Below are 82,534 nucleotides of genomic sequence, written 5' to 3' on the forward strand. Positions count from 1 at the left end.
ACCAGCGTGTCCGCCAGGTCGTCCGCGGAGCCGCGCGCGGGGCGGTACCACTCGGTGATCGAGTTGACCGCCCCGAACAGCAGCCGCGTCACCAGCGCCGGGTCCAGGTCGGGCCGGATCGCGCCCTCGGCCGCCGCCTCCTTCACCAGGTGGCTGACGAAGGCGTCGAAGGCGCGCCGCCGCTCCAGCGCCCGCCGCTCGGTCGCGCTGTTGCCCCGCACGCGCAGCAGCAGCGTCACGTACGGCAGGCGGTCCACCAGGATGCGGACACTCTCCCGCACCACCCACTCCAGGCGCTCGATCGCCGGCCCGGAGCCGGCCCGCTCGTCGGCGACCAGCTCCGACAGGCCGTCCAGCGCCCGGTCGAGCGCCAGCGCGAGCAGCTGCTCCTTGCCCGCCACGTGGTGGTAGATGGCCGACTTCGTGACCCCCAGCGCCCTGGCCAGGTCCTCCATGCTGGTGCCGTCGTAGCCGCGCTCGTTGAAGACGTCCACGGCGATCGCCAGGACGGACTCGGGATCGTGCCCCCGCCTGCCCTGGCGAGGTTGTACGGCCATGGCGCCATTATCCCCAGTCGCGTATCTCGGTTGCGGACCACCCGCTTCTGCCCCCGCCCGGATGTCTCGCTTGTCAACTGACCGAATGTTCGGTAAACACGTCAGCGTCTGCCCGAACTGCGGCAAGAGAGGTCGGAAAAGCATGTTCGACCAGCATCGCGAGACTCTCGACCGGGCCCTCGCGGCCATCGCCGGCCGGGGCTACTGGAGCGCCTACCCCGAGTCCCCGTCACCGCGGGTCTACGGCGAGGGGGCGGCCGAGCGGGGCAAGGCCGCGTTCGAGGCCCACCTGGGCAAGCCGTTCGAGCTGGACCAGCCGGGCACCGGCGGGTGGGTCGGCGCGGAGCGCTCGCCGTACGGGCTCGACCTCGGCGTCACCTACCCCGAGCCGGACGCCGGGCTGCTCGTCGAGGCGGCCAAGGCCGCTATGCCGGCCTGGCGCGACGCCGGGCCCGACGCCCGCGCGCTCGCCTGCGTGGAGATCGTCCACCGGATCAACCAGCGCTCGTTCGAGCTCGCGCACGCGGTGCAGCACACCACCGGGCAGGCGTTCGTGATGGCCTTCCAGGCCGGCGGGCCGCACGCGCAGGACCGCGCGCTGGAGGCCATCGCGTACGGCCACGCCGCCATGACCGTCTCGGCCGCCTCGGCCCGCTGGGAGAAGCCGGCCAAGGGCGACCCGCTGGTCATGACCAAGACCTTCACGGCCGTGCCGCGCGGCGTCGCGGTGGTGATCGGCTGCAACACCTTCCCGACCTGGAACGCCTACCCGGGGCTGTTCGCGTCGCTGGTCACCGGCAACCCGGTGATCGTCAAGCCGCACCCGCGGGCGATCCTGCCCCTGGCGATCACCGTGGGCATCGCCCGCGAGGTCCTCGCCGAGGCCGGCTTCGACCCGGCGCTGGTGTCGCTGGCCGTGGAGGAGGGCCGGGGCCTGGCCGTGACCCTCGCCACCCATCCCGGCGTGCGGATCGTGGACTTCACCGGGTCCACCGAGTTCGGCCAGTGGCTGGAGGCCAACGCCCGCCAGGCGCTCGTCCACACCGAGAAGGCCGGGGTCAACACGGTCGTCGTCGACTCGGCCGGCTCCTTCCGCGGCATGCTCGGCAACCTGGCGTTCTCGCTGTCGCTCTACAGCGGGCAGATGTGCACCACCCCGCAGAACATCCTCATCCCCGCCGGCGGCATCGAGACCGACGAGGGGCACAAGAGCTTCGAGGAGGTGGCGGCGGGACTCGCCGGGGCCGTCGGGCGGCTGCTGGGCGACGAGGCGCGCGCGGTGGAGCTCACCGGCGCGATCGTCAACCCGGACGTGCTGGCCCGTCTGGAGGCCGCGCCGTCGCTGGGCGAGGTGGTGCTGGAGTCCCGGGCGCTCAAGCACCCCGCCTTCCCCGACGCGGTCGTGCGCACGCCCGTGATCGTCCGCGTGGACGCCGGCCGTGAGGACGTGTACGGGCGTGAGCACTTCGGGCCGATCGCGTTCGTCGTGCCCACGGCCTCGACGGAGGAGAGCCTGGGCCTGCTGCGCCGGGTGACCGCCGCGCGGGGCGCGCTCACGGCGGCGGTGTACTCGACGTCGCCCGAGGTGCTGGCGCAGGCCGAGCGGGCGGCCCTGGAGGCGGGGGTCAACCTGTCGTGCAACCTGGAGGGCGGAGTGTTCGTCAACCAGTCGGCGGCCTTCAGCGACTACCACGGTACGGGGGCCAACCCGGCGGCCACGGCCTCGCTCACGGACCCGTCCTTCGTCGCCGGCCGCTTCCACATGGTCCAGTCCCGCCGCCCGGCCGAGGGGTGAACGCCGCCCGTTGCCCGTATATATGGGAAACGTCCGTTGTGTGTGATATGCGGCATTCACGTTTGTTTTCGCAGGTCCTGGGCAGGGTCTAAGGGCGCCGTTCCGTACGCGAGCTCGCGGCGACGCACGCTCCCGGCGCGAGGGCGGTGATGCGGCGGCGAGGCTCGGCGGCGGGCGCCGGAAGCCGTGTGTCGCGGCTCCCGCACAGGTGAGCCTAGGAGGACTTGGGTGAGTGGCCGTAGCTCGTTCCTGATCGTCGCCAACCGGTTGCCGGTGGATCGCACGGTCGAGCCCGACGGAACGGCCTCGTGGCGCAGGAGCCCCGGCGGGCTCGTGACCGCCATCGCGCCGGTGATGCAGCGCCGTCACGGCGCCTGGCTCGGGTGGCACGGCGCCCCCGACGAGAAACTGGAGCCCCTGGAACAGGGCGGCATGAGCCTCATCCCGGTGCCGCTGTCGGCCCGCGAGGTCGAGCTGTACTACGAGGGCTTCTCCAACGCCACGCTGTGGCCGCTCTACCACGACGTGGTCGCGCCGCCGGTCTTCGACCGGGAGACGTGGGAGGCCTACCGCGCCGTCAACGAGCGCTTCGCCGTCGCCGCGGCCGAGGCCGCCGACGAGGGCGCCGTCGTCTGGGTGCAGGACTACCAGCTCCAGCTCGTGCCCGCCATGCTCCGCAAGCTCCGGCCCGACCTGCGGATCGGCTTCTTCCTGCACATCCCGTTCCCGCCGGTCGAGCTGTTCTGGCGGCTGCCCTGGCGCAAGGAGCTCGTCGAGGGTCTGCTCGGGGCCGACCTCGTCGGCTTCCAGCTGCCCGGCGGCGCCGCCAACTTCCGCCGGCTCTGCCGCCGCCTGCTCGGCCTGCCGTACAAGGGGAACGAGATCTTCGTGGAGGACCGGACCGTCACCACGCAGGCGTTCCCGATCTCCGTCGACTTCGGCGAGCTCGACTCGCTGGTGCGCGAGCCGCACATCATCCAGCGCGCCAAGGAGATCCGGGCCGAGCTCGGCGACCCCGAGCACATGCTGCTCGGCGTGGACCGCCTCGACTACACCAAGGGCATCGGCCAGCGCCTGGAGGCGTTCGGCGAGCTGCTCAAGGAGGGGACGCTCGCCCCCAACGAGGCGGTGTTCGTGCAGATCGCCACGCCCAGCCGGGAGCGGGTCGAGGAGTACAAGCGGCTGCGCGACGACATCGAGCTCCAGGTGGGCCGGATCAACGGCGAGCACGCGATGCTCGGCCTGCAGCCCATCCAGTACTTCCACCAGTCGTACGGCCGCGAGGAGCTGGCCGCGCTCTACCTGGCCGCCGACGTCATGGTCGTCACGCCCCTGCGCGACGGCATGAACCTCGTCGCCAAGGAGTACGTCTCCTGCCACCAGGACCTGCACGGCGCGCTCGTGCTCAGCGAGTTCACCGGGGCCGCGGACGAGCTGCGCCAGGCGTACCTGGTCAACCCGTACGACATAGAGGACGTCAAGCGGCAGATGATCGCCGCCATGCGGGCCACGCCGCACGAGCTGTCCCGGCGGATGCGCACGATGCGCCGCCGGGTCGCCACCTACGACGTGGACCGCTGGGCGAGCGAGTTCCTCACGGCACTCGAGTCACCTGCTTCACCGACCGCCACGCCTCATAGCGCTTCTTGGCAGTCCGATTGACCACGATCTGCGCCACCGACATGCCGACGCCCATGAGCACCGCGTAGCCGATGGCCTCGCCCATGCCGACCTCGGGGGAGTCGGGATCGACAGGCGGCTCCTTGCCCGTCGCCTTCACCCAGACGAACCCGAGGGCCTTGCGCGCCACCCACGCGGTCGCCAGTCCCATCAGCCCGCCGATGACCCGCCAGGCCAGGTCCGGCCTCTCATCTGCCATACGGACGTCTCCTTCCCCTCTGTAACGAACCCTAGTCTGCAACGCTGGCGTGACCCGCGAAGCCGTACCATATGGAGGCATGACTCAACAGCGACTACGCCATGCCGCCATGCCGGAAAAACCGTCTCTCGACGGCTTGGAGCAGGTATGGGTAGCCCGCTGGGAGCAGGAGGGCACCTACCGCTTCGACCGGTCGAAGACGCGTGAGCAGATCTACTCGATCGACACGCCCCCTCCGACCGTCTCCGGCTCGCTGCACGTGGGTCACGTCTTCTCCTACACCCACACCGACACCATCGCCCGCTTCCAGCGGATGCGCGGGCGTGAGGTGTTCTACCCCATGGGCTGGGACGACAACGGCCTGCCCACCGAGCGCCGCGTGCAGAACCACTTCGGCGTCCGCTGTGACCCCTCGGTGCCCTACGACCGCGACTTCACACCTCCCGCCAAGCCCGACCCCAAGCGGCAGGTGCCGATCTCGCGGGGCAACTTCATCGAGCTGTGCGAGCGGCTGACCACCGAGGACGAGAAGGCGTTCGAGGACCTGTGGCGCCGCCTCGGGCTGTCGGTCGACTGGTCGATGACGTACGCCACCATCGACGGCGCCGCGCGGGCCGCCTCCCAGCGGGCGTTCCTGCGCAACCTCGCCCGCGGCGAGGCGTACATGGCCGAGGCGCCGACGCTGTGGGACGTCACCTTCCGCACCGCCGTCGCCCAGGCCGAGCTGGAGGACCGCGAGTGGCCGGGCGCGTTCCACCGGATCTCCTTCTACGGCGAGAAGGGGCCCATCTGGATCGAGACCACCCGGCCCGAGCTGATCCCCGCCTGCGTGGCGCTGGTCGCCCACCCCGACGACGAGCGCTACCAGCCGCTGTTCGGCACGTCGGCGCTGTCGCCGCTGTTCGGCGTCGAGGTGCCGGTCCTCGCCCACCACCTCGCCGAGCCCGACAAGGGCTCCGGCATCGCGATGATCTGCACGTTCGGCGACCTGACCGACGTCACCTGGTGGCGCGAGCTCGGGCTGCCCACCCGGCCCGTCATCGGCCGCGACGGGCGGCTGCTGCCCGAGCCCCCGGAGGGCGCCGAGCGCGAGCCGTACGAGCAGCTGGCCGGAAAGACGGTCCACAGCGCCCGCGAGCGCATCGTGGAGCTGCTGCGCGAGTCCGGCGACCTCGACGGCGAGCCGCGGCCGGTCCAGCGCACGGTCAAGTTCTACGAGAAGGGGGACCGGCCCCTGGAGATCGTCACCACCCGCCAGTGGTACATCCGCAACGGCGGGCGCGACGCCGAGCTGCGCGAGCGGCTGCTCGGCCGGGGCTCGGAGCTGAGCTGGCACCCGCCGCACATGCGGGTCCGCTACGACAACTGGGTGCAGGGCCTGGCCGGCGACTGGCTGATCTCCCGGCAGCGCTTCTTCGGCGTGCCGTTCCCCGTCTGGTACCCGCTGGACGACGCCGGCGAGCCCGACCACACCCGGCCGCTGCTGCCGCCCGAGGACCTGCTGCCGGTGGACCCGTCGTCGCAGGTCCCCGAGGGTTACACCGAGGACCAGCGGGGCAAGCCCGGCGGGTTCGTCGGCGACCCGGACGTCATGGACACCTGGGCCACCTCCTCCCTCACGCCGGAGATCGCGGGCGGGTGGGAGCGCGACCCTGACCTGTTCGCGCGGGTCTTCCCCATGGACCTGCGCCCGCAGGCCCACGAGATCATCCGCACCTGGCTGTTCTCCACCGTGGTCCGGGCCCACCAGGAGTTCGGCACGCTGCCGTGGAGCGACGTGTCCATCTCCGGGTGGATCCTCGACCCCGACCGCAAGAAGATGTCCAAGTCCAAGGGCAACGTCACGACGCCGCTCGGGCTGCTGGAGGAGTACGGCTCCGACGCGGTCCGCTACTGGGCGGCCAGCGGGCGGCCCGGCACCGACACCGCGTTCGACACCGGGCAGATCAAGGTCGGGCGGCGGCTCGCCATCAAGATCCTCAACGCCTCGAAGTTCGTGCTCGGCTTCCCCGAGGCCGACGTCGAGGTGACCGAGCCGCTCGACCTGTCCATGCTGGCCGGGCTGGCCGACGTGGTGGACGAGGCCACCCGGGCGTTCGAGGACTACGACTACACCAGAGCCCTGGAGGCGGCCGAGCGGTTCTTCTGGTCGTTCTGCGACGACTACCTGGAGCTGGTCAAGGCCCGCGCCTACGAGTCCGGCGCGGCCGCCGCCTCCGCCCACGCGGCCCTGCGGCTCGCGCTCGACGCGCTGCTGCGGCTGTTCGCGCCCTTCCTGCCGTTCGTCACCGAGGAGGTGTGGTCGTGGTGGCGGCCCGGCTCCGTCCACCGCTCCGCCTGGCCGGCCGTCGAGCGCGGGACCGGCGACCCGGCCGTGCTGACCGTGGCCTCCGAGGTGCTCCGGCGCGTGCGCAAGGCCAAGTCGGAGGCCAAGCTGTCCATGCGCGCCGAGGTGTCCCGCCTCACGGTGTCCGGACCCGAGGCCGGGCTCGTCCGGCTCGCGCAGGACGACCTGTGCGGGGCGGGCAACGTCGAGGAGTTCGTCCTGCGGGACGGGCCCGAGTTCGCGGTGGAGGTCGCCCTCACCGAGACCCCCTGACGTCCCTGGTGCCCCGGCGCCGGGGACGCCCGATCGTTCAAGGGCGCGCATCCCGGCGCCGGACGTGCCAGTCTGGGGATGTGCTGAGAGACCGCCCCACCAAGCTCGTGCCTCCCGTGCTGGCCAAGATGGCCGCATGGTCGGGGTGCCTGATCCTCGTCGGCGTGGTGGTCTACTTCTTCGCGCAGGGCGTCGGGCGGCTCAGCTTCGTCGCCCTGCCCGTGGCGGTCGCCCTCCTGCTGACGGCGCTGCTGTTCCCCCTGGCCAGGAGCCTGCGCGAGGCCGGGATGCGGCCCATCTACGCCACCTGGATCACCATGCTGGTCGCGCTGGCCGTGCTCGCCGGCACCGGCTGGCTGGTCGGCGCCCGCGCCACCGAGGAGTTCCCCAATCTCGTCCAGCAGGTCCAGGCGACCTCGCGCGAGGTGCAGAAGTGGCTCATCACCGGCCCGCTGCACCTCAAGCAGGCGCAGATCACCGACTACGTCGACGAGATCGCGAACATGGTCAACACCCAGCGCAGCGCCATCACCGGCACGGTGCTGACCGCGGGCGCCGTCGCCTTCGAGGTGCTCGCCTCGATCGTGCTGCTGCTGTTCGTCACGTTCTTCCTGCTGAAGGACGGCGACCGGATCTGGTCGTGGTTCCTGCGCGCCTTCGGCGAGATGGCGCCGCGCGTCGACCGGGCGGGCCGCGCGGCGTGGACCACGCTCTCGCACTACGTGCAGGGCACCGTGGCCGTCGCCGCCGTCCACGGCCTCATCATGGGCATCGTGCTGGCCGGCATGGGCGTGCCGCTGTGGGCGCCGCTGGCCGTGCTCATCTTCTTCGCCAGCTTCATCCCCATCGTCGGCATCTTCTTCGCCGGCACGGTCGCCACGCTCGTCACGCTGGGCGCCAAGGGCCCCGTCTACGCCCTGATCTTCGTCGGCGTCCTCGTGGTCGAGCAGCAGCTGGAGAACCATGTGCTCCAGCCGCTCATCGTCGGCCGGGCCCTCAACTTCCACCCGCTGGCCATCATCCTCGTCCTGGCCGTGGGCGGCATCCTCGGCGGCATCGCCGGGGCGGCGGTCGCCGTCCCGGTCGCGGCGGTGATCTACCGGGCGCTGCCCGAGCTGCGGCACGACCCACCGGCCCTGCCACCGGGAGAGCACGCGGGCGAGGACGACGCCGGGGGAGAGCCGCCGGGCGAGGACGGTGGCGCGGGAGAGCCGACCGGCGACGGCGAGCGTCCCGAGCCGGCGCGGGCGCTTCCCGGCGGCGCCCCCGCCGCGGCGGGAGTGCCAGGCGGCGAAAGGCCGGCCGACAGCGAGTAATCTCGTCACTCGTGACCCGTACCGCTCCACCGGCCTCATGGCCCCGCACGACACTCCACCCGGGCACCGGGTGTGACCGGATCACTCTCCGGAGGGCGTACCTTGAGGCTGAGGGGCGCATCGGCGCCCCGGAGCACCACGACGAGGTGAACCCGTGACCGCGACCGACCGCGACGCGGCGGGGCTCCGGCCCGGAACGCCCACGGACGCCCCGGCCGAGGCCCCGCTGGAGATCCTCATCCAGCGGCTCGACCCCGGCCTGCCGGCGCCCTCGTACGCCCATCCGGGTGACGCGGGCGCCGACCTGCGCGCCGCATGCGACGCCGAGCTCGCGCCCGGCGAGCGCGCGGTGGTGCCGACCGGCGTCGCCATCGCGCTGCCCGACGGCTACGCCGCGTTCGTCCACCCGCGCTCCGGCCTGGCCTCCCGGCACGGCGTCACCCTGGTCAACGCGCCCGGCACGGTCGACGCCGGCTACCGGGGCGAGATCAAGGTGACGATGATCAACACCGATGCCAGGGAGCCGTTCCGGGTGCGGCGCGGCGACCGCATCGCCCAGCTCGTCGTCCAGCGGGTCGAGCGGGCGGCCTTCCGCGAGGTGGCGGAGCTGCCGGGGTCGGCGCGGGGCGCGGGCGGGTTCGGCTCGACGGGGCGCTGACCGGGGTCCGGCCGCCGACAGGGTTCACAGAGCACTGACCAGGGAGAGTGAGAGACGTGTTCCGACGCCGTCGTCGCGAGCATCCGCAGGGGCCGGCCGACTCGGCCAAGGCCCCGGCCGAGCCCATGCGCGAGTCCGGTCCGTGGGACTCCGACGAGCCCCACCCCGAGCACGACCGGGTCGACCTCGGTGGCCTGCTGCTGCCGCACAACCCCGACTTCGATGTACGGCTGGCCTCCGTCGGCGACCAGCACATCGGTGTCGTCGTCATCCACGACGACAGCACGCTCCAGCTCCAGGCGCTGGCCGCGCCCCGGTCCATGGGGCTGTGGGACGAGGTCAGGACCAAGATCACTCAGCAGGTGCCGTCCCTCCAGGGGCGCGAGGGACCGTTCGGCGCCGAGCTGAGCGGCGAGATCACCGCCGACGGCCAGACCCGCCAGGCGCGCTACCTCGGGGTCGACGGGCCGCGCTGGTTCCTGCTCGCCGTCGTCCACGGCCCGGCCGCCGCCGACGAGGCCCTCGCCGCGCCGTTCCTCGACTTCCTGCGCGACGTCGTCGTCGTCCGCGGCACCGAGCCGATGGCGCGCGAGGAGCCGATCGCGCTGCGCCGCCCCAACGAGCACGGCGTCCCGGACGAGGACCGGACGGGCCTCAACCCCTTCCGGCGCGGACCTGAGATCAGCGAGATTCGCTGACGGCCTCCCATCGCATAGGCTGTTTCATCATGACTACGGCAGGGACTCCCAAACGGGGGTTGCGCGGGTTCTTCAGTCGGCTGGCCTCACCCCAGTCCGAGATCGAGGCGCAGATGCTGCGCCAGGACGCCGAGCAGACGGGCGCGACGCCGATCGCCTCGTGTGGCGGCAGACGCCGGTTCTGTGTAGCCGGTACGCTACGTACGGTGACGCTGCGGCCGAGGGGAGGAGCCCCCGCGCTCGAGGCGGAGCTGTACGACGGGTCCGACGTGATCGACCTGGTCTGGCTCGGCCGCCGCAAGATCGCGGGCATCGAGCCCGGCCGGATCGTCAAGGCCGAGGGCCTGGTGAGCATGCAGGACGGCCGCAAGGTGATGTTCAATCCGCGCTACGAGCTGCGCCCAGGGAGTTGATCAGGTGAAGGCCGAGGCCGGAGACGCCGCCCACGACACCGTGGAGGCAGCCGTTCGAGCCCAGCTCTCCAAGGCGTTCGGCGGCGTGCGGGGCATCATCGAGGCGGCGGTGCCGACGGCGGCGTTCACGCTGGCCTGGATCTCCACCGAGGAGCTGAAGCTGTCGCTCATCGTCAGCGTCTCGCTGTCGGTGCTGCTGCTGCTCGCGCGGGTCCTGCAGCGCTCGACGCCGCAGTTCGTCATCAACAGCCTGATCGGCATCGCGATCGGCGCCTTCTTCGCCAGCCGCACCGGCGACGCCAAGGACTACTTCCTGCCGGGCATCCTGTGGAACGGCGCCTACGCGGTGGCCATGCTGCTGTCCGTCGTCGCCCGCTGGCCCGTGGTCGGGTTCCTCATCGGCTCGGTGACCGGCGACCCGACGGGGTGGCGCAAGGACCCGGGCGTCGTCCGGCTCTGCTCCCGGCTGACGTGGCTGCTCATGATCCCGTGCGTGGTGCGGGTGGCGGTGCAGCTTCCGGTCTACCTGTTCGGCGGGGACGAGGCGGTGGCGGCGCTGGGCGTCACCAAGATCGCCATGGGGTGGCCGCTGCAGATCGCGGCCCTGACCGCCATGATCTGGGTCCTCGGCCGCGGCCGCACCCCGATCAACCCCGTCGCCCCTGTCTGACCCGCCCCCACCCCACGACAAGCCGTGAGGCCCGGTCCCGCCCGTGTCGGCGGGACCGGGTCAGTGCTGCGACAGCAGGTGGGCGAGCTCCTGCTCGACCTCCTGGGTGGCGACGAACAGCAGCTCGTCGCCCGCCTCCAGCGGGTCGTCGTCGGAGGGCACCAGCACGCTGCCCTCGCGCAGGATCGCCACGAGCGCCGAGTCGGCCGGCCACGGCACCGAGCCGGCCCGCTGGCCCACCACCGGCGCGTCCTCGGCGAGCGTGAGCTCCACCAGGTTGGCCTGCCCCTGGCGGAACGTCAGCAGCCGCACCAGGTCGCCGACGCTGACCGCCTCCTCGACGAGCGCGCTCAGCAGGCGCGGCGTCGAGACGGCCACGTCCACGCCCCACGACTCGTTGAACAGCCACTCGTTGTTGGGATGGTTGATCCGGGCGACCACCCTCGGCACGCCGTACTCGGTCTTGGCCAGCAGCGACACCACCAGGTTGACCTTGTCGTCGCCGGTGGAGGCGACGACCACGTGGCAGTTGTTCAGGCCCGCCTCGTCCAGCGAGGCGATCTCGCAGGCGTCGGCCAGCAGCCACTCCGCCCGCGGCACGCTGTCGATCTTGATGGCCTTGGGATCCACGTCGATGAGGAGAATCTCGTGCCCGTTCTCCAGCAGCTCGGCGGCGATGGACCGGCCCACGGCCCCGGCCCCCGCGATCGCGACGCGCATCAGTCGTCCTTCTCCGGTGCGGCGGCGAGCACCTTGTTGATCCGGTCCATGTCGTTCTCGGCGGCGATGACGTGCAGGATGTCGCCCTCCTGGAGCACTGTGTCGTCCGCGACGACCAGCGACTCGCCCATCCGGTTGATGAACGCGGCCCGGCACCTCGCCCTGGGCTCCAGGTCGACGGCGCGCGTGCCGACCCAGGACGGGTGGACGGGCACCTCGGCCAGGACGACCCGGCCGGTCGGGTCGCGCCACAGCGGCTCGGCCCCCTCCGGCAGGATGCGCCGCAGGATCTGGTCGGCCGTCCAGCGCACGGTGGCCACCGTGGGGATGCCCAGCCGCTGGTAGACCTCGGCCCGGCGAGGGTCGTAGATCCGGGCCACGACGTTGTCCACGCCGAACGTCTCCCGGGCCACCCGGGCCGAGATGATGTTGGAGTTGTCCCCGCTGGAGACGGCCACGTACGCGGTGGCGGACTCGATGCCGGCGTCGGTGAGCACGTCGCGGTCGAAGCCGATGCCCGTCACCCGCCGGCCGCGGAACCCCGCCCGCAGCCGGCGGAACGCCTGCGGATCGCGGTCGATGATCGCGACCGAATGGCCGCCGTCTTCGAGAATGTGAGCCAGGGTCGATCCGACCCGCCCGCATCCCATGATCACTATATGCATACTCCCCCGCATCTCGCGGTCGGCCGGTTGCTCGACACCAGTATGGCCTGATAGGGGAGCGCTCGGCTGCGTGGCCGAATCGGGGACTAGGCTCTGGTTACGTGGCGAAGGTGACAGATCTTCTGAAACGCGTCCTGGTAGGCCGGGCGCTGCGGAGCGGGCAACTGCACGAGCAGCTGCTGCCCAAGCGCATCGCGCTGCCGGTGTTCGCCAGCGACGCCCTGTCCTCCGTGGCGTACGCGCCGCAGGAGATCCTCGTCATCCTCTCGCTGGCCGGCGTCTCGTTCTACAGCTACAGCCCGTGGATCGCGCTCGCCGTGGTGCTGGTCATGCTGACGGTCGTCGCGTCGTACCGGCAGAACGTCCACGCCTATCCCAGCGGCGGCGGCGACTACGAGGTGGCCACCACCAACCTCGGGAAGAACGCCGGGCTCACCGTGGCCAGCGCCCTCATGGTCGACTACGTGCTGACCGTGGCCGTGTCCGTGGCCAACGGCGTCGACTACGTGGGCGCCACCATCCCGTTCGTCGCCGAGAACAAGCCCGCGGTCGCCATCACCATCGTCATCCTGCTCACCGTGGTCAACCTGCGCGGCCTGCGCGAGTCGGGCGCCGCCTTCGCCGTCCCGACGTACGCGTTCATGGCCGCGGTGATCGGCCTCGTCCTGTGGGGCGGGTTCCGGCTGCTGGTGCTCGGCGACCAGCTGCACGCGCCCAGCGCCGACTTCGACATCGTCCCGGAGCAGAGCGACCTGGCGGGGTTCGCCGCCGCGTTCCTCGTGCTGCGGGCGTTCTCCTCCGGCTGCGCGGCGCTGACCGGCGTCGAGGCCATCAGCAACGGCGTGCCGGCCTTCCGCAAGCCCAAGAGCAAGAACGCCGCGACCACCCTGCTCATGATGGGCCTGGTCGCGATCACCATGTTCGGCGGCATCATCGCGCTCGGCCTGGCCTCCGGGGTGAAGGTGGCCGAGCCGTCCGTGGTGGCGACCGACCTGCTCAGGCCCGACGGGACGCCCGTCGGCCCCGGTTACTACCAGCAGCCGATCATCTCCCAGGTGGCCGACGCGGTCTTCGGCGGCGGCTCGGCGCCGTTCGTGGTGATCTCGGCGGTGACGGCCCTCATCCTGTTCCTGGCCGCCAACACCGCCTTCAACGGCTTTCCGGTGCTCGGCTCGATCCTGGCCCAGGACCGCTACCTGCCGCGCCAGCTGCACACCCGCGGCGACCGCCTCGCGTTCTCCAACGGCATCGTCCTCCTCGCCCTCGGCGCCTGCCTGCTGCTGTGGGGGTTCCAGGCCGACGTCAGCCGCCTGCTGAACCTCTACATCGTCGGCGTCTTCGTCTCCTTCACCCTCAGCCAGACCGGCATGGTCATCCACTGGACGCGCCACCTGAGGACCGAGACCGACCCGCAGGTCCGCCACCGGATGCACCGCTCGCGCACCATCAACTTCTTCGGCGGCGTCATGACCGGCATCGTGCTCGTCGTCGTGCTGCTCACCAAGTTCCTGGTCGGCGCGTGGATCGTGTGCCTGGCGATGCCGATCCTGTTCCTCATGATGAAGGGCATCCGCCGGCACTACGACAACGTGGCGGCCGAGCTGGAGATCACTGGCGACTACGACGCGTCGATGCTGCCCGCGCGCAACCACGCCATCGTGCTCGTCTCCAAGATCCACAAGCCCACCATGCGGGCCCTCGCCTACGCCCGCGCCACCCGGCCGTCCACGCTGGAGGCCGTCAGCGTGGGCGTGGAGGGCCCCGAGGCGCGCCAGCTCCAGGACGAGTGGGAGCGCCGCGGCATCCCGGTGCCGCTCAAGATGCTCGACTCGCCGTACCGGGAGATCACCCAGCCGATCCTCGACTACGTCAAGACGCTGCGCCGCCGTTCGCCGCGCGACGTGGTGACGGTCTTCATCCCCGAGTACGTGGTCGGGCACTGGTGGGAGCACCTGCTGCACAACCAGAGCGCGCTGCGGCTGAAGGCCCGGCTGCTGTTCAAGCCCGGCGTGATGGTGACGAGCGTGCCGTGGCAGCTCCACTCCTCCGACCGGCTCAAGGGCCGCCCGGAGCCGTACGCGCCTGGCTCGGTGCGGCGGTCCTGGGACGACGCCGCCAAGGACAAGGAGATCCAGACCGGCTGACGGCCGACGAGGCCTTCGACGTGCGGGACCCGCGCGGGCGGGGCATAGGGTGTCGATGTGGAAGTGGAACAGGCATCTTTGGAGCTCACGGTCGGCCCGGTCGCGCACGGAGGCTGGTGCGTCGCCCGGCACGAAGGGCGCGTGGTGTTCGTCCGGCACGCGCTGCCGGGCGAGCGCGTCGTCGCCGCCGTGACCGAGGAGACCTCCCGCTTCCTCCGCGCCGACGCCGTGGAGATCCTGGAGCCCTCACCCGACCGCGTCGTGCCGCCCTGCCCCTACGCCGGCCCCGGCCGGTGCGGCGGCTGCGACTGGCAGCACGCCACCCTGGAGGCCCAGCGCGCGCTCAAGGCCGAGGTGGTGGCCGAGCAGTTGCGCAGGCTCGCCGGCATCGATCGGAAGGTCGTGGTGGAGGAGGTGCCGGGCGCGCCGGACGGCCTCGGCTGGCGCACCCGTGTCCAGCTCGCCGTACGACCGGACGGGGCGCCGGGCTTCCGCAAGCACCGCTCCCACGACATCCAGCCCGTCGACGCGTGCCTGATCGCCCACCCGGAGGTGGAGGCGGTCGGCGCGGAGCTGCGTGAGTGGCCCGGGGCGGCGGGCGTCGAGGTGATCGCCTCCGCGGGCGGCGACCGCGCCGTGGTGGTCAAGCCGCGCCCGCGCCGCACGGTGCCCGTGCCCGACCTCGACGCGCCGGCCTCGATCCTGCTCGACCAGGGCAAGGGCCGCACGGTGCCGCGCCACGGCTCGGGCGTGCTGCGCGAACGGGTCGGCGACCGGGAGTTCCGGGTGTCGGGCAGCGGCTTCTGGCAGGTCCACCCCGGCGCCGCGGAGACCCTGCTGGACGCGGTCCTGACCTTCGCCGCCCCCGAGCCGGGGGAGTGGGCGCTCGACCTCTACTGCGGCGTGGGCCTGTTCGCCGCCGGCCTGGCCGAGGCGGTGGGACCGGAGGGAGCCGTCTTCGGCCTGGAGTCGGACGCGGCGGCGGTCCGCGACGCCCGCGCCAACCTCCGCGACCTCCCACAGGCGCGCGTGGAGCGGGGCCGGGTCGAGGAGGCCCTGGACCGCTTCCAGATCGAACGCGCCGACGTGGTCGTGGTGGACCCGCCCCGCGCCGGCCTCGGCCGCGAGGTGGTGGACCGCGTCGCGGGCCTGGAGGCGCCACGCATCGTCTACGTCTCCTGCGACCCGGCCACCCTGGCCCGCGACCTGGCCTGGCTGGACGAGCGCGGCTACGGCCTCACGGACCTGCGCGCCTTCGACGCCTTCCCGATGACCCACCACGTGGAGTGCGTGGCGCTACTGGTCAAGAAGGCGGTCTAGCCTCTGGTCGAACGTCACAGCACGCTGGGGCGGCCGCGGTCAACCATGTGAAGGGGAACGTCCTGCTCGATCCGGGCCAGGACAGCCAGCGCGTTGCCACCCTGGGCGGCGGCGTACTCCGCCTCTGTCAACGCCGCGACCTGAAGGAACGTGAGCGCGCCGTTCGGCGTCTCGATGGTGCCCAGTTCCGGGTCGACAGCGAAGGCCAGGGCCGCGAGCTCCGTCGGGGTGTTCTCAGGCAGGCCTGGATGGTCGTTGAAGAAGCCGGGGGCGACGTGGATGGTGTGCCCAGGGGAGAAGGGGCGTTGGACGATCACGTATCTGGCCAGTTGCTGGAGGATGACGGCCGCCCACATCGGAGGTCCGGCGTCCTCGGGGTCCTTGGCCACGCGCAGGCTGAACTCGATGCCCCAGCCCGACAGCTCGGCTATGTCGCTGGTCTTGTCGTACAACTCTGACAAGCCGCAGCCGACCATGTGCCAGTGAGGGCGTGGGTCGTCGTGGTCGTAGTTGCGAATGGCGTCCAGGGGGTCATGGCCGCCCAGGGAGTAGGGGCGTTCCGGCGCCCAGTCGGGCCATTGAGTGTCGCGGCCGTAGTGCTCACGAAGCACGGCGTTGATGGCATCCCAACCATTGATCGGTTGCGCAGTATTGATCATCGACCGAACATTACTGGCGAGTCTCCAACTTCGTGGCCATCAGCGCCAAGTCGGGCATCCGGCGTCGCCTCTCCGGGGATCACAGAGATGTTCAGGGAGTCCCAAGATCGCAACGAACCCGTCAACCGGATGACGGGTCTCCGCTCTCGCCGACGGGTCCGTTGAAGACCAGCTTCGTCGTCTCCGCCGGGACGATGAGGTCGGCGGTCTCCACCACCTGCTCGCCGGCGAAGTAGCTGCGCTCGACCACCATCACGATCGACCCGGTGCCGATACCCAGCCGCTTCGCCTCGTCAGGGGAGGCCGGCCGGGCCCAGACCTCTTCGTCCCACGCGTCCACGCTGATGCCGATGGCCGCCATCCGGTGCGTCACGCCCGCGCCCGCGTGCGGGCCCGCCTCGGGGAAGGCGATCGGCGTGCCCTTCGTGATGGCGAGAGGTTCCCACGAGGTGGAGAGCATCCACGGGCCCTCGTCGTCGGAGGAGAACGTGTAGACGGTGCGCATGACGTCGTGGCGGTCTCCGTCCGGCTCACCCAGGCCCAGCCGCTCCCGGATCTCGGCCGGTGCCTGCATCGTGTCGGAGGCGTACTCCCACGCGCCATGGCGGCCCTGCTCGGCCATCTGCTGACGGAACGGTGAGCCGCCCCGGCGCTCCCGAAACCATGAGCGCACCAGAGACCTGAGTTGCGGGCGCTGCCGTACGAAGGTGCCCGCACCCGGCCGGGACACAAGCAGTCCCTCTCGTAGCAGTAGCTGCGTCGCCTCGCGGACGACGCCCTCGGCGGCCTGGTACTCGGCCGCGAGCTCTTGGCGCGCGGGCAGTCGAGCGCCGGGAGTGAGCTCGCCCGTGGCGATGCGGCGCCTCAGGTCGGCTGCGATCCGAACGTATGCGGGTTGATCCACCGACCCAGCTTGACGGCCGGATATCCAGCCTGCAAGCTGGACATCCTAAAGTTCATCCGGATATCCGGATCTCAGTGCCCTGGTGGTGACCGTGCCGATCTGGACCCAGGATTACCCCGCGCTCGCCCAAGCAGCAGACGCTGCCTCTCGTGTCGCGTACACCCTCGCCCATCAGCACCTGCCCAGCCGAGCCTCCGACGCCCATGCCCTGGTCGAGAACCTGTTCTTTGCCGGGCTGGAGCGCACCTCGCCGGGCGGCAGCCTGAACCTGATCACGATGACCAGCCCCAGGAAGGTGCGGTTCGAGCTGCACTATCCCGACGACAAGCCGGTAGGGAACTACAGCGACCTCCACCAGGCGGTGTCCGAGCTCGCCGACGCGTACGGGGAGCGACCCACCTCGCGCGGTGGATGCATGATCTACGCCGAGCTCTGGGCGGTCCGGTGACGGACGACCACGAGACCCGGGCCGGCGGCTAGGCATCTCGTGATCGTGTGGGAGCCGCACATCCCGCGAGGCCGGACCCGGATCACGGAGACGTGCTGCTGCGCCGCGTACGAGTGGGCGGCCGAGGGCGGGAGCTTCCTCGTCCTGCGCAGAGCCGCCCGGCTCAAGGACGAACGCAGGCCCGTTCAGCCCCGCTACGAGGAGGCCGGTCGCGGCCGGTACGCGGCGGCGCGCGCGGTGTGGGCACAGCTCGTGGAGCAACACCGCCGGAACCATGAGGCCCGCTGACCCGACTTACCCGAGCGGCTGTACACCGTTCCACGGCATCGCACGTCTTACCTCGCCCACATCGTCTCCACCCAGGAGCCACAGATGCATCTTCGCTTACGTGCTCTCGCCGGCCTGGCCGCGCTCGCCGGGGCCTTCCTCGTCTCGGCCCCGGCCGCCGCCGCCCACGCCACTGTCACATTCGCGACCACGTATCGCGGCGAGGGCGACGACGTGATCAGCATCCCTGCGACGTCCGCGCCGAGCATCGTGAAGGCTACCCACCAGGGTGAGTCCAACTTCATCGTGTGGGCGCTCGCCTCCGACGGCAAGGAGGAGGGCCTGGTCGCCAACGCGATCGGGGACTACAAAGGCACGGCCGCCTTCAACATCGACAGCGCCACCAAGATCCGTGCGTTGAGCGTCAAGGCTGACGGCTCCTGGACCCTCCAGGTCCTTCCGATCACCAAGGCCCGCTACTGGGCGATCAAGGCCAGAGGTACGGGGGCGGAGGTGCTTCGGCTCACGGCTCCGAGCAAGGGCCTGCGCCGGCTGACGATCCGGCACAGCGGTGAAGCGAACTTCATCATCTGGGCGTTGGACAGCCGCGGCCACACCCGGAGTCTTCTCGTCAACAAGATCGGCGACTACCAGGGACGCGTCGCCCTGCCTGCGGGCACTCGCTACGCCGCGATCACGGCGGACGGGGCATGGTCCATCAGCCGGTGACAGGCGCTCCGCGTGACCGGGGGAATGGTGTCGCAATGGAAGCAGGCGCCGCGGTCTCAGCACCGATTCCCGCCATTCTCCCGATCTTGCTCTGGGTCAAGAAATGAGACAACATCCAGTCATGATCAAGCGATGGCTGGAGATGACCCGGGCCGACAACCGGCCGGTAGCCGTGTCCACGCGTGTCGTGGTCCTCGTGGTGATCGCCATCGCGTTGGTACTGCTCATCCTCGGCAACGTGCCGCCCGACCCGGCCTGGCAATAGCCACCGGCAGCAGCGCCCGTGCACCCAGGCGCGTGGCCGGTTTTGTCGGTGCTGTTCGGCATCATCGCTGCAAACGATCAAGGAGTGGCGATGGCGACCGACCCCCTCGCCCCGTTCCGCTGGCTGGCGGTTCCGGCGGGGCACGAGGACAACCTGTTCGACGAGATCTTCTGCGTTTCCTTTCTGCGTGGACTTGAACCAGCCGAGGTGCTGCGCCGCTTCGCGAAGCCGGAGGCGCGCCAGGGGACGCCTCAAGGGCTGCCGCAGGGACGGGAGATGAGTCTGGACGAGTACGGTCATGCGGCGTTCGAGTTCGGCGACAGGTACTGCGGCGCGCTGGGCGGTGGACACGTGGGAGTCGTCCAGGCGGGGGACTGGTGCGTGGCCCTCGAACTCTTCGGTTGGGAGGCCGCTATGGGAGACACCCTGGCCAGACTGTCCTCCGGCTGTGAAGTGTTGGCCGTTCTACGCCACGACTACGCCAACCACCATGTCGCCTACGCAATCGACGGGGAGACCGTCACCGGTTTCAACCCGCACTGGCCGGACAAGCGGTCGGGCTGTGATCCGGATCGGCTCAACCCGTTCATGCGCGAGGTCGGCCTTCCCCTGGAGCCGGCGACCGGGGGCGACGACCGGCATGACCTCTACGCCACCGCGATCGCGCGGTCGTTCCATCTGGCGGCGAGGATCACCGGCGTCGTGCTCACACCGGACATGCTGACGGGTCCGCTCCTGGTCGGCCCGGTACGGGGCACCTGAAATCGGATGGCGGTGCCGGGGTGGGTGTCGTTAGGGTCGCGGCGTGATCTACGAGGACCCTCTGGCGTACCTGCTCGGCATCGAAGGCGTCGCCCTGTTGCGCTCGTTCACCGGCCAGTCCGACCGCGGCTTCGTCGAGTCGCGCGTCGCCGAGATCCGCCGGCTGCTCGACGACGAGGCGCTGTCGGACGCGGGCGTGGAAGTCGCGCGGGTGGACGCGGTGGAGGGCTATCGCATCTGGTCGCGCACCTATGACGGGCCCAACGGGCTGTTCGCCATCGACGAGCCCGTCGTCGGGCAGATCCTCGACGCGCTTCCGGCGGGCGTCGCCCTGGACGCCGCGTGCGGCACCGGCCGGGTGGCGGCGTCCCTGGCCGGGCGCGGCCATCAGGTCATCGGCGTGGACGGCTCGCCCGACATGCTCGCGCGGGCACGGGACCGGGTCCCGCAGGGGGAGTTCCTGGTCGGGGACCTGCTGGGCCTGCCGGTGCCGGACGACGCCGTGGACCTCGTGGTCTGCTCCCTGGCGCTGACGCATGTCCCGTCGCTGCGGCCGGTGATGGCCGAGTTCGCCAGGGTGCTGCGCCCGGGAGGACACCTGGTGGTCTCCGACATGCATCCCGAGGGAGTCGCCCGGGGCTTCGTTCCGCCCGTACGGCGGGAGGACGGGCAGCCGGGGCGGATAGCCACCTACCGGCACCCCGTCGGCGACTACCTGCGCGCCGCCCTGGCGGCGGGGCTGCAGGTGCGCCGCTGCGAGGAGCCCCGCCTGCCGGAAGCGGAGCACCCGCGGCCGGTAGAGACGCCGTCCACGGCGCAGGCGCTGGAGACCTGGGACGTGTGGCCGTGGTCCCTGACGGACCTGGTGCCCGAGGCCGCGAGGGCCGCGCATGGCGACGTGCCGGCGATGGTCGTCTGGCACTTCCAGCTGTCCGCGGCGGGAGACTGAGCCGCGAGTTTCTCCCGAGGCGCATAGATGGCCCACCAGGACGGGCATGTCTCTACCCGGCCCCGCATGTGCGGGCCGCCCGCCATCGGCCCGGATGGCAAGCTGACTCCCGGTGGCCGGGCCCTCACGGAACGGGGCGGCGCGGGCGGCTGCGAACGTCTCCCGCGTAGACCCCGGGCACGGCCACAGGCAGGCAGTCTCCCCTCGGAAGGAGCACGAATGAGCAACCGTGTCGTCGCGCGAAGGCTCAACGACCACGTCGAGATCCACCACGTCGACAGGCCGGACGTGGTGCTGGAGGTCCCGCGCAAGGACTTCGCCGACCTGATCGCCGCGGTCACGCCGCTGGAGGCCGAGGTCACGGAGTCCGCGGCCTGACGCCAAGGACCACCTGCCGGAGCCCCCGCCGCCCACGCGGCGGGGGCTTCCGCCTGCCTGCGCCCGTGACTCCCTGCCGGGTTAGGGGTGGCCTTTCCGCCCTGTTTCGGTCATCCATTCGGCGGAAAAGCGGATGGCGGTGGTCATGTGGGGCGTACGGTGCGCCACATGCGCCGTCAGCCGACCCCCACCGAGACGCCGGAACCGCAGGTTTCCGCACCCGCCGGGACGGGTGGAGGACAACGCAGGACGCGGGTCCTCGCGGTGGCGGGCACGGCGCTCGTGGCCGGCGTGAGCGTCGTCCTGGTCGTGACGAGTCTCGTCCCCGAGACGGCCGGGCCTGACCAGGCGTACCTGCACCGCCTTGAGCGGATCGCCCCATGGCTGGCGCCCGAGGAGGGCGCCGCGCTGAGCCGGGCCCGCGCCACCTGCCGCGACATCCTGGACGGCAAGCCGGGGGAGGAGCTGGTGAGCGACGCCCAGGAGCGCTTCACCGACGTGACCCGGGAGCAGGCCGCCGAGATCGTGGATGCGGTCAAGGAGTGGTGCCTCCCACCGGCGACCTCCTTCGCGAACTGAGCTCTCGTCCGACACACTGAGCCCATGGAATACGTCGGCCGGGTGCCCGCCCCGCCGCTCGACCGGTTCATCGACGACATCTACTGCCTGACCGGGGTGCCGCGCCACCCCCGGATGAACGTCCCGCCGATGCCGTCCGCACACCTGTTCGTCAACCTGGGCGAACCCGCCCGTCTGTGGGATCGCGACCCCTCGGCGCCGCCGGCAGTGCTCACCGATGGGTGGTTCATGGGTGTACGGACCAGGCGTTTCCTCCTCGAGTACCCCGCACGGGTGCGGCTCGTCGGGGTGCACTTCAAGCCTTGGGGTCTTTCGCCGTTCGTCGACATGCCGGCGACCGAGCTGCGGGACCGATGGGTGCCGGTCGACGCCGTCTGGCGACGGTCCTCGGACCGGATCCGCAACCGGCTGGGCGACAGCGCATCGGCCACCGAGACCCTGCGGGTGGTGGAGGAGGAGCTGCGGTCGCGACTGGCCGAGGCGCCGTCGCGCGGTCTCGACCTGGTCCGGCACGCGGGCGGGCGGTTGGCGACCTCGCACGGCGCGCTCCCGGTCGGTGCGCTGACCGACGCCGCCGGGGTGAGTGGCAATCACCTGGCCACGCAGTTCAAGTCCCATGTCGGGCTCACCCCCAAGCGGGTGGCGCGGATCTACCGCTTCGCGCGGCTGATCCTTTCCGTGGACCCCCTGCGTCCGGCCGACTGGTCGGAGCTCGCCCAGACGGCGGGCTACTTCGACCAGGCCCACTTCAGCAAGGAGTTCAAGGACTTCACCGGCCACACCCCCACGGAATACCTGGACCTGCGGCGCCGATTCCCCGCCGAGCGAGGGTTCCCGCCGGACAGCGGCCCGATGCCCGCTGATTGATTTTTTACAAGCCCGGCCGCCCCCCGGCACGACAGGATCGGAGGCGAACGCGCAGGACGACTCCAGGAGGACCCGTGGGCACAGTGATCATGCACAACGTGGTGTCGGTGGACGGCTTCATCGCCGACGAGAAGGACGACGTCGGACCCCTCCACGACTGGTACTTCAGCGGGGACACCGCGATCACCGAAGGCGGCGACCAGGAGTACGACCATTCCGGAACGGGAAGCCGCCTCAAGGTCTCACGCGCGTCGGCGGCGTACGTCCGGCCGATGTGGGAGTCGATCGGCGTGATCGTGATGGGCCGCACCCTGTTCGACCTGGTGAACGGCTGGGAGGGCAAGCCGCCTGCGGGCGACCACGTGGTCGTGGTGTCCCACCGGCCCAAGCCCGAGGGCTGGCACCCCGAGGCGTCGTACCATTTCGTCGATGACGTGACGGCAGCGATCGACAAGGCCCAGGAGCTCGCCGGGGAGCGGACCATCGGTGTGAACGCCGGCGAAGTAGGCGGCCAGATCCTCGCGGCGGGTCTCGTGGACGAGGTGGCGATGGACGTGGTGCCGGTGGTGTTCGGGTCGGGCAAACGCTTCTTCGGCAGCATCGAGGGGCAGCATCTGCTGGAGGATCCGCACGTGGTCATCCAGGGCGACCGGGTGCTGCACCTGAAGTTCGAGGTACGCCGATAGGCCGGTGGGCGCCCACGGCCGACCCGACTTCACCGGGCGGCTCGACCCGGGCGCCGCCCGGCCTACAGGCGGGGGTCCACCGGCTCCGACTCCAGGGCCAGGACGGCGAAGACCGGCTCGTGGACGCGCCAGGCCGCCTCGCCCTCGCACAGCCGGGCCAGCGACTCCAGCCCCAGCGCGTACTCCCGCAGCGCCATCGCCCGCTTCTTGCCCAGGAAGCGCCTGCGCAGCACGTCCAGCGACTCCGTGTAGTCCGGCCCGTAGATGATGCGCAGGTACTCGCGGCCCCGCACCTTCACCCCCGGCTGGACCCGGCCCGGCGTGTACGCGGCCGGCTTGACCACCATGCCCTCGCCCCCGGCCGCCGTCAGCGACTCCCACCAGGCCACCGCCTCGGCGCGCGACTGCGCCGAGTCCAGCGACACGAACAGGTGGCGCGTGTGCGTGATCAGCGGCGAGTCCAGCAGCGCCAGCGTGGACAGGTGCCAGGCGTGCGGCTCCAGCGCCGTGGCCCGCCCCTCGCAGGCGAGGATCTGGAACGGCGCCACCCGTACCCCGTCCAGCCCGTCGACCGGCCAGCAGTAGCGGGCGTAGGCGTCGCGGAACAGGGCAGCGTTGGTGGAGCGGCGCCGGGTGCGGGACAACAGTCCGCCCACATCCGCCCCGCGCCCGGCCGCCGCTTCGAGCGCCGACACGGCCTCGGGCAGCGCCACCCGCGCCGCCGCGCCCACCGAGGCGTACTGCGTCCTGATCAGCTCGCCTGCCTTGGCCGACCAGGGCAGCAGCTCGCAGTCGAGGACCACCCAGTCGGAGCCGAGCTCCGCCCACAGCGGCGCGCACGCCTCCCGCAGCCTCTCGACGAGCGGCCCGTTGTCGTGGAAGAACGGGCGGCCGGTACGCGTGTAGACGGCCCCCGTGCTGCCGTCGGTGACGCCGAACCTGTCCCGCGCCACCTCCGGCGTCCTCGCCAGGACGGCCACGGCCCGCGAGCCCATGTGCTTCTCCTCGCACACGACCTCGCCCACCCCGGCGGCGGCGAACTCCGCGAACGCCTCGGCCGGGTGCTCCAGGTAGCCGTCCAGCGTGGACGTCTCCGGCGGCGCCATCGTCGGCGGCAGGTACACGAGCCAGCGCGGGTCCACCGCGAACCGGCTCATCACCTCCAGCGCGGCCGTGGCGTTCTCCTCCATCACCTTGACCCGCGCGCCGAAGCGCGTCTCGACGTACCGGGTGCCCCGCACGTCGTCGACGCTCAGCGTGTTCGGCTCGCGTACGGGGCCGCCGAGTGGCTTGACCGGCTCGTACCAGACCTTCCGGGCCGGCACCTGCACCAGCTCCCGCTCCGGGTAGCGCAGCGCCGTCAGCTCGCCGCCGAACACGCAGCCCGTGTCGAGGCAGATCGTGTTGTTGACCCACTCGGGTCGCACGGTCGGGGTGTGGCCGTAGACGACCATGGCCCGGCCCCGGTAGTCGTCGGCCCACGGGTAGCGCACCGGCAGGCCGTACTCGTCGGTCTCGCCGGTCGTCTCGCCGTACAGGGCGAAGGAACGGACCCGGCCGGACGCGCGCCCGTGGTACGCCTCCTTCAGGCCCGCGTGCGCGACGACGAGCCGGCCGCCGTCGAGCCGGTAGTGGCTGATCAGCCCGTCCATGAACGCCCGCGCCCGCTCCGCGAACTCCGGCGGCTCGGCGGCGAGCTGGTCCAGCGACTCCTGGAGGCCGTGCGTCGCCCTGACGTTGCGGCCGTTGAGCGCGCGCACCAGCTTCTGCTCGTGGTTGCCGGCCACGCACAGCGCCGTGCCCGCCTCGACCATGTCCATGACCAGCCGCAGCACGCCCGGCGTGTCGGGCCCGCGGTCCACCAGGTCGCCGACGAACACCGCCGTCCGCCCCTCCGGGTGCCGCACCCCCTGCCAGCCGAGCCGCGCGAGCAGCTCCTCCAGCTCGGCGCGGCAGCCGTGCACGTCGCCGATGATGTCGAACGGCCCGGTCAGCTCACGCTTGTCCGACCACGCCTTCTCGTACGTCACGGTGGCGCTCTCGACGGCGTCGAGGCCGCGCAGCACGTGGACCTTGCGGAAGCCGTCCCTGGAGATCTTGGACAGCGACCGGCGCAGCTCCTTGCGCTGCCGGATCACCACGCCGGCCCCGAAGTCACGGTCGGGACGGGTGGCGTTGCGCTCGATGGCCGTCTCCTCGGGCACGTCCAGCACGACGGCGTCGGCCAGCACGTCGTGCCGCTTGGCCAGGTCGATGAGGGCCTTGCGGGCGCCGTACTGCACGTTCGTCGCGTCGACCACGGTGAGCAGGCCGCGCGACAGGCGCACGCCGACGATGTGGTGGAGCAGCGCGAACGCCTCCGACGTGGCGGACTGGTCGTTCTCGTCGTCGGAGACCAGGCCGCGGCAGTAGTCGGACGAGATGACCTGCGTCGGCTTGAAGTGCCGGGCGGCGAACGTCGACTTCCCGCTGCCGGACACGCCGACCAGCACCACCAGGGACAGCTCAGGAACGCTGATCACGGGTGAACACTCCCATCTGCGTCGGCGGGCCGACCTCGGGGTCGTCCTCGCCCACGGGCCGCAGGGCGACGGTGTAGCCGTACCGGCCGGCCACCTCGGCGGCCCACGCGGCGAACTCGGCCCGGGTCCACTCGAACCGGTGGTCGGGGTGGCGCAGTCCGGTCAGGAACTCGTAGCGCACGTTGTACTCGATGTTCGGGGTGGTGACGAGCACGTGACGGGGCCGGGCGTGACCGAACACGACCCGCTCCAGCGCCGCCAGGCGCGGCGGGTCGACGTGCTCGACCACCTCCATGAGCACGGCCGCGTCGTAGCCGGCCAGCCGCTTGTCGGTGTACGTCAGGGCGCCCTGGAACAGGGTCAGCCGCTCGCGCCTGGCGGCGGGCATCCGCTCCAGCTTCAGCTTGCGCGCCGCGATGGTCAGGGCCATGGGGGAGACGTCCATGCCGCCGACTCGGGCGAACCGGGGCCTGGCCAGCAGCTCGCCGACCAGCTCGCCCTGGCCGCAGCCGAGGTCGATGACGCTGGTCGCGCCCAGCTCCTCCAGGGTCAGCAGCACGGCCTCCCGCCGCTTCCCGCTGAGCGACCGCGGCCCGGCGGCCTCCGCCGGAGCCTGCTCCTGCCGCTCTTCCTGGACGGTGGCGTCCGGCTGCTCGCCGTCCGGGGCCGGCGTCGCGGTCGGCCCCTCCTCCGGTACGGCCGGCTCCAGCGCCTCCTCCGTCTCGTCGCCCAGCTCCGCCAGCCGCGCCAGCGCCGTACGGGCCAGCGCCCGGCGGCGGCCCAGGTAACGCCGCGTGATCAGCCCCCGCTCCGGGTGCGTCCCCAGCCAGCCCTCACCGGCCCGGATGAGCTTGTCCACCTCGTCCGGCGCGATCCAGTAGTGCTTGGCGTCGTCGAGCACCGGCAGCAGCACGTACAGGTGGTTGAGCGCGTCGGCCAGCCGGACGCTCCCGGTGAGGGCGAGCGTCACGTACCGCGAGTCGCCCCACTCCGGGAATCCCTCGTCCAGCGGCACAGACTGCGCCGACACCTCCCAGCCGAGCGGCTCGAACAGCCGTCGCGCCAGGTCGGGGCCGCCCCGGCAGGGCAGCGCCGGCAGCCGGATCTCCAGCGGCAGCGGCCCGGCCGCCAGCTCCGGCCGGGCCGCGCACCGCCCCGCCCGCGCCGTGCGGAACACGTCGGCGAGCGCGACGGCCAGCAGGGACGAGGCGGCGTAGGGCCGGTCGTTGACGTACTGCGACAGGCTGAAGTCCGGCGAGCCCTTCCCGCGCGAGCGGGCCAGCGTCACCGGGTCGACCTCCAGGAGGAGGGCGGCGGTGCAGCGCTCCTCGCCCGCCTCCGGGTAGAACACCGTCGCCTTGCCGGACGACTGCCCGAACTCCTGCACTCGGTCGGGATGCTTGTGCAGCAGGAAGCCCAGGTCTGTCGCCGGTCTCGCGGTCGTCGAGATCGTCAGCAGCACGCGCCAAGTGTGCCGTAGCGGGGCGAAACCGCGCCACGGCGTTTACACGTGCGGCAGCACCTCGGCGGCGATCAGCTCCAGGTGGTCCGAGTCGGCCAGGTCCATCACCTGGAGGTACACCCGCTCCGCCCCCAGCTCCGCCAGCGCGCCCAGCTTGTCCAGAACCTCGGCGGGGGTGCCGGCGAGCCCCTTCTCGCGCAGCTCGTCCATACCCGTGCCGATCGCCGCCGCGCGCCGCTCCAGCTCGGCCCGGTCACGGCCGACGCACACGGTCTGCGCCGCCGACAGGATGAGCGTGCGCCCGGCCTCGTCGGCCGCCCGCCGTACCCGGTCGAAAGCCGCCCCCGTCTCGGCCGGGGTGTGGAACGGCACGTTGTACTCGTCGGCGTCCGTCGCCGCCAGCGGGGGCGTCCGCTTGGCGCCGCCCCCGCCGATGATGATCGGCGGGCGCGGGCGCTGCGCCGGCTTCGGCAGCGCGGGCGAGTCGGCCAGCCGGTAGTAGGCGCCCTCGAACGAGTACGGCCCCTCGGCGGTCCAGAGCCCCCGGATGATCTCCAGCTGCTCCTCGAACCGGCCGAACCGCTCACCCACCGGCGGGAACGGGATGCCGTACGCCGCGTGCTCGCCGTCGTACCAGCCGGTGCCGAGGCCCAGCTCGACCCGGCCGCCGCTCATCCGGTCGACCTGCGCGACGCTGATCGCCAGCGGCCCCGGCAGCCGGAACGTGGCCGGCGTCACCAGCGTGCCCAGCCTGATCGTGGAGGTCTCCCTCGCCAGACCGGCCAGCGTGATCCACGCGTCCGTGGAGCCGGGCCCCGGATCGCCGGCGCCGATGCGTTGGTAGTGGTCCGACCTGAAGAAGGCGTCGAAGCCCAGCCGCTCGGTGGCCTGGGCGACGGCGAGCAGGTCGGTATAGGTCGCGCCCTCCTGGGGCTCCGTGAAGATCCGCAACTTCATACCGCCATTATCGGTATGGACCGGACGGCATCCGGAGAACACCCCCGGTGCTGCCCCCGGGCTTGCTAGCGTCGCGTCAACGCTCTGTGTGATCGGCCGACGACTCGGGGTGGCGCATGTCTGGTTCGCGGCTGTCCGGCTCGCGGTGGTCCGGAGGGCGGTCCCGGCGCGGGCGGGAGGCCGGCACGCTTCCGCGCCCGCTGGCGCTCCTCGCCGCCCTGGGCCTGGCGGCCGCGACAGGGGTGTCGCTCACGCTGTTGCCGGCCCGCGCCATGCCCGACCTCGTCCCGGCCGCCACCTCGCCGGCGCTCGCCCGGCCCCGGCCTCCCGACGTTCCAGAAGCCGCCACGGCTGGGCCCGCGTCCTTCGTCCGCTTCGCCGAGCCCGGCCGCGACCCCGGCTTCGACCTCGCCGCCGACGCGCGGCTGACGGGAGCGCGCTGGTACGCCCTCGGCCACCTGGTCGCCGGCCCCGACACCTGCACCTCCGCCTGGACCACCTCCTCATCGGCCACCCCGCTGACGGACACGGACGGGGCGCTCGTCGCGGGGATCCGGGCGTTACGGGAGGAAGGGGGTGGCGCGGGCGTCGTACTCGGCGGGTCCCGGGGCCGTGAGCTCGCGGCCACCTGCGCCACACCCGAGAGCCTGGCCGCCGCCTACGGAGACGTCGTCGCCCGCCTCGGCGCCGCGTACCTCGACATCGAGCCGACCGCTGTCGAGGCACGCGACAGCGATCCGGGTGACGGCGAGCCGGGTGACGGCGCCGACCGGGCCGTGGTGATCCGCCGGGCGCGCGCCCTGGCTCTGCTGCAGCGCGAGCGGCGGCTGCCCGTGACCTTCACGCTGCCGCTCCGGTCGGACGGCCTGGCCGAGCGTGACGTCGCGATGCTGCGCCTCACCCGCGCGCACGGCGCCGAAGTCGCCACCGTCAACCTGCTGTCGCCGATCGAGCCGTCCGGAGCGCCCCCGGGCAGGCTGCGCCGCGTCGCCTCGGCCGTGCGCGCCGCCGTGCGGCAGGTCGCCGAGATCCAGGGCCTGGACGGCCCGGCCGACGCGTGGCACCGGGTCGCGCTCACGCCCGTCCTGGGAGCCGCCGCCGACCTGAACGAGACCGACGCGCGTGCGCTGGCCGCGTTCGTGGCCCGCAACGACCTGGCCTGGCTGTCCCTGCGCGGCGCCGAGCCCGAACCGGCCGTGGCCCGCGTCCTCTGGCACACCCTCGCCTGAACGACACCGCCGGGACCGATCCCCTTGAGCGACCCCACTGGCATACTCCCGCCCGAACTATAGGATTTCGGCGAAGCGACGACGACGTAGCCGGCGAGGGGGAGAGGCGGTGGCGGGCCAGGCGCGCACGGCGCGGAAGATCCTCGTCTACTGGATGGACGGCACGGTCGCCCTGCTGGCGCTCTCGTTCGTGGCCATGGTCGCGGCGATGACCGTTGAGCGAAAGATGACCGTCCCGCACGCCGTCGTCGTCGGCGTCTGCCTGCTCGGATCGTGCGCGCTCTACCCGTTCCTGCTGCGCGAGGCCTTCGACACCCGGCCGCGGCCGACGGCCAAGCTCGTCGTGGCCGGCCTGCTGGCGGCGGGCGCGGTGGCCCTGCTGCCCCCCGCATCGGGCACCGGTACGAGCGACGGGGTCTGGGCCATGGTGATGTACCTGTGGCTGTCGGGCGCAGTGCTGTACCTGCCGATGTGGGCGGGCATCTGCACCGGCGCCGTCGTGCTCGGGCTGACCGTGACCGCCGTCGTGGTGATCACGCACCAGCCGTGGCAGCCGGTGCTGCTCGTGCAGGGGACCATGGCCATGGTGATGTCCGTCGCCCTGTGGCTGTGGCGGTGGCTGTGGTGGACGATCAGGGACGCGCACGACAGCCAGGAGGCCAAGGCGAGCCTGGCCGTGGCGGAGGAGCGGCTGCGGTTCGCGCGGGACCTGCACGACCTGCTCGGGCACAGCCTCTCGGTGATCTCCCTGAAGAGCGAGCTGGCCGCCAAGCTCGCCACCCGCTCGGACGCCGGGGCCGGCAAGGCGGAGCGGGAGATGGCCGACGTACGCAGGCTGGCCGCGGAGGCGCTGGCCGAGGTGCAGGTCGCCGTGGACGGCTACCGGACGCTCGACCTGGACGAGGAGCTCCACGGGGTACGGGCGGCGCTGGAGGCGGCCGGCGCCCGCTGCGTGATCGACGCCGCCACCGCCGACCTGTCGCCCGCGGCCCGCGCGCTGCTCGCCTGGGCGGTCCGCGAGGGCGCCACGAACATCCTCAAGCACAGCACGGCCACCCGGTGCTCGATCACGATCCGCGACGGCGCCCTGGAGATGCGCAACGACGGCGTACGCGTCCCGGTGCCCACGGCCGCGTACCCGCTGGAGACCGTCGGGGAGGCGAGGAGCCGGGCGGGCGGGGAGCGCGGCGGTAGCGGCCTGCGCGGGCTGTCCGAGCGGATGGCCGCCGCGGGCGGGACGTTCGCGGCGGGCCCGGATCACGGCGGCGAGTTCGTGCTGAGGGCGGCGGTGCGGGCATGAGCGGGCGAGCGGTCCGGTTCCGGGCCAGGCGGGGGACGAAACGGGACACGGTCCTCCGGATCTGGCGGGCGACGAAGCTCGACAAGGTCCTCAGGTTCAGGCGGGCGACGAAGCTCGACAAGGTCCGGTGGCTCATCGTCTACTCGATCGACTTCCTCCACCTCACGTCCCTGAGCGGCTTCTTCTCGCTGTACGCGATCTGGGAGCAGGGATTCCCGGCGCCGCTGGCGGTGGGGGCCGGTGTGCTGCTGGCCGTCCTGCTGGTTCTCGCCTGCCGGACGTTCCGGCTCGCGGTCAGGGGCGGCAGCCGGCCGACGGCCGTCCTGTGGGTCTCCGGCGTGATCGCGCTCGTGCTGTCGCCGGTCGCGCTGCTCTGGGGGCCCGCTCTGTGGCTGGGCATGTTGGCGCCGTTCACCCGCAAGCGCACCGTCGTCGCGGCGTCCGCCGCGTCCATCGTCGTCGTGAGCGTCTACCTCGCGCTGATCACGGGGGGGGTGCTCTGGCCCGTGGTCCTCCTCCAGACGGTGCTCACCGTGCTCATCGTGGGCTGCGTCGGCGTGAACCTGTGGCTGTGGCGGCTGGCCAAGGCGGCCCACGAGGGCCAGGAGGCCAGGGCCAGGCTGGCCGTCTCCGAGGAGCGGCTGAGGTTCGCCCGCGACCTGAACGACCTGCTCGGGCAGAGTCTGTCCGGCATCTCGGCCGGAGCCGAGCGGGCCGAGGAGCTGCTCCGGTCGGACCCGGAGGCCGCGGCGGCCCGCATGTACGAGGTGCGGGACACCGCCCGACAGGCGCTGCGCGAGGTGCGCCTGGCCGTACAGAGCTATCGGACGCTGGACCTCGACGAGGTGCTCGCCGGCGTGCGCGCGGTCCTGGAGGCGGCGGGCGTGCGCTGCGCCGTCGAGGCGGACACCGCCGCACTCGGGCCCGAGACCCGTACGCTCCTGGCGACCGTCGTCCGGGAGGGCGCCACGAACGTGCTCAAGCACAGCAAGGCCGAGCGCTGCTCGATAACGATCAAGGATGGGGTGCTGGAGATGTCCAACGACGGGGTGACCGGCCCGGTGGGCGACCACGCGCCGGACGGGCTCGGCGGCCTGTCACGGCGGGTCAGCGCCGCGGGCGGCACGCTCCAGGCGGCGCCCACCCGCGAGGGCGCGTACGTCCTGCGCGCGGCGGTGCCCGCGTGACCGCGTCCGTGCCGGGGAACGGCGGGGGATCGCTCGTGTCCGGGGACGGTCGATCGTTCGTGTCCGGGGACGGTCGCCGGAGAGGGGACGCGGCATGACGACGCGTGTGCTGCTGGCCGACGACGAGCACCTGATCCGCGGCGCCCTGGCCGCGCTGCTCGACCTGGAGGACGGCATCGAGGTGATCGCCCAGGTCGGCCGGGGTGACGAGGTGCTGGCCGCCGTCACTGAGCATCGCCCCGACGTGGCCGTGCTCGACATCGAGATGCCCGGCATGGACGGCCTGAGCGCCGCCGAGCAGATCAGCTCCCAGTGCAAGATCGTCATCCTGACCAGCCTGGGACGGCCCGGGTACCTGCGGCGGGCGATGGCGGCCGGCGTCAGCGGCTTCCTCGGCAAGGACGCCTCCGCCGAGGAGCTGGCCATGGCCATCCGCAAAGTCCAGTCGGGCGGGCGCTACCTCGACGCGGAGCTGGCCGCCGCCGCGATGGCAGCCGGCGACAGCCCGCTTACCGACCGGGAGCGCGACGCGCTGCGGCTGGCCGGCGACGGCGCGACGATCGCGCGGATCGCGGCGGAGCTGCACCTGACCGAGGGCACGGTGCGCAACTACCTGTCGAGCGCGATGACCAAGCTCAACGCGCAGAATCGGCTGGAAGCCATCCGCACGGCACAGCGCATGGGCTGGCTGTGAGCCCGCACGTCAAGATTGCGTAAGCCCGACGATATAGGTGCTTTCTGAGGGGTAGATGCCGGTCTCATAAGGAGGGACCGCATGGCTGCTCAGCCCGCTCACCAGGAGAACCTGGGACATGTCGTCTTCATCACGGCCGCAGCGGCCATAGGTGGGTTCCTGTTCGGCTACGACAGCGCGGTGATCAACGGCGCGGTCGTCGGCATCCAGAAGTTCTTCGCCGTCGGCGCCGTGGAGATCGGCATCGTGGTGGCCATCGCGCTGCTCGGCTCGGCCGTCGGCGCCTGGGTGGGCGGCAACCTGGCCGACCGTTGGGGCCGTACGCGGACGATGCAGGTGGCGGCCATCCTGTTCGCGGTCAGCTCCATCGGGCAGATGCTGCCGTTCAGCGTCTGGGACCTCGGCGCGTGGCGGTTCCTGGCGGGTGTCGCCATCGGCATGGCCTCCGTGCTCGGGCCGGCGTACATCGCGGAGGTGGCGCCGCCCGCCTACCGGGGGCGGCTGGGGTCCTTCCAGCAGCTCGCGATCGTGCTCGGCATCGCGGTGTCGCAGCTCGTCAACTACATGTTCGCCCGGCTGGCCGGCGGCAACGTGAACAACCATCTGTGGGGGCTGCAGGCCTGGCAGTGGATGCTCGGCGCCTGTGTCGTGCCGGCCCTGCTCTACCTGCTGTTCGCCTCGACGATCCCCGAGTCGCCCCGCTACCTGATCATGGCGGGCCGCACCGAACAGGCCCGGCGGGTGCTGCGGGAGGTCGAGGGCGACGAGATCAACCTGGACGACCGGGTCCACGAGATCCAGCACGTGCTGCGCACCGAGGCCCGGCCCACCATGAAGGATCTGCGCGGTCCCGCGCTGGGACTGCTGCCGATCGTGTGGGTCGGCATCGTCCTGTCGGTCTTCCAGCAGTTCGTCGGCATCAACGTGATCTTCTACTACTCGTCGGTGCTGTGGCAGTCGGTCGGCATCACGCAGTCCAACTCCCTGCTGATCAGCTTCTCCAGCTCGGTGATCAACATCATCGGCACGTTCATCGCGATCGCCCTCGTCGACCGGATCGGACGCAAGCCGCTGCTGCTCATCGGCTCGGCCGGCATGGCGATCTCACTGGGCACCGCCGCCTGGGCGTTCAGCTCCGCCCGCACGGTGAACGGCGCCGTCACGCTGCCGGGCGCCGAGGGCGTCATCGCGCTGCTCGCGGCCAACGTGTTCGTGCTCTTCTTCGCCCTGTCGTGGGGCGTGGTGGTCTGGGTCCTGCTGGGTGAGATGTTCCCCAACCGCATTCGCGCCGCCGCCCTGGGCGTGGCCGCCTCGGCCCAGTGGATCGCGAACTGGGCGATCACGGTGTCGTTCCCGTCCCTGTCGCAGTGGAACCTGCCGCTGACGTACGCGATGTACTCGTTCTTCGCCGTCCTGTCCTTCCTCTTCGTCACCAAGTGGGTCAAGGAGACCAAGGGCCGCAAACTCGAAGAGATGGGCTGACTGTTCCGGAGGGAAGTCGCCCCTCACTGCTCGGGCGGCTCGTGCACCCTCCGGATCGGCTACCCTCCAGGGCGTGATCGACGACGTGCTCGGGCCCTCGCTGGACGTGCTGTTCTGCGGCATCAACCCCGGCCTCATGTCGGAGGCCACCGGCCACCACTTCGCCCGCCCCGGCAACCGCTTCTGGCCCGCCCTCCACCTGTCCGGCTTCACCCCCCGCCTCCTGTCCCCGTCGGAACAGCACCTGCTCCCGTCGTACGGGCTGGGCATCACGAACGTGGTGGCCCGGGCGAGCGCCAAGGCGTCGGAGCTGACGCGGGAGGAGCTGGTGGAGGGCGGCCGGCGGCTGGAGGCCTTGGTGGCTCGCGTCGGTCCCAAGGTGCTGGGTGTGCTGGGGGTGTCGGCGTACCGGACGGCGTTCGCCCGGCCGAAGGCGGCGGTGGGGTTGCAGGAGGACGCGGTGGGCGGGGTGCCGGTGTGGGTGCTGCCGAACCCGAGCGGGTTGAACGCGCACTGGACGCTGGCGGGGATCGCGGGGGAGTTGCGCCGGGTGCGGGAGCACATCGGCCGCTGAGTCGGCGTCCATGGTGCACCCTGTGGTGATCAAGAGGGGTAAGTCACCATCCGTGATCTTTGTATGACTTAATTCGATCTTGTTGTCGTTTCGGGTGGAAGTTACGCTTCGTCCGTTTGTATAACGCGCTCCGAGCCGCGCGAGTCAGGGACCTTGTCATCTGACCCAGACGGGGTGGAGCTTCGTCCGGCGTCCCTAGGGATGCCCTACGTGGTTCGGAGTGTGACGGCGTATGCGCCGACCTGTGTTCGGCATGCCCGCGAAAGCCCGCAAGTGGACGGGTGCTGCGGTCTGCCTCATGGTGATGGCTTCGGGGCTTGCGTCGCTTCCTGCCTTACCGGCTTCGGCTGCGTCGCCGCTGGAGGTCGTGTCGGCGGACGGGGTGCGGACGCCCAAGCAACAATTGGGCTCGGGGGCAGTTCCGCTCAGCCCCTTGCCGGCGCGGCAGGTCGCCTCGGGCACCGGCGTTGGCGGCAAGAAGCCGCCAAAGGATGCGCTCCCCCTGGACAGGCGCCCCGTCGTGAGGGCCGTGAAGGTGGAGGACTCCAAGGTCCCGGCCGGCATCCGTCGTGCAGAGGAGTCGGACCGGTCGGTCTTGGGCACATCTCCCATGATCGAGGACGTGTATCCCGATAGTGGTGCTCTGGCCGAGGCCACGCCGTTGCTGGCGGTTCGCGCGGTCCGCCTGGGCGGCCCGAACATGGAAATGAAGTACCTCTTCACGATTTGCGAGATTCTGGAAGACGAGCCCTGGACCGGTGAGTTCCCGCCGTTCCCGCCGACTCCGGAGTGCGTCGACTCTGGGGAGGTGCTCGGCCAGGACGCATGGCGTGTCCCGGCAGGGAAGCTGGGCTGGGGCAAGAACTACGAATGGTCGGTCAAGGTCACCGACCCGGAGAGCGGCGCGACGGCCGAGTCTGACAAGCATGTGCTTACAACGGGTGCGCCCCAGCCTCTCACAAGTGCACACCTGGGCGAGCGCGGCCAGGAAGGGCAGGAGTTCTCGCCGATCGCGGGCAACTACACCACCAGCTTTGTGGATGCGCAGGTCGCGGCGGCGGGCCCGCCTTTGTCGGTCGTGCGCACGTACAACAGCCTGGACGGGCGTACGAGCGGCATCTTCGGTGCGGGCTGGTCGACGCAGTGGGACATGCGCATCGTTCAAGAGGACCTGCGCGACTCGGGGACTGCCGGCTATCCCCAGGTGCCTCATACGGTGGTGCTGACGCAGCCGGACGGCCGTCAGGCACGGTTCGCGGCGAAGGGGGACTTCACCTTCCAGCCTCCGCCAGGCATGCATGCCACGTTGAAGCAACTGTTCGAGCCATGTCCTGCAGGGTCCTGCACCGGTATGAGGCACACTGGCTGGCAGTTGATGGACAAGCAGGCCACCTCGTACTTCTTCAACGCTGATGGGCGCCTGACCGCGGTCTCGGACTCGCGTAATCGCCGCCAGAACGTCAACTACGGGAGTGACGGAAAGATCAGTGACGTCACGGTGGTGGGCGGCAGATCGCTGCACTTCACCTGGCAGGGCTCTCGAGTGGCGTCGGTGTCCACCGACCCCGTCGACGGCAAGGCCCTCACGTGGAGGTACACCTACACGGGCGACAACCTGACCTCGGTGTGCACCCCGGTGGCGGCGCCCAATTGCACGACGTACGCCTACGAGGACGGCTCGCGCTATCGCAATCTGGTCCGTGACGCAGAGCCGGTCGGCTACTTCCGCTTGAGCCCGTCGGAGACCGGCAACCCCACCAACGAGGGCACCAGCGGGCACACGGGGTACTACCACGACGTCACCCTCGATCAGCCCGGCGCCCTGGAAGGCAGCACCGACACAGCCGGCGGCTTCACCAAGTCGAAGATGTCACTGCCGGGGGACATGCTGACCCGTCTGCGCAACCGGCTGTCGATCGAGACCTGGTTCAAGACCTCCCAGCCAGGCATGATCATGTCGACCGGCATACAGGACTACGAATTTGGGGCCACGGATCCCGTCCTCTACATCGGCACCGATGGGCGCTTGCGCGGCAAGCTCGGCGACATCGACAAGACCAGCGCGAACGCTCCGATCATCAGTGTGGGGGCGGTCACGGACAACCAGTGGCATCACGTCGTGCTGAACGTGGCGGACGGGCGGCAGAAGCTCTTCCTCGACGGACAGGCCGTAGGTGAACTGACCGATACCCGCGGCCCTACTTACGACGAAGCAGCCGTCGTGGGCAGTGGAGATCGCGCCAACTCCTGGTTTGAGATTCCCGGCGGCCCGAACACCACCGGTGCGTTCCCTTTCAAGGGGTCCATCGACGAGTTCGCGATCTACGGCAAGCCGCTGGCGGACACGGACGTCCAAGCGCATTATGCGGCCCGGCTCAAGGTCGCCAACAAGCTGTCGAAGATCACTCTTCCTTCCGGCCGCGTGTGGGCGAACAACACGTACGACACCGCCAACGACCGTCTCAAGACGCACACCGACCGACACGGTGGCACCTGGCAGATCGGCAAGCCGGACAGTGACTGGGTCAACAAGGTCGCGACGGTGTCCGTGACCGATGCGCGCAACGTCAAGCTCACGTACGGCTACGACGAAGGCCGCGGCTCCCGGCTCGTCTACGAGAAGGATGCAGCCGAGCGTCAGATCACCTATGAGTACGACACGGGCGGCTACCTCACGAAGGTCAAGGACCGCAACGGCAATGTCTCGCGGCGCTACAACGACAAACGCGGCAACGTCATCCGCGGCGAGACCTGTCGGACGAGCGCCAGCTGTCAGAACGCCTACGCCGAGTACTACCTGAACAAGGACAACGAGTTCGACGCCCGCAACGACAGCATGCTGATCTACCGGGACGGACGTTCCGACAGCCCTGAAGACAACACCTACGCCACCCGCTGGGAGTACAACAGCTACGGCGAGCAGACCAAGGAGACGACGCCGGCCACGGCGGACTTCCCCAACGGCCGCTCGGCGACAGTCGCCTACACCGACGGCACGGAGCCTGCCATCAACGGGGGGACCACTCCGGCGGGCCTGGTGGCGAAGAAGACCGACGCGCGGGGCAACGCGTGGACGTACCGGTACACGGCGGCGGGTGACCTGGCCGAGCAGACCAACCCGGCCGGCCTGGTGACAAAGCTGGAGTACGACGCGATCGGCCGGTTGTCGGCGTCCACGCAGGTGTCGCAGGCGCATCCGGACGGGGTGAAGACGACGTTCGCCTACGACGGGCTGGGCCGGTTGGTGACGCAGACCGAGCCGGGTGTCAAGAACGAGGTCTCCGGGGTCACGCACACCAAGCAGACGACCTTCGGCTACGACCCGGACGGTAACAAGCTCAGCGAGAAGGTCGCCGACCTCACCGGCGGCGACGCCGAGCGGAACACGGTCTTCACCTACGACGGTCAGGGTCGGTTGGAGACGACGACCGACCCGGAGGGCGGGGTGGTCCGGCAGGCGTGGAACACACTTGGCCAGGTGGTGCGGGTGACGGACGCGCGCGGCACGGTGATCGAGAACGGTTACACCGACCGAGGTCAGCTGGAGAAGCGCACGCTGAAGGGGTGGACAGGCAGCCCGGTCAATCCGCAGCCGGCCAAGGACGTGCTGCTGGAGTCGTACGCCTATGACGCAGGTGGCCGCTTGGAGTCGTCCTCCGTGAACGCGTGGGATCCTCTGGAGCCGCAGACCGATGTGATGCTCCGCACGACGTTCTACACGTACTACAACGACAACCTGCTGCAGAAGAAGATCGCCAAAGGCGCGAAGCTGAACGGCTCGACGACGCCTCGTGATGTGGTGCTGGAGGAGCACACATATGACGAGGTGGGCAACCGTACGAGGCTGGTGACCGGCGGCGGAAGGGTCACCACCGACTACGTGTACGACGCGGCATCCCGGCTGGCCTCGCAGACCTTGGACCCGGGGATCCTGAACCGCAGGACCGCGTACGTGTACGACGCGAACGACAATGTGCTGCGCAAGACACTGACCGGTGCTGGCACGTCTCGGGCAGAGGCGACCGAGTACGTCTACGACAAGATGAACCTGGCCACCAAGACAACCATGGAAAACGGCGCCGACGATCTGATCTCCACCTCCGACTATGACGACCGGAGCCTTGTTGTAGCCACTACGGACCCGCGTGGCAATGTGGCCGGGGCCGACAAGGCCGCTTTCACCTCGACGCTGCGCTACGACGCGCTGGGCCGCATGGTGGAGGTGACCGGCCCGCAGGTGAAGGTGGACAAGGCCGGCTCGTCCAGTGACGCGCGCCCGACCGCCCGCTACGGCTATGACACGTTCGGCGCCACCACCCATGAGCGGGATGCCGAGGGCCGTACGCTCACGTCGGTGTTCGACAAGGCAGGCCGTCTGGCGAGCAAGAGTGCGCCGCCGTACACGCCGCCGGGCGGAACGGCGATCACGCCGTCCACCTCGAACGGTTACGACAAGGCCGGTCAGCTGATCCGCACCACCGATCCGCGCGGCTACACCAGCACGTTCGAGTACGACCAGTTGGGTCGTCAGGTGCGGGTGACGGACCCTGCTCCAGAAGGTGAGACGCCGGGCCGGTGGGTGGCCGAGTACGACCTGGCCGGCGAGCAGCGCGCGGCGGTGGACCCGACCGGTGCGCGGAGCGAGGCGACCTACGACGACCTCGGGCGGAAGATCACCGAGACACAGGTCGAGCGCAAGCCGTCCGCCGCGGCGTACACCACGAAGCTGGAGTACGACGACGCGGGCCGCCTGACCAAGACCGTGGCGCCGGGCAACCGAACCACCACGTTCAAGGTGAACGCGGCCGGTGAGGTGTACGAGCAGACCGACCCGGCCGCCAACACCACGAAGATGGACTACGACCCGGCCGGCCGACCGACCAAGACCACCGACGGGTTGGGCAATGCCACCCTGGCGGAGTACGACCTGGCCGGCCGCAAGACGACGGTCAAGGACCTGAACTCCACCGGGACGGTGCTGCGCACCACCAGCACCGGCTACGACCCGGGCAGCAACCCGACCACCCTCACCTCCGGCGAGGGACACGTCACCAAGCAGACCTTCGACGCCCTCAACCGGCTCACCAGCCTGGTCGAGCCGGTCAAGGACGGCGAGACCATCACCACGTCTTTCGGCTACGACGCCTCCGGTGCCCGCACCCGCCTCACGGACGGTCGTGGGAATGCCACCTGGACCAGCTACAACACCCTCGGCCTGGTGGAGACGGTGACCGAGCCGTCCACCACCGCCCACCCGGACGCGGCCGACCGCACGTGGACCGCTGTCTACGACGGGGCCGGCAACGCGACCGCGTTGATCCAGCCGGGCGGGGTGCGCCTCGACCGCACCTTCGACCACCTGGGCCGCCTGACGAAGGAGACCGGCGGCGGTGGCGGGTCGGCCAGCGCCGAGCGCACGTTCGGCTACGACCTGGCCAGTCGGCAGACCACCATCGGGGACCTGACGGTCGACTACAACGACCGCACCCTCCCATTGTCGATCAAACGGGCAGGTGCGCAGCAGACCGGCTACACCTACGACGAACTGGGCAACCCCACCCAGCGCGTGGACGCGGCCGGCACGGCCACCTTCACCTGGGACAACGCGGGCCGCTTGTGGACGGCGACCGACCCGGTCACCACCCGCAAGATCACCTACGACTACGACCAGGCCAACCGCGTCAAGACGATGACCGCCAAGGTCGGCACCACCTCAGCCGACACCCAGGTGTTCACCTACGACGACATGGACCGGGCCAAGACCCACACCCTCAAGTCGAGCACGGGCGCCCAACTATCGCAGATCACCTACGGGTGGGACAAGGACGACAACCTCACCACCAAGACCACCGCGGGCCTGGCCGGTGCGGGCACCAACACCTACGGCTACGACCACGCCGGACGACTCACCTCCTGGACCGCCCCCGGCGGCGCGAAGACCTTGTACGAGTGGGACGCGGCAGGCAACCGCACCAAGGCCGACGACAAGAGTTACACCTACGACGAGCGCAACCGCCTCACCTCAGGCGACGGATCCACCTACACCTACACCTCGCGCGGCACCCTCGCCACGGAAACCAAGAACGGCGCCACGACTCAGCTCACCTTCGATGCCTTCGACCGACTCATCGCCGACGGCGAGTCCCTCTACAGGTACGACTCTCTTGACCGCGTCACGTCCCGCATCAAAGGCACTGCCAACCAGACCTTCGCCTACGCCGGGTTGAGCAACAACCTGGCCGCGATTAGCGACACCGTCGCAGGCGTACAGGCCCGATACGGCCGCGACGCCTTCGGCGGCCTGCTCGGCCAGAAAGAGGGCACTAACCAGGCCCTCTCCACGCTGACCGACCTGCACGGCGACCTGGTCGCCACCTACACCAACACCGTCCTCGCTACGACGACCAACTACGACCCGTTCGGCACGATCACTGCCCAAACCGGCGTCAAGACCAACCTCGGCTACCAGGGCGCATACACCGACCCGGACACCGGCAAGGTCAACATGCACGCCCGCTGGTACCAGCCGGGGACAGGATCCTTCACTAGCCGCGACACCGCCACCCTCACCTCCAACCCCTCCGTCCAAGCCAACCGCTACACCTACGCCAACGCCTCCCCCCTCACCGGCATCGACCCCACCGGTCACGCCACCGTCATCACCGACGGCGTCGGTGGAGTCGGGATTATCCCCACCTACTCCGAATCGGCTGTCGGAGGAGTCTGGGGCACCCCCTACGGGCCCGTCCGCGACGACTACGAAATCGGCGACTGCACCGTTTGTTTCGGCGCCGGAGAAATAATCGTCGATCCTCGCTGGGTCCGCAGTGTCGAATGGAATCCTGCCTGGAATGAGAAGGAAGCGAAGAGAGTTGGTGTCATCGCGGAGGGACCAGCGGCAGGTCGCACCGCTCCCAAGGGTTATTGGGAAGCGAGCAGGGAAGCGCAACTTTCGTATTCCCATGCGTGGAGCCCAGAGCTGTCCGACAAGGCGCTGCAGATTCTTTGGGATGTCGCCCGAGCCGCATATCCAGTCAAGGGCGGTAGAAATAATGCGGCACAGGGAAGTCTTGGCCCGAGCAGCAGAAAAGGACCCTCTCCTTCTGAGGGGAAGGATGGGCTGGATCCATCACCTGGGGAAAAGGCGTGGTGCATCCGCAACCAAGAGGACTGCCTCTTGGTGAGAGATATAACACAGCGAGTGTGGAGCTACGTGCATAAGCGCATAAAAAGGGAGACTGCTGAACGTAACGCCATTCGACACTTTATCTGGCAAGTTGTTCTGACGATAACTGTTGGCAAACTTATGGCCGCAGAATTCGCAGAAGTACATGAGAAGTCGCATCCTGGACCATGCGCCCCCTATAGGGGCCGCTGTGACTCCGAGAGGGATTATCACAACAATGGAGTGGCACGCACCTATGGTGTAACCAACGATAGCTCGCTACGCCAATATAGGCGGACGTATGGTGAGGCTAGTCTTTTTGCTGATCTTTTCCGAATTGGTCAGAACTACTGGCGTAAGGGGGTACTCTGGTGAGAGGGCCGACGAGGGAAGGGAATATTGTGTGGTATCGGCGTCTTACGTTCGATCGATTTACTGCGATGACGCTGGCCGTATGCCTTGCCGTGTCGGCCTGTGCCGCAGGATCCTCAGACCCGGAGACGGTGTGCATCGCGCAAGCATCCAAGGAGACAGAGGAATTGCGAGCCGCTGTCGCCCCGCTCCTTCCAGTCGAAGTGGCCAACACCTCGCAGACGAACAACAGTTGCGATTCGGGAGCAAAGGAGGGTTGGATCTCCTTCGAGGCGGATCGTTCCGTGTCCGGCTACAAGTTGCTGCAAACGTTCCGTGACAATGGCTGGGACGTGATCGACATGCCGAACGACCAGTGTGGGGCCTGTGTCGCCGGCGTGAGCAAAAAGCTTGGCGGCAAGGTTGTTGAGGTAACCGTCGTAGATCGCTCTGGGGACACACTCGAACTCACGGCGCGACACCCGTAGGACTCGCCCATGAGCGGGCTCTGTCTGTTTCAGAACCTTAATCCTGCAGTACGGATCCCACGGGCGACGGTGCTCGCGTGTGTTGGGTTTGGGGCGCGCGCGAAAGGGACGAGTGGCGCCGTCCACGCCGCGCTGTATGAAACTGAGAAATAGCCGAGAACCGCAAGCGATCTGATGCAGGTGAGATCAAGCCCCGGCGCCCACCTCGTCGAGCCTTTTGCGCCGCTCCGAGGGCACGACCATCGTTGCCCGTCACAGCACTACGGGCCTGCTGTGCGCCGGGCGTAGATGTTTCCGTTGGAGCTGCCGATGTACACGAAGCCGTCTGCCACGACAGGGCCCGTTTGGGCCTTGCCGCCGGTCCGGAACCTCGATCGCACCGTGCCGGTGGCGGGGTCGAGGGCGTACAGCGTTCCCTCGCGGTCGGAGACGTAGACGGTTCCGTCTGCTGCCACGGGGCCGGTGTCGCGGCCGCCGGGCAGCGGGAGGCGCCGGCGCATCCTGCCCGTGGCGGTGTCGAGCGCATACAGCGTACGGTCGCGGCCGACGGTGTACAGGAGTCCGTCCACCACCGCGGCGCTCCATGCGAACATGGGCTGGTCGCCCTTGGCCTGGAAATCCCACAGGGGCGCGCCGGTCGCGGCGTCCAGCGCGTGCGTGGTGCCCTCGTCGTCGCCCACGTACACGGTCCTGCCGGCCACCACCGGACGGACGGAGATGGTGCCGGCGATCCGAGACCTCCATCGGACCTCGCCCGAGACGGCGTCCACGGCGTTGACGTCGCCGTTGCTGCTGGTGGCGTAGACGGTCATGCCGGCCCGTAGCAGGAGGACGCGGTCGCGTTCCCCGCCGAGTCGGTAGCGCCGTTGCTCGGTTCCGGTGGCGGGGGAGAGGGCGTACATCACGCCGTGGTCGCTGCCGGTGAGGACGACGTCGCCGGCCAGCACGGGCTCAGGGGTCAGCACGTCGCCCGCCTGGAAGCTCCACAGCTGCTTGCCGGAGGCGGCGTCGAGCGCGACGAGTTCGGCCTTCGAGGACCAGGCGGGGTGCCTGGTCCAGAGGTAGAGGCGGCCCGCCGCGACCACGAGGTGACCGAACACGGTGATCCTGCGGATCCATCTCGGGCGGCCGGTGCCCGTGTCCAACGCCACCAGCCTGCCCGTTCTACTGGCCGCGTACACGGTGCCGTGCGCCACCACGTGGCCGTCCTCCACGGAACCGCCCGTCCGGTAGCGCCACCGCACCGCGCCGGTGGCGGCGTCCAGCGCGGACACCGTGCCGTCGCCGCTGGTGGCGTAGACGACGCCGCCGGTCACCACCGGCTCGGTACGCACGGCCGCGTCGGTCGGGAAACTCCATCCGCGTTCGCGCACGGGGGCGGGGGCGCGAACGCCCGGCTTGTACCGGGCGAGCAGATGGTCGCGCAGCACCGGGGAGAGGAGCCGCACCGCCTGCCGTGAGGACGAGGTCAGCTTGACGATGACGGGTCCCACGTTGATGATCGTCGCGCCGTAGAAGCCGTTCGTCTCGGCCACGGTGTGAGTCAGGAAGCCTGGGGCCTCGGTGGTGGGATCGATGTCGCCGGTCTCCTCGACGGCGGCCGCCTCGGCGGTGTACAGCTTGCGCGCGCTCGCGTCCGACGACGACACCCACTCCACGGACAGCGAGACGACGGCGCCGTCGTCGGCCGGCGGTATCCAGTCGCATTTCGCCGCGCCGTCCGCTGCCGGGGCCGGGCGGTAGCCATCCGCGAAGGCCGCCAGGTCGCGGCCGGTCAGCAGGGCGCAGGCGTCCGGCCAGGCGGTCTTCGGGCGGGCGGTCCCGTAGATCAGCCTGTACGCGGTGAGCCGCCCGTCCCCGGGGACGTCGCTGAACACGAAGGCCATGTCCCGGATTTCCCCGGCAAGGGAGACCAGGTGGGCGGGCAGGTCGATCGGCAGCCCGCCGAGCCGCCCGGTGCCGGGGTCCATGGAGATCAGGTAGGCGGGCAGCGGCCAGGTGGTGTTCCGCAGGGCACGGCCCTGGTCGTTCGCCACGGTGGAGGAGCCGGCGTACAGGGGCGGGTTCCAGCGGTCCGGATCAGTGACCTTGACGGCTTGCGAGCCGGTGGACAACAGGCGGCCGTCGGGGTCGAGGAAGAAGTCGTCCTCGCCCGCCCTGGCCTGCACGTACCCTTCGGCGTTGGCCGTGAGCCTGATGGACGGGGCCCCGTTCTTCGGGGAGAACGACGACGGCAGCACGCGCGTCCATCCCTGCCGCAGGGTGCGCGGATCCATCGAGGCCAGCCGCAGCTCGTTCCCCTGGCAGTAGCTGAGCAGCCGCACCGATCGGGCCGTCGCTGCGCCGGTCAGCCGGCAGCTTCGCGGGTAGGTCACTCTGGCCGTGGTCATTCCGGTCCGTGCATCGAGGGCCTGGATGTCGAGGGGTTCGTCTGCCTGCTCGAACACCACGATGCCGTGCTCGGTCGCCATGATCCGCGGGCCGTAGTACGAGCCGGTGTCGCTCAGCCGCGGCTGGCGGAGGGCGGTGACGACCGTGCGCCGCCACAGCTGCGCGCCCGTGGCCAGGTCGTGGCCGTACAGGGTCTGCTCGGCGCCGTCCGGTTCTCCTCTGGCGACGACGAGCGTGTCGCCCGCGATCCAGACGCCGGTGACGGGCGCGGGCTGGGCCGGATCGGCGGGTACGGTGCGCCGGAGCGCGCCCGTGCGCGGGTCGTGGATCCTTACGGTGCCCTGCCGCGTCGCCACGGTGACCGCCCGGGCGGACACGGCGTGGCCCGGCGCCTTCAGGAACATGACGCCGTTCTCGGCGTCCGCGGGCACCGACCACGACGCACGCCACTCGACGGGTACGCGGGGAAGCCTCGTGACGTTGTCCAGGGCCGCGGCCGAGCAGGTCGCCAGGATGACCACGAGCAGGATCGCGGCTGACCGGCGCCTGCGCGCGGTCAGCACTTCCCGGCCTTGGCGAGCTTCCGTTCGATCGCGCACGCGCCGCTCCGGGAGATCGGCTGCCAGCCGCCGAGCGGAGAGATCGTGTAGTAGGCGTGGTAGGCGCCGGAGGCACCGGTGACCCGGAACGGGGTCCTGTCCGGCCCCTGGATCGTCACCTGCTCGGTCCGGTCCCCCGCGAGCACGGTGATCACGAGGTCGAAGGCGTAGTAGGCGGCCGTGCCCGTGACCGTCATGGACAGCGTGACTTGTTCGTCCTGTTTGAGGTCAATCTGCTTCTTTCTGAAGTACGAGATGTCCGGGGTTTTGGGACTGGTGAAGCGGGGTGCGGGTTCGTCGAGGTCGGCGGAGAGTTCGATGGTGGCGACCTCTCCGCCGGAGGTGTAGACGAACAGCGCGCCGTCCGAGACGGGCTTGCGGTCGAGGACACGCGGCTGGATGTCGACGATGCGCACGCTGCTGCGGTTGCCGACGAGGGCGACGGTGAGGTCGGCGGTCTCGAGCGGGGCACGGTCGTGGCGCGCCATGACCGTGTCGCGTCGCGAGCCGGACGCGCTGCCCTGCAGGATCGCCCGCTCCGCGGGGTCGGTCACCGCTTCCCTGAGGGTGATGTCCTGCGCGGCGTAGTCGACGGCCACGTGGCCGACCTTGATCGGGGGCTCGCCGCTGATGCTCTCGACGGTGTCGGAGCCGCGCGCGTTGAACCAGGCGGCGAACACGACCCCGACGGCCGCGACGATCACGGCGCTGACAATTCCCGCCAGCCACGTCCGCATGGCTTTCCATCCTCCGGCCTCCTCGGTACGGGGGGCGGAGGGGGCACGCCTCTTCTGGCGCGTTCTGGCCATGGACGTACCCTTCGTTGGCGGTGCAACGGCAGCTGATATATAGCTGATGGGGACGCCGCGTGGCCGCAGTGTTGACGAATTCAGTCTGGAGTTCTGAATTCCACAGGGCAGATCGGGCACGAAAGATTACGAATAACGGTTCAGCCGATAAAGCAGGCTTCGGCAAGATGGCGTTGACGACCGTGGTGCGAGGTGACCTGCGGCTCCAGGCCCGTCGCGGTGGATGGCAAGGCGCTACGCGGCGGTCGCCTGGCCGAGCACGGCACCGTGCATCTTCTGGCCGCCTTCGATCACCACTCCGGGCTGGCGCCGGCCCAGGCCGACGGGGCCGGCACAACGAACGAGCCACGCGGGGATCGCCTGCGGGAAAGAGCGAGCGCATTCATGGCCGAGAGAAATGGCTGGATGCGCATCACCGTGCGGTTGTGGAACACTCTCCACGGCGCTCATCCGGATGGGTGCCGGGGCAACCTCCTGGGAAAGATCCAGGAAATGGAAGCCGAATATCCTGCTGCTTCAGGATTGCCAGGGTCGGCCGGCCGACGACAGGAACAGGCCGTCAAAGCGAAATACGACCTGGACATGAGAGTCCAGGTCGCCCATCGTCGCCTACCGGCCTAGGAGCAGTCCATGTGCAGCGAGGATGCCTCGTTGTCGAACCCGTTGTTCGTCAGGTCGGAGTCCACGGACCTGCCCTGCGCGTAGTAGGTGTCGCCTTCGCCGTACGAGTAGGCGTCGTAGAGCCATACCGCACAGAGGGTGTCGTTCTTCATCGAGCTGGCGCCGTTGTTGACCGGGCGTGACGTGCCCTGCCAGTAGTTGTTGGACAGATTGTTGTCCTTCTTCTGCTGCTTGTAGGCGCCTTCCGTGATGCACCACTTCCCGCCCTTGTAGTCGTCGTGCTCGTAGAGGCAGAAGTACTTTGTGGCTGCCTCGGTGTCGGCCTGGGCGGGGGACGCACCCGGGAGAAAGCCCAGGACAAGGGATGCGAGCAGCGCGACAGATGCCGGTTTCCGCAAGACTTTTCTTCTTTCACAGGGGGGTCAGCAAGAGCAAGATCACGTTAGCCGGTCGTGGTTCCGACTGTCCACTTCCGATCAGTCGGCCTGTCCCAAATGACCCTGTCACCAGGCCGGCCAGGTCGGGCAGCACCCGGTGAGCGGCTGCCTCACAGGTGGGCGAGCAACATCTCCAGCGGTCGCGGCACGCGATCGGGATCGAGTGCCGCGACGAGCGGGCCGGCGTAGCGGATCTTGCGGCCACTGCCTGATCCCATGAACCGGCGAAGCTGGTCGTGAGTGGTTCTCCCACGCCATGCGGGTTGCATCTGGAGTGTGCGAAATGAGCTGAGGTCGCCCTCGGCATCGACGACGCGCTCGACCGTGTCGGTGCCGAGCGCGCGGATCAGCTCGTCTTCCAGGTCGGCGACGCACACGAAGAATCCGAGCGCCTCCAGATCGCGCTGGCTGAGATCGGAGCCGAGGCCGGCGCGCTCGAGAGCCCTCCGGTAGTCGCCTTCCTCCCCGACGTCGCACAGACCGGCCAGCCGGAGATCGCGACCGTGAGGGCCGAACCTGCCGACATACGTCCCGATGTTCGTGGCACCGCCCATCGCGACAAGGGAGATGCCTTCGGCCGCCAGGTTCCGGCCATGGCGCTCGGCCAGCGCTTCGATGGCCGACTTGTCGCTGTCGCCCTCGACCAGGACCACGGTCTGCGTGTCGCTCACGAGCCCAGCCTGGCACCGAACCTGGCGAGGTTCATCCCCTTTTATGCGCGGAAGGCTTTATGCGCGGAAGGCCGCCTGCCGCAGTGCCGCGGGGGTTGTTCGGACGAACCCGGCGGCCGGTGACGGCCCGTGACGGGCGGCGTAGCACCATGGACAGGGGACAGCCGACGTCCGGGGAGGTCGCCGCGATGGCCGTGACATTCGAGCACCAGGGCCCGTCCAGGGCCTCCCGCTACCTGCCCATCGCCGAGCACGGCCTGATCGGCGACCTGCGGACCGTCGCCCTGGTCGGCACCGACGGCACCATCGACTGGTACTGCTGCCCGTCCTTCGACTCGCCCAGCGTCTTCGCCTCCATCCTGGACGCGGACCGGGGCGGCGCGTTCGAGCTGTGCGCCACCGTCCCCGCGCGGACCAAGCAGTTCTACTTCCCCGACACGAACGTGCTGATCACCCGCTTCTTCACCGGGGACGGGGTGGGCGAGATCCAGGACTTTATGCCGGTGACCGGCGGCGAGACGGAAGCCGACCGGCACCGTCTGATCCGCCGCGTCCTCTGCGTGCGCGGGCAGATCCCCTTCCGGGCGCGGGTGGCGCCCCGGTTCGGCTACGGCGCCGAGCCGCACGAACTGACCCGGCGCGACGGCCTCGTCGTCTTCTCCTCCGCCGCCCTGTCGCTCGCGCTGACCGCCACGGTCCCCGTCGAGTGCGACGAACGCGACGCGCATGCCGACTTCACGCTGCAGGAGGGCGAGTCCGCGGTGTTCGCGCTGGACCGGGTCCGCGCCGACGTGTCGCCGCGCGGCTGCCCGCACGAGGAGGCGGAGCACGAGTTCAACGCCACGGTACGGTTCTGGCGGCGCTGGCTGTCCGCCTCGCGCTACCGCGGCCGCTGGCGGGAGATGGTGCACCGCTCGGCGCTCACTCTCAAGCTCCTCACGTACGCGCCCACGGGGGCGATCGTCGCCGCGCCCACGACCAGCCTGCCCGAGCAGCTCGGCGGCGAGCGCAACTGGGACTACCGCTACCTGTGGGTACGCGACGCCGCCTTCGCCGTCTACGCGCTGCTGCGGCTGGGCTTCACCGGCGAGGCCGAGGCGTTCATGAGCTTCCTCACCCACCGCGTCTGCCGTCGCGAGGACGGCCCGTCCGGGCCCCTCCAGATCATGTACGGCATCGACGGCCGCACCGAGCTGCCCGAACGCGAGCTGACCCACCTGGAGGGACACCAGGGCTCGGCCCCCGTCCGCGTCGGCAACGCCGCCGCCGACCAGCTCCAGCTCGACATCTACGGCGCGCTCATCGACTCGATCTACCTCTACGACAAGTGGGGGCAGCCGATCTCCAGCGACCACTGGGACGACGTCTGCGCCCTGGTGGACTGGGTCTGCGCCCACTGGAACCAGCCGGACGAGGGCGTCTGGGAGACCCGCGGCGGGCGCAAGAACTTCCTGTACTCACGGCTGATGTGCTGGGTGGCGATCGAGCGGGCCATGCGGATGGCCCGCCGCCGCGGCCTGCCCGCCGACATCCCGCGCTGGCGCGACACCCGCGACATGATCTACCGGGAGCTCATGCGGCGCGGCTGGTCGCCCGCGCGGGGCGCGTTCGTGCAGCACGAGGACGACGACGTCCTCGACGCCGCCGTCCTGATGATGCCGATGGTCAAGTTCATCTCGCCGACGGACCCGAAGTGGCTGTCCACCCTCGACGCGCTCACCGCCGACCTGGTGTCGGACTCCCTCGTGTACCGCTACGACCCGGAGGCCAGCCCCGACGGGCTGCGGGGGGAGGAGGGCACGTTCTCGATCTGCTCGTTCTGGTACGTCGAGGCGCTCGTACGGGCGGGCCGCGTGGAGGAGGCCCGGCTGGCCTTCGAGAAGATGCTCACCTACGCCAACCACGTGGGCCTGTACGCCGAGGAGATCGGCCAGAACGGCGAGCAGCAGGGCAACTTCCCCCAGGCCTTCACCCACCTGGCCCTGATCAGCGCCGCCTTCAACCTGGACCGCGCCCTCGGCTGACTCCAGGACCACCGGTCACTGGCGGTTGTTGCGGCGGTGGATCAGGGAGAAGACCATGCCGACGATCCACACCACGAACAGGACCTTGAACACGCCCCACCCGCCGAAGATCATGCCCAGGACGAGGAACACCGCCAGCACCGGCAGGAACGGTTTCGGGCCGTGACGGCGGCCCTGGTGGCGCATGTCACGGTAGGCGCGGCGCATGTCGCGGTGGGCGTGGCGCCCCTGCTCCATCTGCTGCCGGTGCGCGTGCATCGCCGCCTTCCAGTCGTCCATGCCCGGGATCGGCGTCGCGGGCGGGCCGGGGTGGACGGCGGGGGAGCCGGGCAGGTCGGCCGTGACCTGCGCCAGGTCGCCGGCGGTGCGCGCGGCCAGCGCCCGGTCGAGGCGCTCGTCGAGCTCCTCGTGGTCCAGGCGGCCCTGCGCGAAGTGCTCGCGCAGGGCGGCCATCGTCTGCTCGCGTTCGGCGTCGCCGATGCGGAGATCCTTGGGGTCCATGGGAGGGGCCTCCCTCTCTCCGAGCCGGCTGTCCGTTGCGAAGCCGGTCATGCGGTCACTCCTCGCCCGGGTCGCCGTCGGCCAGGATCTGGTAGAGCTTGCGCCGGGTCTCTACCAGAGTCTTACGCGCTTCGCGGATCTGTGCGTCGGTTCCGGTCTGGAGAACCTGAACCATCGCGAAAGCGGACTGCCGGGCGATGTCCCACAGATCGGCTGCGTTGTCGTCGATGTCGGGGCGCATCTCGTCCCACGGGGTGCGGACCTCGTCGCCGTGGGCGTCGATGTACGCGCGGCCCTCGTCGGTGAGGCGGAAGGTCTTGCGGCCCTCGTTCTCCTCGGCGACGACCAGGCCCTCGTCGGTGAGCTGCTGCAGCGCCGGGTAGACGGCGCCGGGGCTGGGCTTCCAGCCGCCCTCGCTGCGCTCGGCGATCTCCTGGATGATCTGGTAGCCGTTGCGCGGCTCCTCGGAGAGCAGGGCCAGGATCGCGGCGCGCACGTCGCCCCGCTTGGCCTTGCGGCCCCGGCCGCCCCAGCCGCGGTGGCCGCCGAACGGCCCACCGGGACCGAACGGCCCGCCAGGCCCGAACGGGCCGCCCGGACCCCAGGGGCCCCGGCCGAACTCGGGCGGGAACGGACGCCGGGCGCGCGACCTCTCCTCGTGCGGGTGGTGGTGATCGTGGTGGCGGCGGTGTCCCGCCTCCTCCCAGGCTCCTGCCGTGGCCCTGAGCGCTCTGACGGCCTCGCGGGCGGCCCGCTTGAACTCACGCGCGTCGGGCCACTGCCCACCGGCTGCATGTGCTGTGGTCATGATATTTCCTCCTCTGAGATACCTCGCGACTGTTCGCGATGCTTCAACGATATATCGGAAGTATGTCGTCTGCAACGCTCCCGGCGGAGTGAGACACATCACGAAAAAGTCGCGGAATTCGGGAACAGGATCCGGAACGAGGTCGTTGTTCAGTGCAGACGAGGTCGTTCCGCGTCGGCAGGGCTGGGGGGTGCTGTCGCCGTGGAGACGACCTCGTCTGCGTTTCCGGACGAGTTCGTGGACGCATGTCGTGCGGGTACGGGACCGTTCCCGTACGGCACGCTCACCTGTCGTCGCTTTGCCGTACAGTCCGGATCATGATGGGGCACACGCACGCGATGACGGGGGCCATCGCATGGCTGGGGCTGGCGCCGGGGCTCGCGGCGCTGCCGATGGTGACGGAGTCGTCCCGGTTCATCGAGACGGGGATCATGGCCAACGCGCTGACCCCGGCGGAGCTCATCGCCGGCGCGCTCGTCTGCGCGGGCGCCGCGATGCTGCCCGACCTCGACCATCCCAGCGCGACGATCGCGCAGACGTTCGGCCCCGTGACGTGGCTGCTGAGCAAGGCGGTCTGCTGGGCGAGCGGCGGGCACCGGGGCGCCACGCACTCGCTGGTGTTCGCGGTCGCGCTGGGGTTCGGGGCGCACTGGCTGGCCGGCGCCTACCCGATCGGGCGCGACATCATGGTGGTGCTGCTCGTCGGGCTCGCCTTACGTGCCATCGGCATCGGCATCCCCGGTAATAAGCTCGGCTCGGCGCTGGTCAACATCGGTCTCACCGCCGGCCTGTACGCCGTCTTCCTCTCCCAGGGCGTCGGGTACGCGTGGCTCGGCATGGCCGTGGCCCTCGGCTGCCTGATCCACGTGGTGGGCGACTGCATGACCGAGCGCGGCTGCCCGGTGCTCTGGCCGATGTCGGTGAAGTTCGTGCTGCCGTGGAAGATCGGCATCAAGACCGGCAAGAAGTTCGAGCAGAAGATCCTCGCGCCCGTGCTGTCGATCGCCATCATCGCCCTGCTGTTCCTGCGCCTCGCCCCCGTGTAGCCCGCCCCGAGTCCCCTCGCGGCCCGGCCGGAGTCCCTGTGCGGCCCGCCCGGAGTCCCCGTGTGATCAGGCCGAACTCCTCTCCTGGGCCTCCACTCTCGCCGTTTAACTTGATGTCGAGATACTTTTCGCGATATCTTGACGTCGAGACACCGCTGCAACCGCCGGTTAGGGTCACCTAACGTGCTGATCAGTCCCGGGGTGCGGCAGGATTCAACTGGGAGCGAATCCGGCATAGCGCGCGGAATGCCGCGGGCAGGCAGCCGCGAGCGTCCCCACGATCACGCACTGGTCTATGGAGGAGGCGAATCACCGTGTCCGCGAACAGCTTCGGCAGCCGTGACACGCTACGCGTCGGCGACGCGTCGTATGAGATTTTCCGGCTGGACGCCGTCGAGGGCGCTGCCCGCCTCCCGTACAGCCTGAAGATCCTGCTGGAGAACCTGCTCCGCACCGAGGACGGCGCCAACATCACCGCCGACCACATCCGGGCGCTCGGCGAGTGGGACCCGAGCGCGGCCCCCAGCGTCGAGATCCAGTTCACCCCCGGCCGCGTCATCATGCAGGACTTCACCGGCGTTCCGTGCGTCGTCGACCTGGCCACCATGCGCGAGGCCGTGCGCGACCTCGGCGGCGACGCGGCCCGCATCAACCCGCTGGCCCCCGCCGAGATGGTCATCGACCACTCGGTCATCGTCGACTACTTCGGCCACCCCGACGCCTTCCGGCGCAACGTCGAGCGGGAGTACGAGCGCAACCGCGAGCGCTACCAGTTCCTGCGCTGGGGCCAGACCGCCTTCGACGAGTTCAAGGTCGTCCCGCCCGGCACCGGCATCGTGCACCAGGTCAACATCGAGCACCTGGCCCGCGTGGTCATGGTCCGCGACGGCAAGGCGTACCCCGACACCTGCGTCGGCACCGACTCCCACACCACGATGGAGAACGGGATCGGCGTCCTCGGCTGGGGCGTCGGCGGCATCGAGGCCGAGGCCGCGATGCTCGGCCAGCCGATCTCCATGCTGATCCCGCGTGTGGTCGGCTTCAAGCTGAGCGGCAAGCTGCCGGCCGGCGCCACCGCCACCGACCTGGTGCTGACCATCACCGAGAAGCTGCGCAAGCACGGCGTGGTCGGCAAGTTCGTCGAGTTCTACGGCGAGGGCGTCTCGTCCGTGCCGCTGGCCGACCGGGCCACGATCGGCAACATGAGCCCCGAGTTCGGCTCCACCTGCGCGATCTTCCCGATCGACGGCCAGACCGTCGACTACCTGCGCCTCACCGGCCGCTCCGAGGAGCAGATCGCCCTCGTCGAGGCGTACGCCAAGGCCCAGGGCCTGTGGCTGGACCCGTCCGCCGACGAGCCGGTCTTCTCCGAGTACCTGGAGCTCGACCTCGGCACGGTCGTCCCGTCGATCGCCGGCCCGAAGCGCCCGCAGGACCGCATCGCGCTCTCCGAGGCGAAGAGCGCCTGGCGCGCGGCCGTCAAGGACTACGCGCCGAGCGTCCTCGGCCCCGCGGACGAGGCGTCCGACGAGTCGTTCCCGGCCTCGGACTCGCCCGCGATCAGCCACGACAGCGACGGCGACCAGCCGCACGCCGCCGCGCTCAACGGCTCCCGCCCGCACAAGAAGGTGCCGGTGACCCTGGCCGACGGCACCTCGTTCGAGATCGACCACGGCATCGTCGCCATCGCCGCGATCACCTCGTGCACCAACACCTCCAACCCGTACGTCATGCTCGGCGCCGCCCTGCTGGCCCGCAACGCGGTGGAGAAGGGCCTGACCCGCAAGCCGTGGGTCAAGACCTCGCTGGCGCCCGGCTCGCAGGTCGTCACCGGCTACTTCGAGCGCTCGGGCCTCCAGCCGTACCTCGACAAGATCGGCTTCAACCTCGTCGGCTACGGCTGCACCACCTGCATCGGCAACTCGGGCCCGCTGCCCGAGGAGATCTCCGAGGCGGTCCAGGCCAACGACCTCGCGGTCACCGCCGTGCTGTCCGGCAACCGCAACTTCGAGGGCCGCATCAACCCCGACGTCAAGATGAACTACCTGGCCTCGCCGCCGCTCGTCGTGGCGTACGCGCTGGCCGGGACCATGGACATCGACCTCGACAACGAGCCGCTCGGCACGGGCGCCGACGGGCAGCCGGTGTTCCTGCGCGACATCTGGCCGTCGCCGGAGGAGATCTCGGCCGTCGTCACCTCCTCGATCGGCCGCGACATGTTCGAGCGCGACTACGCCGACGTGTTCAAGGGCGACGACCACTGGCGGTCGCTGCCGATCCCCACCGGCGACACGTTCGAGTGGGACCCGTCGTCCACGTACGTCCGCAAGGCCCCGTACTTCGACGGCATGCCGGAGAAGCCCGAGCCCGTCACCGACATCGCCGGCGCCCGGGTGCTGGTCAAGGTGGGCGACTCGGTCACCACCGACCACATCTCGCCGGCCGGCTCCATCAAGGCCGGCACCCCGGCCGCGCAGTACCTCCAGGCCAACGGGGTCGAGGTCAAGGACTTCAACTCGTACGGCTCGCGGCGCGGCAACCACGAGGTGATGATCCGCGGCACGTTCGCCAACATCCGCCTGCGCAACCAGATCGCGCCGGGCACCGAGGGCGGCTACACCCGCGACTTCACCCAGGCCGACGCCCCGGTGTCGTTCATCTACGACGCCTCCGTCAACTACGCCGCCGCCGGCACGCCGCTCGTGGTGCTGGCCGGCAAGGAGTACGGCTCGGGCTCCTCGCGCGACTGGGCGGCCAAGGGCACGGCGCTGCTCGGCGTCCGCGCCGTCATCGCCGAGTCGTACGAGCGCATCCACCGCTCCAACCTCATCGGCATGGGGGTGCTCCCGCTGCAGTTCCCCGAGGGCGCCACGGCCGAGTCGCTGGGGCTGACGGGCGAGGAGACGTTCGACATCACCGGTGTGGAGGAGCTCAACAAGGGCGGCATCCCGCGGACCGTGCACGTGAAGGCCGGGGACGTCGAGTTCGACGCGGTGGTCCGCATCGACACGCCGGGCGAGGCCGACTACTACCGGCACGGCGGCATCATGCAGTACGTGCTGCGCTCGCTGCTCGCCAAGTAACGCGCGTCGAGGACGCCGCCCCCGCGATCCGGGGGCGGCGTCCTCGCATGTCAGCGGTCCATGGTGCGGTAGCGGTGCACGGCCAGCGGCAGGAACACCACGAGGATCCCCACCGACCAGACCAGGCTCGCGGTCACCGGATGCTGGAGCGGCCAGGCCGGGGAGACCGAGGTGGGGTTGCCGAAGAGGCCGCGGGTGGCGGCGACGACGGCGCTCATGGGGTTCCAGTCGGCGACGGGCTTGAGCCAGACCGGCAGCCCCTCGGTGGGGACGAACGTGTTGGCCAGGAACGTCATCGGGAACAGCCAGCCGAACGTGGCCGCGTCCGCCTGCGCGCCGCTCTTGATCCACAAGCCGATGTACGTGCCCACCCAGATCATCGCGAACCCGAACAACGCCAGCAGCCCGAACGCCGCCACCGTGTCGCCGAGGCTCCCGTGCGCCCGCCACCCGGCGATCACCACTCCGGCCAGCACCATGGCGGCCAGCGACAGCAGGTGCATCGACAGGTCGGCCACGCTGCGCCCGACGAGCACGGCGCTGCGGGCGATGGGCTGGGCACGGAACCTGTCGATGATCCCGCGCGCCATGTCCTCGCCCACGGTGGTGGCGGCCGAGGTCGCGGTCATGGCCATGACCTGCATGAAGATGCCGGGCATGAGGAAGCTCCGATAGTCGCCCCCGCCGGGCAGGACGATCGCGCTGCCGAAGACGTAACCGAACAGCACCGTCATGATCACGGGGAACACCAGGAACGCGACGATCTCGCCAGGCTGGGCCTTCAGCCGCGAGTAGGTGCGGCCCGCGATGGTGAGGGAGTCGAGCAGGGACCAGCGCAGGGTCTCGTACATCGATGGGCTCCTTTCAGGCCGTCAGGCGGAGGAAGACCTCGTCGAGGGTGGGCCGCCGCAGCGTCAGGTCCTCCACGGGGATGCCGGCCGCGTCCAGCGCGCCGGCGATGCGGATGAGCGACTGCGCGCCGTCGGCCGCGGGAACGGTCACCCGCCGACCCTCGGCGCTCTCGACCTCCGGTGTCCCGGTGCTCCGCAGCAGCCGCAGCCCCGTGTCGACGTCTCCGGGTCGCCGGAAGACGATCTGCACCCGGTCGCCGCCGATCGTCCGCTTCAGCTCTTCGGGCGAGCCCGCGGCGGCCACGGCGCCCTCCCTGAGCACCACGACCTGGTCCGCCAGCTGGTCGGCCTCGTCCAGGTACTGGGTGGTCAGCAGGAGCGTGGTGCCCTCCTTGACCAGGTCGCGCAGCAGCTCCCACAGCTGCATCCGGCTGCGCGGGTCGAGCCCGGTGGTGGGCTCGTCCATGAACAGCACCGGCGGTGACACGATCAGGCTCGCGGCCAGGTCGAGCCGCCGCCGCATGCCCCCGGAGTACTCCTTGACCGGCCGCCGCGCCGCCTCCGCCAGTCCGAACCGTTCCAGCAGCTCGTCGGCCCTGCGCCGCGCCTGCGCCCGGGACAGGTGGTAGAGCCGCGCGAACATCTCCAGGTTGCGCCGGCCGGTGAGCAGCTCGTCCACGGCGGCGTGCTGGCCGGCCAGGCCGATGCGGAAGCGCAGGCGCGCCGCGTCACGCACCACGTCGAGCCCGTCCACCTCGGCGCGGCCGCCGCCGGGACGCAGCAGCGTGGTGAGGATGCGCACGACCGTGGTCTTGCCCGCGCCGTTCGGCCCGAGCAGGCCGCACACCGTGCCCCGTTCGACGTGCAGGTCGATGCCCTTGAGCGCCTCCTGGTCCCCGTACCGCTTGCGCAAGCCCTCCACCCGGATCATCCGAGCCTCCTTAACGGCGTTAAATCTAACATCGTTAAGGATGCTTGAACGGCGTTAAGCTGTCAACCGTGGCACTGGAGAAGAACACCATCGTCGCGACCGCGCTGCGGCTGCTCGACGAGGGCGGGCTCGACAAGCTCACCCTGCGGCGGCTGGCCGGCGAGCTGGGCGTGCAGGCCCCCGCCCTCTACTGGCACTTCCGGAGCAAGCAGGAACTGCTGGACGCCATGGCGGCGCAGATGGTGAGTGAGCAGCCCGCGCGGCCCGTGTTCACCGACCCGGCGCGGTGGCGGGAGTGGGTCGCCGACCGCGCCCGGGGCGACCGCGCGATGCTGAACTCCCGCCGCGACGGTGCCCGGCTGGCCGCGGGGACCCGGCCGTCGCCCGAGCTGTTCGCGCTGGTCGAGCGGGCGGTGGCGGCGCTGGAGTCGGCCGGGTTCACGGCGGAGGACGCCATGCTGGGGCTGTCCTCGGTCAGCGGGTACGTCGCCGGCTTCGTACTGGAGGAGCAGGCCGACCGGGCACGGGACGACGCCGAGGGACCGCCCGACGAGGAGGAGCTCGCGCGGGCGTACCCGCGGCTGATGGCGGCCCTGGAGCGGATCGGCGACCCCCAGGGCGACCGGGCCTTCGAGGGCGGGCTCGCGCTCATCCTCGACGGGCTGGAACGGCGGCTGGCCTCCCGCGGCTCCTCCGGCGTCCCGGGTCCGGCCGAGTGAAACCTGTCGAAGGCGTGCCGGTCCCTCGGGTCGGCCCCGCCTCTGGAAAGATGGGAGACCGCCACCCGGCGAAGCTCGAATTCGCCGGGTGGCGTTCGTTCACAGCATCCGTCTGAGCATCGCGACCGCTTCGGCCACGATCTCCTCGGACGCATTGCCGATGAAGAAGTCGAACCGGTCCGGCGAGATGGCGCGGACCTGCTCCACCATCGCCCAGCTGGTCTTCGTCAGACCTGTGCCATCGCACCCCACTCGGACATGGGTGAGATAGCCGCGCTCGCGGGTCGTCAGCGGAACCGCGAACACGAGGCCCAGCTTCGAGCGGTTGAGGCGGTCGTTGCTGAGGATCATTGCGGGCCGGTCGTAGCCCTGCTCGCGGCCGGCGGGGGCGCCGAACTGTGCGAACCAGATGTCACCTTGGGCCAGTTTCATGCTTCTCCTCGGGGAATGTGATCAGGCCCTCCCACTCCGGCGCGATGCGGCGCGAGCGTGGCGGGGGGCCCAGGACGAGCTCGCGTTCGGCGAGATACTCGGCCCAGCTCTGCGGGTCCTCGCGCTGGGTCCGTTCAATCTGCTCATCGAGCTCCTGCCAGAAATGCTTGTGTTCGTAGTCCGTGATGGCGTCTATGAGCACCTCAGTCATGGTCCGGCCCTCCTTACGGGCGATACGGGCTAGGCGGTCTCTTGTGGTGACGCTGACGCGGATCGTCGTCGCTTTGGGCTTCATCGGCATACTCCAGAGGCTACGTCGGCGTCTACGAGCGACCATATCTGTTGATGATTACTCTCGCATATCATTCGGTGACTGAGGGTAAGAATGGTTGACTGCTCCGCATGGCTTCTACGGTGTTAATCCTTTTTGTCGGTGGTTTGGCGGTTTTCGTGGGTGCGGTCGTCCAGGGCAGTGTGGGCTTCGGTCTCGGACTGGTGGCCGCGCCCGTGCTCACCATGCTCGACCCCGGCGTGATGCCCGGGGCGATGCAGGTGGCGAACATGACGCTGCCGCTGCTGACCCTGGCCGCCGAGTGGCGGAGGGTGGACTGGCGTGGCCTCGGCTTCGCCGTCCTGGGCAGGCTGCCGGGCAGCGTGGTCGGCGCGGTGATCGTGGTCCAGGTGTCCGTCCATACGCTGGGCGTTTTCGTCGGGGTGATGGTGCTGGTGGCGGTCGGCCTGACGGCGAGCGCGCTCGCCGTCCCGCGCAACGGCGCGACGATCGCCGGGGCGGGGTTCCTCTCGGGCGTCACCGGCACCGCCACCGGCATCGGCGGCCCGCCGATCGCGCTGGTCTACCAGCACGCCAAGGGGCCGCAGATCCGCGCGACGCTGGCCATGTTCTTCTTCCTGAGCGCCGGCCAGTCGCTGGTCCTGCTCGCCGTGGTGGACCGGCTGCCCTCGCGCGCCCTGGTGACGGGCGCCGCGCTGCTCGTGCCGATGGCGCTGGGGTTCGCGGTGTCGGGGCCGCTGCGGCGCTACCTCGACGGCGGCAAGGTCCGGACCGCGGTCCTGGCCGTGGCCGCCACGTCGGCGGCGGCACTGATAGCCCAGAGCCTCGCCACCTGACCACCGACTGAGGGAAACGCCTGCTTGCTGTGTCCACGTGAGCGACAGGTGGCGACTGAGCCTGTGAACGATGGTCGTTGCGGCTCACTACGATTCCGCCATGCTTTTCGATCTTCTGCGGTACGTATTCCTGGTTGCGTTCATACTCCTGTTCGCGGGCGTTCTCTCGGCCGGGGCCATCCCCGCCGCGCTGCTCTCCGCCTCGCCCCACCGCCCCAGGTTCATGGGCCGGGGGTTTGTCGTCGTGGGTCTGTTCGTGTCGTTCGCCGGCGCCTTGTTGATGGGGCTCAGCGCGTGGCTGGCGCGTGCGGATTCGCGTTACGGCATCATCGAATACCTGGGGATGCTGGTGATCGCCCTCGTCGGCGCGGGTCTGCTCGTCGCCGGTCTCGGCCCGCTGCCTTCGTGGCTGCTGCGGCTCACCGGTGCGTACGCGGAACGGCTGCCGTCGGCCTTGCGCCTCGCGGTCCGCGACCTGGCTCGTCGTCGTGTTCGCGTAGTGCTCGCGATCACGCTGGCGATGATGGCGAGCGCCGTCGGCATCGCGCTGACGGTCATCGCGGTCGGCGAAACGACGCAGAGCAGGGCCGCGTACTCTCCCCAGGCCCGGCCGGGCACCTTGTCGGTGCGGCCGAACGCCTTGTTGGCGCAGCCCTTCTCGGCGGCCGACGCGGGCACCGTACGAGCGGCGATCGAGCGGGAGTTACCCGGGGTGCCGATCGCCCAGAGCGAGCTCCCTTCGGCCCCCTCCTGGTACTTCCGCGCGAGCGCGGAGAACGTCGAGATACCGGAGGAGGCCGTCTACCGGAATCAGGCCATCGGTGATGAGAAGCTGCTGCGGTACCTCACGGGCGATCAGTCGACGCCGTACGAGGAAGGCACGGCCGTGGTGATCACGTCAGCCGACGTGAAGGTCGACTCGGTCGAGCTCTCCTACGAGATCAACGAGAACGACGAGACGACGACGGCCAGGACTGTCCGGGCGGTCCTCGCCAGGGCCGCCGACCCGCACATGGAGACGATCTTCGTGCCCTCGAAGATCGTCCGGGACCTCGGCTACCAGCTCCGACCGGGCGAGCTGATCGTCGACCCCTCTCTCCGCCGGGTCACGGCGCAGGAGCAGGAGCGCCTCGACGACCGGCTGGACGACGCGGTCGCGGAGACGTACGTCGAGCGGGGCTTCGAGGCTTCGACCGGAAGGTGGTTCGTCGTCGCGGCGGCATTCCTCGTCGCCCTCGCGTGCGCGCCGGCCGCCGGCTTCGGCGAGGCCGCGAACGGGCGCCAGAGCCGGGTGCTGAGGCGGGCCGGCAACGGATCGGCCATGGCCTTCCGGTGGTTCTGCGCCTTCCGCGCGGGCCTGAGCGTCCTGTGCGGAACGGTCCTTGGCGCGGTCGCCGGATGTCCCGCCGGGATGTTGCTGCTGTGGCCCCTGACGGCGCCCACCACGTGGGACGAACCGGTACGGGTGCCGTTCGAGACCCCCTGGCCGTTGATCGTGGCCTTCGTCGCCGGCCTGCCCCTCCTCGCCGCCGTCCTCGGTGCGCTGCTCGCCCGCGCGCAGTCGCACCCTCCCACAGCGGCCGCGCCTCGACGCTGAAACGGGTGAACGCCTGCGGTGTCGGGGCCGCTGCGGCGCTACCTCGACGGCGGCAAGGTCCGGACCGCGGTCCTGGCCGTGGCCGCCACGTCGGCGGCGGCACTGATAGCCCAGAGCCTCGCCACCTGACCTCTCGCGGGAAAGCGCTTGCGCGCGGCCGCAGCGTGAACGGCAGGTGGCCGGCAGAGCCGCCCGTGTTGAGGGGGCGTTTCTGGATTGTTACCGGGAACAACAAACTCCCCCTTCTGGGGGTCTTCCAAAGCAGGCTACGGCGGAATACGTTGCCGCAAACAACATTCATCCGGGCCCCTCCGGAAGAAAGGACCCTGCACATGCGCAAGGGGATCCTCAGCACGACCGCCGCGGCCGCCGCGCTCGCCCTCGGTCTCACCGCCTGCGGGGGCGACGGCGGTCAGAGCACGACCGGCGCCACGGCACAGGCATCACCACAGCAGAAGACCGGGAAGATCGGTGTGATCCTGCCCGACAGCAAGTCCTCGGCCCGCTGGGAGACGGCGGACCGCAAGTACCTGGAGGAGGCGTTCAAGGCCGCCGGGGTGCAGTACGACATCCAGAACGCCCAGAACGACAAGACCGCCTTCCAGACCATCGCCGACCAGATGATGACCAACGGCGCCACGGTGCTGATGATCGTCAACCTGGACAGCGGAACCGGCAAGACGGTGATCGACAAGGCCCGCTCGCAGGGCGTGGTCACCATCGACTACGACCGGCTCACCCTGGGCGGAGGCGCCGCCTACTACGTCAGCTTCGACAACACCAAGGTCGGCCAGCTCCAGGGCGAGGGCCTGAGCAAGTGCCTGACCGACAAGAAGGCCGACAAGCCGATCGTGGCCTACCTCAACGGCTCGCCGACCGACAACAACGCCACCCTGTTCAAGGCCGGCTACGACGGCGTGCTCAAGCCCAAGTTCGACTCCGGCGAGTACGTCAAGGGCCCCGAGCAGTCCGTCCCCGACTGGGACAACACCCAGGCCGGCACGCTGTTCGAGCAGATGCTCACCACGCAGCCGAAGATCGCCGGCGTGCTCGCCGCCAACGACGGCCTCGGCAACGCCGCCATCACCGTGCTGAAGAAGAACAAGCTCAACGGCAAGGTGCCGGTCACCGGCCAGGACGCCACCGTCCAGGGCCTGCAGAACATCCTCGTGGGCGACCAGTGCATGACCGTCTACAAGGCCGTCAAGAAGGAGGCCGACGCCGCCTCCAAGCTCGCGGTCGCGCTGGCCAAGGGCGAGAAGCCGGCGGCGAGCGGCAGCGTCAAGGACCCCGAGTCCGGCCAGGACGTGCCGGCCGAGCTGATGGAGCCGGTGGCCATCACGTTCGACACGGTCAAGGACGTGGTCGCCGACGGCTACGTCACCAAGGAGGAGCTGTGCACGGGTGACTTCGCCGCCAAGTGCACCGAGGCAGGAATCCAGTAACGAAGCTCATCCGGGGCGCGGCCGGCGCCGCCCGGCCGCGCCCCTGCCCGAGGGAGACCCATGACCCCCCTGCTCGAAGCGCGCGGGATCGACAAGAGCTTCGGCCCCGTGAAGGTCCTGCACGACGTGACGTTCTCCGCCTACGCCGGCGAGGTGACCGCCCTCGTCGGCGACAACGGCGCCGGCAAGTCGACGCTGGTCAAGTGCATCGGCGGCATCCACCCCATCGACAACGGCGAGCTGCTCTTCGACGGGCGTCCCGTCCAGGTGAACGGCCCGCGCGACGCCGGCGAGCTCGGCATCGAGATCGTCTACCAGGACCTGGCGCTCTGCGACAACCTGGACATCGTCCAGAACATGTTCCTCGGCCGGGAGCGCCGCCGCGGCATCGTGCTGGACGAGGACTCCATGGAGGAGCTCGCCGAGCAGACCCTGAGCGGCCTGTCCGTCCGCACGGTCAAGTCCATCCGCCAGCAGGTCTCCAGCCTGTCCGGCGGCCAGCGCCAGACCGTCGCCATCGCCAAGGCCGTGCTGTGGGACAGCAAGGTCGTCATCCTCGACGAGCCGACCGCGGCGCTGGGCGTCGCCCAGACCGCGCAGGTGCTGGAGCTGGTGCGCCGGCTCGCCGACAACGGCCTGGCCGTCGTCCTCATCTCGCACAACATGAACGACGTCTTCGCCGTCTCCGACCGGATCGCGGCGCTCTACCTCGGCAGGATGGCCGCCCAGGTCAGGACCGCCGACGTGACGCACGCCCAGGTCGTCGAACTGATCACTTCGGGCCGCAGCGGAGATCTCGGCCTCAGGAACGGGGTCATCTGATGAGCAAGGTCAAGGAGCTTCCCGGCGAGGCGGTGGTGACGGCGGTGCGCTCGCCGTCGATCGGCCACAGCGCCCGCGCCTACACCGAGAGGGTGCGGGCCGGCGACATGGGCGCGCTGCCCGCCGTCCTCGGGCTGGTGGTGCTGTGCACGGCCTTCGCCCTGGCCCGGCCCGCGTTCCTCAGCGCCATCAACTTCGCCAACCTCTTCACCCAGGGCGCGGCGATCACCGTGATCGCCATGGGCCTGGTGTTCGTGCTGCTCATCGGCGAGATCGACCTGTCGGCCGGCTTCAGCAGCGGCGTCTGCGCGGCCGTCCTCGCGGTCACGCTGACCAACATGGGGCTGCCCTGGTACGTCGGCGTGCTCGCCGCGATCGTCACCGGCACGGTCATCGGCACCGTGCTCGGCACGCTCGTCGCCAAGGTCGGCATCCCGTCGTTCGTGGTGACGCTGGCCGCCTTCCTCGCCTTCCAGGGGCTCGTGCTGGTCCTGGTCAACGAGGGCACGAACATCTCCATCAACGACCCCGTCATCAAGGCCGTCGCGCAGCGCAACCTGCCGCCCGCGCTGGGCTGGGCGCTGTATGCGGCCTCCGTCCTCGCCTACGCCGGGTTGCAGGTGCTGCGGTCGCGCAAGCGGGCCGCGCGCGGCCTGGTGGCCGATCCGCCGTCGCTCATCGCCGCCCGGGTCGGCGCCCTGGCCGTCCTCGCCGGCCTGGCCGTGTACGCGCTGAACCTGGAGCGCAGCTTCAACCCGGCGTTCGCCTCGCTCAAGGGCGTGCCGATCGTCGTGCCGGTCATCCTCGCGCTGCTGGTGCTGTGGACGTTCGTGCTGCGGCGCACCGCGTTCGGCCGGCACGTGTACGCGGTCGGCGGCAACGCCGAGGCGGCGCGCCGGGCGGGCATCGCGGTCGACCGGATCCGGGTGAGCGCGTTCGTGATCTGCTCCTCGATGGCGGCCGTCGGCGGCATCGTGGCCGCCTCCCGGGCCAGCTCGGTGGACCCGAACACGGGCGGCAGCTCCGTGCTGCTGTACGCGGTGGGCGCGGCGGTGATCGGCGGCACGAGCCTGTTCGGCGGCAAGGGCCGGGTGCTGGACGCGGTGCTGGGCGGCGCGGTCATCGCGGTCATCGACAACGGCATGGCCCTCATGCAGTACGGCTCCAGCGTCAAGTACCTGGTCACCGGCTTCGTCCTGCTGCTGGCGGCGGGTGTGGATGCCGTGGCGCGCAAGCGGGCGGCCGCCGCTGGTCTAAGGTGATCAGCGACTTTCCGTCGTTCAAGGATGCTCAGACGATGCGTGCCGGCCCCTCACAGGAGGACATCAGGCGTCACAACCTCGGCGCCCTGCTGCGCCATGTCCACCTCGGGGGGCCGATCTCGCGGGCCGAGCTGACCGCCAAGATGGGGCTGAACCGCAGCACCATCATGGCCCTGACCTCCGATCTCACGGCCGCCGGCCTGGTGCGCGAGGAATTGCCGCGCGAGACCGGGCGCGCGGGCCGTCCCTCGCTGGTGGTGCGGCCGGAGTCGTCGCGGGTGTACGTGTTCGCCTTCGACGTGGGCCCGGACCGGCTGGCGGCGGCCCGGGTGGGGCTGGGCGGCGCGATCCTGGACCGCCGGGAGACGTCGCGCCGCCGCGTGCCGTTCGACCTGGACGAGCTGGCCGGGGCGCTGGCGGGCTTCGCGCGGCAGATGCGGCGCAAGACACGCGCGGACACCGTGTGCGTCGGCGCCGCCGCGGCCGTGTCCGGAGGCGTGCGCAGGGACGACGGAGTGATCATGTTCGGCCCGAACCTGGGCGCCGAGGCGGTGCCGTTCGGTGAGGAGCTGGGCCGCCGGCTGGGCCTGGGGCTGCCGGTGAGCGTGGGCAACGACGCCAACCTGGCGGCGCTGGCCGAGCACAGCCGCGGCGTGGCCGTCGCCGTGCGCGACCTCATCTACCTGCACGGGGACGTCGGCATCGGCGGCGGCATCATCACCGGCGGCCACCTGCTGGGCGGCCACGACGGCTACGGCGGCGAGGTCGGCCACATGGTGGTCAACCCGGGCGGCCGGCCGTGCGGCTGCGGGTCGCGCGGCTGCCTGGAGGCCGAGGTGGGGGAGCGGGCCCTGCTGGAGGCCGCCGGGCGTGGTCCTGGGCCGGCGCCGGCCGGGGAGCCCGTGGGCCGTCAGGGGCGCGAGGCGGTGCGGGCCGTGGTGGACGCGGCCGACCGGGGCGACATCGTGGCGCAGGAGGCGCTCAAGCGGGTGGGCGACTGGCTGGGCCTGGGCGTCGCCAACCTGGTCAACATCTTCAACCCCGAGATGGTCATCTTCGGGGGCATGCTGCGTGAGGTGTACCTGGGCTCGGCGGCCCAGGTGCGCAGCCGGCTCGCGACGCACGCGATGGGCCCGCAGCGGGAGCGGCTACGGCTGCGCACCTCGGCCCTGGCCGACGACGCGACGCTCGTGGGCGCGGCCGAGCTGGCCTTCGCCCACGTGCTGGCCGATCCCCTGGAGGTCCTGGCCCGCGTGACCGGCTGAGACCGTCCAGGGGACCGGGGCCGTCAGGAGACGCGGGCGGACGACGCCGTCCAGGTGTTGCAGGAGCCGGCCGAGCCGCTGGAGTAGCCGCGGTCCTGCCAGTAGGCGAGGTTGCGCGGCTTGCCGTGGACCTTGCTCTCCTCGGCCTCGCGGACGGCGCCGATCCACTGGTCCCACGTGATGCCGGGGTCGACGGAGTCGAGGGCGGCGCTGTAGAAGACGCCGGCGAAGCACTCGGCCTGCATCTCCAGCCGGTGGCTGAGGACGGTGCGGGCGCTGCCGCCGGATCGCCAGTAGAGGCGGTTCTGCTCGTCGAGCATGCCGGTGAGCTGCTGCACGTGGTGGCCCCACTCGTGGGCGACGGAGTGGGCGATGTTCATCTTGAACGGGTCGGTGAGGTCCCGCTTCATGATGCGGATGGCGACGGTGCGCTGGGCGGGGCAGTACTGGGCGCCGTTGCTGGTGATCCTGCCGCAGACCGAGGAGCTGCCCGTGGTGATCGTCACCCTCGGCGAGGTGTAGCGCAGGCCGGCGGCCTTGAACCGGATGGCCCAGAAGCGGTCCGCGCAGCGGGCCATCGCGCGGTGGAACGTCTTGAGCGAGGCGGCGCTGCCCTCACGGATCTCCGGGATGGGGCAGGACAGCGGCGCGGCGGTGCCGGAGCGGTAGATCCGGTTCTCGGCCAGGACGGCGGGGGGCACCGCGGCCGCGTGGGGAACGCCGGAGGCGGCCTGTGCCGCCGTGGAGGCCGCTGCGGAGGCCGCCGCGGGGCCCGCCGCGGTCTGCGCGCCGGCCGTAGCGGGCGTGACCAGACCCGCGATCACGCAGACCGACGCTGCGACAAGGGGTATACGCACGATCGCGGATACTAGACCAGTTGATGGTGATTTGGTGGGCTGTCTGGGGAAAGGCCGGAAACGCGAGACGCGGCCGCGCCCCGAAGGACGCGACCGCGCCGGCGAATACCGTGAACGGGGGTCGCTAGGCGACCGCGCGGGACGAGGCGGCCCAGGTGTTGCAGGAGCCCGGGGAGGCCGAGCCGTAGCCGCGGTTCATCCAGTACGCCTGCGACGAGCCCCTGCCGTGGTCGTTCTGCGGCCAGGCCTTGCCGCCGTTCTTGCGGAACCAGTCGACCGTGTAGTCCCACTCCGACGGGTCGATCGGGAGCGTGTCCTCGATCGTCCGCATGAAGACGGAGGAGAAGCACTCGGCCTGCAGCTCGGAGCGGCGCGAGAGCTGGAGCTGACCCGCCTTGGAGGCGCGGGCGCGGGCCGGCCAGTAGTAGTTCCAGATGCCGGAGATCTGCTGCACGTGGTGCCCGTACTCGTGCGCCATGAGGCGGGTGATGCCCAGCGCGAACGGGTCACGCAGCTGCGTCTTGGTCACGAGCATGTACATCGTGCGGTCGACGGAGCAGTAGACGCCGTCGGCGCCGGTGCTCCACGGGCCGCAGGGCGTGCGCAGCTTGCGGGTGATGATGCGCAGACGCGGCTTGCTGAACGACAGCTTCGCCTTGCGGAACTGGGTCGACCACGACGCGTTCAGGCAGTTCGTCACCTTGGTGAGGAACCGCTTGTAGGCGGCGGTGCTGCCCTTGGGCAGACTGCCGGGGGAGCAGTGGGAGTCCGCGAGCGTCCCGGTCTTGTACAGGGGGTTGGCGGTGGCGGCCGCCTTGCCGCGCGGCGGCGCGGCGAGCTGCTGGGCCTGCTGGCCGGAGTTCTGGACCTGCTGCTGGGCCTGCTGTCCGGCGGTGTTGACGGGGTCGGTCTGTGCTGCCGCCGTGCCCGCGCCGACCAGCGAGGCGAGCACGCCGGTGGCCACGAGAGTCGTCAGCTTCCTCATGGGGAGAGTCTTCATAGTGAGGGAAAGACTAGGTCAAGATCGGACATATGTGGGTGGAATTGACTCGATGGAGTCAGCGAGGCATCCACGAACTAGACTTCAAGCCGTTGGCGCACAGGAGCAGAGGGGATGCATCCGTGAGCGGGTTGCTGGGCTCGGTTGAGGGACCGCACGACGTCAAATGGCTCGATGCCGAGGAGCTGCCGGGACTGGCGAACGAGATCCGCGACCTGCTCGTCGACTGCTGCTCCCGCTTCGGCGGGCACCTCGGCCCCAACCTGGGTGTGGTGGAGCTCACCATCGCGATCCACCGGGTGTTCGACTCACCCCGCGACCCGGTCATCTGGGACACCGGCCACCAGGCGTACGTCCACAAGCTGCTCACCGGCCGGGCCGCCGGCTTCGGCGCGCTGAAGCAGGAGGGCGGCCTGTCCGGCTACCCGAGCCAGGCCGAGTCCGAGCACGACTTCGTCGAGAACTCCCACGCCTCCACCGCCCTGTCCTACGCCGACGGCCTGGCCAAGGCGTTCAAGCTGCGCGGCGAGCGCGACCGCACGGCCGTCGCCGTGATCGGCGACGGCGCGCTCACCGGCGGCATGGCCTGGGAGGCGCTCAACAACATCGCCGCGGTCAAGGACCTCCCGCTCGTCATCGTCGTCAACGACAACGGCCGCTCCTACTCGCCGACCATCGGCGGGCTCGCCTCCCACCTGTCCAAACTGCGGGTCACGCGCCGCTACGAGGACTTCCTCGAGTACGTCAAGGAGAAGATCGGCAACGTCCCGGTCCTGTACGACGCGCTGCACGGCTTCAAGAAGGGCGTCAAGGACGTCCTGGCCCCGCAGGTCATGTTCGAGGACCTCGGCCTGAAGTACGTCGGCCCCATCGACGGCCACGACGAGCAGGCCATGGAGGCCGCCCTGCGCACCGCCCGCGACTTCCGCGGCCCGGTCATCGTGCACGCCCTCACCCAGAAGGGCCGCGGCTACTCCCCGGCCGAGAACCACGACGAGGACCAGTTCCACTCGCCCGGCGCCTTCGACCGGGTGACCGGCGCGGAGAAGCCCAAGGGCCGCATCTGGACCGACGTCTTCAGCGAGGAGCTGGTCCGGCTCGGCAAGGACCGGGAGGACATCGTCGCGATCACCGCCGCCATGCTGCACCCGACCGGCCTGGCCGCCTTCGCCGACGCCTTCCCCGACCGCACCTACGACGTCGGCATCGCCGAGCAGCACGCGCTGACCAGCGCGGCCGGCCTGGCGCTCGGCGGCCTGCACCCGGTCGTCGCCGTCTACGCCACCTTCCTCAACCGCGCCTTCGACCAGCTCCTCATGGACGTCGCCCTGCACCGGCTGCCGGTCACCGTGGTCCTCGACCGGGCGGGCGTCACCGGCGACGACGGCGCCAGCCACAACGGCATGTGGGACCTGTCGATCCTCCAGGTCGTGCCCGGCCTGCGGATCGCCGTGCCGCGCGACGGCGAGCGCCTGGCCGAGCTGCTGCAGGAGGCCGTGTCCGTCACCGACGGTCCCACGGTCGTCCGCTTCCCCAAGGGCCCGGTGGCCGCGCCGATCGAGGCGGCCGGGCGGCTCGGCGAGATGGACGTCCTGCGCGCCGGCGACGCCGACGTGCTGATCGTCGCCGTCGGCCCGATGGCCCAGGCGTGCCTGGACGCCGCGGTGCTGCTCGACGCCCAGGGCATCTCGGCGACCGTGGTCGACCCGCGCTGGGTCAAGCCGCTCGACGAGGCCCTCGTGCTCGCGGCGGGCGCCCACCGGCTGGTCGCGGTCGTCGAGGACAACGGCCGCGTCGGCGGCGTCGGCGACGCGGTGGCCCGGCTGCTGCGCGACGCCGACGTGGACGTGCCGGTCCGCACCTTCGGCATCCCGCAGGAGTTCCTCCAGCACGCCAAGCGGGCCGCGATCCTCGGCCGCGTCGGGCTCACCGGGCAGGACCTCGCCCGCCGGATCACCGAGGCGGTCGCCCGCCGCGACCAGCCCCTGAGGAGCCCGTCCGCCCAGCGCTGACCTCGGCGGACCTTGGCCGCGTCAGGTGCGCGCGCGGGTGCATGATGCCCGCGCGTGTGGGCAAGGTCACACTCGTGGACGTACTTCGCACGAAAACGGTTGAGCAGTCCATCAGCGACACCGAGGCACCGGAGCATCGGCTGCGCAAGCGCCTGACCGCCGTCGACCTGACCGTCTTCGGCATCGGCGTGATCGTCGGCACCGGTATCTTCGTGCTGACCGGACAGGTGGCCAAGCAGACGGCCGGACCGGCCGTGGCCATCGCCTTCGTCGTCTCCGCGATCGTCTGCGGCCTGGCGGCGCTGTGCTACGCCGAGTTCGCCTCCACGATCCCGGTGGCGGGCTCGGCGTACACCTTCTCCTTCGCCACGCTCGGTGAGCTGCCCGCCTGGATCATCGGCTGGGACCTCATGCTGGAGATGGCGCTGGCGGCCGCGGTGGTGGCGGTCGGCTGGTCGGGCTACTTCGCGTCGCTGCTGTCCTCGATCGGCCTGCCGCTGCCCGCGGCCATCTCCGGCGACGACCCGGTGGTCAACCTGCCGGCCATGATCGTGGTGCTCATCCTCACCGCGATCCTGGTGGCCGGCATCAAGCTCTCCTCGCGGGTCAACCAGGTCATCGTGGCGATCAAGGTCGCGGTGATCCTGCTCGTCATCGTGGCGGGGCTGTTCTTCATCAAGCCGGCGAACTACTCGCCGTTCATCCCGCCGCCGCAGGCCACGGAGCAGGTGGCCGGGCTCAAGGCGCCGCTGATCCAGGTCCTGTTCAACATCACGCCCGTCGCGTACGGCGTGATCGGCATCTTCTCGGCCGCGGCGGTCGTCTTCTTCGCCTTCATCGGCTTCGACATCGTCGCCACCGCCGCCGAGGAGACCATCAACCCGCAGCGCGACATGCCGCGCGGCATCATCGGCTCTCTCGCGATCTGCACGGTCCTGTACGTGGCCGTCTCGCTGGTCGTCGTGGGCATGCAGAACTACAAGACGCTCAGCACCTCGGCGCCGCTGGCCGACGCCTTCACCGCGGTCGGCCAGAAATGGGCGGCCGGGCTCATCAGCATCGGCGCGATCGCCGGGCTCACGACCGTGGTGATGATCCTCATGCTCGGCCAGACCCGGGTGCTGTTCGCCATGTGCCGTGACGGGCTGCTGCCGCGCACGCTGGCCAAGGTCCACCCGAGATTCGGCACGCCGGCCCGGCTCACGGTCATCATCGGGATCGTGTCGGCGCTGCTGTCCGGGTTCATCTCGCTGGGGGCGCTGGCCGAGCTGGTCAACATCGGCACGCTGTTCGCGTTCGTGGTGGTGTCGGCCGGCGTGATCATCCTGCGGCGCACGCGGCCCGACCTGCCCAGGGCGTTCCGCACGCCGCTGGTGCCGGTGCTGCCCATCGTGTCGGTGCTGGCCTGCTTCTACCTGATGCTCAACCTGCCGGTCGAGACGTGGCTGCGGTTCCTCATCTGGATGATCGTGGGCGCGGTGCTGTACTTCACCTACGGTTACCGGCACAGCCGGGTCGAGGCGGCCAAGACCCGGTAGGGGCGGGAGACGTGGGGGACGGTCTCCCGGCCCCCACGCGCTTCCCGTCCGTACGGCTGGCTCAGAAGGCGAACACTCCGTCGCCGGCCGCCTTGGCGCGGCACGAGTTGGCGAAGGTCGAGTGCAGCGCGATGTTGCGGCCCTGCCAGCGCCCCACCACGGCCACCTCGTACGGCTGCGAGATCCACGGGCAGGCGCTGCTGGACCGGCGCAGCGCCGACAGCCGGCCGTCCACGGCCCGGAGCCGGTCACAGGCCACCTCCGGGTTCGGGTGGTCGCCGCCGTCCGGGTCGCAGCGCAGCACGTACGTCTGCGGCTCCTGGCCGGACGCCGTCACGGTGATCCGCAGGGCCGTCCGCCCGTCCTGCGCCGCCATGGCCGGCAGGGCGGCCGCCATCAGGAAGGCCCCGCACAGCGCGGTTACCTTGAGCGATCTCATGCCTGTCCTCTCCGTCGTGGCACGGGCCCGCCCCGGCCGACGACCTGAGTGAGCGTGGGGACCGTTGGGGCTGGTGTGCCTGGTGTGACACCGGTGTAGGTACCCGGCGGTCCCGACGGCGGCGGCCATGGATCGTCCCCGATTCGGCCATGTGATGGGGCAGGGCGCAGAGTGGCGGCAAAGGACGCAGAAAAGGGGACCCGCGGCGCCACCGCGAGTCCCCTTCCCTCACGCCACGGTCAGGCGGGCACCGAGGCCACGCCCGGCGGCAGGAAGCGGGGCCGCGCGAACCCGGTCCGGTCCAGCAGCGGCGTGGCGCCGCCCAGGTGGAACGGCCAGCCCGCGCCGAGGATCATGCACAGGTCGATGTCCTGCGGGGCCGCCACCACGCCCTCGTCGAGCATGATGCGGATCTCCTCGGCCAGCGCCTCCAGCACGCGCCGCCGTACCTCGTCGGCGGTGGACGGCGCGTCGCCGCCCGCGAACAGCGCCACGGCTTCCGGGTCGAGCGAGAAGTCGGGGGCGTACACGCCCGGCTTGCCGGAGGCGACGAGCTTGGCCATGCCCGCCGAGACGCCGAACCGGGCGGGGAACGCCGCGTGCAGAGTCTCGGCCACGTGCAGGCCGACGGCCGGCCCGACGAGCTGGAGCAGCGCGAACGGCGTCATCGGCAGCCCGAGGTCGTCCAGCGCGTGCTCGGCGACCTCCAGCGGCGTGCCCTCGTCCACGGCGGAGATGACCTCGCCCATGAAGCGCGTCAGCAGCCGGTTGACCACGAACGCCGGCGCGTCCTTGACCAGCACCGACGACTTCTTCAGCGTCCTGCCGACCGCGAACGCGGTGGCGAGCGTCGCGTCGTCGGTCGAGGCGCCCCTGACGATCTCCAGGAGCGGCATCACCGCGACGGGGTTGAAGAAGTGGAAGCCGACCAGCCGCTCCGGACGCGCCAGCTCCGCCCCCATCTCGGTCAGCGACAGCGACGAGGTGTTGGTGGCCAGCACGCACTCCGCGCCCACCACGGCCTCGACCTCGGCGAACACCTTCTTCTTGACCGCCATGTCCTCGAAGACGGCCTCGATGACGAAGTCGGCGTCCGCGAACGCGTCCTTGGTCAGCGACCCGCTGACCAGCGCCTTGAGCCGGTTGGCCTGGTCGGCCGACACGCGGCCCTTGGCCAGCAGCTTGTCCACCTCGGCGTGCACGTAGCCGACGCCCTTGTCGAGGCGCCCCTGGTCGAGGTCGGTCAGGACGACCGGCACCTCCAGGCGGCGGGCGAACAGCAGCGCCATCTGCGAGGCCATCAGCCCCGCGCCCACCACGCCGACCTTGGTGACCTTCCGCGCCAGCGACTTGTCGGGCGCGCCCGCCGGCCGCTTGGCCCGCCGCTGCACCAGGTCGAAGGCGTACAGGCCGGCGCGCAGCTCGTCGCTCATCAGCAGGTCGGCCAGCGCCTCGTCCTCGGCGGCGAACCCCTCGTCACGGGAGGCGGTGCGGGCCCGCGCGACCAGGTCGAGCGCCCGGTACGGGGCGGGCGACGCGCCGCGCAGCTTCATGTCCACGAGGAACCGCGCGTCCGCGACCGCCTTGTCCCAGTCGTCACCGTCATGCGAGCGACGCTCGACCGCGACCTCGCCGTTGACGACCCGGGCCGCCCAGCGCAGCGACTCCTCCAGGAAGTCGGCGGGCTCGAACATGGCGTCCGCGACGCCCAGCTCGTACGCCTGGGCGCCCTTGACCATGCGGTTCTGCGACAGCGGGTTCTCGATGATCAGCTTGATGGCGTTCGCCGGGCCGACCAGGCGCGGCAGGAGCTGCGTCCCGCCCCAGCCCGGCACCAGGCCGAGGAAGCACTCCGGCAGCGCGACGGCCGGGACGCCCGAGGAGATCGTCCGGTACGTGCAGTGCAGCGCGATCTCCAGGCCGCCGCCCATCGCCGCGCCGTTGACGAAGGCGAAGGACGGGACCGCCAGCTCGCCCAGCCGCCGGAACACGTGGTGCCCGAGCGCGCCGATGGCCAGCGCCTCCTGGCGCGAGGCGACCGAGGCGGCGCCCTTGAGGTCGGCGCCGACGGCGAAGATGAACGGCTTGCCGGTCACGCCCACCGCGGCCAGGTCGCTCCGGGCGGCGATCTCCGACAGCGCGCCGTTCAGCGCGAACAGGCCGTGCGGGCCGAACGTGTTGGGCTTGGTGTGGTCGAAGCCGTTGTCCAGCGTGATGAGCGCCATCGTGCCGGCGCCGTAGGGCAGCTCGACGTCGCGGACGAGCGCCCTGGTGACGACCTCGTCAGAGTTGCGCTCGCTCAGCAGCGCCCGCCAGGTGTCGAGATTGCTCATGCCAGGTTCTCCCAGATCACGGTGCCGCCCATGCCCATGCCGACGCACATGGTGGTGATGCCGTAGCGCACGTCCGGGCGCTCGGCGAACTGGCGGGCGAGCTGCGTCATCAGCCGCACGCCCGAGGAGGCCAGCGGGTGGCCGAAGGCGATCGCGCCGCCGTACGGGTTGACGCGGGGGTCGTCGTCGGCGATGCCGAAGTGCTCCAGGAACGCCAGCACCTGCACCGCGAACGCCTCGTTGATCTCGAACAGCCCGATGTCGGAGATCGACAGCCCGGCCAGCCGCAGCGCCCGCTCCGTGGACGGGATCGGGCCCACGCCCATCACCTCGGGGTCCACGCCGGCGAACGCGTACGACACCAGCCGCATCCTGGCCGTCAGCCCGAGCTCCTCGGCGACCTCGCGGGCCGCCACGACGCAGCCGGTGGCGCCGTCGTTGATGCCGGAGGAGTTGCCCGCCGTCACGCGCCCGTGCGGCCGGAACGGCGTCTTCAGCGCGCCCAGGCCCTCCATCGTCGTGCCCGGGCGGGGCGCCTCGTCCTCCACCGCGAGGCCCCAGCCCTTCTCGGCCGTCCTGATCGCGGTCGGCACCAGGTCGGGCTGGATCTTGCCGTCGGCGTACGCCTTGGCCACCTTCTCCTGCGACAGCACCGCGTACGCGTCGGCGCGCTCCTTGCCGATCGTGGGGTAGCGGTCGTGCAGGTTCTCGGCGGTCATGCCCATGACCAGGGCGCTCGGGTCGACGAGCTGCTCCGACAGGAAGCGCGGGTTGGGGTCGACCCCCTCGCCCATCGGGTGGCGGCCCATGTGCTCGACGCCGCCCGCGATGGCGACGTCGTACGCGCCGAACGCGATGCCGCCCGCGACCGTGGTCACCGCGGTCATCGCGCCCGCGCACATGCGGTCGATGGCGTAGCCGGGGACGGACTTCGGCAGCCCGGCCAGCACCGCGGCCGAGCGGCCGATGGTCAGGCCCTGATCGCCGATCTGGGTGGTCGCGGCGATCGCGACCTCGTCCACGCGCTCCGGCGGCAGGCCCGGGTTGCGCCGGATGAGCTCGCGGATGACGCGGACGACCAGGTCGTCGGCGCGGGTCTCCGCATACAGCCCCTTCGGCCCCGACCGGCCGAAGGGGGTGCGCACGCCGTCGACGAACACGACGTCACGAGAGGAAGGCACGGGGTTCGCTCCTCGTTGCTGGACTGCTGTCGGGCCCATGCTACTCGTCAGTAACTAGAACCGGGACGCGGGCGGATGGGAGTGGTGAAAGGGGAGGTGTATCTGAGGTTGGGAACAATTTATGAGCTTGCTGTGAAATATCCGGACAAAGGCGGGTGGAATCTGTTAGGAAAGGTCGCGCACAGCTATGGACTAGAGAGGTCACAGAGTGTCGCGCGACGAGAACGATAGGTCGTACGAGGACGGTCAGTCACGGCCGTTGAACCCGGAGCTGACCGGCGACGTGCTGTCACCTCGGTACAGCAACGACGACACGGATGAGCAGCCGGCCATCGTGGTCTCGGGCAACGAGACGTACATCATGCCGTCCGACGGCGCGCCCCTTGAGCGGTATCCCCCGCAGGACGCGGCGACGCCGTACCCCTCGGAGGGGACGTCCTCGTACGTGCCCCAGGACGGCACGGCCCCGCACGCGGACGCCCTGTACAGCGACGCGCAGCACGCGGACGCCCTGCATGCGGACGCCCTGGACGGGGACGCCCCGTACGTCGACGCCCTGTACGGGGACGCCCAGCACGGCAACGCCGGGTACGGCGAGACCGAGGGCGGCGCCCACCGGGTGGACGGCGAGCAGGCGGGCTACGCGGACGCCGACAGCGGCTCCCACCGGCTCCAGGACACGGGCCACCTGCAGGACGCGGACGACTATGGCGACCATGCCTATCTCCCGCTCGACAAGGGTTACGAGACGTCCGCCGACGACGAGGACGGCGAGCCGCGGCGTGGCTTCCTCGGCTCCGGCTGGACCGACGCGAACCAGCAGAACACCGCCGACAAGGAGGTGCGCCGCCGTACCAAGCTGCTGGTGGCCGCCGCGGCCGCCGTCGTCGTCCTCGGCGCCGGGGCCGGCTGGATGCTGACCGGCACCTCCTCCGACGACCCGTGCGCGACGGACCGCTGCGCCAGCGCGGGCCGCGTGAGCGCGCCGCCCACGTCGGCCGTCCCCGACCCCGAGGACACCGGCGAGGCCGCCGACGAGCCCGACGAGTCCGCCACGCCCGAGCCGTCCACGTCCAGCACGGTCGCCCCCACCCCGACGGCGGCCCGCGTCCGGGTCAGCCGCACCCCCGAGCCGCGCGTCACGCGGACCCGCTCCGTCGAGCCCACGACCCGCGCCACCGGCAGGGCCAGCCGGCAGCCGACGACCGTCGACGACGCCGCCACGACGCGCGACGACGACGTGGAGGCCAAGACCAGCGAGCAGCCCACCGCGCCGGCCGCCACGACGCAGGCGCCCGCCGCCACCACCCAGGCGCCCGCGCCGGCTCCGTCGGAGACGCAGAAGGGCCTGTTCGACATCCTGTTCCCGTGGAGCTGACAGGCTGAACGGCGCCTGATCTGGCCTCCCGGCGCCGGGCGTGTAAGGATGCGGACCCGGGGGCCGGTCTGACAGACTGGGAAATCGCTTTCCGGGGAGGTCTCGTCGTGGTCACGCTGGAGGACGTCGCCAGGCAGGCGGGCGTCTCGCTCGCGACCGCCTCGCGGGTGCTGAACGGCAGCACCCGCCAGGTGGGCGCCGACCTGCGGGCGCGGGTCGAGAGAGCCGCCGACGAGCTGGGCTACCGCGCCAACATGGCCGCCCAGACGCTGGCCCGGGGCGCGAGCAACGTCATCGGCATCGTCGTCCACGACCTGACCGACCCCTACTTCGCCGCCCTCGCCGACGGCGCCATGCGCGCCGCGGCCGGCGAGGGCCTGCTCGTCATGGTCGGCACCACGCACCGCGACCCCGAGCAGGAGATCGCCTACGTCGCCACCATGAACGCCCAGCGCGTGCGCGCCGTCCTGCTGGCCGGCTCGCGCGTGGACGACCCCCAGACGACCGGCCGGCTGCGCCGCGAGCTCGAACGCTACCGCTCCAGCGGCGGCCGGGTCGCCTGCGTCGGCCAGGACCTGCTCGGCGTCGACACCGTGGCCCCCGCCAACCACGAGGGCGGCGCGGCCCTGGCCCGCTCCTTGGCCGGGCTCGGCCACACCCGCTTCGCCGTCCTCGCCGGGCCGCCGCACCTGATGACCGCCCGCGACCGGTGCGACGGGTTCGTCGCGGCGGTCAAGGAGCTCGGGCTGCCGGAGCCGCGGGTCGTCCACGGGCCCTTCGACCGCGACGGCGGCTACACGGCGGCGGGGGAGACGGGCGACGCGACGTGCGTGTTCGCGGTCAACGATGTGATGGCCGTCGGCGCGCTGGCCGCCTACCGCGACCGGGGGACACGGGTGCCGGACGACGTCTCGGTGGCGGGCTTCGACGACATCGCCACGCTGCGCGACCACGTACCGGCCCTGACGACCGTGCGGCTGCCGCTGGCCGACATGGGCGCCCGCGCGCTGGAGCTGGCGCTCGCGGCGGGCGAGACGACGACCGTGGACCACGTCGCCGGCGAGGTGGTCCTGCGGGAGAGCGTGCGGGACATCCGCTGACGCCCGGCATCGACACGCCCCGCACCGGCACGCCCGAGACCGGCCGGCCACGCACCCGGGTGCGCGGACCACGACCACACACGGACGACACATGAGGGAGACGCGGTGAAGCTCGCGGTCAGCACACTCGGAATGCCCGGCGAGGGGCTGGACAGGGCGATCGAGGTGGCCACGGCCCACCGGTGCGACGGCCTCGAACTGCGCCTCCACCCCGACACGGGCGTCCACCGCGGCCTCACCCCCGAGGAGCGGCGCTCGGCGCGCGAGCGCGTGGAGGCGGCCGGGCTGGAGATCTCCGCGCTGGCCGGGTACGTGCGGGTGTGCGAGCCGGGCCCCGACGGGCCGCTCGTGGAGGCGCTGCGCGCGGACCTGGAGCTGGCGGCCGACCTCGGCGCGCCAGGAGTCCGGGTGTTCCCGCGCGGCGACGACCCGGCCGTGGGCGCCCGCCGCCTTCGCGCCGTCTCGGACGCGGCCGCCCGTCTCGGCGTCCGGGTGCTCGTCGAGACTCACGACCTGATGCCGACCGGCGCCGCCGTGGCCGGGCTGCTGGAGGCGGCGGACCGGCCCGGGACGACCGGAGCCGTCTGGGACCTGCTGCACCCGTGGCGCCACGGCGAGACCCCCGCCGACACGCTGGCCGCGCTCGGGCCCTGGCTGGAGTATGTGCAGGTCAAGGACGCCGTCTCGGCCGAGGACACGACGCCGGTGCCCATGTGGACGGGCTCGGTGCCGCTGGACGAGGGCGGCGAGCTGCTGCGCGCGGCGGGGTACGACGGATGGGTGTCGCTGGAGTGGGAGCGGACCTGGTATCCGCAGGTGGCTCCGGTGGAGGAGATCCTGCCCGGCGCCGCCGAGTGGGTCCGCCGCTTCGCCCCCGCCTCCGGGACCGTGCCCGGGGATGCCGTGCCGGGGGATGCCGTATGAGGGACAAGGTGCTGGTCGTCGGGATGGACGGCCTGCGCTTCGACCGTCTGGTCGCGATCCGTCCGCCGGTGCTGTCGGCGCTGATGGCGACGGGCGCGTACGGCACCAGCACCCTCCCGTACGGCGAGCCCGAGGCGCCCCGCACCGAGTCTCCGGGCCAGATCGTCCCGGAACACCTCGCCGCAGCGGACACATCCAGCCGGCTCGTCCCCGCGGGCGCGGAAGGCTCCCTTCGCACCATCCGGGCGCGGACCGACTCCGGGCCCGGGTGGGCGTCGATCGCGACCGGGGTGTGGCCGGACAAGCACGGCGTCGTGGACAACGGCTTCGGCGCCGAACAATTCACGCCTCCGCAGTTCACGAAATATCCGGACTTTCTGACGCGAGCCCAGGAGGCCCGCCCCGACCTCGTCACCTCCGCGTTCTTCTCGTGGGCCGCCCTCGCCGAGCACGGCGCGTTCGGCCCCGCCATCGGCACCCGGTTCGTGCTCGACGGGTACGCCATCACCTGGAGCGTCGCCGACCGCCAGGTCGCCGCGGCGGCCCGCGAGCACCTGGAGCTCACCGGCCCCGACCTGTCGTTCGTCTACCTCGGCGACACCGACGAGGTGGCCCACGCCCTCGGCCCCCTCTGCCCGGAGTACGCCGACGCGCTCCTGCTCCAGGACGCGTACCTCGGCGGCTTCCTCGACGCGGTCCGTGCGCGGCCGTCGTTCGGGCACGAGCGGTGGACGGTCCTGGTCACCACCGACCACGGCCACGTGGACGCGGGCGGCCACGGCGGGGTCTCGGGGGAGGAGCGGACGGTGTTCGTGATCGGCGCGCGGCTGGGCGAGGACCTGGGCGGCGTCCGCCTCCAGGAGCCGCGGCCCGTGGACGTGGGGCCCACGGCGCTCGACCGGCTCGGCATCGAGGTGGACCCGGCCTGGGACCTGGACGGAGTGCCCCTGGTGTTCTGAGGCCGCCGACTTTTCATCAGGTGTTGAATTTTTGTTCGCGAGGGGTGACACTCGTGTCCAGAAGCTGAACACCGAGGGCGAGGCAGATGAACACGGCACTGGACTTCTCCGAGATCGACGCCGCCATGCTGGCCGAGGTGGGCGGAAAGGCCGCCAACCTGGGGGAGCTGACCAGGGCCGGGCTGCCCGTCCCGCCCGGCTGGGTGCTCACCACCGACGCCTACCGCCAGGCCGCCGAGGCCGCGAACTTGGACGAGGTCGTCACCGCGGGCGGCGACGGGCTGGCGGCGGCGGCCAGGGAGCGCCTGCTCCGGACCCCGCTGCCCGAGCCCGTGGCCCAGGCCGTCATCGCCGCGTACGAGCGGCTCGGGAGCGGCCCGGTCGCGGTGCGCTCGTCGGCCACGGCCGAGGACCTGCCGTACGCCAGCTTCGCGGGGCAGCAGGACACGTACCTCAACGTCGTCGGCGCCGACGCCGTGCTCGACGCGGTCCGCCGCTGCTGGGCGTCGCTGTGGACCGACCGCGCCGTCTCCTACCGCGCGTCCAACGGCATCGACCACGCCTCGGTACGGCTCGCGGTGGTCGTCCAGGAGATGGTCGAGGCCGAGGTCGCCGGGGTGATGTTCACCGCCGACCCGGTCACGGGGCGAAGGCGGCGGGCGGTCATCGACGCCAGTCCCGGCCTGGGAGAGGCGGTCGTCTCCGGAGCCGTGAACCCGGACCGCTTCGTCGCCGACCCCGCCACCGGCCAGATCCTCGAACGCCGCCCCGGCGACAAGCGCGTGGTCATCCGCTCCCTGCCCGGCGGCGGCACCGAGCGCGTGGACCGCACCGGCTCCCCGGAGCCCTGCCTGACGGACGCCCAGGTCCGCGAGCTGGCCACGCTGGGCGCGCGCGTCGAGCGGCACTACGGCGCACCGCAGGACACGGAGTGGGCCATCGACGCGGCCGGCGCGATCTGGCTCACCCAGGCCCGCCCGATCACCACGCTGTACCCGCTGCCCGCCCCCACCCGCGACGGGCTGCGCGTCTACTTCAGCCTGAACGTCGCCCAGGGCGTCATGGGCCCGCTCACCCCGATGGGTCTGGCGGGCTTCCAGCTCACCGCGTCGGGAGCGGCGGGCCTGTTCGGGCGCCCCCCGGCGGACCCGAGGGGCGGCCCCGCGTTCATGTCCGTGGCGGGGGAGCGGCTCTGGCTGGACCTGACCACCGCCGTGCGCAGCCGCGCCGGCCGCGCCATCCTGCCCACGGCGCTGACGCTCGGCGAGGCCCGTACCGCGGCCGTGCTGAACGACCTGTTCGACGATCCCCGGCTGTCGCTCGTCCACACCTCGCGCCGGCCGTTCCTGAAGGGGCTCGCCCGCTTCGCCCGCACTGTCAACGCGCCGGTCCGCGTCCTGGAGGCGCTGGCCAGCCCGCGCACCGCCCTGGCGTACACGCGGCGGCTGGGCGAGCAGCTCGACCGGCGGCTGCGCGTTCCGGACGGCGCCACCCCCGTCCAGCGCATCGACCACGCGGAGCGCATGCTCCGCGGCGTCTTCCCCGCGATCGTCTCCGTCATGCCGATCGTGATCACCGGGTACGGCCTGTTCGCGCTGGCGTCGCGGCTGTCCGGGATGCCCATCTCCGAGATGCAGGGCGTGCTGCGCAGCCTGCCCGCCAACCCCACCACCGAGATGGACCTGGAGCTGTGGAACCTGGCCACGCGGGTGGAGCCCCAGCCGTTCCGGGAGCTCCCGGTCGGTGAGCTGGTGCGCCGCTACCGCGCCGGCGAGCTGCCGCCGAAGGCCCAGCGGGGCGTCGAGCGCTTCCTCCAGCGGTACGGCCATCGGGGCGTCGCCGAGATCGACCTGGGGCTCCCGCGCTGGTCGGAGGAGCCGGCGCACATCCTCGGCGTCCTGGCCAACTACCTGCGCATGGACGACCCCGGCGACCTCGCCCCCTCCGCCCTCTTCGCCCGGGGCGATGAGGAGGCCCGCCGGGCCGTGGACGCGATCGCCGCACGGGCCGGGCGCCGCGGCTTCGCGCGGGCCGCGGTCACCCGCTTCGCGCTGCGCCGCACCAGGCGGCTGGCGGGCCTGCGGGAGCTGCCCAAGTTCTACCTGGTCAAGGTCCTCGCGGGGGTACGGCGGAGCATGCTCGTGGTGGGGGAGCACCTGACGGCCGCGGGGCTGCTGGACGAGCCGGGCGACGTGTTCTTCCTCCGCTTCGAGGAGGCCAGGTCCGCCCTGGCCATGACGCCGCCCACCCCGTCCGGTACGGCTCCCGTCCCGCCGGGAGCGCCGGCCGGGTCATCCGGAGCGGCTCCCGCCTCGGAGGAGCCGGCGTCGTCCGGGCAGGGGCTGCGGGAGCTGGTGGCGGCCCGCCGGGCCGGCTACGAGCAGGAGGCGCGGCGCCGCCACGTGCCCCGCGTCATGCTGTCCGACGGCACCGAACCGGAGGCCGTCGCCGCCGCCACCGCCCACCCGTCCGGCACGGCTCCCGAGGGCGCGCTCACCGGCACGGCCGCCTCGGCCGGCACGGTCACGGGCCCGGCCCGCGTGGTGCTGGACCCGGTGGGCGCCCACCTGGAGCCCGGCGAGATCCTCGTCTGCCCGTCCACCGACCCCGGCTGGACGCCGCTGTTCCTCACGGCGGGCGGCCTGGTCATGGAGATGGGCGGCGCGATGTCCCACGGCGCGGTGGTGGCCAGGGAGTACGGCATCCCGGCCGTGGTCGGAGTCCCGGACGCCACCCACCGCATCACCACGGGCCGCCGGATCACGGTCAACGGCGCCGCCGGCACCGTCACCCTCGACTGAGCCAGGTGCGCATCCGCTTCCCCGCGATCACCGAAAAGCTCCGGCGATGAAAGCGGCTGCCCGCGACAGGCGTGCGGGCAGCCGTCCGGGAGGCGCGTCTACAGTGTCAGGGTCCATCCGTTGATGTAGCCCTTGTCGCCCTTGGCGAGGTCTTCGGCTTGGAGTTTCCAGGTTCCGCTGGCGGGTGAGGTGCTGGCGTTGACCCAGTAGTTCTCGTCGATGTTGTCGGTGC

General features: G+C 70.9%; 71 protein-coding genes (1 of these 71 only partly in view). 46 read left to right on the forward strand and 25 right to left on the reverse strand.

The window, feature by feature from the left end; translation table 11 throughout:
* Window positions 1-557: the 5' portion of a TetR/AcrR family transcriptional regulator gene (locus tag MTP10_RS19690; protein WP_310710938.1), read on the reverse strand. 40 nt of this gene lie to the left of the window's left edge; only the first 557 of its 597 coding nucleotides appear in the window; the start codon lies at window positions 555-557; its stop codon lies beyond the left edge, outside the window.
* A 142-nt stretch (window positions 558-699) separates the two neighbouring features.
* Between MTP10_RS19690 and paaN the strand changes: the two genes are divergently transcribed.
* Both paaN and MTP10_RS19700 read left to right on the forward strand, forming a co-directional pair.
* Window positions 700-2,352 (forward strand): phenylacetic acid degradation protein PaaN, encoded by a 1,653-nt coding sequence (gene paaN / locus MTP10_RS19695; protein WP_310710939.1) that lies wholly within the window; start codon window positions 700-702, stop codon window positions 2,350-2,352.
* Window positions 2,353-2,580: 228 nt separating this feature from the next.
* On the forward strand, window positions 2,581-4,014 hold the full coding sequence (locus MTP10_RS19700; RefSeq protein WP_310710940.1) for a trehalose-6-phosphate synthase: 1,434 nt from the start codon (window positions 2,581-2,583) through the stop codon (window positions 4,012-4,014).
* Here the strand turns inward: MTP10_RS19700 and MTP10_RS19705 are convergent.
* Complete coding sequence (locus tag MTP10_RS19705; protein ID WP_310710941.1) at window positions 3,947-4,231, reverse strand: DUF4235 domain-containing protein; 285 nt, start codon at window positions 4,229-4,231, stop codon at window positions 3,947-3,949. The two genes, MTP10_RS19700 and MTP10_RS19705, sit on opposite strands and share 68 nt — an antisense overlap.
* A gap of 79 nt (window positions 4,232-4,310) precedes the next feature.
* Here MTP10_RS19705 and valS point away from each other — a divergent pair, with 79 nt between their 5' ends.
* The 6 genes from valS (at window position 4,311) to MTP10_RS19735 (ending at window position 10,585) form a co-directional block, all read left to right on the forward strand.
* Complete coding sequence (gene valS, locus MTP10_RS19710) at window positions 4,311-6,830, forward strand: valine--tRNA ligase (RefSeq protein WP_310710942.1); 2,520 nt, start codon at window positions 4,311-4,313, stop codon at window positions 6,828-6,830.
* Between the two features lie 80 nt (window positions 6,831-6,910).
* The gene (locus tag MTP10_RS19715; protein ID WP_310710943.1) at window positions 6,911-8,146 is read left to right on the forward strand and encodes an AI-2E family transporter; all 1,236 of its coding nucleotides are present in this window, start codon (window positions 6,911-6,913) and stop codon (window positions 8,144-8,146) included.
* A 226-nt stretch (window positions 8,147-8,372) separates the two neighbouring features.
* On the forward strand, window positions 8,373-8,804 hold the full coding sequence (dut, locus tag MTP10_RS19720; protein ID WP_310711011.1) for a dUTP diphosphatase: 432 nt from the start codon (window positions 8,373-8,375) through the stop codon (window positions 8,802-8,804).
* A gap of 56 nt (window positions 8,805-8,860) precedes the next feature.
* Entirely contained in the window at window positions 8,861-9,502 is a 642-nt protein-coding gene (locus MTP10_RS19725) for a DUF3710 domain-containing protein (protein ID WP_310710944.1), read from the forward strand.
* 29 nt (window positions 9,503-9,531) lie between these two features.
* Window positions 9,532-9,915, forward strand: coding sequence for an OB-fold nucleic acid binding domain-containing protein (locus MTP10_RS19730; RefSeq protein ID WP_310710945.1), 384 nt, complete (start codon window positions 9,532-9,534; stop codon window positions 9,913-9,915).
* Between the two features lie 4 nt (window positions 9,916-9,919).
* Window positions 9,920-10,585, forward strand: coding sequence for a DUF3159 domain-containing protein (locus MTP10_RS19735; RefSeq protein ID WP_310710946.1), 666 nt, complete (start codon window positions 9,920-9,922; stop codon window positions 10,583-10,585).
* 60 nt (window positions 10,586-10,645) lie between these two features.
* Here MTP10_RS19735 and MTP10_RS19740 read toward each other — a convergent pair whose 3' ends face one another.
* A complete protein-coding gene (locus MTP10_RS19740) occupies window positions 10,646-11,305 on the reverse strand; it encodes a TrkA family potassium uptake protein (protein WP_310710947.1) in 660 nt (219 codons plus the stop codon).
* Window positions 11,305-11,970 (reverse strand): TrkA family potassium uptake protein, encoded by a 666-nt coding sequence (locus MTP10_RS19745; protein ID WP_310710948.1) that lies wholly within the window; start codon window positions 11,968-11,970, stop codon window positions 11,305-11,307. The genes MTP10_RS19740 and MTP10_RS19745 overlap by 1 nt, the downstream gene beginning before the upstream one ends.
* 110 nt (window positions 11,971-12,080) lie before the next feature.
* On the opposite strand from MTP10_RS19745, the gene MTP10_RS19750 reads away from it, so the two are divergent.
* Entirely contained in the window at window positions 12,081-14,114 is a 2,034-nt protein-coding gene (locus tag MTP10_RS19750) for an APC family permease (protein WP_397334481.1), read from the forward strand.
* A 57-nt stretch (window positions 14,115-14,171) separates the two neighbouring features.
* Entirely contained in the window at window positions 14,172-15,434 is a 1,263-nt protein-coding gene (locus MTP10_RS19755) for a class I SAM-dependent RNA methyltransferase (RefSeq protein WP_310710950.1), read from the forward strand.
* Between the two features lie 14 nt (window positions 15,435-15,448).
* Here MTP10_RS19755 and MTP10_RS19760 read toward each other — a convergent pair whose 3' ends face one another.
* Together MTP10_RS19760 and MTP10_RS19765 are read right to left on the reverse strand one after the other, a co-directional pair.
* Window positions 15,449-16,093, reverse strand: a complete 645-nt coding sequence (locus tag MTP10_RS19760) for a suppressor of fused domain protein (RefSeq protein ID WP_310710951.1) — start codon at window positions 16,091-16,093, stop codon at window positions 15,449-15,451.
* A 121-nt stretch (window positions 16,094-16,214) separates the two neighbouring features.
* Window positions 16,215-16,997 (reverse strand): GntR family transcriptional regulator, encoded by a 783-nt coding sequence (locus MTP10_RS19765; protein ID WP_310710952.1) that lies wholly within the window; start codon window positions 16,995-16,997, stop codon window positions 16,215-16,217.
* An 82-nt stretch (window positions 16,998-17,079) separates the two neighbouring features.
* Here MTP10_RS19765 and MTP10_RS19770 point away from each other — a divergent pair, with 82 nt between their 5' ends.
* The 10 genes from MTP10_RS19770 (at window position 17,080) to MTP10_RS19815 (ending at window position 22,927) form a co-directional block, all read left to right on the forward strand.
* The gene (locus MTP10_RS19770; RefSeq protein ID WP_310710953.1) at window positions 17,080-17,445 is read left to right on the forward strand and encodes a hypothetical protein; all 366 of its coding nucleotides are present in this window, start codon (window positions 17,080-17,082) and stop codon (window positions 17,443-17,445) included.
* A gap of 39 nt (window positions 17,446-17,484) precedes the next feature.
* Window positions 17,485-17,733 (forward strand): hypothetical protein, encoded by a 249-nt coding sequence (locus MTP10_RS19775; protein WP_310710954.1) that lies wholly within the window; start codon window positions 17,485-17,487, stop codon window positions 17,731-17,733.
* Window positions 17,734-17,817: 84 nt separating this feature from the next.
* Window positions 17,818-18,441, forward strand: coding sequence for a hypothetical protein (locus tag MTP10_RS19780; protein ID WP_310710955.1), 624 nt, complete (start codon window positions 17,818-17,820; stop codon window positions 18,439-18,441).
* Window positions 18,442-18,562: 121 nt separating this feature from the next.
* Window positions 18,563-18,706 carry a hypothetical protein gene (locus tag MTP10_RS19785; RefSeq protein ID WP_310710956.1) on the forward strand — a complete coding sequence of 48 codons (144 nt, stop codon included), beginning with the start codon at window positions 18,563-18,565 and terminating at the stop codon, window positions 18,704-18,706.
* Window positions 18,707-18,754: 48 nt separating this feature from the next.
* The gene (locus MTP10_RS19790; RefSeq protein ID WP_310710957.1) at window positions 18,755-19,468 is read left to right on the forward strand and encodes a DUF6461 domain-containing protein; all 714 of its coding nucleotides are present in this window, start codon (window positions 18,755-18,757) and stop codon (window positions 19,466-19,468) included.
* Between the two features lie 43 nt (window positions 19,469-19,511).
* A complete protein-coding gene (locus MTP10_RS19795) occupies window positions 19,512-20,417 on the forward strand; it encodes a class I SAM-dependent methyltransferase (RefSeq protein WP_310710958.1) in 906 nt (301 codons plus the stop codon).
* A gap of 219 nt (window positions 20,418-20,636) precedes the next feature.
* Window positions 20,637-20,795: a hypothetical protein gene (locus MTP10_RS19800; RefSeq protein WP_310710959.1), complete on the forward strand. Its 159-nt coding sequence runs from the start codon at window positions 20,637-20,639 to the stop codon at window positions 20,793-20,795.
* 168 nt (window positions 20,796-20,963) lie between these two features.
* Window positions 20,964-21,374 carry a DUF732 domain-containing protein gene (locus tag MTP10_RS19805; RefSeq protein ID WP_310710960.1) on the forward strand — a complete coding sequence of 137 codons (411 nt, stop codon included), beginning with the start codon at window positions 20,964-20,966 and terminating at the stop codon, window positions 21,372-21,374.
* A 24-nt stretch (window positions 21,375-21,398) separates the two neighbouring features.
* Window positions 21,399-22,241 carry a helix-turn-helix domain-containing protein gene (locus MTP10_RS19810; protein WP_310710961.1) on the forward strand — a complete coding sequence of 281 codons (843 nt, stop codon included), beginning with the start codon at window positions 21,399-21,401 and terminating at the stop codon, window positions 22,239-22,241.
* Between the two features lie 74 nt (window positions 22,242-22,315).
* Entirely contained in the window at window positions 22,316-22,927 is a 612-nt protein-coding gene (locus tag MTP10_RS19815; protein WP_310710962.1) for a dihydrofolate reductase family protein, read from the forward strand.
* A gap of 62 nt (window positions 22,928-22,989) precedes the next feature.
* On the opposite strand, the gene MTP10_RS19820 is transcribed toward MTP10_RS19815, so the two are convergent.
* The 3 genes from MTP10_RS19820 to MTP10_RS19830 are packed head-to-tail and all read right to left on the reverse strand — an operon-like array spanning window position 22,990 to window position 27,868.
* On the reverse strand, window positions 22,990-25,449 hold the full coding sequence (locus MTP10_RS19820) for a polynucleotide kinase-phosphatase (RefSeq protein WP_310710963.1): 2,460 nt from the start codon (window positions 25,447-25,449) through the stop codon (window positions 22,990-22,992).
* Entirely contained in the window at window positions 25,433-26,911 is a 1,479-nt protein-coding gene (locus MTP10_RS19825; RefSeq protein ID WP_310710964.1) for a 3' terminal RNA ribose 2'-O-methyltransferase Hen1, read from the reverse strand. The genes MTP10_RS19820 and MTP10_RS19825 overlap by 17 nt, the downstream gene beginning before the upstream one ends.
* A 42-nt stretch (window positions 26,912-26,953) precedes the next feature.
* Window positions 26,954-27,868, reverse strand: a complete 915-nt coding sequence (locus tag MTP10_RS19830; RefSeq protein ID WP_310710965.1) for an LLM class F420-dependent oxidoreductase — start codon at window positions 27,866-27,868, stop codon at window positions 26,954-26,956.
* Between the two features lie 116 nt (window positions 27,869-27,984).
* Between MTP10_RS19830 and MTP10_RS19835 the strand changes: the two genes are divergently transcribed.
* The 8 genes from MTP10_RS19835 (at window position 27,985) to MTP10_RS19870 (ending at window position 42,338) form a co-directional block, all read left to right on the forward strand.
* Window positions 27,985-29,097: a hypothetical protein gene (locus tag MTP10_RS19835; RefSeq protein ID WP_310710966.1), complete on the forward strand. Its 1,113-nt coding sequence runs from the start codon at window positions 27,985-27,987 to the stop codon at window positions 29,095-29,097.
* Between the two features lie 109 nt (window positions 29,098-29,206).
* Complete coding sequence (locus MTP10_RS19840) at window positions 29,207-30,397, forward strand: histidine kinase (protein WP_310710967.1); 1,191 nt, start codon at window positions 29,207-29,209, stop codon at window positions 30,395-30,397.
* On the forward strand, window positions 30,394-31,584 hold the full coding sequence (locus MTP10_RS19845) for a histidine kinase (RefSeq protein WP_310710968.1): 1,191 nt from the start codon (window positions 30,394-30,396) through the stop codon (window positions 31,582-31,584). Before MTP10_RS19840 ends, MTP10_RS19845 begins: the two co-directional genes overlap by 4 nt.
* Before the next feature lie 94 nt (window positions 31,585-31,678).
* The gene (locus MTP10_RS19850) at window positions 31,679-32,278 is read left to right on the forward strand and encodes a response regulator transcription factor (protein WP_310710969.1); all 600 of its coding nucleotides are present in this window, start codon (window positions 31,679-31,681) and stop codon (window positions 32,276-32,278) included.
* A gap of 81 nt (window positions 32,279-32,359) precedes the next feature.
* Window positions 32,360-33,760, forward strand: coding sequence for a sugar porter family MFS transporter (locus MTP10_RS19855; RefSeq protein ID WP_310710970.1), 1,401 nt, complete (start codon window positions 32,360-32,362; stop codon window positions 33,758-33,760).
* 73 nt (window positions 33,761-33,833) lie between these two features.
* Entirely contained in the window at window positions 33,834-34,334 is a 501-nt protein-coding gene (mug, locus tag MTP10_RS19860) for a G/U mismatch-specific DNA glycosylase (RefSeq protein WP_310710971.1), read from the forward strand.
* A gap of 253 nt (window positions 34,335-34,587) precedes the next feature.
* Window positions 34,588-41,874, forward strand: a complete 7,287-nt coding sequence (locus MTP10_RS19865; protein ID WP_310711012.1) for an RHS repeat-associated core domain-containing protein — start codon at window positions 34,588-34,590, stop codon at window positions 41,872-41,874.
* A 65-nt stretch (window positions 41,875-41,939) separates the two neighbouring features.
* Window positions 41,940-42,338 (forward strand): hypothetical protein, encoded by a 399-nt coding sequence (locus MTP10_RS19870; RefSeq protein WP_310710972.1) that lies wholly within the window; start codon window positions 41,940-41,942, stop codon window positions 42,336-42,338.
* Between the two features lie 260 nt (window positions 42,339-42,598).
* Here MTP10_RS19870 and MTP10_RS19875 read toward each other — a convergent pair whose 3' ends face one another.
* Both MTP10_RS19875 and MTP10_RS19880 read right to left on the reverse strand, forming a co-directional pair.
* The gene (locus MTP10_RS19875) at window positions 42,599-45,328 is read right to left on the reverse strand and encodes a PQQ-binding-like beta-propeller repeat protein (protein ID WP_310710973.1); all 2,730 of its coding nucleotides are present in this window, start codon (window positions 45,326-45,328) and stop codon (window positions 42,599-42,601) included.
* The gene (locus MTP10_RS19880; RefSeq protein ID WP_310710974.1) at window positions 45,286-46,065 is read right to left on the reverse strand and encodes a hypothetical protein; all 780 of its coding nucleotides are present in this window, start codon (window positions 46,063-46,065) and stop codon (window positions 45,286-45,288) included. Before MTP10_RS19880 ends, MTP10_RS19875 begins: the two co-directional genes overlap by 43 nt.
* A 291-nt stretch (window positions 46,066-46,356) precedes the next feature.
* Between MTP10_RS19880 and MTP10_RS19885 the strand changes: the two genes are divergently transcribed.
* The gene (locus tag MTP10_RS19885; protein ID WP_310710975.1) at window positions 46,357-46,758 is read left to right on the forward strand and encodes a hypothetical protein; all 402 of its coding nucleotides are present in this window, start codon (window positions 46,357-46,359) and stop codon (window positions 46,756-46,758) included.
* On the opposite strand, the gene MTP10_RS19890 is transcribed toward MTP10_RS19885, so the two are convergent.
* Both MTP10_RS19890 and MTP10_RS19895 read right to left on the reverse strand, forming a co-directional pair.
* Window positions 46,755-47,156 carry a peptidase inhibitor family I36 protein gene (locus tag MTP10_RS19890; protein ID WP_310710976.1) on the reverse strand — a complete coding sequence of 134 codons (402 nt, stop codon included), beginning with the start codon at window positions 47,154-47,156 and terminating at the stop codon, window positions 46,755-46,757. The genes MTP10_RS19885 and MTP10_RS19890 overlap by 4 nt on opposite strands.
* A 149-nt stretch (window positions 47,157-47,305) precedes the next feature.
* Window positions 47,306-47,866, reverse strand: coding sequence for a TOPRIM nucleotidyl transferase/hydrolase domain-containing protein (locus MTP10_RS19895; RefSeq protein WP_310710977.1), 561 nt, complete (start codon window positions 47,864-47,866; stop codon window positions 47,306-47,308).
* A 188-nt stretch (window positions 47,867-48,054) separates the two neighbouring features.
* Here MTP10_RS19895 and MTP10_RS19900 point away from each other — a divergent pair, with 188 nt between their 5' ends.
* Window positions 48,055-49,890 (forward strand): glycoside hydrolase family 15 protein, encoded by a 1,836-nt coding sequence (locus tag MTP10_RS19900; RefSeq protein WP_310710978.1) that lies wholly within the window; start codon window positions 48,055-48,057, stop codon window positions 49,888-49,890.
* A gap of 15 nt (window positions 49,891-49,905) precedes the next feature.
* On the opposite strand, the gene MTP10_RS19905 is transcribed toward MTP10_RS19900, so the two are convergent.
* Together MTP10_RS19905 and MTP10_RS19910 are read right to left on the reverse strand one after the other, a co-directional pair.
* Entirely contained in the window at window positions 49,906-50,391 is a 486-nt protein-coding gene (locus tag MTP10_RS19905; protein WP_310710979.1) for a DUF1707 domain-containing protein, read from the reverse strand.
* 55 nt (window positions 50,392-50,446) lie between these two features.
* Window positions 50,447-51,199: a PadR family transcriptional regulator gene (locus MTP10_RS19910; RefSeq protein ID WP_310710980.1), complete on the reverse strand. Its 753-nt coding sequence runs from the start codon at window positions 51,197-51,199 to the stop codon at window positions 50,447-50,449.
* Window positions 51,200-51,516: 317 nt separating this feature from the next.
* Between MTP10_RS19910 and MTP10_RS19915 the strand changes: the two genes are divergently transcribed.
* A complete protein-coding gene (locus MTP10_RS19915; RefSeq protein WP_310710981.1) occupies window positions 51,517-52,245 on the forward strand; it encodes a metal-dependent hydrolase in 729 nt (242 codons plus the stop codon).
* A 308-nt stretch (window positions 52,246-52,553) separates the two neighbouring features.
* Window positions 52,554-55,328, forward strand: coding sequence for an aconitate hydratase AcnA (gene acnA, locus MTP10_RS19920; protein ID WP_397334482.1), 2,775 nt, complete (start codon window positions 52,554-52,556; stop codon window positions 55,326-55,328).
* A gap of 50 nt (window positions 55,329-55,378) precedes the next feature.
* Here acnA and MTP10_RS19925 read toward each other — a convergent pair whose 3' ends face one another.
* Together MTP10_RS19925 and MTP10_RS19930 are read right to left on the reverse strand one after the other, a co-directional pair.
* The gene (locus tag MTP10_RS19925; protein WP_310710983.1) at window positions 55,379-56,179 is read right to left on the reverse strand and encodes an ABC transporter permease; all 801 of its coding nucleotides are present in this window, start codon (window positions 56,177-56,179) and stop codon (window positions 55,379-55,381) included.
* Between the two features lie 13 nt (window positions 56,180-56,192).
* The gene (locus MTP10_RS19930; protein ID WP_310710984.1) at window positions 56,193-57,110 is read right to left on the reverse strand and encodes an ATP-binding cassette domain-containing protein; all 918 of its coding nucleotides are present in this window, start codon (window positions 57,108-57,110) and stop codon (window positions 56,193-56,195) included.
* Between the two features lie 68 nt (window positions 57,111-57,178).
* Between MTP10_RS19930 and MTP10_RS19935 the strand changes: the two genes are divergently transcribed.
* Window positions 57,179-57,829, forward strand: coding sequence for a TetR/AcrR family transcriptional regulator C-terminal domain-containing protein (locus MTP10_RS19935; protein WP_310710985.1), 651 nt, complete (start codon window positions 57,179-57,181; stop codon window positions 57,827-57,829).
* Window positions 57,830-57,928: 99 nt separating this feature from the next.
* Here MTP10_RS19935 and MTP10_RS19940 read toward each other — a convergent pair whose 3' ends face one another.
* Both MTP10_RS19940 and MTP10_RS19945 read right to left on the reverse strand, forming a co-directional pair.
* Window positions 57,929-58,261 (reverse strand): type II toxin-antitoxin system PemK/MazF family toxin, encoded by a 333-nt coding sequence (locus tag MTP10_RS19940; RefSeq protein ID WP_310710986.1) that lies wholly within the window; start codon window positions 58,259-58,261, stop codon window positions 57,929-57,931.
* On the reverse strand, window positions 58,242-58,472 hold the full coding sequence (locus MTP10_RS19945) for a hypothetical protein (protein WP_310710987.1): 231 nt from the start codon (window positions 58,470-58,472) through the stop codon (window positions 58,242-58,244). The genes MTP10_RS19940 and MTP10_RS19945 overlap by 20 nt, the downstream gene beginning before the upstream one ends.
* A gap of 227 nt (window positions 58,473-58,699) precedes the next feature.
* Here MTP10_RS19945 and MTP10_RS19950 point away from each other — a divergent pair, with 227 nt between their 5' ends.
* The 6 genes from MTP10_RS19950 to MTP10_RS19975 all read left to right on the forward strand — a co-directional run bounded on the left by MTP10_RS19950 (window position 58,700) and on the right by MTP10_RS19975 (window position 65,780).
* Window positions 58,700-59,389 (forward strand): sulfite exporter TauE/SafE family protein, encoded by a 690-nt coding sequence (locus MTP10_RS19950; protein WP_310710988.1) that lies wholly within the window; start codon window positions 58,700-58,702, stop codon window positions 59,387-59,389.
* Window positions 59,390-59,489: 100 nt separating this feature from the next.
* A complete protein-coding gene (locus MTP10_RS19955) occupies window positions 59,490-60,986 on the forward strand; it encodes a hypothetical protein (RefSeq protein WP_310710989.1) in 1,497 nt (498 codons plus the stop codon).
* Window positions 60,987-61,318: 332 nt separating this feature from the next.
* Window positions 61,319-62,431 (forward strand): substrate-binding domain-containing protein, encoded by a 1,113-nt coding sequence (locus MTP10_RS19960; RefSeq protein WP_310710990.1) that lies wholly within the window; start codon window positions 61,319-61,321, stop codon window positions 62,429-62,431.
* Window positions 62,432-62,491: 60 nt separating this feature from the next.
* On the forward strand, window positions 62,492-63,253 hold the full coding sequence (locus MTP10_RS19965) for an ATP-binding cassette domain-containing protein (RefSeq protein ID WP_310710991.1): 762 nt from the start codon (window positions 62,492-62,494) through the stop codon (window positions 63,251-63,253).
* Entirely contained in the window at window positions 63,253-64,515 is a 1,263-nt protein-coding gene (locus MTP10_RS19970; protein WP_310710992.1) for an ABC transporter permease subunit, read from the forward strand. The genes MTP10_RS19965 and MTP10_RS19970 overlap by 1 nt, the downstream gene beginning before the upstream one ends.
* Before the next feature lie 35 nt (window positions 64,516-64,550).
* The gene (locus MTP10_RS19975; RefSeq protein WP_310710993.1) at window positions 64,551-65,780 is read left to right on the forward strand and encodes an ROK family transcriptional regulator; all 1,230 of its coding nucleotides are present in this window, start codon (window positions 64,551-64,553) and stop codon (window positions 65,778-65,780) included.
* Window positions 65,781-65,803: 23 nt separating this feature from the next.
* Here the strand turns inward: MTP10_RS19975 and MTP10_RS19980 are convergent, their stop codons facing one another.
* Window positions 65,804-66,637 (reverse strand): neutral zinc metallopeptidase, encoded by an 834-nt coding sequence (locus tag MTP10_RS19980; protein WP_310710994.1) that lies wholly within the window; start codon window positions 66,635-66,637, stop codon window positions 65,804-65,806.
* Window positions 66,638-66,761: 124 nt separating this feature from the next.
* On the reverse strand, window positions 66,762-67,622 hold the full coding sequence (locus MTP10_RS19985; protein WP_310710995.1) for a neutral zinc metallopeptidase: 861 nt from the start codon (window positions 67,620-67,622) through the stop codon (window positions 66,762-66,764).
* A gap of 146 nt (window positions 67,623-67,768) precedes the next feature.
* Between MTP10_RS19985 and dxs the strand changes: the two genes are divergently transcribed.
* Both dxs and MTP10_RS19995 read left to right on the forward strand, forming a co-directional pair.
* The gene (gene dxs, locus MTP10_RS19990; RefSeq protein ID WP_310711013.1) at window positions 67,769-69,649 is read left to right on the forward strand and encodes a 1-deoxy-D-xylulose-5-phosphate synthase; all 1,881 of its coding nucleotides are present in this window, start codon (window positions 67,769-67,771) and stop codon (window positions 69,647-69,649) included.
* A gap of 74 nt (window positions 69,650-69,723) precedes the next feature.
* On the forward strand, window positions 69,724-71,187 hold the full coding sequence (locus MTP10_RS19995; RefSeq protein WP_310710996.1) for an amino acid permease: 1,464 nt from the start codon (window positions 69,724-69,726) through the stop codon (window positions 71,185-71,187).
* A 61-nt stretch (window positions 71,188-71,248) separates the two neighbouring features.
* On the opposite strand, the gene MTP10_RS20000 is transcribed toward MTP10_RS19995, so the two are convergent.
* The 3 genes from MTP10_RS20000 to MTP10_RS20010 form a co-directional block, all read right to left on the reverse strand.
* Window positions 71,249-71,626: an SSI family serine proteinase inhibitor gene (locus MTP10_RS20000; RefSeq protein WP_310710997.1), complete on the reverse strand. Its 378-nt coding sequence runs from the start codon at window positions 71,624-71,626 to the stop codon at window positions 71,249-71,251.
* Between the two features lie 239 nt (window positions 71,627-71,865).
* The gene (locus MTP10_RS20005) at window positions 71,866-73,959 is read right to left on the reverse strand and encodes a 3-hydroxyacyl-CoA dehydrogenase NAD-binding domain-containing protein (protein ID WP_310710998.1); all 2,094 of its coding nucleotides are present in this window, start codon (window positions 73,957-73,959) and stop codon (window positions 71,866-71,868) included.
* Window positions 73,956-75,119 (reverse strand): thiolase family protein, encoded by a 1,164-nt coding sequence (locus MTP10_RS20010; protein WP_310711014.1) that lies wholly within the window; start codon window positions 75,117-75,119, stop codon window positions 73,956-73,958. Before MTP10_RS20010 ends, MTP10_RS20005 begins: the two co-directional genes overlap by 4 nt.
* Before the next feature lie 229 nt (window positions 75,120-75,348).
* Here MTP10_RS20010 and MTP10_RS20015 point away from each other — a divergent pair, with 229 nt between their 5' ends.
* From MTP10_RS20015 to MTP10_RS20035, 5 genes are all read left to right on the forward strand, one after another.
* Window positions 75,349-76,518, forward strand: a complete 1,170-nt coding sequence (locus MTP10_RS20015) for a hypothetical protein (protein ID WP_310710999.1) — start codon at window positions 75,349-75,351, stop codon at window positions 76,516-76,518.
* Window positions 76,519-76,625: 107 nt separating this feature from the next.
* A complete protein-coding gene (locus MTP10_RS20020; RefSeq protein WP_310711000.1) occupies window positions 76,626-77,618 on the forward strand; it encodes a LacI family DNA-binding transcriptional regulator in 993 nt (330 codons plus the stop codon).
* 105 nt (window positions 77,619-77,723) lie between these two features.
* Entirely contained in the window at window positions 77,724-78,542 is an 819-nt protein-coding gene (locus MTP10_RS20025) for a sugar phosphate isomerase/epimerase family protein (protein WP_310711001.1), read from the forward strand.
* Window positions 78,539-79,501 (forward strand): alkaline phosphatase family protein, encoded by a 963-nt coding sequence (locus MTP10_RS20030; protein ID WP_310711002.1) that lies wholly within the window; start codon window positions 78,539-78,541, stop codon window positions 79,499-79,501. Before MTP10_RS20025 ends, MTP10_RS20030 begins: the two co-directional genes overlap by 4 nt.
* An 86-nt stretch (window positions 79,502-79,587) precedes the next feature.
* Window positions 79,588-82,302, forward strand: coding sequence for a PEP/pyruvate-binding domain-containing protein (locus tag MTP10_RS20035; RefSeq protein ID WP_310711003.1), 2,715 nt, complete (start codon window positions 79,588-79,590; stop codon window positions 82,300-82,302).
* A 98-nt stretch (window positions 82,303-82,400) separates the two neighbouring features.
* Here MTP10_RS20035 and MTP10_RS41985 read toward each other — a convergent pair whose 3' ends face one another.
* Complete coding sequence (locus MTP10_RS41985; protein ID WP_397334483.1) at window positions 82,401-82,523, reverse strand: proprotein convertase P-domain-containing protein; 123 nt, start codon at window positions 82,521-82,523, stop codon at window positions 82,401-82,403.
* Window positions 82,524-82,534 lie beyond the last annotated feature (11 nt).

The sequence above is a fragment of the Nonomuraea sp. 3-1Str genome, from assembly GCF_031570565.1.
GTDB lineage: Bacteria > Actinomycetota > Actinomycetes > Streptosporangiales > Streptosporangiaceae > Nonomuraea.

What these genes read in the sequence shown, in the direction of transcription:
- MTP10_RS19880 (WP_310710974.1), bottom strand. Translation starts at nt 46,065, where the DNA reads ATGCGGACGTGGCTGGCGGGAATTGTCAGCGCCGTGATCGTCGCGGCC.
- MTP10_RS20005 (WP_310710998.1), bottom strand. Translation starts at nt 73,959, where the DNA reads ATGAGCAATCTCGACACCTGGCGGGCGCTGCTGAGCGAGCGCAACTCT.
- MTP10_RS19915 (WP_310710981.1), top strand. Translation starts at nt 51,517, where the DNA reads ATGATGGGGCACACGCACGCGATGACGGGGGCCATCGCATGGCTGGGG.
- MTP10_RS20030 (WP_310711002.1), top strand. Translation starts at nt 78,539, where the DNA reads ATGAGGGACAAGGTGCTGGTCGTCGGGATGGACGGCCTGCGCTTCGAC.
- MTP10_RS20035 (WP_310711003.1), top strand. Translation starts at nt 79,588, where the DNA reads ATGAACACGGCACTGGACTTCTCCGAGATCGACGCCGCCATGCTGGCC.
- MTP10_RS19905 (WP_310710979.1), bottom strand. Translation starts at nt 50,391, where the DNA reads ATGGACCCCAAGGATCTCCGCATCGGCGACGCCGAACGCGAGCAGACG.
- MTP10_RS19805 (WP_310710960.1), top strand. Translation starts at nt 20,964, where the DNA reads ATGCGCCGTCAGCCGACCCCCACCGAGACGCCGGAACCGCAGGTTTCC.
- MTP10_RS19800 (WP_310710959.1), top strand. Translation starts at nt 20,637, where the DNA reads ATGAGCAACCGTGTCGTCGCGCGAAGGCTCAACGACCACGTCGAGATC.
- MTP10_RS19965 (WP_310710991.1), top strand. Translation starts at nt 62,492, where the DNA reads ATGACCCCCCTGCTCGAAGCGCGCGGGATCGACAAGAGCTTCGGCCCC.
- MTP10_RS19910 (WP_310710980.1), bottom strand. Translation starts at nt 51,199, where the DNA reads ATGACCACAGCACATGCAGCCGGTGGGCAGTGGCCCGACGCGCGTGAG.
- MTP10_RS19925 (WP_310710983.1), bottom strand. Translation starts at nt 56,179, where the DNA reads ATGTACGAGACCCTGCGCTGGTCCCTGCTCGACTCCCTCACCATCGCG.
- MTP10_RS19740 (WP_310710947.1), bottom strand. Translation starts at nt 11,305, where the DNA reads ATGCGCGTCGCGATCGCGGGGGCCGGGGCCGTGGGCCGGTCCATCGCC.
- MTP10_RS19745 (WP_310710948.1), bottom strand. Translation starts at nt 11,970, where the DNA reads ATGCATATAGTGATCATGGGATGCGGGCGGGTCGGATCGACCCTGGCT.
- MTP10_RS19940 (WP_310710986.1), bottom strand. Translation starts at nt 58,261, where the DNA reads ATGAAACTGGCCCAAGGTGACATCTGGTTCGCACAGTTCGGCGCCCCC.
- MTP10_RS19705 (WP_310710941.1), bottom strand. Translation starts at nt 4,231, where the DNA reads ATGGCAGATGAGAGGCCGGACCTGGCCTGGCGGGTCATCGGCGGGCTG.
- MTP10_RS19985 (WP_310710995.1), bottom strand. Translation starts at nt 67,622, where the DNA reads ATGAGGAAGCTGACGACTCTCGTGGCCACCGGCGTGCTCGCCTCGCTG.
- MTP10_RS19785 (WP_310710956.1), top strand. Translation starts at nt 18,563, where the DNA reads ATGATCAAGCGATGGCTGGAGATGACCCGGGCCGACAACCGGCCGGTA.
- MTP10_RS19945 (WP_310710987.1), bottom strand. Translation starts at nt 58,472, where the DNA reads ATGACTGAGGTGCTCATAGACGCCATCACGGACTACGAACACAAGCAT.
- MTP10_RS19975 (WP_310710993.1), top strand. Translation starts at nt 64,551, where the DNA reads ATGCGTGCCGGCCCCTCACAGGAGGACATCAGGCGTCACAACCTCGGC.
- MTP10_RS19855 (WP_310710970.1), top strand. Translation starts at nt 32,360, where the DNA reads ATGGCTGCTCAGCCCGCTCACCAGGAGAACCTGGGACATGTCGTCTTC.
- MTP10_RS19970 (WP_310710992.1), top strand. Translation starts at nt 63,253, where the DNA reads ATGAGCAAGGTCAAGGAGCTTCCCGGCGAGGCGGTGGTGACGGCGGTG.
- MTP10_RS20000 (WP_310710997.1), bottom strand. Translation starts at nt 71,626, where the DNA reads ATGAGATCGCTCAAGGTAACCGCGCTGTGCGGGGCCTTCCTGATGGCG.
- MTP10_RS19730 (WP_310710945.1), top strand. Translation starts at nt 9,532, where the DNA reads ATGACTACGGCAGGGACTCCCAAACGGGGGTTGCGCGGGTTCTTCAGT.
- valS (WP_310710942.1), top strand. Translation starts at nt 4,311, where the DNA reads ATGACTCAACAGCGACTACGCCATGCCGCCATGCCGGAAAAACCGTCT.
- MTP10_RS19960 (WP_310710990.1), top strand. Translation starts at nt 61,319, where the DNA reads ATGCGCAAGGGGATCCTCAGCACGACCGCCGCGGCCGCCGCGCTCGCC.
- MTP10_RS19810 (WP_310710961.1), top strand. Translation starts at nt 21,399, where the DNA reads ATGGAATACGTCGGCCGGGTGCCCGCCCCGCCGCTCGACCGGTTCATC.
- MTP10_RS19955 (WP_310710989.1), top strand. Translation starts at nt 59,490, where the DNA reads ATGCTTTTCGATCTTCTGCGGTACGTATTCCTGGTTGCGTTCATACTC.
- paaN (WP_310710939.1), top strand. Translation starts at nt 700, where the DNA reads ATGTTCGACCAGCATCGCGAGACTCTCGACCGGGCCCTCGCGGCCATC.
- MTP10_RS19780 (WP_310710955.1), top strand. Translation starts at nt 17,818, where the DNA reads ATGCATCTTCGCTTACGTGCTCTCGCCGGCCTGGCCGCGCTCGCCGGG.
- MTP10_RS19865 (WP_310711012.1), top strand. Translation starts at nt 34,588, where the DNA reads ATGCCCGCGAAAGCCCGCAAGTGGACGGGTGCTGCGGTCTGCCTCATG.
- MTP10_RS19900 (WP_310710978.1), top strand. Translation starts at nt 48,055, where the DNA reads ATGGCCGTGACATTCGAGCACCAGGGCCCGTCCAGGGCCTCCCGCTAC.
- MTP10_RS19760 (WP_310710951.1), bottom strand. Translation starts at nt 16,093, where the DNA reads ATGATCAATACTGCGCAACCGATCAATGGTTGGGATGCCATCAACGCC.
- MTP10_RS19845 (WP_310710968.1), top strand. Translation starts at nt 30,394, where the DNA reads ATGAGCGGGCGAGCGGTCCGGTTCCGGGCCAGGCGGGGGACGAAACGG.
- MTP10_RS19830 (WP_310710965.1), bottom strand. Translation starts at nt 27,868, where the DNA reads ATGAAGTTGCGGATCTTCACGGAGCCCCAGGAGGGCGCGACCTATACC.
- MTP10_RS19835 (WP_310710966.1), top strand. Translation starts at nt 27,985, where the DNA reads ATGTCTGGTTCGCGGCTGTCCGGCTCGCGGTGGTCCGGAGGGCGGTCC.
- MTP10_RS19870 (WP_310710972.1), top strand. Translation starts at nt 41,940, where the DNA reads ATGACGCTGGCCGTATGCCTTGCCGTGTCGGCCTGTGCCGCAGGATCC.
- MTP10_RS19850 (WP_310710969.1), top strand. Translation starts at nt 31,679, where the DNA reads ATGACGACGCGTGTGCTGCTGGCCGACGACGAGCACCTGATCCGCGGC.
- MTP10_RS19930 (WP_310710984.1), bottom strand. Translation starts at nt 57,110, where the DNA reads ATGATCCGGGTGGAGGGCTTGCGCAAGCGGTACGGGGACCAGGAGGCG.